The organism is Mesorhizobium sp. M2E.F.Ca.ET.219.01.1.1 (assembly GCF_004016445.2).
Lineage (GTDB): Bacteria > Pseudomonadota > Alphaproteobacteria > Rhizobiales > Rhizobiaceae > Mesorhizobium.
Genome location: NZ_SADT02000003.1, coordinates 56,359 through 139,132, shown reverse-complemented (window position 1 = coordinate 139,132; position 82,774 = coordinate 56,359). Strand labels below are relative to the sequence as shown.

At 64.2% G+C, this 82,774-nt stretch carries 78 protein-coding genes, 1 tRNA gene and 1 riboswitch (1 of these 80 cut by a window edge); of the genes, 36 read left to right on the top strand and 43 right to left on the bottom strand.

What is annotated here, in order from left to right:
- Positions 1–214 precede the first annotated feature (214 nt).
- A tRNA-Arg gene (locus tag EN862_RS17900) sits at positions 215–291 on the bottom strand.
- Between the two features lie 129 nt (positions 292–420).
- On the bottom strand, positions 421–1,584 hold the full coding sequence (locus EN862_RS17895) for a M20 aminoacylase family protein (RefSeq protein WP_127865725.1): 1,164 nt from the start codon (positions 1,582–1,584) through the stop codon (positions 421–423).
- A 217-nt stretch (positions 1,585–1,801) separates the two neighbouring features.
- Between EN862_RS17895 and EN862_RS17890 the strand changes: the two genes are divergently transcribed.
- Positions 1,802–2,974 carry a D-alanyl-D-alanine carboxypeptidase family protein gene (locus EN862_RS17890; RefSeq protein ID WP_127865726.1) on the top strand — a complete coding sequence of 391 codons (1,173 nt, stop codon included), beginning with the start codon at positions 1,802–1,804 and terminating at the stop codon, positions 2,972–2,974.
- A gap of 8 nt (positions 2,975–2,982) precedes the next feature.
- Positions 2,983–4,101, top strand: a complete 1,119-nt coding sequence (locus EN862_RS17885) for a GTP-binding protein (RefSeq protein WP_189401850.1) — start codon at positions 2,983–2,985, stop codon at positions 4,099–4,101.
- A gap of 19 nt (positions 4,102–4,120) precedes the next feature.
- On the opposite strand, the gene EN862_RS17880 is transcribed toward EN862_RS17885, so the two are convergent.
- The 5 genes from EN862_RS17880 to EN862_RS17860 form a co-directional block, all read right to left on the bottom strand.
- The gene (locus tag EN862_RS17880) at positions 4,121–4,360 is read right to left on the bottom strand and encodes a sulfurtransferase TusA family protein (protein WP_127865728.1); all 240 of its coding nucleotides are present in this window, start codon (positions 4,358–4,360) and stop codon (positions 4,121–4,123) included.
- Between the two features lie 11 nt (positions 4,361–4,371).
- Positions 4,372–5,661, bottom strand: coding sequence for a murein L,D-transpeptidase family protein (locus EN862_RS17875; protein WP_127865729.1), 1,290 nt, complete (start codon positions 5,659–5,661; stop codon positions 4,372–4,374).
- 233 nt (positions 5,662–5,894) lie between these two features.
- Positions 5,895–6,845 (bottom strand): acetyl-CoA carboxylase carboxyltransferase subunit alpha, encoded by a 951-nt coding sequence (locus EN862_RS17870; RefSeq protein ID WP_127865730.1) that lies wholly within the window; start codon positions 6,843–6,845, stop codon positions 5,895–5,897.
- Between the two features lie 100 nt (positions 6,846–6,945).
- A complete protein-coding gene (locus tag EN862_RS17865; protein ID WP_127865731.1) occupies positions 6,946–7,860 on the bottom strand; it encodes a site-specific tyrosine recombinase XerD in 915 nt (304 codons plus the stop codon).
- Between the two features lie 13 nt (positions 7,861–7,873).
- Positions 7,874–8,026: a hypothetical protein gene (locus EN862_RS17860; RefSeq protein WP_042643428.1), complete on the bottom strand. Its 153-nt coding sequence runs from the start codon at positions 8,024–8,026 to the stop codon at positions 7,874–7,876.
- A gap of 291 nt (positions 8,027–8,317) precedes the next feature.
- On the opposite strand from EN862_RS17860, the gene EN862_RS17855 reads away from it, so the two are divergent.
- The 3 genes from EN862_RS17855 to EN862_RS17845 are packed head-to-tail and all read left to right on the top strand — an operon-like array spanning position 8,318 to position 11,006.
- The gene (locus tag EN862_RS17855; protein WP_127865732.1) at positions 8,318–8,947 is read left to right on the top strand and encodes a shikimate kinase; all 630 of its coding nucleotides are present in this window, start codon (positions 8,318–8,320) and stop codon (positions 8,945–8,947) included.
- Entirely contained in the window at positions 8,944–10,113 is a 1,170-nt protein-coding gene (aroB, locus tag EN862_RS17850) for a 3-dehydroquinate synthase (protein ID WP_127865733.1), read from the top strand. Before EN862_RS17855 ends, aroB begins: the two co-directional genes overlap by 4 nt.
- Positions 10,110–11,006 carry a transporter associated domain-containing protein gene (locus tag EN862_RS17845; RefSeq protein WP_127865734.1) on the top strand — a complete coding sequence of 299 codons (897 nt, stop codon included), beginning with the start codon at positions 10,110–10,112 and terminating at the stop codon, positions 11,004–11,006. Before aroB ends, EN862_RS17845 begins: the two co-directional genes overlap by 4 nt.
- Before the next feature lie 365 nt (positions 11,007–11,371).
- On the opposite strand, the gene EN862_RS17840 is transcribed toward EN862_RS17845, so the two are convergent.
- Genes EN862_RS17840 through EN862_RS17830 form a run of 3 tightly spaced genes read right to left on the bottom strand, consistent with a single transcriptional unit; the run spans position 11,372 to position 16,208 of the window.
- A complete protein-coding gene (locus EN862_RS17840) occupies positions 11,372–12,916 on the bottom strand; it encodes a SpoVR family protein (protein WP_127865735.1) in 1,545 nt (514 codons plus the stop codon).
- 12 nt (positions 12,917–12,928) lie between these two features.
- Positions 12,929–14,239, bottom strand: coding sequence for a YeaH/YhbH family protein (locus EN862_RS17835; protein ID WP_127865736.1), 1,311 nt, complete (start codon positions 14,237–14,239; stop codon positions 12,929–12,931).
- A gap of 19 nt (positions 14,240–14,258) precedes the next feature.
- Complete coding sequence (locus tag EN862_RS17830) at positions 14,259–16,208, bottom strand: PrkA family serine protein kinase (protein ID WP_127865737.1); 1,950 nt, start codon at positions 16,206–16,208, stop codon at positions 14,259–14,261.
- A 293-nt stretch (positions 16,209–16,501) separates the two neighbouring features.
- On the opposite strand from EN862_RS17830, the gene EN862_RS17825 reads away from it, so the two are divergent.
- On the top strand, positions 16,502–17,308 hold the full coding sequence (locus EN862_RS17825) for an alpha/beta hydrolase (RefSeq protein WP_127865738.1): 807 nt from the start codon (positions 16,502–16,504) through the stop codon (positions 17,306–17,308).
- Here EN862_RS17825 and EN862_RS17820 read toward each other — a convergent pair whose 3' ends face one another.
- Positions 17,309–17,611: a BolA family protein gene (locus EN862_RS17820; protein WP_127865739.1), complete on the bottom strand. Its 303-nt coding sequence runs from the start codon at positions 17,609–17,611 to the stop codon at positions 17,309–17,311.
- A 135-nt stretch (positions 17,612–17,746) separates the two neighbouring features.
- Between EN862_RS17820 and EN862_RS17815 the strand changes: the two genes are divergently transcribed.
- From EN862_RS17815 to EN862_RS17800, 4 genes are all read left to right on the top strand, one after another.
- Positions 17,747–18,370, top strand: coding sequence for a J domain-containing protein (locus EN862_RS17815; protein WP_042643766.1), 624 nt, complete (start codon positions 17,747–17,749; stop codon positions 18,368–18,370).
- Positions 18,371–18,494: 124 nt separating this feature from the next.
- The gene (gene cobS / locus EN862_RS17810; RefSeq protein WP_042643850.1) at positions 18,495–19,481 is read left to right on the top strand and encodes a cobaltochelatase subunit CobS; all 987 of its coding nucleotides are present in this window, start codon (positions 18,495–18,497) and stop codon (positions 19,479–19,481) included.
- Between the two features lie 444 nt (positions 19,482–19,925).
- Positions 19,926–21,824 carry a cobaltochelatase subunit CobT gene (gene cobT / locus EN862_RS17805; protein ID WP_127865740.1) on the top strand — a complete coding sequence of 633 codons (1,899 nt, stop codon included), beginning with the start codon at positions 19,926–19,928 and terminating at the stop codon, positions 21,822–21,824.
- Complete coding sequence (locus tag EN862_RS17800; protein ID WP_127865741.1) at positions 21,821–22,837, top strand: esterase-like activity of phytase family protein; 1,017 nt, start codon at positions 21,821–21,823, stop codon at positions 22,835–22,837. The genes cobT and EN862_RS17800 overlap by 4 nt, the downstream gene beginning before the upstream one ends.
- A 42-nt stretch (positions 22,838–22,879) precedes the next feature.
- Here the strand turns inward: EN862_RS17800 and EN862_RS17795 are convergent, their stop codons facing one another.
- The 5 genes from EN862_RS17795 to rpmB all read right to left on the bottom strand — a co-directional run bounded on the left by EN862_RS17795 (position 22,880) and on the right by rpmB (position 27,669).
- Positions 22,880–23,692: a hypothetical protein gene (locus tag EN862_RS17795; protein WP_127865742.1), complete on the bottom strand. Its 813-nt coding sequence runs from the start codon at positions 23,690–23,692 to the stop codon at positions 22,880–22,882.
- A 220-nt stretch (positions 23,693–23,912) separates the two neighbouring features.
- A complete protein-coding gene (locus EN862_RS17790) occupies positions 23,913–25,688 on the bottom strand; it encodes a GtrA family protein (RefSeq protein WP_127865743.1) in 1,776 nt (591 codons plus the stop codon).
- 86 nt (positions 25,689–25,774) lie between these two features.
- The gene (locus EN862_RS17785) at positions 25,775–26,449 is read right to left on the bottom strand and encodes a hypothetical protein (RefSeq protein ID WP_127865744.1); all 675 of its coding nucleotides are present in this window, start codon (positions 26,447–26,449) and stop codon (positions 25,775–25,777) included.
- Between the two features lie 125 nt (positions 26,450–26,574).
- Positions 26,575–27,261 (bottom strand): queuosine precursor transporter, encoded by a 687-nt coding sequence (locus tag EN862_RS17780; RefSeq protein WP_127865745.1) that lies wholly within the window; start codon positions 27,259–27,261, stop codon positions 26,575–26,577.
- A gap of 111 nt (positions 27,262–27,372) precedes the next feature.
- Positions 27,373–27,669 (bottom strand): 50S ribosomal protein L28, encoded by a 297-nt coding sequence (rpmB, locus tag EN862_RS17775; protein WP_040989302.1) that lies wholly within the window; start codon positions 27,667–27,669, stop codon positions 27,373–27,375.
- 258 nt (positions 27,670–27,927) lie between these two features.
- Here rpmB and EN862_RS17770 point away from each other — a divergent pair, with 258 nt between their 5' ends.
- The 3 genes from EN862_RS17770 to EN862_RS17760 are packed head-to-tail and all read left to right on the top strand — an operon-like array spanning position 27,928 to position 30,307.
- Complete coding sequence (locus EN862_RS17770; protein ID WP_127865746.1) at positions 27,928–28,719, top strand: DUF3108 domain-containing protein; 792 nt, start codon at positions 27,928–27,930, stop codon at positions 28,717–28,719.
- A gap of 32 nt (positions 28,720–28,751) precedes the next feature.
- Positions 28,752–29,639, top strand: a complete 888-nt coding sequence (locus EN862_RS17765) for an EamA family transporter (protein ID WP_127865747.1) — start codon at positions 28,752–28,754, stop codon at positions 29,637–29,639.
- Positions 29,636–30,307 (top strand): lysoplasmalogenase family protein, encoded by a 672-nt coding sequence (locus tag EN862_RS17760; protein WP_127865748.1) that lies wholly within the window; start codon positions 29,636–29,638, stop codon positions 30,305–30,307. Before EN862_RS17765 ends, EN862_RS17760 begins: the two co-directional genes overlap by 4 nt.
- 97 nt (positions 30,308–30,404) lie before the next feature.
- Here the strand turns inward: EN862_RS17760 and EN862_RS17755 are convergent, their stop codons facing one another.
- Positions 30,405–30,839 carry a cupin domain-containing protein gene (locus tag EN862_RS17755; protein WP_127865749.1) on the bottom strand — a complete coding sequence of 145 codons (435 nt, stop codon included), beginning with the start codon at positions 30,837–30,839 and terminating at the stop codon, positions 30,405–30,407.
- A gap of 65 nt (positions 30,840–30,904) precedes the next feature.
- Positions 30,905–31,672 carry a hydroxyacylglutathione hydrolase gene (gene gloB / locus EN862_RS17750; RefSeq protein WP_127865851.1) on the bottom strand — a complete coding sequence of 256 codons (768 nt, stop codon included), beginning with the start codon at positions 31,670–31,672 and terminating at the stop codon, positions 30,905–30,907.
- A 137-nt stretch (positions 31,673–31,809) separates the two neighbouring features.
- Here gloB and EN862_RS17745 point away from each other — a divergent pair, with 137 nt between their 5' ends.
- The 3 genes from EN862_RS17745 to EN862_RS17735 all read left to right on the top strand — a co-directional run bounded on the left by EN862_RS17745 (position 31,810) and on the right by EN862_RS17735 (position 35,386).
- Positions 31,810–32,586, top strand: coding sequence for a methyltransferase domain-containing protein (locus EN862_RS17745; protein ID WP_127865852.1), 777 nt, complete (start codon positions 31,810–31,812; stop codon positions 32,584–32,586).
- Positions 32,587–32,702: 116 nt separating this feature from the next.
- Positions 32,703–34,532 carry an ABC transporter ATP-binding protein/permease gene (locus EN862_RS17740; protein ID WP_127865750.1) on the top strand — a complete coding sequence of 610 codons (1,830 nt, stop codon included), beginning with the start codon at positions 32,703–32,705 and terminating at the stop codon, positions 34,530–34,532.
- A 53-nt stretch (positions 34,533–34,585) separates the two neighbouring features.
- Positions 34,586–35,386 carry a DUF1194 domain-containing protein gene (locus EN862_RS17735; RefSeq protein ID WP_127865751.1) on the top strand — a complete coding sequence of 267 codons (801 nt, stop codon included), beginning with the start codon at positions 34,586–34,588 and terminating at the stop codon, positions 35,384–35,386.
- Between the two features lie 110 nt (positions 35,387–35,496).
- Here the strand turns inward: EN862_RS17735 and EN862_RS17730 are convergent, their stop codons facing one another.
- The 3 genes from EN862_RS17730 to EN862_RS17720 all read right to left on the bottom strand — a co-directional run bounded on the left by EN862_RS17730 (position 35,497) and on the right by EN862_RS17720 (position 38,475).
- Complete coding sequence (locus EN862_RS17730) at positions 35,497–36,426, bottom strand: glycosyltransferase family A protein (RefSeq protein ID WP_127865752.1); 930 nt, start codon at positions 36,424–36,426, stop codon at positions 35,497–35,499.
- Positions 36,427–36,691: 265 nt separating this feature from the next.
- The gene (metW, locus tag EN862_RS17725; RefSeq protein WP_127865753.1) at positions 36,692–37,309 is read right to left on the bottom strand and encodes a methionine biosynthesis protein MetW; all 618 of its coding nucleotides are present in this window, start codon (positions 37,307–37,309) and stop codon (positions 36,692–36,694) included.
- A complete protein-coding gene (locus tag EN862_RS17720; RefSeq protein WP_127865754.1) occupies positions 37,306–38,475 on the bottom strand; it encodes a homoserine O-acetyltransferase in 1,170 nt (389 codons plus the stop codon). Before EN862_RS17720 ends, metW begins: the two co-directional genes overlap by 4 nt.
- 95 nt (positions 38,476–38,570) lie before the next feature.
- Positions 38,571–38,648, bottom strand: a riboswitch (SAM riboswitch).
- 146 nt (positions 38,649–38,794) lie between these two features.
- On the opposite strand from EN862_RS17720, the gene hisC reads away from it, so the two are divergent.
- Positions 38,795–39,898, top strand: coding sequence for a histidinol-phosphate transaminase (gene hisC / locus EN862_RS17715; protein WP_127865755.1), 1,104 nt, complete (start codon positions 38,795–38,797; stop codon positions 39,896–39,898).
- A gap of 6 nt (positions 39,899–39,904) precedes the next feature.
- Positions 39,905–40,840, top strand: coding sequence for a prephenate/arogenate dehydrogenase family protein (locus tag EN862_RS17710; RefSeq protein WP_189401812.1), 936 nt, complete (start codon positions 39,905–39,907; stop codon positions 40,838–40,840).
- 148 nt (positions 40,841–40,988) lie between these two features.
- On the opposite strand, the gene EN862_RS17705 is transcribed toward EN862_RS17710, so the two are convergent.
- Both EN862_RS17705 and EN862_RS17700 read right to left on the bottom strand, forming a co-directional pair.
- Positions 40,989–41,933, bottom strand: coding sequence for a sugar kinase (locus EN862_RS17705; protein ID WP_127865757.1), 945 nt, complete (start codon positions 41,931–41,933; stop codon positions 40,989–40,991).
- A gap of 7 nt (positions 41,934–41,940) precedes the next feature.
- The gene (locus EN862_RS17700; RefSeq protein ID WP_127865758.1) at positions 41,941–42,939 is read right to left on the bottom strand and encodes a DUF2125 domain-containing protein; all 999 of its coding nucleotides are present in this window, start codon (positions 42,937–42,939) and stop codon (positions 41,941–41,943) included.
- 118 nt (positions 42,940–43,057) lie between these two features.
- Here EN862_RS17700 and EN862_RS17695 point away from each other — a divergent pair, with 118 nt between their 5' ends.
- From EN862_RS17695 to EN862_RS17685, 3 genes are all read left to right on the top strand, one after another.
- Positions 43,058–43,579, top strand: a complete 522-nt coding sequence (locus EN862_RS17695) for a gamma-glutamylcyclotransferase (RefSeq protein WP_127865759.1) — start codon at positions 43,058–43,060, stop codon at positions 43,577–43,579.
- A 113-nt stretch (positions 43,580–43,692) separates the two neighbouring features.
- Entirely contained in the window at positions 43,693–44,640 is a 948-nt protein-coding gene (locus EN862_RS17690; RefSeq protein WP_127865760.1) for an aldo/keto reductase, read from the top strand.
- Between the two features lie 84 nt (positions 44,641–44,724).
- Positions 44,725–45,345, top strand: a complete 621-nt coding sequence (locus EN862_RS17685; protein ID WP_127865761.1) for a LysE family translocator — start codon at positions 44,725–44,727, stop codon at positions 45,343–45,345.
- A gap of 105 nt (positions 45,346–45,450) precedes the next feature.
- On the opposite strand, the gene EN862_RS17680 is transcribed toward EN862_RS17685, so the two are convergent.
- Complete coding sequence (locus EN862_RS17680) at positions 45,451–46,245, bottom strand: 1-acyl-sn-glycerol-3-phosphate acyltransferase (RefSeq protein ID WP_127865762.1); 795 nt, start codon at positions 46,243–46,245, stop codon at positions 45,451–45,453.
- Positions 46,246–46,325: 80 nt separating this feature from the next.
- Entirely contained in the window at positions 46,326–47,228 is a 903-nt protein-coding gene (locus EN862_RS17675; protein WP_127865763.1) for a LysR family transcriptional regulator, read from the bottom strand.
- 101 nt (positions 47,229–47,329) lie between these two features.
- Between EN862_RS17675 and EN862_RS17670 the strand changes: the two genes are divergently transcribed.
- Positions 47,330–47,950: a pyridoxamine 5'-phosphate oxidase family protein gene (locus EN862_RS17670; protein ID WP_127865764.1), complete on the top strand. Its 621-nt coding sequence runs from the start codon at positions 47,330–47,332 to the stop codon at positions 47,948–47,950.
- Here the strand turns inward: EN862_RS17670 and EN862_RS17665 are convergent.
- The 3 genes from EN862_RS17665 to ftsE form a co-directional block, all read right to left on the bottom strand.
- Positions 47,947–48,675 carry a YdcF family protein gene (locus EN862_RS17665; protein WP_127865765.1) on the bottom strand — a complete coding sequence of 243 codons (729 nt, stop codon included), beginning with the start codon at positions 48,673–48,675 and terminating at the stop codon, positions 47,947–47,949. The genes EN862_RS17670 and EN862_RS17665 overlap by 4 nt on opposite strands.
- Before the next feature lie 156 nt (positions 48,676–48,831).
- On the bottom strand, positions 48,832–49,818 hold the full coding sequence (locus EN862_RS17660) for an ABC transporter permease (protein ID WP_127865766.1): 987 nt from the start codon (positions 49,816–49,818) through the stop codon (positions 48,832–48,834).
- Positions 49,811–50,470, bottom strand: coding sequence for a cell division ATP-binding protein FtsE (ftsE, locus tag EN862_RS17655; protein ID WP_095816884.1), 660 nt, complete (start codon positions 50,468–50,470; stop codon positions 49,811–49,813). The genes EN862_RS17660 and ftsE overlap by 8 nt, the downstream gene beginning before the upstream one ends.
- 180 nt (positions 50,471–50,650) lie before the next feature.
- Between ftsE and EN862_RS17650 the strand changes: the two genes are divergently transcribed.
- From EN862_RS17650 to EN862_RS17640, 3 genes are all read left to right on the top strand, one after another.
- Entirely contained in the window at positions 50,651–51,286 is a 636-nt protein-coding gene (locus EN862_RS17650; protein WP_127865767.1) for a hypothetical protein, read from the top strand.
- A gap of 178 nt (positions 51,287–51,464) precedes the next feature.
- Positions 51,465–52,007 (top strand): hypoxanthine phosphoribosyltransferase, encoded by a 543-nt coding sequence (gene hpt / locus EN862_RS17645; RefSeq protein ID WP_095816886.1) that lies wholly within the window; start codon positions 51,465–51,467, stop codon positions 52,005–52,007.
- An 83-nt stretch (positions 52,008–52,090) separates the two neighbouring features.
- On the top strand, positions 52,091–52,462 hold the full coding sequence (locus EN862_RS17640) for a response regulator (RefSeq protein WP_127865768.1): 372 nt from the start codon (positions 52,091–52,093) through the stop codon (positions 52,460–52,462).
- Here EN862_RS17640 and EN862_RS17635 read toward each other — a convergent pair.
- Positions 52,445–53,398: a DMT family transporter gene (locus tag EN862_RS17635; protein ID WP_127865769.1), complete on the bottom strand. Its 954-nt coding sequence runs from the start codon at positions 53,396–53,398 to the stop codon at positions 52,445–52,447. The two genes, EN862_RS17640 and EN862_RS17635, sit on opposite strands and share 18 nt — an antisense overlap.
- A 210-nt stretch (positions 53,399–53,608) precedes the next feature.
- On the opposite strand from EN862_RS17635, the gene EN862_RS17630 reads away from it, so the two are divergent.
- Positions 53,609–54,487: a LysR substrate-binding domain-containing protein gene (locus EN862_RS17630; RefSeq protein ID WP_127865770.1), complete on the top strand. Its 879-nt coding sequence runs from the start codon at positions 53,609–53,611 to the stop codon at positions 54,485–54,487.
- Positions 54,488–54,573: 86 nt separating this feature from the next.
- Here EN862_RS17630 and EN862_RS17625 read toward each other — a convergent pair whose 3' ends face one another.
- The 5 genes from EN862_RS17625 to argH all read right to left on the bottom strand — a co-directional run bounded on the left by EN862_RS17625 (position 54,574) and on the right by argH (position 61,271).
- Positions 54,574–57,159: a TIGR02302 family protein gene (locus tag EN862_RS17625; protein WP_127865771.1), complete on the bottom strand. Its 2,586-nt coding sequence runs from the start codon at positions 57,157–57,159 to the stop codon at positions 54,574–54,576.
- 114 nt (positions 57,160–57,273) lie between these two features.
- Positions 57,274–58,215 carry a threonine/serine dehydratase gene (locus EN862_RS17620; RefSeq protein WP_127865772.1) on the bottom strand — a complete coding sequence of 314 codons (942 nt, stop codon included), beginning with the start codon at positions 58,213–58,215 and terminating at the stop codon, positions 57,274–57,276.
- Positions 58,216–58,245: 30 nt separating this feature from the next.
- Positions 58,246–59,514: a diaminopimelate decarboxylase gene (gene lysA / locus EN862_RS17615; protein WP_127865773.1), complete on the bottom strand. Its 1,269-nt coding sequence runs from the start codon at positions 59,512–59,514 to the stop codon at positions 58,246–58,248.
- 21 nt (positions 59,515–59,535) lie between these two features.
- Positions 59,536–59,742 (bottom strand): lipoprotein, encoded by a 207-nt coding sequence (locus EN862_RS17610; protein WP_095767477.1) that lies wholly within the window; start codon positions 59,740–59,742, stop codon positions 59,536–59,538.
- Between the two features lie 128 nt (positions 59,743–59,870).
- Complete coding sequence (gene argH, locus EN862_RS17605; protein ID WP_127865774.1) at positions 59,871–61,271, bottom strand: argininosuccinate lyase; 1,401 nt, start codon at positions 61,269–61,271, stop codon at positions 59,871–59,873.
- Positions 61,272–61,304: 33 nt separating this feature from the next.
- Between argH and EN862_RS17600 the strand changes: the two genes are divergently transcribed.
- Complete coding sequence (locus tag EN862_RS17600; protein WP_127865775.1) at positions 61,305–61,985, top strand: TlpA disulfide reductase family protein; 681 nt, start codon at positions 61,305–61,307, stop codon at positions 61,983–61,985.
- 66 nt (positions 61,986–62,051) lie between these two features.
- Here the strand turns inward: EN862_RS17600 and EN862_RS17595 are convergent, their stop codons facing one another.
- Both EN862_RS17595 and EN862_RS17590 read right to left on the bottom strand, forming a co-directional pair.
- Positions 62,052–64,529, bottom strand: coding sequence for an EAL domain-containing protein (locus EN862_RS17595; RefSeq protein WP_127865776.1), 2,478 nt, complete (start codon positions 64,527–64,529; stop codon positions 62,052–62,054).
- Positions 64,530–64,709: 180 nt separating this feature from the next.
- Positions 64,710–65,750, bottom strand: a complete 1,041-nt coding sequence (locus EN862_RS17590; RefSeq protein WP_127865777.1) for an endonuclease/exonuclease/phosphatase family protein — start codon at positions 65,748–65,750, stop codon at positions 64,710–64,712.
- 242 nt (positions 65,751–65,992) lie between these two features.
- Here EN862_RS17590 and EN862_RS17585 point away from each other — a divergent pair, with 242 nt between their 5' ends.
- From EN862_RS17585 to EN862_RS17565, 5 genes are all read left to right on the top strand, one after another.
- Positions 65,993–67,345, top strand: a complete 1,353-nt coding sequence (locus EN862_RS17585) for an extracellular solute-binding protein (protein ID WP_127865778.1) — start codon at positions 65,993–65,995, stop codon at positions 67,343–67,345.
- A 106-nt stretch (positions 67,346–67,451) separates the two neighbouring features.
- Positions 67,452–68,336, top strand: a complete 885-nt coding sequence (locus EN862_RS17580; protein WP_127865779.1) for an ABC transporter permease subunit — start codon at positions 67,452–67,454, stop codon at positions 68,334–68,336.
- A gap of 8 nt (positions 68,337–68,344) precedes the next feature.
- Entirely contained in the window at positions 68,345–69,259 is a 915-nt protein-coding gene (locus tag EN862_RS17575; protein WP_127865780.1) for an ABC transporter permease subunit, read from the top strand.
- 12 nt (positions 69,260–69,271) lie between these two features.
- Positions 69,272–70,378 (top strand): sn-glycerol-3-phosphate ABC transporter ATP-binding protein UgpC, encoded by a 1,107-nt coding sequence (ugpC, locus tag EN862_RS17570; protein WP_127865781.1) that lies wholly within the window; start codon positions 69,272–69,274, stop codon positions 70,376–70,378.
- A gap of 46 nt (positions 70,379–70,424) precedes the next feature.
- Positions 70,425–71,222 carry a phosphodiesterase gene (locus EN862_RS17565; protein WP_127865782.1) on the top strand — a complete coding sequence of 266 codons (798 nt, stop codon included), beginning with the start codon at positions 70,425–70,427 and terminating at the stop codon, positions 71,220–71,222.
- A gap of 20 nt (positions 71,223–71,242) precedes the next feature.
- Here EN862_RS17565 and EN862_RS17560 read toward each other — a convergent pair whose 3' ends face one another.
- The 5 genes from EN862_RS17560 to EN862_RS17540 all read right to left on the bottom strand — a co-directional run bounded on the left by EN862_RS17560 (position 71,243) and on the right by EN862_RS17540 (position 77,086).
- Positions 71,243–72,325, bottom strand: coding sequence for an ABC transporter ATP-binding protein (locus EN862_RS17560; RefSeq protein ID WP_127865783.1), 1,083 nt, complete (start codon positions 72,323–72,325; stop codon positions 71,243–71,245).
- A complete protein-coding gene (locus EN862_RS17555; RefSeq protein WP_127865784.1) occupies positions 72,322–73,896 on the bottom strand; it encodes an iron ABC transporter permease in 1,575 nt (524 codons plus the stop codon). Before EN862_RS17555 ends, EN862_RS17560 begins: the two co-directional genes overlap by 4 nt.
- Positions 73,897–74,056: 160 nt before the next feature.
- Positions 74,057–75,061: an iron ABC transporter substrate-binding protein gene (locus EN862_RS17550; RefSeq protein ID WP_127865785.1), complete on the bottom strand. Its 1,005-nt coding sequence runs from the start codon at positions 75,059–75,061 to the stop codon at positions 74,057–74,059.
- Between the two features lie 157 nt (positions 75,062–75,218).
- Positions 75,219–76,436: a cytochrome P450 gene (locus tag EN862_RS17545; protein ID WP_127865786.1), complete on the bottom strand. Its 1,218-nt coding sequence runs from the start codon at positions 76,434–76,436 to the stop codon at positions 75,219–75,221.
- A complete protein-coding gene (locus EN862_RS17540) occupies positions 76,433–77,086 on the bottom strand; it encodes a GNAT family N-acetyltransferase (RefSeq protein ID WP_127865787.1) in 654 nt (217 codons plus the stop codon). Before EN862_RS17540 ends, EN862_RS17545 begins: the two co-directional genes overlap by 4 nt.
- A 93-nt stretch (positions 77,087–77,179) precedes the next feature.
- Between EN862_RS17540 and EN862_RS17535 the strand changes: the two genes are divergently transcribed.
- From EN862_RS17535 to EN862_RS17520, 4 genes are all read left to right on the top strand, one after another.
- Complete coding sequence (locus EN862_RS17535; protein ID WP_127865788.1) at positions 77,180–78,199, top strand: hypothetical protein; 1,020 nt, start codon at positions 77,180–77,182, stop codon at positions 78,197–78,199.
- Between the two features lie 125 nt (positions 78,200–78,324).
- Complete coding sequence (locus EN862_RS17530; protein WP_127865789.1) at positions 78,325–78,861, top strand: sigma-70 family RNA polymerase sigma factor; 537 nt, start codon at positions 78,325–78,327, stop codon at positions 78,859–78,861.
- A 1-nt stretch (position 78,862) separates the two neighbouring features.
- Complete coding sequence (locus EN862_RS17525; protein ID WP_127865790.1) at positions 78,863–79,501, top strand: NrsF family protein; 639 nt, start codon at positions 78,863–78,865, stop codon at positions 79,499–79,501.
- A gap of 153 nt (positions 79,502–79,654) precedes the next feature.
- Positions 79,655–81,610: a PAS domain S-box protein gene (locus tag EN862_RS17520; RefSeq protein WP_245519635.1), complete on the top strand. Its 1,956-nt coding sequence runs from the start codon at positions 79,655–79,657 to the stop codon at positions 81,608–81,610.
- A gap of 30 nt (positions 81,611–81,640) precedes the next feature.
- Here the strand turns inward: EN862_RS17520 and EN862_RS17515 are convergent, their stop codons facing one another.
- On the bottom strand, positions 81,641–82,519 hold the full coding sequence (locus EN862_RS17515; protein WP_127865792.1) for a 3-hydroxybutyryl-CoA dehydrogenase: 879 nt from the start codon (positions 82,517–82,519) through the stop codon (positions 81,641–81,643).
- A 200-nt stretch (positions 82,520–82,719) separates the two neighbouring features.
- Positions 82,720–82,774, bottom strand: the 3' end of a protein-coding gene (locus EN862_RS17510; protein ID WP_127865793.1) for an electron transfer flavoprotein subunit alpha/FixB family protein. Its footprint extends 875 nt past the window's final position; only the last 55 of its 930 coding nucleotides appear in the window; the start codon falls outside the window, past its right edge; it ends in the stop codon at positions 82,720–82,722.

The window sequence follows — 82,774 nt, the reverse complement described above, 5'->3', positions numbered from 1 at the left end:
GGCACATTCGTGTCGATGGGACCCGGCCAGGAAGAAGTCTTCGTACGCCGCGAAGATATCCTCCTCTTCGGCTCCGGCGTCATCTCGCCTGGACGCAGATCGTCCCTCGGCGACGCCCAGATCCTGCATTATGAGATTATCTCCGGCTGAGTTGGCCGGCTGCGGGACCGGCGCGGCACCGCGGGCCCGCATTTTCACCTGTCTGTCGAAGAGGTGGTGATCCCGACAGGAATCGAACCTGTGACCTACAGATTAGGAATCTGCCGCTCTATCCTACTGAGCTACGGGACCACGCGGCCCGACACATAAACGCTTCGGGCCGGTTCGCCAAGGGGAGTCTGACGTGCTGGCGGGCGGCCCCTTGCGATATCGGGCCGCCCAGTTCCTGCCTCAGGCTCGGCCAGCTCCAAGCCTGTGCCGTCAGGCCGCCAGCGCCGTCTCGGCGAGCTTCACCCAATAGCTCATGCCGTGCGGGATGACCTCGTCGTTGAAGTCGTAGGCAGGGTGATGCAGGCCGGCGGTGTCGCCGTTGCCGATGAAGATGAAGGCGCCGGGGCGGGCTTCCAGCATATAGGAGAAATCCTCGCCGCCCATCACCGGCTGTATGGCGCGATGGACATGCGCGTCGCCGGCGACATCGGCGGCGACATCGCTGGCGAAGACCGTCTCTTCTGCATGGTTGAAGGTGACGGGGTAGTTGGCGTCGTAATCGACCTCGATGGTGGCGCCGAAGGCGGTCGCGATGCCGGCGCAGATGGCGCGGATGCGCTCTTCCGATTTCTTGGCCACTTCCTTCTTCAGCGTGCGAACGGTGCCGGCGATCTCGGCGCTTTCGGGGATGACGTTATAGGCATCGCCGGCGTGGAACTTGGTCACCGACACCACCACGGCCTCGACCGGGTCGGTGCTGCGCGAGGCGATGGTCTGCAGCGCACCCACCAGCTGGCTGGCGATGACGATCGGATCGATCGTGCCGTGCGGCATCGCGGCATGGCCGCCGCGGCCCTTGACGGTGATGGTGAATTCCGCGGTCGCGGCCATGATCGGGCCGGGCTTGATGGCGAACTGGCCGACCGGCAGGCCCGGCATGTTGTGCATGCCGAACACCTTCTCGATGTCGAAGCGCTCCATCATACCGTCCTTGACCATCTCGTTGCCGCCGCCGCCGCCTTCCTCGGCCGGCTGGAAGATCACCGCCACGGTGCCGGCGAAATTGCGCGTCTCGGCAAGATATTTGGCGGCTCCCAGCAGCATCGCGGTATGGCCGTCATGGCCGCAGGCATGCATCTTGCCGGGCACGGTCGAGGCCCATGGCTTGCCGGTGATCTCCTCGATCGGCAGCGCGTCCATGTCGGCGCGCAGCCCGATCGTCGGGCCATCGCCCTTGCGGCCGCGGATGATGCCGACGACGCCGGTCTTGCCCAGCCCCGTCGCCACCTCGTCGCAACCGAAGGCCTTCAGCTTCTCGGTGACGAAGCCAGCGGTCTGGAAGACGTCGAAATTCAGCTCCGGTGTCTGGTGCAGATGTCGTCGCCAGCCGGCGACTTCTTCCTGCATTTGCGCGGCGCGGTTCAGAATCGGCATGATCGGTCCATCTCTTGGTTGACGGCAGGGGGTTCAGAGCCGCTGCCCAGCAATTGTGATTGTCTTGAACTCTGCCATTTTGGCGTCACATAGGGTAAATAGCACCGCAACAAAGGGGTCCGGGTCGAGGGATCGGGCCGCATTTATGCTGGCGATGGGTAACGAAATCTTACGGACCCACCGGCGATCACGGCAAGAGGCGATTTCGGATTTGATCATGCGGCAGAGGCATTTCCTCAACCTATTGCTGGCGGGCGCGTTGGCGCTTCCGGTGTTTGCCGGCGTTGCGCGCGCCAATCCGGTGGTCCTGTTCGACCTCAAGAGCGGCTCCATTCTGGAGCATCAGGACGCGTTCAAGCGCTGGTATCCGGCCTCGCTCAGCAAGCTGATGACGGCCTATGTGGCGTTCCGGGCGATCCAGGCCGGCGAGGTGGCGCTCGATTCGCCGATCAAGGTGACGAAGCATTCGGCCGGCGAGCCGCCGAGCAAGATGGGCTTCAAGCCCGGCTCGGTGATGCGGCTCGACAATGCGCTGAAGATGATGCTGGTCAAGTCGGCCAACGACATCGCCATGGCCGTGGGCGAGAATATCGGCGGATCGCAGGCAGCCTTCGCGGACCGCATGAACGCCGAAGCGGCCCGGCTCGGCATGGTCGGAACGCATTTCGTCAATCCGAACGGGCTCTATTCGCCGGACCAGTACACGACCGCGCGCGACCTCGCCGTGCTGGTGACGGCGATCCGCAACGACTTCCCGCAATATGCGCCGTGGTTCTCGATCGAGGGCCTTGCCGTCGGCAAGAAGGCGCTCCCGAACTACAATCTCCTGATCGGCCGCTATCCCGGCGCCGACGGCATGAAGACCGGCTTCGTCTGCTCTTCCGGCTTCAACATGATCGGTTCCGCGACGCGCAACGGCCGCACGCTGGTCGCGGTGGTGCTTGGCGAGAAATCGGCGGTCAGCCGCGCCGAGGCGGCGGCAAAGCTGCTCGACCAGGGTTTCGATACGCCGGCGGCGGGTTCGACCACGCTGGCCGCGCTCAAGCCCTATGGCGACACGCTGTCGCCCAACGACATGCATGACGAGATCTGCAAGAAGAAGCCGAAGGAGGAGCAATCCGAGGCGGCCCCCGAGGTCGCTGCCAAGGATAAGCCGAAATCCCCCTACCAGGTGAAGCTCGACCATCCGACGCTCATCGCGGTCGGCCTGGGCGGCGCCACCGGGCCGGCGCCGAAGGCATTCGTCGACCAGACCGATCAGAACTATGCCGACGTGCCGCTACCGAGCTGGCGGCCCGACAGGCCGGCGCCGGCCGGCGTCGAGCCGGCGGCGACCGGAACGGCGGCTGCCGCGGCGCAAGGTGACCAGCCCGCCAAGGCGGCGAACTAGCCATCATGATGGGCGGCTTTCCCATTCCCGTATCCGTGCTTACCGGCTTTCTCGGCGCCGGCAAGACGACGCTGCTCAACCGGCTGCTCAAGGATCCGGCGCTTGCCGATACGGCGGTGATCATCAACGAGTTCGGCGAGGTGGCGATCGACCATCTCCTGGTCGAGCAGGCGTCCGACGGCATCATCCAGCTTTCCGACGGGTGCCTGTGCTGCACGGTGCGCGGCGACCTTGTCGACACGCTTGCCGATCTCGTCGACCGGCTGCAGACCGGCCGCATCGCGAAACTCGCCCGCGTCGTTGTCGAGACGACGGGACTGGCCGATCCTGCGCCGGTGCTGCAGTCGATCATGGCGCATCCTGCGCTGGTGCAGGCCTTCCGGCTCGACGGCGTCATGACGCTGGTCGACGCCGTCAATGGCGAGACGACGCTCGACGCGCATGTCGAGGCAGTGAAACAGGCGGCGGTGGCCGATCGCATCGTGCTGACCAAGACCGACCTTGCCGACGCGGCCGAGGTCGAGGTGTTGCGGGCGAGGCTGAAGCAGGTCAATCCGGGCGCCCTCGTGCTCGACGTCAACGAGGCCGGCGCCGCGGCGCTGTTCAATTGCGGTCTCTATGATCCTGAGACCAAGTCCGCCGACGTGCGGCGCTGGCTTGGCGAAGAGGCGGCGCGTGATCAAGATCATCACCAAGATCATGGCCATCATCACCATGACGGCGATCATGATCACAACCACCATCATGAGCATCGCCATGATACGCGCGTGCGCACGCACTCGCTCGTGCATGAAGGCCCGGTGCCGTTCTCGGCGATCGAGATGTTCCTCGACCTTCTGCGCTCGACGCATGGCGAGAAGCTGCTGCGGATGAAGGGCGTCATCGAGCTTGCGGAGGATCCGTCGCGGCCACTGGTCATTCATGGCGTGCAGAAGATCCTGCATCCGCCGGCAAGGCTGCCGGCATGGCCGGACGGCCAGCGCGGCACCAGGCTGGTGCTGATCACGCTGGACATGCCTCAGGATTATATCCAGCGCCTGTTCGCGGCGTTCACCAACAAGCCGTCGATCGACACGCCGGACAGGGCCGCGCTCGAGTCCAATCCGCTGGCGATTGCAGGGTTATAGGCCGAAAGCGACGCCTGGCTCAGGCCGCGTTGCCACGTTCGACCAGGAAGCGGTGGCCGCCGGTGATCGCGGCCGTCTCGACCAGCTGATGGCCGGCGTCGGCGCAGAAGGCCGGGATGTCGATCACGGCCAGCGGATCGGTGGTTTCCAGCCAAAGTCGGCTGCCCGGCCGCATGGCGGCCAGCCGCTTGCGGGCTTTCAGCACCGGCAAAGGACAGTTCAGTCCCTTGAGATCGTAGATGGCGGCCGGTTTTGCCAAGCTGAAGGCTCTCAGCCGCCGAACATGCCGAGCAGCTTCTTCTTCAGCTTCGACACGGTGCCCTGGTCGGCGTCGGCCGCCTGCTGGGTTTCCTGCGCGGGCGCTGGCTCGACGCCGGCGGTGACGACCGGCTGCTGCGCGGCCTGCTTGGCGGCTTCCTTCTCGGCCAAAGCCTGCTGCTTGGCTGCTTCCTTGGCGGCCTTGGCCGCCTCGATCGCCGCCAGGCGCTGCTCCTCGGCCTTGCGCTTGGCTTCCTTCTCCGCGTCGAGCGCGGCCATCTTGCGGCCAGCCGGGGAATCGATACGGCCCATGCGGGTCGTTTCCGTCACCGAGCCGTCCGCATTCATCGACGGCGGCTCGATCGGCACGCGCTCGCCGCGGGCGCGGCGCTTCGACCAGTCGGAAACGATGCTGGCTTCCTTGATGCCGGCAATCGTCGGCTTCGGCGGCGGCGTGCTCGAATTCACGGCCGAATTGAAGGCCGCGTCGTAGCTCTTCTCGTAATTGGCGTAGGCCACTTTCAGCGAATCCGGCTGCGTCGTCGCGGGGCAGGGGCCGGTTGGGTCAAAGGTCGTGCCTTCAGGCGCCACCTGGTTGAAGACGTAGCGCTTCTCGCAGACATCGACCTTCGGCGGCACCTTGGTGATCTCGAAATTGTCGTAACCGACCTTCAGCATCTTCCAGAACTCGTAGTTCGGGTCGTTGCGGTAGCGCGCCATGTTGGCGGCGGTCATGCGAAACGGAAAGGCCTGGATCTGGAATTCGGTCTGGCCGCCCTGGAAGGCATCGCGGCCGAAGGCATAGATCTGCTCGATCTGCGCGTCGGTCATCGAATAGCAGCCGGACGACGAGCAGGCGCCATGCACCATCAGGTTCTGGCCGGTGCGGCCATTGGCGCGGTCATAAGCGTTGGGGAAACCGATGTTGAAGGACAGATGGTAATTCGAGCGCGGGTTCATCTGCGATGGACGGACGGTGTAGAAGCCTTCCGGCGCCTGGCGGTCGCCCTCGGTGTATTTGGGACCGAGCTTTCCCGACCATTTGCAGATGTCGTAGCTGGCGACGAGATCGTAGCGGCCGTTGGTCTTGGCCTTCCAGATCTCCAGCTTGCCTTCCTCCTTGAAGATGCGCGCCATCACCGAGGAGGTGCGAACCATGCCCTTGGCCTTCATGTCGGCGAGGATCTTGTCCGGCAGCGGCTTGTTGGCTTCCGGCGCGAAATCCTTCATCGACGAATCATTGCAGCCGGCGACGCCGATGGCGGCGATCAGGACTCCGGTGCGGGCAAGCTTGGCAAACATGGGTACGGCTATGCTTTTCTCTCGGGTCTCGGGCCAACGGCTCTCGGCATGGCCGGGCCTGCAGGCTGTACACCAGTGGACCGTAAGCCCGTTAACCTTGAAAATTCCTTACCGCAAGTCTCGCCAGCAAATCCTGGCCAACCCCTCGCGACAAGTTTCATTGAGCCGAATGCGGCGGCATTTTTGTGGCGAAATTGGTCGTGGCCGCCACAGTTTACCGCCAGATGCCCGATTTAGAGGCTGCGGCCCATCGCGAGATACTTCTCGCGGCGCTGCTCGCGGAAATCGGTGTTGGCGCCGGCAAAGTCCTTCATCGTCCTTGCGATGAGGTCGCCGGTGGAGGCAATCACCGTTTCCGGCGCGCGCTGGGCGCCGCCCATCGGCTCGGGAATGATGGCGTCGATGATCTTCATCTCGAGAAGATCCTGCGCGGTGATCTTCATGTTGGTCGCCGCGTCCTTCGAGCGGGTGGTGTCGCGCCACAGGATCGAAGCGGCACCTTCGGGCGAGATCACCGAATAGATGGCGTGCTCCAGCATGTAGACCCGGTTGGCGGTGGCGATCGCGATGGCGCCGCCGGAGCCGCCTTCGCCGATGACCACCGAGATCGACGGCACTTTCAGCGAAAGGCAGGCCGAGGTCGAACGCGCGATCGCCTCGGCCTGGCCGCGCTCCTCGGCGCCGACGCCGGGATAGGCGCCGGCGGTGTCGACCAGCGTCAGAAGCGGGATCTTGAAACGGTCGGCCAGTTCCATTAGGCGGACCGCCTTGCGGTAGCCTTCCGGCCGCACCGAGCCGAAATTGTGCTTGATGCGGCTTGCCGTGTCCGAACCCTTTTCCTGGCCGATCACCGCCACCGGCTCGCCGCGGAAGCGGGCGAAGCCGCCGACGATCGCCTGGTCATCGCCGAAATTGCGGTCGCCGGCCAGGGGCGTGAAATCGGTGAACAGCGCCTTGATGTAGTCGACGCAATGCGGGCGGTCGGGGTGGCGCGCGACCTGCACCTTCTGCCAGGGCGTGAGCGCCTTATAGAGGTCGCGCAAGGCGTCGCGCGAACGCTTTTCCAGCCGGCTGATCTCTTCGGCGACATCGACCGCCTCGCCGTTCTCGGCAAGCTTCTTCAGCTCAAGGATCTTGAGCTCCAGATCCTGCACCGGCTTTTCAAAGTCGAGGTAGTTGTACATGCTTGAGCGGACCGATCCGTCGGAAGGCAAATGGCTGGCGGAACCGCTGAAATGCCGGCTCCGGGCGGTGGAACGTCGCCCTCACATAGCGATATGAGGCCTAGTCGGCAAGCGGATGATGATCGTTGACCAGCCGCACCAGCCGCTCCTCCAGCACATGGGTGTAGATCTGCGTGGTCGAGATGTCGGCATGGCCAAGGAGTTGCTGAACGGCTCTGAGATCGGCGCCGTTTTGCAGGAGATGGCTGGCAAAGGCATGGCGAAGAACATGCGGCGAGATTTTCGCCGCCGCAATGCCGGATCGCGCGGCCAAGCCCTTGAGATCGCGGGCGAAAACCTGCCGGGAAAGATGGCCGCTGTCGGAGGGGGCCGGAAACAGGAACGGGCTCTCGGCAAAGGCCGGCCGCTCGGCCCTGGCGGCAAGCCAGGCGCGCATGGCCGTGCGCGCCTTGGTCGAGAGCGGCACCATGCGTTCCTTGTCGCCCTTGCCACGCACCATGAAGAAGCGGTCGTCGCGCAACGCCACGGTGACCGGCAGGCCGACCAGCTCGGACACGCGCAGGCCCGTGGCGTAGAGCACCTCGACCAGCGCGTGCAGGCGCAACGCCGCCATCCGGTCGCCATCCGGACCAGCTTCGCCGGCTTCCTGCGCCGCCCGGTCGAGCAGGCGGCCGGTCTCGGCCTCGCTCATCGTCTTCGGCAGCGGCCGGCCCTTGCGCGGGCTGTCCAGCGTGCCGGTCGGGTCGTCGCCGCGCAGTCCCTCGGCGTAGAGGAATTTGAAGAACTGGCGGATCGCCGACAATTTGCGTGCTTGCGAGGTCGGCGCGAAGCCGCGCGCGGCAACGTCGTCGAGATAGGCGCGGATGTCGGCCGATCCCGCGCCCGCAAGTCCGCCCTTGATCGCCTCGGAAGCGTCCTTGAGGTCGCGGCGGTAGGAGGCAAGCGTGTTTTCAGCCGCCCCCCGTTCGGCGCTCATCATTTCGAGGAAGGCTTCGATGCGGGCGGCGCTGTTCATCGGGCCGGGTTTGTCAGTTCTTCTTGGGGTTGAGCTTCTCGGCGGGAATGCGGATGCTCATCTCCGCCTTTTTCGGCTCCACGAACATCGCCAGCGCGAACATCGCGCCATAGGCAATGCCTGCCAGAACCGCCAGCGTCACGACGAAGCGAAACAAAGTCGGCATTCAAATTTCGCCCGTCTTGTTGTTCTGCTTTTCCAAAGCCCTGTGCCCTTATGGGACGCCAAACGGGGCAATTCAAGGACGAAGGATTCCGGTCGCCGCAGGTTTTGCCGGAAAAGCTCTTAAGCAGGCATTCGCGGGCGAGCCCACGAATGCCTGCTTAGGGATTGGTGTTTTCCGCAGGTACTCTTTGCAAAACCGTGGACCACTTTTGCGGAACCTGCCTGGGACGTTTGTCCGGCCGTGCTTGACGCAAACAGGCTTTTGATGTCGATACGGCGCAAAGAGGCCCTGATGAACGCTCTGCCCGCAAATCCAACGGACGAAGGCCATGCCGCGCTGGTCGAACGGCTCGGCGGCCGCTCGATCGTCTTCGTCGGACTGATGGGCGCCGGCAAGACGGCGATCGGCCGCAAGGTGGCGACCATGCTTTCGCTGCCCTTCATGGACAGCGACCAGGAGATCGAGAGCGTCTCGCGCATGACGGTGCCGGAACTGTTCGAGCGCTATGGCGAGCCGGAATTCCGTGCGCTGGAGCAGCGTGTGATCCTGCGCCTGCTGGAGAACGGACCGCAGGTGCTGTCGACCGGCGGCGGCGCCTTCATGAACGCGCACACGCGCGAGGCGATTTCGGCGCATGGCGTGTCGGTCTGGCTGAAGGCCGATCTGGACCTGCTGATGGAGCGCGTCTCCAAGAAGCAGAACCGGCCGCTGCTTAAGAATCCCGATCCGCGCGGCGTGCTGGAGAAGCTGATGGCTGAGCGCTACCCGGTCTACGCCACCGCCGACCTGACCGTGCCGACGCGCGACGACCGCAAAGAGATCATTGCCGGCGAAGTCGTCGGGGCGCTCTGCGCCCATCTTGGTGTCGAGGCGATCGCGACGGACGCTACAAGCGCCACAACGGACGAGGTGCAGTCGTGAGCCATGCCGAACCGGTGAAGGTCGAGGTCGGGCTGGGCGACCGCGCCTATGACATATTGATCGGCTCGGGGCTGCTTGCGCGCTCCGGCGAGGAGATTGCGCGCCGGCTTCCCGGCACCCGCGCGGCCATCGTCACCGACGAGAACGTCGCCGCCGCGCATCTCGACGCGCTGAAGGCGGGATTGGAGAAAGGCGGCATCCAGTGCGCCGTCATCACGCTGCCGGCCGGCGAGAAGACCAAGAGCTTCGCCCATCTCGAGGAGGTGGTCGACGGCGTGCTCGCCGCAAAGCTCGAACGCCGCGACGTGGTGGTCGCGCTCGGCGGCGGCGTCATCGGCGACCTGGCCGGCTTTGCGTCCGGCATCGTGCGGCGCGGCATGAATTTCGTGCAGATCCCGACCTCGCTCCTGGCGCAGGTCGATTCATCCGTCGGGGGCAAGACCGGCATCAACAGCCCGCGCGGCAAGAACCTAGTCGGCGTCTTCCACCAGCCCAGGCTGGTGCTCGCCGACACTCAAGTGCTCGACACGCTGCCGATCCGCGAGTTCCGCGCCGGCTATGCCGAGCTCGCCAAATACGGGCTGATCGACCGCCCGGCCTTCTTCGCCTGGCTGGAACAGAACTGGCGTGACGTCTTTGCCGGCGGCCCGGCGCGGGTCGAGGCCATCGCCGAGGCCTGCCGCGCCAAGGCCGACGTCGTCGCCCGCGACGAGTTCGAGACCGGCGACCGCGCTCTGCTCAATCTCGGCCACACATTCGGTCATGCGCTGGAAGCCGCCACGCAATATGACGGATCCCGCCTCGTCCATGGCGAGGGCGTCGCCATCGGCATGGCGCTGGCGCATCGTTTTTCGGCGCGGCTCAACCTGGCGAGCCCGGATGACGCGGAACGCGTCGAAGCGCATCTGCGCGCCGTCGGCCTGCCCTGGCGCATGGCGGATATTCCGGGCGAACTGCCGGACGCCGAGGCGCTGCTTTCCTTCATCACCCAGGACAAGAAGGTCTCGCGCGGCGCGCTGACCTTCATCCTCACACACGGCATCGGCCAGTCGTTTATCGCCAAGGACGTGCCGCCCTCGGAAGTGCTCTCCTTCCTCAAGCTGAGCCATCCCGCAGCGCTCAAGCTGAGCCATCCCGAACGGTCCAAGAGGAGCCGTTCCGGATGACCGACGCCGGCTGGATCGTCGCCGCCGTCCTCGCCGTCATCCTGCTTTCGGCGCTTCTGTTCCGCGCCCGCTTGCTTGCCGCTTTTGGCTACGCGCTGCGGCCGATCGAGCCGCCGCAGCGATCCGAGCGCAACGGCAAGGATCACGACAGCGACGATTCCCGTCGTGACGGCGAAGCCGGCCGCGAGGAGCGCAACCGGCTCGAGGGCCTCTTCGACCTCGAAGAGCTCGAAGTGTCGGATATCATGGTCCATCGCACCAATATGCGCTCGGTCAATGCCGACAATGCGCCGGAGGCGGTGGTGCGCGAGATCCTCACGAGTCCGCACACCCGCATGCCGCTGTGGAAGGGCTCGCTCGACAACATCGTGGGCGTGCTGCACGCTAAAGATCTGCTGAGGGCCCTCAACGAGGTCGGCAACGACTTTTCACAGATCGACGTCATGAAGATCGCGGCGAAGCCCTGGTTCGTGCCGGACACCACCACCTTGCAGGAACAGCTCAACGCCTTCCTGCGGCGCAAGACGCATTTCGCCATCGTCGTCGACGAGTATGGCGAGGTCGAAGGGCTGGTGACGCTGGAAGACATCATCGAGGAGATCGTCGGCGAGATCGCCGACGAGCACGATGTCGACATGCAGGGCGTCAAGAAAGAAGCCGATGGCTCGGTCGTCGTCGACGGCACCGTGCCGATCCGCGACTTGAACCGCGCGCTCGACTGGGACCTGCCTGACGAGGAAGCCACGACGATCGCCGGCCTCGTCATCCATGAGACGCAGTCGATCCCCGAGGAAAAGCAGGCTTTCACCTTTCACGGCAAGCGTTTCGTCGTCATGAAGCGCGACAAGAACCGCATTTCGAGGCTGAGGATCAGGCCCGCCAGCGAAAGCTAATGCATGTCGCCCAAAAGTGACCTCGGTTTTGGGAAGACGACATGCATAAAAACAAAGACCTAAAGCGCGTCGCATGAATCCGGTTCAACGCGACGCGCTTTAGGTGTGTCGATATTCAGGTGATGCCGGCCTGCGAATGGCAGCTTCCTGCGCTTCCGGTGCTCACGTACTTTAAGTACGCTCCGCTCCGGTTCTCGGAAGCCACCATTCTCGGCTCGGCCTGACCTGAATCTCAACACACCTAGAGCGTTTCACCGTTTCACGGAAACGGCGAACCGCTCTATCTCTTTGTTTTTGAAGCAATTCCGGACGGAAAACCGCTCACACTTTTCCTGGAATTGCTCTAGGCGGAGCGGCTTGCGATCTCACAATTCCTTCGTCCAGCGCTCGCTGAGCGTCGCGCCAGTCCCGGCGTCGATTGCCGCCAGGCTGACCTCGTAGCCCCAAAGGTTGCGGATATGGCGCAGGGTTGCGTCGCGGCTCTGGCCCTCGAGCATGATGCCGTCCTTGACCTTATGCTGCAGCCGCAGATGCCGGTCGCCCAGCAGGTCAACGTCGACCACCTGGATGTCGGGGCGGCTGGCACCGATATCGTAGCTTTGCGCCAGCGCCGACCGTATCTTGGCATAGCCGCGCTCATTGTGGATCGAGGCCACCTCGTAATGCGGCTCGTCGGCGCCGTCGGCCAGCATGAAGAGCCGCCATTTGCGGATCAGCGCCGGGCTCAGATACTGGCGGATGAAGGACTCGTCGCGGTGGTTGGCCCAGGCGTCGAGCAGGGTGTCGCGCCAGTCGCCGCGGCCGGCGATGTCCGGGAACCAGTCGCGGTCCTCGGCGGTGGGCGCCGTCGAGATGCGCTGGATATCCTGCATCATGTCGAGGCCCAGCGCATAGGGATTGATGCCGGAGTAGCGCGGATCGTCATAGGTCGGCTGGAAGACCACGTTCGAGTGGTTGCGCAGGATCTCGAGCATGGCGCCTTCGCTGATGCGGCCACGATCGAACAGCGTGTTCATGATCGTGTAGTGCACGAAGGTGGCGCAGCCTTCGTTCATCACCTGGGTTTGCCGCTGCGGGTAGAAATATTGCGCGATGACGCGCACGATCCTGACGATCTCGCGCTGCCAGGGCTCGAGGACGAGGCTGTTCTTCTCGAGGAAATAGAGCAGGTTTTCCTCCGGCAGCTTGAGCGATTTCTTCCGCTCGGCAAGGATTTCGTCCCCCGCTTCCGGCTTGGTCTTTCCCTGCGAGGGCGGCAGCGTTCGCCACAGATCGCTGAAGGAGCGCTCCTCGTATTCGAGGCGCTCGCGCAGCCCCTCGCGCTGCTGCTCGGACGACAGTTTCGGCGGCCGATGGTAGCGGAACACGCCCTGCTCCATCAGCGCGTGGGCCGAGTCCAGGATCGCTTCCACGGCCGCGAGGCCATGCCGTTCCTCGCATCGGGCGATGTAGCTCTTGGCAAAATCCAGATAGCTCAGAATGCCGCCGGCATCGGTCCATTGCCGGAAGAGATGATTGTTCTTGAAGAAATGGTTGTGGCCGAGCGCGGCATGCGCGGTCACCAGGGCCTGCAAGGCCATCGTGTTCTCTTCCATCAGATAGACGATGCAGGGGTTGGAGTTGATGACCAACTCATAGGCCAGGCCGCGCGCGCCCTTGCGGTAGAGAAACTCGTCATAGAGGAAACGCTTGCCGAAAGACCAATGCCGGTACATCAGCGGCATGCCGACCGAGGAATAGGCGTCGAGCATCTGCTCGGAAGAGATCACCTCCATCTGCACAGGATAGATGTCTAGGCCCAACTCCTCGGTCCCGAGCGCCTCGATCTCGTCATAGACGCGGGACAGCTTTGCAAAATTCCAGTCCGAGCCGGAAAACAGCAGTTCGGATTTGCGCGCCTGGCTGACCATTGCCGAAACCCCTCAAGCGCTCTTGCGCAGAGCGGGCTGCCGGGCGAAGAGCTCGCGGAAGACCGGGTAAATATCGGCCGGCGCGGCAATGCGCCTCATCTGGAAGTTCGGCCATTTGCCGTCGACGGCGTTGTAGGCGCGCCAGAGCGACGTGCCGTTCTCGGTCGAGCCGAAGATATGGCTTTCCCGCTCGTCGATGATCTCCACATAGGCGAAATACTGGCAAAGCCGCATGAGCTTACGGTCAAGCAGTTCTATGCAGCGCTCGGAGTCGGTGGCGAAGTTGTCACCGTCGGAGGCCTGGGCGGCGTAGATGTTCCATTCGGCGGCCGGATAGCGTTCCTGGATGATGCGATGCATTTCCTCGAGCGCGGTGGAGACGACCGTGCCACCACTTTCGGTGTGATAGAAGAATGTCTGCTCGTCCACCTCCTTGGCCTGGTGGGTGTGGCGAATGAAGACGACCTCGATGCGTTCATAGCGGCGCGTCAGGAAGAGATGCAGCAGCACGAAGAAGCGTTTGGCCAGATCCTTCTCGCGCTCTCCCATCGAACCCGAGACATCCATCAGGCAGAACATGACCGCGTTCGCATTGGGCACGGGCTGGGGATCGAAGCGGTTGAAACGGATGTCGACCGGATCGACATAGGCAATCCGCCTGCGTCGACGCTCGATCCGCTCAAGCTCTTCGCGCAGTGCCGTGATGCGTTCGCGCACAGCGGCGCTTGCCTGCTTCGCTTCCAACTCGGCGATCTGCCGGGCGATTTCGTCCACCTCTGCCTGCTTGGGACGCCTCAGCGCGATGCGCCGCCCGTGGCTGTTGCGCATCGTGCGTCCGACATTGATGTTGGTCGGCGCTCCGCTTGCAGCGAAGCCTGCCCGCCTCGGCTTGAAGCTCAGTATCTGCTTGAGGTTGAGCTTGACCAGATCCGGCAGTTCGAGGTCCTCGAAGAAAAGGTCGAGCACTTCCTCGCGCGACAGCACGAAGCGGAAGTCGTCTTCGGATTCCGTGGTCCCCGGAGCCGATCCGTAACCGCCGCCGCCGCCAGGCTTGTCGATAAGATCGCCAGGGCTGAAAGTCTTGTTGCCGGGCAGGACGTGCTGGCGCCGGCCGCTTTGCCTGTCGTCGCCGAAGCTCGGTTCGTCCGTGCCCTTGCGCGGCATCGGCACGGCGTGTTCGCGGTCGAGATCGGCGATGCCGCCGGTGCGGACCTTGTCGCGGATGCTGCGCTTGAGATCCTCGCGGGCACGCCTGAGGAAGCGCTGGCGATTGCCAAGGCTCTTGTCTTTCGGGTTCAGACGGCGGTCGATGAAGATCGGCATGGCACCGTTCGGGCGTCCCTCAACCCGCCTTGTTCACGCGCATGTACCAGTCGACCAATCGGCGCACCTGCCGCTGGGTATAGCCGCGCTCCACCATGCGCTGCACGAATTCATTGTGCCGCTTCTCCGTGACGCTGTCCTGCTTGGAGCCGAAGCTGATCACCGGCAACAGGTCCTCGACCTGGCCGAACATGCGCTTCTCGATAACCTCGCGAAGCTTTTCATAACTCGTCCAGGAAGGATTGCGGCCATGGTTGCGCGCCCGGGCGCGCAGGGTGAATTTGACCACTTCGTTGCGGAAGTCCTTGGGGTTGGCGATGCCGGCCGGCTTTTCGACCTGCGACAACTCCTTCTCCAGAACCTCGCGGTTGAGGATCTGGCCGGTGTCGGGGTCCTTGTAGTCCTGATCCTCGATCCAGGCATCGGCATAAGCGATGTAGCGGTCGAAGAGGTTCTGGCCGTACTCGCTGTAGGATTCCAGATAGGCCTTCTGGATCTCGTGGCCGATGAACTCGGCATAGCGGCTAGCGAGTTCCGACTTGATGAACTCGAGATAGGCGGCCTCCGTTTCCTTCGGGAATTGCTCGCGCTTGATCGCCTCTTCGAGGATGTACATCAGGTGCACGGGATCGGCAGCCACCTCCTTGGTGTCGTAGTTGAAGGTCTGCGACAGGATCTTGAACGCGAAACGCGTGCTGACGCCGGTCATGCCCTCGTCGACGCCGGCGGCATCGCGATATTCCTGGACCGACTTCGCCTTCGGGTCGATCTCCTTGAGGTTCTCGCCGTCATAGGCGCGCATCTTGGTGTAGAGCGGCGAGTTCTCGTGCTCGGCAAGACGGGTCGAGACGGTGAAGCGGCTGAGGATGTCCAGCACCTCGGGCGCGCAAGGACTGTTCGCCAGCTCGCTTTCGCGCAGCAGCTTCTCGTAGATTTGCCGCTCCTCGGTGATGCGCAGGCAATAGGGAACCTTGACCACGAGGATGCGGTCGAGGAAGGCCTCATTGTTCTTGTTGTTCTTGAACTGCTGCCATTCCGATTCGTTGGAATGGGCGACGACGATGCCCTGATAGGGGAAGGCGCCGAAATTCTCGGTGCCGTTGTAGCTGCCTTCCTGGGTCGCGGTCAGCAACGGATGCAGGACCTTGATCGGCGCCTTGAACATCTCGACGAATTCGAGCAGGCCTTGCGTGGTCCGGTTGAGGCCGCCGCTGTAGGAATAGGCGTCCGGGTCGGACTGGCTGAAATGCTCCAACTGCCTGATGTCGACCTTGCCGACCAGGGCAGAGACGTCCTGGTTGTTCTCGTCGCCGGGCTCGGTCTTGGCGATGGAGATCTGGCGCAGCCGTGACGGCATCAGCTTGACGACGCTGAATTTGGAGATGTCTCCGGACAGTTCGTCGAGGCGTTTGGCTGCCCAGGGCGAGATCAGTCCGTTCAGGCGGCGGCGGGCTATGCCGTATTTATCCTCCAGCAGATCGCCCATCCGGTCGGGATGGAAGAGGCCGAGCGGCGATTCGAAGATCGGGCTGATCTGGTTGCCGACCTTGAGCGTGTAGATGGGCCGCTCCTCCATCAGCTTCTTCAGCCGTTCGGCGAGCGAGGATTTGCCGCCGCCGACCGGGCCTAAGAGATAGAGGATCTGCTTGCGCTCCTCGAGGCCTTGCGAGGCGTAGCGGAAATATCCGGCGATGCGCTCGATCGTATCCTCCATTCCGTAGAAGTCGGAAAAAGAAGGATAGATCTTGATGGTGCGGTTGGAGAAAATGCGGCCGAGCCGCTCGTCCTTGCTGGTATCGACCAGATTCGGCTCGCCGATCGCCTCGACCATGCGTTCGGGCGCCGAGGCGTACATGGATTTGTCCTCGCGGCATGCCAGCAGATATTGCTGGAGGCTGATCTCTTCCTGGGCCGCGTTGGAATAGATCTCCGAAAACAGATCGAAGACGTCGGATTGGTTCTCGCGCATGATGCTTTGCCTCGGAGCCGATAGGCTGCCAATCGGCTCATCGCTTCATCAACCGCCGGAAAGCATTGTGGTTCCCTTCACTTGAAGGAAGTGTGCACAATGCACTCCGGTATTGGCCTTCGGGCCACCCCGATTCGGCCGTAAATGCTCGCCTATGAACATACGTGGTGATTGCCAGCGGACGGTCAAGGAGCGGATTTGGTTTCGCACCGAAAGTTGTCATTTTTGCTTCTTAAAGGAGACGCTTGGCGAGCACCCGTGCCCGCCGGGACACAGCCTGGCCGGAGATGGCGATGATTAATCGACGCAGTTTCATCGTGGCAACCCTGGCGGCGCTGTTGCCGGCGGGGGCGTCAGCCGCCGAGCGTTCGAGCCAGCCGGAACCGCAAACCCTCGACTACGGCCCGGCCAAGCTCGACATCTACGCGCCGGCCGGCGCGAAGAACCTGCCGGTGGTGTTCTTCGTCCATGGCGGCGCCTGGCGGTTCGGCAAGCGCAGCCAGGTCGGCTCAAAGCCGGACTTCCTGCTTGCCAATGGCTTCGTGTTCGTCTCGATCGACTATCGAATGTTGCCGGAAGCGGACGTCGCTACCCAGGCCGGCGATGTCGAAAAGGCCTACGCCTATGTGCGCGCCAACATCGCCCGGCATGGCGGCGATCCGGACCGCATCGTCGGGATGGGCCATTCGGCCGGCTGCCATCTGGTCGCGCTGACGGGCATGCGCGGAGGGTTGCCGGGCGTCGCCGCGCTGATCCTAGACGACACCAGGGCCTATGATCTTGCCGCGCTTTCGAGAAATGGCGGCATGGTGCGCGCCTATGCGCGTGTCTTCTCCGACCCGAAACAATGGGCGGCGCTGTCGCCGTCGAGCTATGTCGACGGCAAAAAACATCCGCCGACCTTCATCGCCTATTCGCGCGCGCCAGGGCGAGGCGAAGAATCAAAGGCTTTCGCGGAACGCCTGCGCGCCACCGGCACCAAGGTCACGCTGTTCGACGGCAGCGCCTATACGCATATGTCGATCAATGGCGATTTCGGCGAGGAAGGTGACGCGCTCACCGCCGCGGCGTTGGCGTTCCTGAAGGCGACGGTGGCCTGACTACCAGCGCGTCTTCTCGCCAGGCGCGGCAGGCTCGATCGCCAGCGCGTGCACGCCTGCCTTCAGTTCGTCGGCAAGCAGTTCGTTGACGGCGCGATGGCGGTCGATACGGCTCATGCCGGCAAAACTTGGCGAGACAATGCGGACGCGGAAATGGGTCTCGCCGGTGCCGTCGAAAGTCGCATGATGGCCGGACTCGACATGGTGATGGCCTGCATGAAGGTGGCTTTCGTTGATGACGGCGAGCCGTTCGGGCGAAAATGCCGCTTTCAGCTTGTCTTCCATCTTGGCCTGTATGGACATCCGGGCTTCCCTTCACCACATTTACGGCACAGCCGCAAATCTTGAATTTCGACCGCTTTTAAGCCGCGATTCAGCGGTTAGGGCGATCATCGGCGAAATGTCAATTCTTGTTTCGCATATGCGAACAGCCCATAAATGGGTGAGATGAAAGCGTATCCCAAATATTTCGAAAAGATCCGGATCCGGCCGGAGAAGGACGCCGAGCTGAAGTCGCGCGCGCCGGTCTGCCAGTGGGACGGCTGCAACGAGGCCGGTACGCACCGGGCGCCGGTCGGACGGCTCAAGGAGGGCGAGTATTTCCGCTTCTGCTTCGACCATGTGCGCGAATACAACAAGGGCTTCAACTATTTCTCCGGCGTGTCGGACAGCGAGATCGCACGCTTCCAGAAGGAGGCGCTGACCGGCCACAGGCCGACCTGGCGCATGGGCGCCAATGGCGGCGGGACGCGCTCGGCGCCGGATTTCGCGCAGCAGCGCTCGGGGCGCGCCGGCTACTACAACCGTATGCGCGATCCGTTCAACCTGTTCGGCTCAGGCGCGCGCGAGCCGCGCGAACGCAAAGCAAAGCCGCTTGAGGCCAAGGCGCTGGAAACGCTTGGCCTTGATACAAAGGCGACTGGTCAGGACATCAAGGCGCGTTATAAGGAACTGGTTAAGCGTCACCATCCGGATGCGAATGGCGGCGACAGAGGTTCGGAAGACCGGTTCCGCGATGTGCTGCAGGCCTATCGCGTGCTCAAGCAAGCAGGATTGTGCTGAGCGGCCCCACGGTCCCAAGTCGTTTTCCAACTTTCATAAGGTTGGAAAAGGCTCTAAGACCGCCCCCGGACAAAATCGATTGCCGGCGAAACGCGGCGTTTCGCCCGTGGAGACGTTGATAGAGATGAACAAGGTCGATCGCGACATCGCCAACCTGCCCGACACGACGGTGTCGGTGAAGGAGAAATTCGGCTTCGACTCCAAGATGGTCGTTCCCGCCTATTCGGCGGCGACCGAGCATGTCCCGGACATCGACCCTGATTATCTGTTCGACAAGGCGACGACATTGGCGATCCTCGCCGGCTTTGCCTATAACCGCCGCGTGATGGTGTCGGGTTATCACGGCACGGGCAAGTCGACGCATATCGAGCAGGTCGCGGCGCGGCTCAACTGGCCCTGCGTGCGCGTCAACCTCGACAGCCATGTCAGCCGTATCGACCTCGTCGGCAAGGACGCCATCGTCGTCAAGGAGGGCCTGCAGGTCACCGAGTTCCGCGACGGCATCCTGCCCTGGGCCTATCAGCACAATGTGGCGCTGTGCTTCGACGAGTATGACGCCGGCCGCCCGGACGTGATGTTCGTCATCCAGCGCGTGCTGGAATCGTCGGGACGGCTCACGCTGCTCGACCAGAGCCGCGTCATCCGCCCGCATCCGGCCTTCCGGCTGTTCGCCACCGCCAACACGGTCGGCCTCGGCGACACCACCGGCCTCTATCACGGCACGCAGCAGATCAACCAGGCCCAGATGGACCGCTGGTCGATCGTCACCACGCTTAACTACCTGCCGCACGACAATGAGGTGAACATCGTGCTGGCCAAGGCCAAGCACTATCGCGACAACAAGGGCAGGGACATCGTCAACAAGATGGTGCGCGTCGCCGACATGACGCGCTCGGCCTTCATCAATGGCGACCTGTCGACCGTGATGAGTCCGCGTACCGTCATCACCTGGGCCGAGAACGCCGAGATCTTCGGCGATATCGGCATGGCGTTCCGGCTGACCTTCCTCAACAAATGCGACGAGCTGGAGCGTTCGGTTGTGGCCGAGTTCTACCAGCGCGCCTTTGGCGAGGATCTGCCGGAGAGCGCCGCCAACGTGGTGCTGGGGTAACAGTTTGGATCGGCGGCTTCAACCGAAGCTGATTGCGGGCATCTCTTTCGCAATCTTGGCTGGTTGTTCTACCGTGACGATAAGGCCCGGAACGGATTCAGAATTTTTTGGAACCCTTGAGGGCGTACGTCTTAAACAGTTAGGCCAATCGCAGAGTTTTTTCGCGCAGGAAATGACTGAGCGTGGAGCATCCTGCGCGGACGCACGCAAGAACGGCAGTACGGTCAGGGTGGTCTGTGTTTATGCAACGTGCTTGAGCGGCAGCGCGGTTTTGTCGGGGTGGCAATTCGACAATCGATCACGGGCTGTTTCGAGTTTAGGCTACCTGAAGTACGGAGAGCCAGGCGAGTCAGCTTGTGACAACAGGAAGCCAGAGCGACTCAAGGATATTCAGCAAGCTGTGGTGACACAGCAGATAGTTGCTGCTGGAGAAGAGGTGCTTTAGTGGCGGGTCCGGGCGACAACACGCGCAACAAGCCGAAGAACGGGTCTGAAGCGGACAGCTTCAAGCGCGCCGTCACCGTCTGCATGCGCGCCGTCGCCGGCGACAAGGATCTCGAGGTCGGCTTCGCCAAGGACCGGCCGGCGCTGGCGGGAAATCGGGCGCGCCTGCCTGAACTGCCCAAGAAAGCGTCGCGCAACGATATCGCGATCACCCGTGGTCTGGGTGACTCGATGGCTCTGAAGCGGGCCTGCCACGATCAGCGCATCCACAACAAGCTGGCGCCGGAAGGCAAGCTGGCGCGGTCCATCTTCGATGCCGTTGAGCAGGCGCGCGTCGAGGCGATCGGCAGCCGCGCCATGCAGGGCGTGGCCGACAATATCGGCTCGATGCTCGAGGACAAATACACCAAGGCGAATCTTGTCGACGTCAGGGACAAGGCCGACGCGCCGCTCGAGGAAGCGATCGCGCTGATCGTGCGCGAAAAACTAACCGGACGCGCAGTGCCGAAGAGCGGCGAGCGGCTGGTCGATCTCTGGCGTCCCTGGGTCGAGGAAAAGGCCCGCGGCGACCTCGAAGGCCTCTCGGCCAAGCTCGAGGACCAGCAGGCCTTTGCCCGCGTCGTGCGCGACATGCTGGTTTCCATGGAGATGGCCGAGGAACTCGGCGACGACCAGGAAACCGACGACTCCGAGGAAAACGAAGAGAACGAGCAGCAGGGCGAGGAACAGAGCGAGGAAGGCGGCGAGGAGGATTCAGGCTCCGAGCAGTCGCAGTCGGAAGACGCCGAAGCCTCCGCCGACGAGGAAGAGTCGGCCGAGACGGAAGCGACGGACGCCACCTCCGACGACCTCTCCGACGAGGACGATTCCGACGCCGAGACGCCTGGCGAGGCCAAGCGCAACGACAACCCGTTCCTCAACCTGCCGAAGGAAATCGACTACAAGGTCTTCACCACCGCCTTCGACGAGACGGTGGGGGCCGAGGACCTTTGCGAGGAAGAGGAGCTCGACCGGCTGCGCGCCTTCCTCGACAAGCAGCTCGCCAACCTGTCCGGCGTCGTCGGAAGGCTCGCCAACCGGCTGCAGCGCCGGCTGATGGCGCAGCAGAACCGCTCCTGGGATTTCGACCTGGAGGAAGGCTATCTCGATCCGGCGCGCCTGGTGCGCGTCGTCATCGATCCGATGCAGCCGCTGTCCTTCAAGCAGGAGCGCGACACCAAGTTCCGCGACACGGTGGTGTCGCTGGTGCTCGACAATTCGGGCTCCATGCGCGGCCGGCCGATCACGGTCGCCGCGACCTGCGCCGACATCCTGGCGCGCACGCTGGAGCGCTGCGGCGTTTCGGTCGAGATCCTCGGCTTCACCACCCGCGCCTGGAAAGGTGGGCAGGCGCGCGAGAAATGGCTGAAGGACGGCAAGCCGCCCAATCCCGGCCGGCTCAACGACCTGCGCCACATCATCTACAAGTCCGCCGACCATCCATGGCGTCGCGCGCGGCGCAATCTCGGGCTGATGATGCGCGAGGGTCTGCTCAAGGAGAACATCGACGGCGAGGCGCTGCTTTGGGCGCATAACCGGCTGATCGGCCGGCCCGAGCAGCGCAAGATCCTGATGATGATCTCGGACGGCGCGCCGGTCGACGATTCGACGCTCTCGGTCAATCCGGGCAACTATCTGGAGCGGCACCTGCGGGCGGTCATCGAGCTGATCGAGACGCGCTCGCCGGTGGAACTGCTCGCCATCGGCATCGGCCACGACGTCACCCGCTACTACCGCCGCGCCGTCACCATCGTCGACGCCGAGGAACTGGCCGGGGCCATGACCGAGCAGCTCGCCTCGCTGTTTGGCGAGGAAAGCGCGCGCGACACCCGCCGCGGCGGGCTGCGGCGCGTCGGATGATCTTTTCGGGGCGGCGCGCGCGGCGGACGCTCTTCGCCTGCGTGCTGACCTGCGCTTCGCCGGCCATTGCCGCCCAAAGAGCTTCCGTCGAGACCGTCGAGATCTCGGCGCGGCCGATCAGCCAGTTCCATGTCGGCCACGACGAGACGCGGTTCGGGCCGTTCGAATTCGTCGGCGGGCTGGAGATGACCTCGCCGGCGCGCGATTTCGGCGCGCTGTCGGCGTTTCGCTTCTTGAAGCCGGGCAGCGACTTCATCGGGGTCGCCGACACCGGCTTCTGGTTCTTCGGCACGATCGCGCATGACGCCGGCAAGCGCCCCTCTGGCGTGACGAATTTCCGCATGCAGCAGATGGTCGACGCTTCGGGCCGGCCGATCGGCAGGAAGTGGGAGGTCGATGCGGAAGGTCTCGCGGTCAAGGACGGCGTCGCCACCGTCGGCTTCGAGCGCGACCAGCGCGTCGCCCAGTTCAAGATCGATCCCGACAATATGAAAGCGCCGGTCAAGCAGCTCGACTATCTGGTTCCTGCGAGGGAACTGCGTCAGAACCGCGGCTTCGAGACCGTCACCCACGCCAACCCCTACGGGCAGCATGCGGGCGGGCTGGTCGTGGTCTCGGAAAGGAGCCTCGACGAGGCGGGCAATGTCTACGCCGCCATTATCGAAGGGCCGCACAAAGGCGTCTTCACCATCAAGCGGAACGGCGATTTCGACATCACCGACGGTGCCTTCCTGCCGGACGGCGACCTGCTCCTGCTTGAGCGGAGTTTTTCCATCGCGCGCGGGGTGAAGATGCGGCTGCGGCGCATCTATGGTGAAAGCGTCGAGAAGGGCGCGGTCGCCGACGGGCCGGTGCTGATGGAAGCCGACACGGGCTACCAGATCGACAATATGGAAGGGCTCGACGTCTGGACGCGCGACGACGGCGCGCTGATGGTGTCGCTGATCTCCGACGACAACCATTCGATCCTCCAGCGCAACCTCTATCTGGAATTCAGCGTGCACGAGGATTGACCTTCGTCGGAACTGCCGGCGGTAAGCGCCGGCAGGGGAAGGTCACCGGCCGACGTGGCGGACTTCGTTCATCAGGAAATTGGCGGCGCGCTTGCTGCGGTTGCGGATCTTGAGCGTCGCGGTGTTGTCGACGAAATAGGTGTGAAGGATGCTGTCGCGGGTGCGGACTTCGGGTCCGACGATGTCGACCGCGTGCCAGGTGTCGGTGCCGACCGCAAAGGCGTAGCCCGTGTTCGGCGAAAACGACATCCGGTGTGAATTCTCGAAACCGCCGCCGCCCGGCTTGCGCTGGGCGAAGCGCGTGCCGATGTGGTTGATGCTTTCATCCTCCGGCAGGTAGAACTGTACCGTGATGCCCTTCCATTTCGTGTCGGTGTGGAATTTGATCTGGTAGCCCGGCACGTCGCGCGTCAGCATCGGCACCGGATACATGCCGACCTTCATGAAGTCCGAGCCGAACCGGCGCTCCAGGCCGGGGGCAAGGCGGCGCATGAATGCCTCCTTCAGTTCCGGCGCATGCAACGCCTTGCCGACCAAGGCCCAGACGGCTCGTTTCTCAGCCGGCAGATGGCGGATATATTCGGGGTAGAGGTCGATCTTGACCCGCGTCGCGGTCCCGTCGGCCTTGATGTTCACATTGTTGCGGCCCTTGAGCGCGCGATATTCGCGCGCCTCGGGCATGGCCGCGCGCATGCGCAGATAAAGGTCCGACGGGAAGACATCGGTCATTTCCAGGTGCCAGAACGGCATGTCCACAAACCTGGCGCGGTTCACGGCCTCCACCATGTGGGAGACAATATGCTGCAGCGTTTGTGTGGCTGATGCTGGCGCCGCCGCGCCGTCTATGACCGACATGGATGTTCTTTCCCCAACTGAAACCCCGAATCCAAATTCCCTGCTCACATATATCGCTGCTCGGGCGAAATGCTAACCAAAGCACAGGCTGGATTGCAATGATCCACCGGACTGATCTTAATCGCGGTTTGCCGCCTCACAAAGTGAAGATGGTTCAGCACAAGAGTAGTGCGGTGCAAAGCGTGATGCCGACGATGCGGATATGGCTCCAGGCCGATATTCAACGAACCTTATAGATCTCGATCGGCTTGCCCGCGGTCGAGGAGTCCAGCTCGAGCCAATCCGGCACGTCGCCCCGCAGCAGTGTCGCGGCAAGGCCCTTGGGTGCGTCCAAGCCCAGCGATATCTCTTCCGTGTTGCCGCGACAGATCGCGATCAATCCCACTTGCTCGCGCTGGATGACCGCGCGGGCTATCTCCGGCGTCCCCATGAAAGCGTCGAGCATGGCGAGGTTGCCGCCGACATTGCGGTGGTAAGGGCCGGCCAGCGCCCGGTGTCCGGTGAACATCAATATCCCCGAACCGAGATTGGACGAGGCAAGCACCGTCGTTGCCGGCAAGGCGGCCAGATCGTGGAAGTCGGCCGGCTTGCCGCAGGTCACGGCATGGTCGGGATCGGAATTCACCCGCTGCGGCGCCTTCTGGACCACGGACTGCGCCGCCACCGCGACCCCGGCCCAGGTCGCATTGAGCGAGACCAGCCACGCCATGACAATGCCGGTGGAAAGCCGCCAAGAGGGCGCGGCGTCCGCCCGCACTCGGATTTTCGCGATCCAGGCCGAGAGCGGCAGCACGGCGAAAGCGACGGAGAAGGTCGAGCCGCGCACCTGCCAGAGGCTGACGCCGAAGGCGACGACAAGCAGGATGGCGGCTAGCATCTCCTCGCGGCGCAGGCGACGGCTTCGCAGCTGAAAGCCGATCAGCAGCATGGCGATGAAGGGCGTCACATAGCGCGCCGCCATCAGCTTGGGCTGGTGGATGGCGACGCTCCAGAAGGGCTGCGCTTCGACCACGTCGGCCAGCCAATAGGTGCGGATGCGTTCGTCCATGCCCGCATAGGGCGATGCCAGGCATTGCGGGAAGAACACGATCGCCACGGTCGCGACTACCGCCGCGAGCGCCAGCATCGAGACAAGCCTGGCCCGCGCCGTCGACGCAGTCAACGCGCCGGCGATCGCGAGGCCGAAACCGGAAAGCGCGGCAACCGCGAACTGGAAGGACGAGAAGGCGTCGCACTGGGCCACACCCCAGTCGGACGGCCGGATGGTCGCCACGAACACCACGAAGGCGACGCCGGCAAATCCAAGGCCGAAGCCGCGCGCCGGGAGCCGCTCCTTATCGTCGAGGATGAACAAGACCGCGGCGCAGACGCCGAGCGCCGCCACATAGGGAGCGGTCTCCATGCCGACAGCCAGCGTCAGGCCGGCGCAAATGCCCGAAAGAAGGGCAGCAGGGCGCCAGGAGGGCGCTTCCATCAGAAGCCAGAGGCCGGCCGCCGTCAAAAGCAGCTGGACATTGTGGTGATCGATCACGCCCGGGCTGTAGATCACCAGATAGAACAGCGCCGCCGTCGACAGAATGAGCGAGGGCATCGCGACGTTGACGCCGGCGAAGCGCCGCGAGGCGCGCATGAGCACGAATATGGTCAGTCCATAGAGCGCGGTCGGCCAGATGATCTGCGCGGCGCGTTCGGCGGTGGCGGTGCTGGCGCCGAGCGCATCGAGGGCCATGATAAGCAATGCGAGCGGCGCATCCACCAGCCGCGACCAGTGTATGACGAAGCCGCCCGCCGTGCCCATCCTGTACTGATGGAGATCGAACCAGCTTTGGCCGCCGAGCAGGTCGCGGACCTCGACCAGCCGCAGCATGCTGTCATTGTCGGCGCCGTAATCGCGAAGGGTCTGGAAACCGGAGACGGCGTTGATCGTCAGCACCACCAGCGTGGCGCACAACGCGAGCAGGAGATCATTTTTCCAACCGGTGCCTGGCACGGTCATGCTGGTTGCAATGCCCTGGAAAGTTTTCGCGATCCTGCATCATCGGCCGTAACAAAGCGTAAAGCCGCCGTGCCGATCCTGTCGGCTCAAGGCCCCTTGGCCGCGATCCAGATCACATGGCGGGCGCCGCGCTTGCCGTGGGCGCGCGTGCCGATCTCCTCGACCGCGAAGCCCGCCTGCTTCAGCCGCCGGGTGAAACCGGCGTCCGGTCCCTGCGACCAGACCGCCAGCACGCCGCCGGGCTTCAATGCGGCACGCGCGGCCGCGAGGCCGGCCGCGTCATAGAGCGTATCATTGCCCTTGTAGACGATGCCCTCGGGACCATTGTCGACGTCGAGCAGGATGGCGTCCCAAGCGGCTTTCTGCGCCCTTATCAACTGACCGACATCAGCCTCGCGAATGCTGACGCGAGGATCGTCGAGGCAGCCGCCGAAGATTCCCGACATCGGGCCGCGCGCCCAGGCGACGACCGCGGGGACAAGCTCCGCGACTGTGACGGTGGCGTCCTTCTCGAGTGCGGCGAGGGCGGCGCGCAAGGTGAAACCCATGCCCAGCCCGCCGATGAGGATCCCCGGCTGCTTGCGGCCGGCGATCCGCTCGCAGGAAAGCCTGGCGAGCGCCTCCTCCGAGCCGCTGAGGCGGCTGTTCATCAGCTCGTTGGTGCCGAGCATGATCGAAAATTCAGTGCCGCGCTGCTTCAGGCGCAGTTCCTGGCCGCCATCGGGCGTACGGGCGGAATCAAGCTGGACCCAGGGGATCATGCTTTCTCTTTTTGTTCGAGCATGATCTTTTCCAAAAACCGGGCTCCCTTTTTGGGATCATGCTCTCTCTTTTTGTTTGGAGCATGATCTTTTCCAAAAACCGGATCCCACTTTTTTTTTGGGGATCATGCTCCGAGCGCGACCGCCGGCTGGCTCCAGCGCGCGGCGAGCAGCCGGTAGGGGATCAGCGCCACGACAGCGATGATCAGCTTGACCGAAAGGTCGCCAAGCGCCCAGGAGACCCAGCGCATCGTCTCGACCGGCAGTACGCCCATCAGCGGCGCGGACTCCAGCGCGAAGCTGTCGTTGGGGCCGGCAAAGGCGAAGGCGGCGGAAAAGGCGACGCCGAAGAAGACGATCGTGTCGAACACCGAGCCGACCAGCGTGCCGACGATCGGCGCGCGCCACCAGCTCTGCCGGCGCAGCCGGTTGAAGACGGTGACGTCGAGCAATTGCGCGGCGAGGAAGGCGGCACCGGAAGCGGCCGCGATGCGCACCAGCCGGTCGGCGGCGGTCTCGAACCCGATCAGGCCATGACGGAACAGGAAGGGCGGGACCAGGATCGAGCAGGTCACCGCGGTCATGAAGCCGACGAATACCACCTTGCGCGCCACGGCAGGGCCGTAGCGGCGGTTGGCAAGGTCGGTGACCAGGAACGAGAAAGGATAGGTGAAGGCGCCCCAGGTGAGCAGGTCGGCCAGCGACAGGTTGCCGACCTGGCCCTGCATCGGGAACTGCACAAGGATGTTCGACGCCACGACGACAAGCGCCATGGCGGCCACGAAGGGCAGGTATCGCGTCAGGAAATTCATTTTTTTATCCTGGGTAATGGAACCAGCCGAGCGTCGTGCCGACGCTCGCTCTTATTCGGACAACGGATATGGCCGGTGCCCGAGGCGGTCGTCCCTCGCCCGAAAGCTGCTTTAAGCGGCGGACTGCTCGGCAAGCTTCTTGGCGATCTGCTTCTTCAGCAGACGAGCGCGCTGCGACAGTTCCTTGACGTCGGCCTTGACCAGGAAGGCGTCGAGGCCGCCGCGATGCTCGACCGAACGCAGCGCGTTGGCCGAAATGCGCAGCCGAACGTTCTGGTTCAGCGCTTCGGAAATCAGCGTCACATTGACCAGGTTCGGCAGGAAGCGACGCTTGGTCTTATTGTTGGCGTGGCTCACATTGTTGCCGGTCTGAACTGCCTTGGCAGTGAGTTCGCAGGTGCGGGACATCTTGACTAACCTTCAGTTTCTAAACCTGCCAAACCATTCTGCGCGCGCCAGGCGGCGCGCGGTCTCGGTCAGGCGGCCTTTGGAAAAGTTGGCGTTCCATAGTGGCATTTCACCACTGCGTCAAGCTCCGGCACGTGGCCTGCGGAGCGGCGCGCTCCATATAAAGGCCGGATTTCGTATTATAAGCCCTTCGCGAAGGGATATGCCAGGCTGGAGCCTTAGCGTTTCGGCCGAACTGCCAGGGATTCGCCAGCCGCCATGCTCCGTCCTGCTCATGCACTTGCCAGCCTGCTTGCCCTTGCCGTGCCGGCAACCAGTTTCGCCGCCCCCTCGCCGCAATCCTTCAAGGGCGAATACACGGTCTCGTTTCTCGGGCTTTCGATCGCCAGGGCGACTTTCTCCAGCCGCTACGAGGGCAATACCTACGCCATCGACGGCACCGTCTCGGCCGCCGGGCTCGGCAGGCTGTTCGACGACACCAAAGGCACGATTTCGTCGAAAGGCACCATTTCCGACAAGCGTATGACGCCGCAGGTGTTCAGGGCCGATTATACGTCCGGCAAGAAGGCCTCGATGGTCGACATCCGCTTCAGCAACGGGTCGGTCACCTCCACGCAAGTCGTTCCCGCGCCGGGCAAGCGCGATCCGAAGAGCTGGGTGCCGATCGGCGACGGAGACCTGAAATCGGTGCTCGATCCGATGGCCGCGACGGTCATCCATGCCGACAGTCTGGACAAGGTCTGCGGACGCACGGTCAAGTTCTACGATGGCGAAATGCGCGCCGACTTGAGCTTGACCTATGCCTCCAAGGGCTCGATCTCGGTGCCGGGCTACAAGGGCGACACGGTGACCTGCAAGATGGGCTTCGAGCCGGTGGCAGGCTACCGCAAGGGCCGCAAGGCGCTGAACTTCCTCCAGAACAGGAGCCGCATGCTGGTGACGTTTGCGCCGGTTGGCCAATCCGGCGTATATGCGCCGATCCGCGCCACGGTCGGCACCCAGATCGGTCCGTTGACCATCAGCGCTAGACGGTTCGAAGCGGTAAATTAGGTCAGGCGCCGCCACGCGCCGGCGGGGGAGATATGGGGCGCGCAACACTGATCGGTTTTTCGGCGGTCGCCATGTGGGCGCTGCTGGCGCTGCTCACCGACGCATCGGGCCAAGTGCCGCCGTTCCTGCTGTCGGCCATCACCTTCGCCATCGGCACATGCGTCGGGCTGGCGGCGCGGCTGGTGATGCCGGCCGCCGACAGAAACCAGAAGATCCCGCCACAGGTCTGGGTGATCGGCATAGCCGGGCTGTTCGGCTACCATTTCTTCTACTTCACGGCGCTGCGCAACGCACCGGCTGTCGAGGCGAGCCTCATCGCCTATCTGTGGCCGCTGCTGATCGTGCTGGGTTCCGCGCTGATGCCGGGCGAGCGGCTGGCCTGGAACCATGTCGTGGGCGCTCTGCTCGGCCTTGCCGGGACCTTCCTGATCGTCACCAAGGGCGGCGGGCTGGCTTTCGATGCGCGCTATGCCTTCGGCTACGCGATGGCCGCCGTCTGCGCGCTTTTGTGGTCGTCCTACTCGCTCTTGTCGCGGCGCTTCCCCTCGGTGCCGACCTCCATCGTCACCTGGTTCTGCGCGGCGACGTCGGTGCTTTCGCTGGCCTGTCATCTTCTGCTTGAGAAAACGGTGCTGCCGGAGGGTCCTGGACAGTGGCTGGCCGTCATCGGGCTCGGCCTGATGCCGGTTGGCGCGGCCTTCTACGCCTGGGATATCGGCGTCAAGCGCGGCAACATCCAGGTGCTGGGCGCCGCGAGCTACGCCGCGCCGCTGTTGTCGACGCTGGTGCTGATCGCTGCCGGCGTCGCCGAGCCGTCGCTGCGCATCCTCGCGGCCTGCGTGCTCATCACCGGGGGTGCTGCGCTGGCCGCGAAGTCGCTGCTGATGCGCAAGCCGGCGGCCGAAGAGGCGAACGCATGATGCCGTTTCCGGGCGGCATCGAGGCCAACGCCAACGCGACGCTTCTGTTCTCGTTCACCGCGGCCGTGATCTACGCCTTTGCGCTCGACATGCCGCCGAAATGGACGCGCACGGCGGCAAAGACGCTTGCCGTCGCCTTGCTGGCCGTGCTTGCCGTCATGCAGGGCGGTCCGCTGCTGCTTGTCGCGGCGCTGGGCCTGAGCGCCATCGGCGACGCCTTCCTGTCGCGCGACGGCGAAAAAGCCTTTCTCGGCGGGCTGGCGAGCTTCCTCGCCGGCCACGTCGCCTATGTCGCCCTGTTCGCGCGGTCAGGCGGCGGACTCGGCCTTTTGAACGCCGAATCCTGGCGGGGTGCGATCGCGCTCGCCATGGCCGCATTCAGCATCGTCATGCTTGCCGCGCTCTGGCGCCGCGTCGGTCCGCAACTGCGCATTCCGATCGCCGTCTATGTCGCGGCGATCCTCGCCATGGGCATTTCGGCGCTCACCACCGGCAGCGCATGGGTCATCGCCGGCGCGGTGCTGTTCATCGCCTCGGACGGGTTGCTGGCGACCGAGCGCTTCCTGCTCGCGGCGATCTCGCCGCAGCGCCTTTGGATGCGCTACACGGTCTGGGTGCTGTATTATGCGGCCCAGCTGGCCATCACGCTCGGATTTCTAATCAGCTAGAGCGTTTCACTGTTTTTCGGAAACAGTGAAACGCTCCAGCTCTTTGTTTTGTCGCAATTCCGGACGGAAAACCGCTCACACTTTTCCTGGAATTGCTCTAGCCGATCCTCGGCTGCCAGCCCGGCTCGGCCAGCTCGAAAGCGGCGAAGTCGAAGCCCGGCGCCACGGTGCAGCCGACCAGCGTCCATTCGCCAAGGCTGCGCGCCGACTGCCACCAGCCGGCCGGTACGACGAGCTGCGGCCGCTCGCCGGCGGCAAGGGCCGTGCCCAGCACCTGCTCGATCACGCTGTCGGTGCCTTCTTCATGCATCGACAGCGCCAGCGGCGCACCGGCATAGTAATGCCAGACCTCGGCCGCGTCCTTCACCCGATGCCATGCCGAAAGCTGGCCTTGCTCGAGCAGGAAGTAGATCGCGGTCGAATGACCGCGCGGACCGCCCGCGGCGTCGCGAAACGTCTCGGCATACCAGCCGCCCTCGGGGTGCGGCTCGAGGCCAAGCGTTGCGATGATCTCGGCGGCGCTGGTGGTCATTCGCATTCTTTGCCTTGACGCATGTCGTTATCCCAGAACCGCTGCACATTTTTGGGCGACGTGGATCAAAAATTATCCTTGCGCTTGCGGATCTCGGCAAACACCTCGGCGTCGCTGGCTTTCTCCATGCCGAGGTGCTTGCGGATCGCCGGGTCGTGCCAGCGCAGGAACTGGTTGGTGGACAATTCGTCGCCGATGGTCGTCGGCAGCGTCGGCTTGCTGTCGGCGCGCAGCGCCTCGATCCTGGCTGCGCGTTGCCTCAGTAGCGGGTTGCCCGGATCGACCGTTACCGCGAAGCGGGCGTTGGCCAGAGTGTATTCGTGGCCGCAATAGATGGCGGTTTCCGCCGGCAGCGCCGCCAGCTTCTTCAGCGATTCATACATCACCGGCGGCTTGCATTCGAACAGGCGGCCGCAACCCAGCGCGAACAAAGTGTCGGCGGTGAACGCCACCTTCGAGGCCGGCAGGTGGTAGGAGACATGGCCGGCGGTGTGGCCGGGGGTCTCGATGACGTCGATCCGTTCATCGCCAAGGCGCACGACCGAGCCTTGGCTGACCGTCTCATCGATGCCGGGGATCTTTGCCTTTTCGGCTTCCGGGCCGACGATGCGCAATTTGAAGCGCTCCTTCAGCGCCAGATTGGCTTCGACATGGTCGGCATGATGGTGCGTGGTGAGAATCAATGTCGGCGTCCAGCCGGTGCGCTTGATCGCCGCCAGGATCGGCGCTTCTTCCGGCGCGTCGATGATCGCCGTCTCGCCGCTTTTCGGATCGTGGACCAGCACGCCGAAATTGTCGGTGCGGCACATGAACTGCTCGATCTCGACCGCCATCGGCATCTTTTCTCCGTTATTGCCGCAGACATAGGGCGACTGGCCGCCGATGTCATCCGGGTTTATCGAACTTGGCGCGTTTATCGAATTTGGCGCCTTTGTTGAACTTGGCATTTATCGCGGCTACCGTCCCGCGCATGCATTCGGACATCGTCGACCTGCGCTCCTTCTACTCGTCCACGCTCGGCCGCCTCGCCGAGCATTCGATCACCATGGCGCTGTCGTCCATTTGGACGACCGTACCCAACGAGCGGCTGGTCGGCCTCGGCTACACGCTGCCCTGGCTGGAACGCTTCGGCACCGATGCCGAGCGCGTTTTCGCGTTCATGCCGGCAACGCAAGGCGCGGTGGTCTGGCCAGCGTCGGGGCCCACGGCGACGGCGCTGGTCTTCGACGAGGAACTGCCGCTGGTCGATTCCTGCATCGATCGCGTTCTCATGGTGCATTCGCTCGAGCACGCCGAAAATCCGCGCGAGACGCTGAACGAAATCTGGCGCGTGCTGTCGCCGGCGGGCAGAGTTGTCATCGTCGTGCCCAACCGGCGTGGTGTGTGGGCGCGCCTCGAGCACACGCCCTTCGGCAACGGCCGGCCGTTCTCGCGCGGCCAGCTGACCGAGTTGCTGCGCGAGGCGAACTTCACCCCGGCGACGTGGAGCGACGCGCTGTTCTTCCCGCCGTCGCCGCGGCGTTTCATGATGCGGTTCCACAATGTGCTGGAGCGGGCCGGCCGTCGCTTCTGGCCGATCTTTTCGGGCGTCATCGTCGTCGAGGCGCAGAAACGGCTCTACCAGGGCGTGCCGGTCGCCCAGCGCGCCTCACGCCGTGTCTTCGTGCCGGTCTTCTCGCCACAGGGCGCGACGAGGCTCGGACGCAAGGCGACGGACGCCACCGCCCGACGGGTGACGCGTTCGTGATCGGGACCGCGCCTTGCATCGCGCGGCGATCGTTACCCTATCTGAGGCATGCTCGATCTGAGCACGCTCGTTTGGCGCGGCGTTCATGACCGCCGCGGGAATCAGGAATACCCTTTATGGACGACCAGACCAATAAAAAGCCGGCGGCGCAAAAAGCCACTGTCTCGGTCGAGGCAAGCAGCCTCGCCGACCAGGTGGCGACGATCAGGCAGGGGCTCAAGTCCTCACCGGTGCGCCGGCAGCTTGCCTGGGTCTCGATTGGGATCGTCGCGGTCATCGTCGCAACGTCGATCGGCCAGGTTCTGCTCAACCGCTGGAACCAGCCCTTCTACGATGCGCTGGCGCGGCGCGACATGGCGGACTTCCTGGACCAGCTTCTCGTCTTCGCGATGATCGCCGGCGGGCTTCTGGTGCTCAATATCGGCCAGACCTGGCTCAACCAGATGATCCGTCTGCGGTTGCGCGAGGCGCTGACGCTCGACCTCATCGATCAATGGATGCGTCCGGCGCGAGCCTTCCGGCTGGCCAATGCCGGCGCCATCGGCGTCAATCCCGACCAGCGCATGCAGCAGGACGCCGCCCATTTGTCGGACCTGTCGACCGATCTCGGCGTCGGCCTGTTGCAGTCCTTCATCCTGCTCGTCTCCTTCATCGGGGTGCTGTGGGAGCTGTCCTCGGGCTTCGTCTTCCACATCGGCGGCTATTCATTGGCGATACCGGGCTACATGGTGTGGGCGGCGTTCCTCTACGCCGGCATAGCCTCCTGGCTAAGCTGGCTGGTCGGGCGTCCGCTGATCAGCCTCAACAGCGAGCGCTATACCCGCGAAGCGGAGCTGCGCTCCTCGATGGTAAGGGTCAACGAGAATGTCGACGCCATCGCGCTCTACCATGGCGAGCCCGATGCCCGGCGCCGGCTCGAGCTTGACCTGGGCACGGTGCTGGTCGCCATGCGGCGCATCTTTACCGCGCAGATCAATCTGTCCTGGGTGACCGACACCTATGGCTGGATAACGGTGGTTGCGCCCATCCTGGTGGCTTCGCCGGTCTATTTTTCCGGGGACATCTCGTTCGGCGGGCTGATGATGGCGGTCGGCGCCTTCAACCAGGTCCATTCGTCGCTGCGCTGGTTCATCAACAATATCGGCAGCATCGCCGACTGGCGCGCGACGCTGATGCGCGTGGCGGACTTCCGCATCGCGCTTACCGAAACCGACGCGCTGCATGGTACCGAAAAACGCATCCAGTTCGGTGAAAACGCCAATGGCCTACTGACGTTCGACAAGCTTCAGGTGTCTTCGCCGGAAGGCTGCACCAAGCTTGCCGAGGCGGAGGTCGAAATCCATGCCGGCGAGCGCGTCATGATCACCGGCGAGCCGGGCGCCGGCAAGACATTGTTCTTCCGCGCCATTGCCGGCCTGTGGCCATGGGGGAGCGGGCGGATCGGCTTGCCGGCCGGCGAGGCTCCGATCTTTGTGCCGCGCGTGCCGTATTTCCCGGCAGGCCCCTTGCGCGAGGTTCTCGATCATCCGTACGGGAAGGACCCAGCCAGCGATGCCGAAATAGCGGCGGTGCTTGCCGAGGTTGGTCTTGATCGGCTGTCTGTCGATCTGGACCATCCCGGGCGATGGGAGCGCGAGCTCAGCGATGACGAACAGCGGGCGCTGGCCTTTGCCAGGCTGGCCTTGCGCAAACCGAACTGGGTGATCATCGACGAAGCCCTGGATGCGTTCGACGGCCCCTCGCTGCGGCGGGTGCTGGCGATGATGGAAAAGCGCCTGCCGGGGACCGCCATCCTCAACATCGGACGCGGCCTGCACAACACCCAGTTCTTCCCGCGCGCGCTGAGCATCGTGAAGGATACCGGGGCTCAGGCCTTGAAGCCGGCCCGCGTCCGCGCCGGAGCAATCGAGCCACCACCCATTCTTGCCCGCCGCAAGAAGAAGTAGCTTTATTTTCGCCGCGATCGCCGGGAAGATTCGCTGGGTCGTCCGAGGCTGCCATGCTTGCGAAACTTGGCCTGCTTGCCTGCCTTGCCTGCGCCGCGGCGGTGCCGATGCCAGCGCCAGACGACGGCTCGGCGATGGATGTCGAACTCGTGCTTGCCGTCGACATCTCACAGTCGATGGATGAGGAGGAGTTCGCGCTGCAGCGCGCCGGCTATGTCGAGGCGCTGCGCCATCCCGACTTCATCAATGCCGTGCGCTCGGGTCGAAATGGCCGCATCGCGCTCGCTTATTTCGAATGGGCGGGCGTGGTGCGCGACGACGGGGTCATCGCCTGGCAGATCATCGATGGGGAGGCCAGCGCCAACGCTTTTGCCGACAGGCTAGAAGCGCGGCCGTTCCGCAGCTTCCGCGGCACCTCGATTTCAAGCGCCCTCGGCTTCGGCGCCGGGCTCCTGGAGAGAACCGGCTTTTCGGCGCCGCGCCGCGTCATCGACATATCGGGCGACGGACCCAACAATATCGGGCTGCCCGTCGCCGAGATCCGCGATGCCACCATCGCCAAGGGTATCGTCATCAACGGCCTGCCCATACTCATCAGGCCGTCGCCGAGCGTCAGCCGCCTCGACCGCTATTACGCCGACTGCGTGACCGGAGGTGCCGGTTCCTTCGTGCTGCCAATCTACGCGGCGTCCGAGTTCTCGACAGCCATCCGCCGTAAACTCATCCAGGAGGTGAGCGGCCTCACCGACGCCAGGCCTATGCACATCGACGATACGGCACCCGTCGATTGCCTGCTGGGCGAGCGCCTTCGGCGGCGGTTCTCAGATCCCTATTTTCCGGAACTCGACAGATAGTGCGTTTCACCGTTTCACGGAAACGGTTAAACGCACTATCTCCTTGTTTTTACGCAATTCCGGACGGAAAACCGCTCACACTTTTCCTGGAATTGCTCTAGCAGTCCGTCTCAAGCCGCCCGGGCGCCGTATTTGGCGCGGAACTCGTCATAGCAGTCGCGGCGCCAGCGCCGGCCGACGACATAACCACGCAGCAGTTGCGGCAGCGAATAGCCGAGCGCCTTGGACGATCGATTGGCGAGATACCCGGAAAATGCTTGGTGCAGCCGGCCCCTCAAGATATCGGCGATGATCTGGCGCGCGATCATATAAGGCGGAACATCGGGATAGCGGTCGGCGATATAGGGGTGCTTGTCGATCAGATTGGCATAGGCCTCGACATAGCCGTCGTGGCGGCCGGAGATCGAATTCTCCGAATTGTACTTCTTCCAGTCGATGTCCTCGGACAGCAGAGCACCGCCGCGCTGGGCAAAGCGCAGCAGCAATTCGCGGTCCTGCATGCGCGTGATGTCGCTATCGTAGCCGCCGATCGCGAGCAGCGATTCGTGCCTGGCGGTGATAGCCGAGCCGGCAATGAAGATGGTCTGCGAGACCAGGGCGCGCTGCAGCTTGCTCTTGTCGAGAAAGGCGCCGCGATTGATGCATTTGGTGCTGCGGCTCCCCTTCAGCGACAGGAACGAACTGATCAGCACCTCCAGCGAAGGATTCTCGTCGAAGTGCGCCAGCGTCCGCTCCAGCCGGTCCGGCAGATAGACATCGTCCGAATCGAGGAAAGTCACCACCGGCGCCCGGGCGCGCTCAATACCCGCGTTGCGCGCGGCATTGGCGCCGCGCCATTTGGCGCCGACATAGATGAGCCTGGGATCGCGGATTTCAGCAAGCGCGGCGGCTGTTCCGTCCGTCGACCCATCGTCGACCACAATGTGCTCGAAGCGGGTAAGCGTCTGCGCCAGAACGCTTTCCACCGCGCGCACGACCTGGCTGCGCCGATTGTGCGTCGGCGTGATCACTGTAATCAGCGGAACGTCTTCGCTCGACATCGGGCTGCCACTGCCGGTCGGTTCTGATGTTTGTCGGATGGGTCTGACGACTATGTTCTTGTCCCACCTCTGAGTTGTGGCCGACGCTACAAAAAAGCCATCTTTCTGTCACGTCGCGCTCACCACGGAACGCCGATATTGGCGGCTTTTCCGCAGCATTGCGGTTTGATGGCAACACAATTGGCTTTCCGGTTTGGGCAGACAGGTCCGCTCGCCCGGGCCAAAGGGCGAGAGCCGTGCGCTGGTCGAGTACCTCCCTAGGAGGTCAGGCCCTCTTCAACAAAAACACCGCCTGCTGGCCGAAGAAATTCCAGAACCACCAGGGCATCGACAGGCCGATCTTCTGGCCGTTGGCGTCGAGCGCGGTCGCCTTCTCGACCGTCGCGCCGAGCTCCTCGCACAGGTTGACGAAGTCGCGGATGGTGCAGAAGTGGATGTTGGGCGTGTCGTACCAGGAGTAGGGCAGGTCCTTGGTGACCGGCATCCTGCCCTTGATTAACAGCGAGAAGCGCACGCGCCAGTGGCCGAAATTGGGGAAGGAGACGATGGCGCAGTTGCCGATCCTGAGCAGTTCATCGAGCACCACCTTCGGGTTGCGCGTCGCCTGCAGCGTCTGCGACAGCACGACGAAGTCGAAGCCCTTGTCGGCGTAGAATTTCAGATCCGTGTCGGCGTCGCCCTGGATGACCGATAGCCCGCGCGCCACGCATTCGTTGACGCCGCGCTGCGACAGTTCCAGCCCGCGGCCGTCGACCTGCTTGGTCTCCTGCAGCAGTTCCAGAAGCACGCCGTCACCCGAGCCGACATCGAGCACGCGCGACTTGGCTGGGATGAGGTCGGTGACGACTTCGAGGTCGACACGCTGGGCGCGGTTGACGCTCATAGGCTGAGCCCCCTTGCGCGTGCTGCCGAACCAATGAAGCCGTTGATAGCCGCGAACAGCTCCGGCTCGTCGAGCAGGAAGGCGTCGTGGCCGCGATCCGTCTCGATCTCGACGAAGGAGACGGAAGCCCCCGCTGCGTTCAAGGCATGCACGATCGAGCGGCTCTCCTCGGTCGGGAACAGCCAGTCGCTGGTGAAGGAGACCAGGCAAAAGCGCGTCCTTGTGCCCGCGAAGGCGTCGGCGAGGCGTCCGCCGTGATCGGCGGCAAGGTCGAAATAGTCCATCGCGCGGGTCAGATAGAGATAGGAATTGGCGTCGAAGCGGTCGACGAAGGTCATGCCCTGGTGGCGCAGATAGCTCTCGATCTGGAAATCGGCGTCGAAGCCAAAGGTGAGCGCCTCGCGGTCCTGCAGATTGCGGCCGAATTTACGGTGGAGCGCCGCTTCCGAAAGATAGGTGATGTGGGCGGCCATGCGCGCGACGGCGAGCCCTTTTTCCGGGCGCTTGCCGAAATCGAGATATTTGCCGCCATGCCATTCCGGATCGGCCATGACGGCCTGCCGTCCGACCTCATGGAAGGCGATGTTCTGCGAGGAATGGCGGGCGCCGGTGGCGATCGGCAGGGCAGAGAAGACCCGCTCCGGATAGCTCGCCGCCCATTCCAGCACCTGCATGCCGCCCATCGAGCCGCCAAGCACGCAAAACAGCTTTTCGATGCCGAAATGGTCTACAAGCATCGCCTGCGCGCGCACCATGTCGCGTATGGTGATGATCGGCAGGTCGAGGCCGTAGGGCTTGCCGGTCGCCGGATTGGTCGAGGCCGGGCCGGTCGAACCGAGGCAGCCGCCGATGACGTTTGCGCAGATGACGAAGAAGCGATTGGTGTCGATGATCTTGCCGGGGCCGATCAGCACCTCCCACCAGCCCGGCTTACCGGTCACCGGATTGGTGTTGGCGACGTGCTGGTCGCCGGTCAGCGCATGGCAGACGAGGATGGCGTTGGAGCGCGCATCGTTCAGCGTGCCATAGGTCTGGTAGGCGATCTGGAACGGCGAAAGCAAGGTGCCGGCGTCGAGCTTCAGCGGCTTGTCGGGGCCGAACTGCAGCACCGGGCTCGACGGATGGTCGGCCTCGTCGTTGGTTCTTGCAGCGCGCTGAGTGGCCATGTCCGTCCCCATCCTGTCCCGCATCTGACTCGTCGCGATGCGGTGTCCGGCCAGCGGCGGACAACAAAAAACCGGCTTGCCGTCGCAAAGCCGGTTACAGGTTGCAAACGGCCCTTTAGCGAGTTGTTTAACGTGGCTGCAAGCCGACCGGCCAAATCACCACGGAAGTCTGGCAGTCCTTCTAGGACCAGCGCCGCTGTTCGTCAACGGGTAGCCTCCGCGCGACCGGACGTTGTGCCAAGCGCTGGCACTCGACATTCCAGCTCACGGCTTGTATTTCCGCTGCGGCCTTTAAAGGCCCTCTCGACGGATTTGTGACATGAAGCAGGATCAGCCCCGTCCGACGCCCCGCGCGGGGATCATGGACATCGAGGCCTATGTGCCGGGAAAAAGCACCGCCCCGGCCGGCGTGACGAAAGTCTACAAGCTGTCGTCGAACGAAAACCCGCTCGGGCCCTCGCCGAAGGCGATCGAGGCCGCGCGCGAGGTGGCGGCAAAGCTCGACGTCTATCCCGACGGCACGGCGCGGCGGCTGCGCGAGGCGATCGCCGAGGTGCATGGGCTGAACCCGGCGAACATCATCTGCTCCAACGGCTCGGACGAGATCCTGGGGCTCTTGGCGCAGACCTACCTCGCGCCGGGCGACGAGGCAGTATTCACCGAACACGCTTTCATGGTCTACAAGATCTACATCCAGGCGGCGGGCGCCAAGCCGGTGGCGGTGAAGGAAACCGACGAGCGCGCCGATGTCGACGCGATCCTCGCCGCGGTCACGCCTGCGACGCGTATTGTGTTCCTTGCCAATCCGAACAATCCGACCGGCACCTATGTGCCGTTCCAGGAGGTGCGCCGGCTGCACGCGGCATTGCCAAAGAACGTGCTCCTAGTGCTCGACGCGGCCTATGCCGAATATGTGCGGCGCAACGACTACGAAGCCGGCATCGAGCTCGCCGGCAGCTCGGAGAACGTGGTGATGACCCGCACCTTCTCCAAGCTCGGCCTTGGCGGTGCGCGTATCGGCTGGATGTACGGGCCGGCGCATATCGTCGATGCGATCAACCGCATCCGCGGCCCCTTCAACGTCAACGCCACCGCGATCGAAGCAGGCATCGCCGCCATCCGCGACCGCGCCCATATCGAGCGCAGCGCGGCGCATAACGAGAAATGGCTGGCCTGGCTCAGCGCGGAGCTGACCGAGCTCGGCCTGCGCGTCACCCCCAGCGTCGGCAATTTCGTGCTGATCCATTTTCCCGACGACAAGAAACATTCGGCGGCGGCCGCGGACGATTATCTCAGCGCGCGCGGCTATATCCTGCGCCGCGTCACCGGCTATGGCTTCCCTAACGCGCTGCGCATGAGCGTCGGCACCGAGGAAGCCAATCGCGGCGTCATCGATGCGCTCAAGACCTTCCTGAAAAGCTAGAACGCCATGACATCACCGATGTTCGAGAAAATAGCACTGGTCGGCATCGGCCTGATCGGCTCGTCGCTCGCCCGCGTCATCCGCCGTGAAGGCCTGGCGCGTCATATCGCCATCGCGACGCGCAGCGCCTCGACGCTGAAGCGGGCCGAGGAGTTGGGCCTTGGCGATTCCTACACGACGGATGCCAAGGAAGCGGTGCGTGATGCCGACCTCGTCATCGTCTCGGTGCCGGTCGGTTCATCCGGCGAGGTCGCGGCCGAGATCGCGCCGGCGCTGAAGAAAGGCGCCATCCTCACCGATGTCGGCTCGACCAAGGCTTCCGTCATCGCGCAGATTGAGCCGCATGTGCCGGAGGGCGTGCATTTCATCCCCGGACATCCGCTGGCGGGCACGGAAAAGTCCGGGCCCGATGCCGGTTTTGCCGATCTCTTCGAGAACCGCTGGTGCATCTTCACGCCGCTGCCGGGCACCGATCCCGCCGCGCTCGAGACGCTTTCGGAATTCTGGCGCCGCTGCGGCTCCAACATCGACACGATGGACCCGCAGCATCACGACATGACGCTCGCGATCGTTTCGCATCTGCCGCATATCATCGCCTACAACATCGTCGGCACGGCGGATGATCTGGAAGCGGTGACCAAGAGCGAAGTCATCAAATATTCCGCTTCCGGTTTTCGCGATTTCACCCGCCTCGCCGCCTCCGACCCGACCATGTGGCGGGACGTGTGCCTGCACAACAAGGACGCGATCCTGGAGATGCTGGCGCGCTTCTCGGAGGATCTCGCCTCGCTGCAGCGCGCGATCCGCTGGGGCGACGGCGAGAAGCTGTTCGACCTCTTCACCCGCACGCGCGCCATCCGCCGCTCGATCATCGAGGCCGGCCAGGACATCGATGTGCCGGATTTTGGTCGGCAGGCGGTCGAGCATCCCAAAGGGAACTGATATTCAGGTGAGGCCGGCCTGCAAATGACGGCTTTCTGCGCTTCCGGTGCTCACGTACGAAAAGTACGCTGCGCTCCGGTTCTAGGGACCCCACCCAGTTTGGTCGCTTCGCGCCCGTCTTCGACTCCGACTCGGCCTGACCTGAATCTCAGCTCCCTTCGCCTTCTCGCGATGACGACCAGTGCGCCGCCATCATGGCCAGCGTCTCGGCCCTGTTTGGCGCGCCGAGGCGGCCGCCGAAGCGCAGGCATTTGAGCGCGGCGGCGGCGCTGGCAAAGCGCAGGGCCTCTTCCATCGGCATGGCCTCGGCGAGGCCGACGGCAAAGGCGCCGTGGAAGACGTCGCCGGCGGCAAGCGTGTCGACCGCCTTGACCTTCGGTGCCTCGACATGGCGCACGCGTCCGGTCGCCCGGTCGTGCCACCAGGTTCCAGCGGCGCCGCCGGTCACCGCGACAAAGGCATCGGTGCGCGAGGCGAGGTCGGCGCAGGCGCTTTCAGGGTCCAGCGCATGGCCGCAGACGATGCGCGCCGCAGGCTCCGAGGCGATGATGTGCGAGGCCAATGGCAAGAGCCGCTCCAGCACCTCGACGGGTGCTGTATCTGCATCCAGGATCGCCGGGCGGCCGGTCGATCTGGCCGCGCTCAAAGCGAGAGCCGCGGCGCCCGGCCAGCGGACATCGACCAGCACGGCGTCGAAGCCAGACAGATCGGCAAGCGGCAAAGCCTCGGGATCGGCCTGCGCCTTTTTGTCATAGAAGGGGACGATGATGCGCTCGCCATGCGCATCCACCACGATCGCGGCCAGCGCCGAACGCGCGCCGGCGACACGGCGGATCAGGCTGCAGTCGACACCTTCGGCCTCGATGTCGGCGATCAACTGGTCGCCGACCGGATCGTCACCCGCGCTTGCCCAAAGCGAGACCTCGGCGCCGAGGCGATGCGCGGCGCAGGCGGCGCTGGTCGCCATGCCGGAGGCGATCTGGACGCCGTCGCTGGCGATGAACTTGCCCTGATGCGCGGGCAGCGTCTCGACGCGGAGGATCGTGTCGAGGGTGAAGGCGCCGACGCTGAGCAGTCTGACCGTTTTCGCCATTGTTGCGTTATTCGAGCGGCTTGATCTTGCCGAGCGGGATGAAGCCCAGCGAGGCCTTGCCCTTGACGATCTTCAGCGGCATCGACGGTTCTTTTCCAAGCATGGCCAGGGCGGCAAAACCCTGCTCGATTTCGCCTTTATGCTCGGGTACCGCGCCGGCGAGGATTGCTGCCACCGCCTTGGGATCCTTGAGCTTGATCATCAGGCTTGCGTCTACCAGGCCTTCCGCATCGACGGAGACCGGTCCGGACACGGTGATGCGCGCCGTGCCCGACGACAGGTCGAGCCTGGCGATGTCGATCGACTGGCCGCGCAGGCTCTTCGGCGGTGTCGCGATCAACGCCACGCCGTTCCTCAGCGTCACGTCGCCGCTGCCGTCCAGCGCGGGCAGCACGCGTCCCTCGATAGCATCCGCATTGATTTCCAGATCGCCGACGCTGCCGACATAGTTGATGTCCTGGCCGACCGGCTGCAATTGCCCGGCCGCCTTGCCGGCGCTGAACAGCTGCATCGGATCCGTGTCGTCCTGCGGGTCGGTCTGACCGTTCAGGCCTTCAGCCTGCAGCGAGACGCTGCGCGGCAGCGGCCACCACACTTTGACATTGGCCTGCAACTGGTCCCAGTCGATCCACAGCGGCGGCATGCCGGGCGCGATCGTCCGCAGCGGCCCGCGCAGATCGGCGACCGGCGACAAGGGGCCGGTGATCGCGGCGACGGCATTGAAGCTTCCGGTGGAAGCCGCGACCTTCCGGGCGTCGTCCTCATAGGCGATGTTGTCGCAGGAGACCGTGAAGCTCATCGGATAGCCGCTGACGGTGAGATTGGCGCAGCCGGCGGCGATGCCCTTGCTGCCCAGCCGCGCCACCGTCTGGTCAGCCTCGGTCTTGAGTCGGTCGGCGAGATAGAACCAGCCGCCGCTGTAAAGGGCGAACAGCACGACGATGAACGCCGCGAGCCAAAGCAGCCGGCGGCGGGGTTTGGGCGATCGCTCGTCACTTGACGTCATGCTGCGGCTCTCGTTAACCCCGGCGTGCAGGCGTTTGCTTTCACGCAAACAAGCGAGGGCAGAAGAAGCACCTTGTCGGTGCGGCGTCGTTCACTCGAATGCGATCAGGCTTGGCGATATGGGCGATTTTTGGGTTTTTGGCTATGGGTCGCTGATCTGGCGGCCTGGATTTGCCCATGTCGAGACGCGCCGCGCCCGGCTTTACGGCTACCGGCGCTCGCTTTGCGTCTATTCCTTCGTGCATCGCGGCACGCGCGGGCGGCCCGGCCTTGTGCTCGGTCTCGACCGAGGCGGCTCCTGCATCGGCCTGGCTTATCGTGTCCCCGGCAATCTGCGCGACGAGGTGCTTTCCTATCTGCGCGAGCGTGAACTGGTGACCAGCGTCTATCTCGAACGCATGCTGGATATCCGGCTGGACGGCGGCGTTGCCGTCGAGGCGGTCGCCTACATCGTCGACCGGCAGCATGAGCAATATGCCGGCGCGCTCGATGCCGATCACGCGGCAAGGATCGTTCGCGGCGCCGTCGGCCAATCCGGACGGAACGAGGATTATGTTTTGAGCACGCTCGCGCACCTCGAGGCGCTCGGCATCCGCGATCACTGGCTGGAGGAGGTGGGCCGCCAGGTCTCGTCTTCGTGAAGTGCTGGTCCGATCAAAAAGCAAAACCATGCCTTTGACCTCGACCGGCTACGACCTAGCTTAGCGGCATCCCATCCCTGGGCGTCAGGCCCGTTCCAGCACGGAGATCCGTCTTGCAGAAACGCCGTCTCGGTCGCACCGACCTTTCCATCGCGCCTCTGGTCCTGGGCGGCAACGTCTTCGGCTGGACCGCCGACGAGAAGACTTCCTTCGATCTGCTCGACCGGTTCGTCGGGGCGGGCCTGAACGCTATCGATACGGCCGATGCCTATTCGCGCTGGGTCCCCGGCAACAAGGGCGGCGAATCGGAAACCATCATCGGCAATTGGATGAAGAGCCGCGGCAACCGGGACAAGGTCGTGATCATCACCAAGGTCGGCTCCGATATGGGGCAAGGCAAGAAGGACCTCTCCGCCGCCTATATCGAAAAGGCGGTCGACGCGTCGCTGAAGCGGCTGCAGGTCGATGTCATCGACCTCTATCTGTCGCATTGGCCTGATCCGGCCACGCCTTACGAAGAAACGCTCGGCGCCTATCAGCGCCTGCTCGAAAAGGGCAAGATCCGTTATCCCGGCTGCTCCAATCTCGATGCCGGGCAGCTGCGCGCCGCGCTCGACGTGGCCAGCCTGCGCAGCCTGCCGCGCTACGAGGTGCTGCAGCCTGAATACAATTTGTACGACCGCTCGTCGCTCGACGGACCGCTGCTCGATCTCTGCAAGGCCGAGGATATCGGCGTCATCACCTATTTCAGCCTGGCCAAGGGATTCTTGAGCGGCAAATACCGCAGCAAGGCCGATCTCGGGCAAAGCGCGCGCGGCGAGGGTGTTGCCGGCTATCTCAACGAGCGCGGCATGCGCATCCTTTCCGCGCTCGATGCCGTGGCGGCGCGCCATTCGGCCAAGCAGGCGGAAGTGGCGCTGGCCTGGATCATCGCGCGGCCGGGCATCACCGCCCCGATCGCCAGCGCCACCACGTTGGCTCAGATGGACAGCCTGATCCGCGCCGCATCGCTCAAGCTTTCGGCGGATGATGTCGGAGCGCTCGACCGCGCCAGCGCCTGACATGATCGCCGCGCACGATCATCCAAGACGGCCATGACAAAATCCTCGTAAATCCTGTCGCATGGCGGCAGGAGGAGGTTTGGCATGGCTGGCGGCATCTTGAGCGGAGCGCTGCCCTGGCAGCAATTGCTGGCGCTGGTCCTGGCGGCAACCGTCGTCATGGGCAGCCCAGGGCCATCGACCGTCAGCGTCACCGCCGTCGGCGCGGCGTTCGGCCTGCGGTCCTCGCTGGGTTACGCGTCTGGGCTTGTGCTCGGAACGATCGCAGTGCTCTTGGTCGTGGCGGCCGGTATCGTCGGCATGCTCGCCTCGATGCCCGGGCTGGCCACGGTGCTCGCGATCCTGTCGGCCGCTTACATCCTTTATCTGGCTTTCAAGATTGCAACCGCGCCGCCATTGGCCGAGCGCGCAAGCACGGCGACGAAGCCCAACTTTCTCGGCGGTTTCATGCTCGCGGTCGCCAATCCGAAGGCCTATGTGGCGATTACCGCGGTTTTCGCCGGCGCCGCGTCGCAGGCCGATCCGCTAGGCGTCTCCACCAGGCTGCTAGTGCTTGCCGCGATGATCGTCGCGATCCACGTCGTGTGGCTGCTTGCCGGAACGGCTTTCGCGCGCTTCCTGCGCCATCCGCTGGCGTCGCGGATCATCAATCTGGTGTTTGCCGCAACGCTGGTGCTGACGACGCTGCTCGCGGCGCTGCGATAGGGCTTTTCACCGTTACACGGAAACGGTGAAAAGCCCTATCTCTTTGTTTTTGCGCAATTCCGGACGGAAAACCGCTTACACTTTTCCTGGAATTGCTCTGGCCGATCAGCTCTTGGCGGTTACGCCGAGCTCCGCCAGCCGTTTCACCGCCGTTGGCGGCATGGGCGGCGGGTTCGGCGCCTGCGCGGCCTCGATGAGCATCTGGTCGCAGGCGGCTTCGGTCTCGCCGATCAGCCGCCGCATGAACTCCTCCTTTCCGAGCCCTGGCGGGATCGGCGGCAGGAAGCGCGCCTTGATGGTGCCGGGATAGCGCAGGAACTTGCGGCGCGGCCAATAGAGGCCGGCGACATGGGCGACCGGCACGACGGGGACGCCCAGTTGCGAATAAATCTCGACGATGCCGTATTTGTAGGACGGCTCGGCGCCCGGCGGGCGGCGCGTGCCTTCAGGGTAGATGATGAGCTGGCGCGGATTGCGGTCCATCTCCTGTCTGGTCGCGACGACGACCGCCTTCAGCGCTTTCGAGCGGCTGCCGCGGTCGACCGGGATCATGCGCATCTTCATGATGTACCAGCCGAAGAAGGGGATCCAGGTCAGCTCGCGCTTGAGGATGTAGAGCGCGTCGTCGAGATAAGGGAAGAAGGCGATCGCGTCCCAGAACGACTGGTGCTTCGGCGCCAGGATGAAGGATCCTTCCGGCAGGTTCTCGACGCCCGAGATCTCGCTCTTCGTCGCGGCGATCTTCTCATAGAGCCACATCGAGGTGCGCGACCAGAATTTCGGCACAAACCAGGCGCGGTGGCGCGGCGAGAGGAAATAGAAAGGCGTCCAGAAGATCATCTGGATGATCAGGCTGAGATAGAAGACGAAGTTGAACGCCAGCGAGCGGATGATGAGCATGCAAGGGGCCCGAGAGGAAGTGTGCGTTGGTTACACCAAGCGGCGGCAAAAAGGAAACGGCGCGGTGGTCGAATCTACTTCTACAACGACCGCGCCAGCCGCTCTTTGAGGCGCGGCGCCGCAAAATCGAGGAAGGCGCGCAGTTTCACCGGCAGCCGGCCTTGGCCGGCATGAACCAGGCTCACCGGCCAGGGCGGGGGCTCGAACGGCTCCAACACGACCCGCAGCGCGCCCGCGCGCACCGCAACATCCGCCTGGTAGGAGAGCACCTTGGTCAGGCCGAGCCCGGCAATCGCGGCATCGATCGCCGCCTCGGCGGTGTTGACCTGCAGGCGCGAGCGGACCGCGACGGCGGTGTCCGTTTTGCCGGTGCCGAAGTTCCATGTGGCCGGCGCGGCAAGACCTTCGAAGGTGATGCAGCTGTGGCCCGCCAGCTCCGACGGTTCCTCCGGCGTGCCATGCATGGCGAGATAAGCGGGGCTTGCGCAGACGATGCGGCGGATCGAGCCGACGCGGATCGCAACCATGGCCGAATCCGGCAGATCGCCGATGCGCAAGGCCAAATCGATATGCTCCTCGACCAGTTGGGTGATCCGGTCCGACAAGGTCAGGCGGATGTCGACCTGCGGGTACAAGGCGAGAAAGTCGGTGATCACCGGCAGCACATGCAGGCGGCCGAATACGACCGGCGCCGTGATGACCAGTTCGCCGGTCGGGCTCGAATATTCGCCGGCAGCGGTGCGCTCGGCCTCGTTCACCTCGTCGAGAATGCGGCGGCAGGCGATGACATAGGACTGGCCGGCATCGGTCAGCGTCGGGCGCCGCGTCGAGCGGTTGAGCAGGCGCGTCCCCAAATGCTTCTCCAGCTCGGAGAGTTTTCTGCTGACGGTCGCCAGCGGCACGCCGGCGCGCCTGGCGGCGGCGGAAAGGCTGCCGGCCTCCACCGTGGCGACGAACAGGGACATGGCGTCAAGGCGATCCATAACTCTTCCGAAATCTGGAAGGATGGGTTGCAGATATGCCATCTACATCCGATTTTCGGAAGGGGCTATTTAACACGCGATCCTGTGCGAGGAGCGCCAACATGAATGATTTCACCAGCGACGTCGCCTTCACGCAGACCGTGAAGGCCATCCAGTCCCGCAAAGGCTCGCGCGAATCCTATGCGCGCGTCGAGCAGCGCGGCGGCTGGCGGGCGACTATCACGCCGGACCTTGCCGCCTTCGTCGAGGCGCAGACCAGCGTGTTTCTTGCGACGGCCAATGCCGAAGGCCAGCCCTACATACAGCATCGCGGCGGGCCGGCCGGCTTTCTCAAGGTTCTCGACGAGCACACGATCGGCTTTGCCGACTTCTCCGGAAACCGGCAGTTCATCACCCAGGGCAATCTGCAGGATAACGACCGGGCTTTCCTGTTCCTCATCGATTACATGCTGCGGCAGCGGATCAAGGTCTGGGGCAGGGCGCGGGTCGTCGAAAATGATCCGGAGCTGATAGCGAAGCTGATGCCGGCGGATTACAAGGCGCGGCCGGAGCAGGCGATCCTGTTCACGGTCACAGCCTGGGATGCCAATTGTCCGCAGCACATACCGCAGCGTTTCGAGGCGGCGGATGTCGCCGCGGCGCTCGCCGAGCGTGACCGGCGCATCGCCGGCCTGGAGCAGGAGATTGCCCGCTTGCGCGAGAGTGCGGCAGCTAAGCTCTAGTTCTTCACCACAGTCGATGCTTCCGCCAGCGTGACGCCCTCGGGCGTTGCGCGAAGCGGCAGGAAGCCGCGCGCCAGCGACAGCACATATTTGCTGTATTCGGTAAGCAGCACGCGCAGCGCTTCCGGCTTGGTCAGCCAGCCGCCATTGCCGAGATTGGTGTTGACCACCGGATAGGGCTCAAGGCGAGCGCCATGCAGCAGCCGGCCCATCTCGAGCAGGCTGCGCGGCATGTGATAATTGTTGGTGACGATGATGATGCTGCCATAGGCGTGGTTCTCCACCCATTTGGCGCTTTCCTCGGCGTTGCCGATGGTGTCGAGCGCGGCACGGTCGATATCGACGCAGCAGGAGAAGAGCCGCTTGTCCCCTCCCATCGCCGCCTGCAGCTGACGTTTGGTGGCCGACGGATGGACGCCGCTGATCAGCAGCCGTTCGCCCTTGCCGGACGCCAGCAGGTCCATGGCGGCGTCGAGCCGCGACTGCCCGCCGGTGAGTACGATGATGGCATCGGCCCTGGCTGGATCGGTCGGGGTCGTCATATGGCTGACCTTGTCGGCGAACCAGCCGAAGCCGCCGGCAAAAAGCACCAGCGCGGCGAGAGCGACGAAACCGCAGATGCGCAGGGCGAGCCGCAGACGACCAAGCCCGGCGGGGGCGGCGGCGCGGGCACGCACCGCCGGCATCCGTCCAGCCGTCTCGATCGAATCCCGCGCTTCCATCATCCCCAGGTTAATCCTGAAAGCTTCTAATGGTTAACTCCGAAATGCGGCCTTTGATAGGTAGGGCGGCGCACTTTGCGTTACGGCACCTGCCCAACCCGTGATCGTTGTCTTGTTTGTATTCAACGCCTTGCGCGGGCTTTCGGCTGGAGCTCATGGTCAGCCCGCATCCGGCTGGCGAACGTCGATGTCGCTGAGATAAGCGACAACGGTCGCGTGCGAAGTCGCCGCGGTCAGCACGCCGATCACCAGCACCATCAGGCCGACGCCGAAATAGCCGGCGGAGCCGATGGCGAAATTGCCGAACAAAGCGGTCGCCTGGTCGGCCTCGGGCGTCGCCATGTTGCGCGACGACCACCAGGAAAAGACGATGAAGACGACGATCGCGAGCGCTCCGCCAGCGGCTGCGCCCTTCATGCCGGTGACCAGGAAATGCCAGCGGAATTCGCGCGCGATGAAGCGTGCCTCGGCGCCGACGAAATGCAGCACCTCGATGATATGGCCGTTGCCGGCCATGGCGCCGCGCGTGGCGAACACCACCGTCAGTACCGTTGCCGAGAGCATAAGCGCCAGGACGGCGATGCCGATCGTCACCGTGGTGTGCGCCATGGCGACGAGGCGGTCGACCCAGGTGCGGTGGTCGTCGAGTGCCGCGGTCGGGATCTTGGGCGTGATGGCCGCGCGCATGGCGGCAAAGTCAGGCGGGCTGGCCTCGTCGATGGTGACGATGATGAGGCGCGGCACCGGCAATTCGTCGATATTGAGGCCGCTGCCCAGCCATGGCTCCAGAAGACGCGCCGTTGCGTCGCGGTCAATGATCTTGGTGCCCTTCACGCCGGGGAACTCGCTGGCGATCTGCGAGGCCTGCGCAAGCGCCGCCTCCATGTCGAGGCCGTCGGGCGGCTTGATCTGGATCGTCGCCTCGCGCGAGATCTGATTCTCCCAGACCGACGCGGTGTCGCGCACCAGCGTCACCGCGCCGAAGGTGAGGCAGGACAGGAAGGTCATGATGGCGATGACCAGCACCAGCGCCCGCCCGGCGATGTTCTGCGCCGGCACGATCGGCGCCGTCTTGCGCTGGACGCGCCGGACCGTCACCGGCGCCTCGGCTTCATCCTGCAGGTGATCGGCCGGAAAGTCAGTCATAGACGTCCAACCTTCCACCGGCCAAAATCATGCGGCGCGCATCGACCTGCTCCATGAGGCCGAGGTCATGGGTGGCGATGACGACGGCGGTGCCCAGTCGGTTGAGCTCGATAAAGAGTCTCAGCAGCCGGCGCGCCAGCGGCGGGTCGACATTGCCGGTCGGCTCGTCGGCCAACAGGATCTCCGGCTGCTCGATCAGCGCCCGCGCTATCGCAGCGCGCTGCTTCTCGCCACCCGACAGCACCGGCGGCAGCACATGCATGCGGTCGCCGAGGCCGACCCATTTCAGAAGCTCGGTGACGTCGGTGCGGTAGCCGGCCTCCTCGCGCCCACGCACGCGCAAGGGCAGCGCGACATTCTCGTAGGTCGTCATGTGGTCGAGCAGGCGGAAATCCTGGAACACCACCCCGATGCGGCGGCGCAGCAGCGGCAGTTCGCTGCGCGAAATGCGCGAGCGGTCCTTGCCGAAGATGGTGATCAGGCCGCGCGTCGGCTTCAGCGACATGAACAAAAGGCGCAGCAACGTCGTCTTGCCGGCGCCCGAGGGGCCGCTCAGGAACTGAAAGGAGCGCTCCGGAATGTGCAGGGAGATGTCGCGGAGGATTTCCGGACCCATGCCATAGCGGAGGCCGACATTTTCGAAGCGGATCACGTTCGGCGACCTGAAACTCTCGGCGGCGACGCGCCACAATCTACATTAACAGACCATCGGCCGGCATGGTTAACCGGCGGTTAATTTTTCAACGATCGGTACTCGTCAAGGCCATTCCGGTGGGGAAGCGTTAACCAATTCCGTTTACGCAAAAGAAACGAAGACTGCACTGGTGCCGTAATGGCTGAGAACAGAATCGCGCGCCCCGTTTCCGGCGAAATCATGACCGGGCCGGCAACAAATGCCGCGCCGGAGCGCGTCGTGTCCAATGCGGCCGACATCGTCGATGCCGACTATGTGGTGCTGCCGCGTTTTGCCGCGCATCCGGAGCGGTCGCCACCCCAGCCGCAGATCCCGCCGACGCCGTCGATCGAGGGCATGGGCATGCTGCGCAAGCCGGATGCCACGCCGTCGCGGCCTTCACGCGGCGGCCCGCTGTTCTGGATCGCCGGCGTCGGCATTGCGCTGGTCTCCTTCTGGGTGTCGGGCGGCCATGCGCTGATCCGGCAGGGCCCGTTCTGGACGAACGCTGCGCCGGCGAGCGCGCTGACCATTTCCGGCGTGACGTCGCGCATCGACGCGTCCGGCCTGAAGCCAGTGTTGTTCGTCGATGGCGAGGCGGCGAATGACGGTGTGACACCGCAAACCTTGCCACCGCTGGAAATCCGCGTCACCGACAACGACAGCAATATCATCCGCTACAGGCTGGGGACATCCAATCGCTCGCTGGCGCCCGGCGAAAGATTCGGCTTTTCCAGCCGCCTCGATGTGCCTAAAGACGGGGTCAAAACAGTCTCCGTAATCTTCGCCGGCTAGGTGTATCGATATTCAGGTGAGGCCGGCCTGCAAACGACGGCTTTCTGCGCTTCCAGTGCTCACGTACTGAATGTACGCTCCGCTCCGGTTCTCGAAAGCCATCATTTTCGGCTCGGCCTGACCTGAATCTCGACAAACCTAGCGCCCGGCTTCCTAGGTGGTTTTGAAGGACAAAAGAATGCCAGTTGTGCGTGGCAAGGACATCGAGGTCCTGTTTTCGGCGTCGGCGATCGCACGCCGCAATCTCGAGCTCGCCAAGGAAATCGCCGGACGCGACTATCATGATCTGCTGGTGATCTCGATCCTCAAGGGCTCGTTCGTCTTCGCCGCCGATCTCATCCGCGCCATGCATGATGTCGGCCTGTCGCCGGAAGTCGAATTCATCTTCATCTCCAGCTACGGCGCAGGCACCACGAGCGGCGAGGTAAGGGTGCTGCGCGACATCGACAACGAGGTTGCCGGCCGCGACGTGCTTCTGATCGACGACATACTGGAATCCGGCAAGACGCTTTCCTATACCCGCGACCTGATGCTTTCGCGCGGCGCCAAGAGCTGCGCCATCGCGGTGCTGCTCGACAAGCGCATGCGCCGCCAGACCGCGCTCAATGCCGACTATGTCGGCTTCGACTGCCCGGACTATTTCGTCGTCGGCTATGGCATGGACGTCGCCCATGCGTTCCGCGAGCTGCCGTTTGTCGGGGTGGTGAAGGGCGACGCCTGAGGGGGCGACGAAGTCATCCCGAAAAGCCGCCGATCGTTAGAATTTTCAGAAAACGTCAACGTTTCGGCGGCATCTATCTCGGCATGGCAAAGCTTCTGATCGTCGAGGACGATGAGTCCGTCCGCACCCTCGCCGCCCGCGCGCTCGAGCGCGACGGCCATCATGTCACCATCGCCACCGACGGCGCGCAGGGGCTGGATACGATCCGGCAGGCCCACGGGGGCTACGATCTGGTGGTGTCCGATATCCGCATGCCGGAGATGGACGGCATCGAGATGGCGACTGCCGCCGCAAGAGAGTTCCCGACGATGAAGATCATGCTGATGACCGGCTATGCCGACCAGCGCGAGCGCGCCGAGGAACTGAACGGCATCATCCTCGATGTCGTGCAGAAGCCGTTCACGCTGGCCGAGATCCGCGCCCGCGTCGGCAAGGCATTAAGCTGCTTCGCTTGAGACCGCACCGGTCGCCGGCGCGGCGCTTCGCCGCCGTTCACCGTTGAGCGCAAGCAGGCCGGCGCCGATGATCAGCACCGCGCCCAGCACGGTCGTCTCGCGCGGCACTTCGGCGAAGAACAGGAAGCCCCACAGCGGCGACCACAGGATGCCAGTGTATTCGAACGTCGCGACGCGGTTGGCCGGCGCCATCCGGTAGGCCTGCGACAGCAGGATCATGCCGGCGGAAGCGACGAATCCGCAAGCAGCCATCTTCAGGAAATCCGGCATTGTCGGCCACACCCATGGCCGTACCAGGAAATCGACGCTCGGATGCGCCGCATGGGTGATGCCGGCGAGGTGGAAGATGGTCGCGACCGTGATGGCGCCGCTGAGATAGGCGCCGTTCTGGTAGAAGGCCATCACCGTCGATGATTCGGTGTCGCCGATCCGCCGCGCCATCAACTGCGAAAAGCCATACAGGAAGGCCGAGCCCAGCGACAGCAGCGCCGCCCAGTCGAACACGCCGGCGCCGGGACGCACCATCACCAGCACGCCGACAAGGCCGATCAGCACCGTCGCCAGCGTTTTCCAGGAGACGCGCTCGCCGAGATAGGGGCCGGCCATCGCCATTATGAACAGCGGCGCCATGAAATAGAGCGCCACCGCGTCGGCCAGCGGCAAGGCTGCGATCGCTAGGTAATAGACAGTGTAGGACGAGAACTGGATGAAGGCGCGCAGCGTCAGCATGCCGAAGCGCTTCGACAGAACCGCCTTCAGGCCGACATCGGCCTGGACGATGACGATCAGGATCGGCAGCGCCACGATGGCGCGGATCGCCATCACCTCGGTCACCGGATAGCCGCCCGACACCGCCTTCACCAGCGGATCCTGCAGCGAAAAGACCAGCACGCCCAGGCAGAGGCTCAGAATGCCTAGCACCATCCGTTTCTGCATCAGTCTCGGCCCCCCGCGAGCCGCAATCTACCAGCAAAAAGAACCCGCTACCGTTTTCAGGCAGCGGGTACGAGTGAGGACTCTTCGATTGGTCCGCGGCCGATTTCGCGACCGCATATCCAATGGGTATGGTGACTATCCTGCGCCGTTTGACATGTTGCAAACGAATTGGAATGATGCCAGCAATCAGATTTTCTTATGGCGAATTCGATGAAACCAGTCCTCGACAGCGACCTCCTGCGCACCTTCGTGGCGGTGGCCGAAACCGGTAATTTCACCCGCGCGGCGGAGAAGGCCGGGCGCACGCAATCGGCCGTCTCCATGCAGATGAAGAAGCTGGAGGACATGGTCGGCGACAACCTGTTCGAGCGCGGCTCGCGCGGCGTGGCACTGACGCGCCGCGGCGGCGAGCTAATCGCCAACGCGCGCCGGATCGTCTCGCTGCTCGACGAGACCGCGGCCTCGCTTGTGGCGCCGCCGCTTGGAGGGCTGGTGCGCATCGGCATCCCGGCCGAATACGGTCGCTCGATCCTGTCGAGGGCGCTGGGCGAGTTCGCCAAGCGCCATCCGCGCGTCGAGGTCACGGTGCGCTACGCGCATTCGGATTCGCAGGTGAGGGCGCTGGCGGCCGGCGAGCTCGATCTCGCGGTGGTGTTCGAATGGGAGGGCTCTTCCGGCGGCGAGGTGCTGATGCACGACCCGACGGTTTGGGTGACCTCGACGCTGCACCACATGCATGAGGAACGGCCGGTGCCGATCGCGCTTTACAGCCGCAACGGCTGGTGCCGCGACTTCGCCATCAAGTCGCTGCAGCAGCGCAGCCTCGATTACCGCGTCGCCTACACCAGCGACACCAATGGCGGCCTGACGCTCGCGGTGACTTCCGGTCTGGCGATCGCGCCGATCTCGCGCAGCAACATCCCGCCCGATTGCCGCGAGCTGACGGCCGCCGACGGGTTCGGCGACATCGATTCCTCCAACGTCGTCCTGCATCGCAATCCGCTCGCGACCGGCGAAGCGATCGACGGCATGGAAAACGCCATCCGCGAGGCCTTCATGCTGACCCGGCAGGTCGCGCCTGCGGCATAAATACCGGCGCATAGCGATCCTTCGCGCCAGAATCCCAAAAGTGAGCAAGGGCCGTCACATCCAGTCTAAGAGCTGTGAGGCAGAAGCTACTTCAGCTCCAGCAGCCGTTCGAGATAGCTGCGCTCGATGTCGGGGCTCAGCGCGTTGCCGAGCCGCTTGCGGATCGCGTCGAGGATCTGGCGGGCGCGCTGAACGTCGATCTCGTCGGGAACCTTGACCGAGGTGCCGTCATCAGGGCCATTGGTGGCGCGCGGCCGACCGAGGGGATCGCGGTCGGCACCCTGCTGGCGCCCACCCTGCTCGCTGCCCCCCTGGTCGCCCTGCATGGCCTGCATCTGCTTCATCATGTCCTTGGCGCCGCGGCGCAGCGCTTCCAGCGCGCGGCCCTGGTGGCCGACTGCCTGGTCGCCATCGCCCTGGCCGAGCGAATGCTCGGCGTCGCCCATCGACTTGCCGGCCTCACCAAAACCCTCGTTGGGCTCCATGCCCATGCCTTCCAGGCCCTTCTTCAACTGGTCTAGCTCGCTCTGCAGCTGGCCCTGTCCTTCCTGCAGCTGCTTCAGCGCATCGGCGAGGTCTTTCGGCGACATTTTCGGCCGCCCCAGCGGATCGCGGTCCTCGCCGGGGCCGGGCCGCTGCTCGTCCTGGCCCTGTTGCGGCTCGCCATCCTCGCCCATCTGTTGATCGCCGTCCTGGCCGCGCTGCCCGCGCTGCATCTGGTCGAGGCGGAAGGTGTCGTTCATCATCTCCTGCTGGCGTCGCATGATGTCGCCGAGCTTGTCCATCTGCTGGCGCAGCTCGCTGTCCTGCTCGGCGCCCTGCTGCTGGCGGCCGGCCTGCAGGTTGTTCATCATGTCCTGCAGCTCGGAGAGAAGCTGCTGGGCCTTGTCGCGATCGCCGGATTTGGCCAGGTTCTCGATCTGGTCCATCATGCGGTCGATGTCGCTCTGGCGCAGCTCGCGGCCGTTCTGCTGCATCTGCGGCGCATTTGGATTCTGCTGCGCGCGCTGGGCGAATTCCTGCAGGAACTGGTTCATCGCCTCGCGCAGTTCCTTCATCGCCTTCTCGATCTCCTGATCGCTGGCGCCGTTCTTGATGGCGTCCTGCAGCGCCTGCTGCGCCTGGCGCAGCCGCCGCTCGGCGGCCGACAGATTGCCCTCCTCGATGCCGAGCGCGATCTCCCAAAGATAGGCTACGACGTTGCGCAGCTGGTCGTCGCTCTCGGAGAGCTTCAGCCGGCTCCTGGCGCTCATGATGGCGAGATAATTCGACATGTTGTCGAACGTGTCCTCGGGCCGCAGCGTGATCGCGTCCATCAGATCCAGAACGCGGGGCTTGGCGTTGGTGTCGAGCGCCAGCAGCCGGCGCTGCTCGATCACCGCGCGGGCCAACGGGTTGGCGAAGGGCCGTTCGGGCATCACAAGCGTCTTGGTTTCGCTGGTCGCGGTGTGGCCGGCATCGTCGGTGACGCTCAGCGTCAACTTGATGCCGCTGCCGGCCCAGACATGCTCGGTCAGGTCCTTGGTCGTCTTGGCCGCGTTCGTCTTGCCGCCGCGGCGCGGCAGGGTCAGCGGCAGGTCCGGCGGGCCGTAGAGCGGATGCGCATGGGCGGCCGGCGGGTCCGACAGCTCGAAAACGGCCTTGGCGGAGGCGGCGCCGTAATCGTCATCGATCTCGTAGTTCAGCTCGATGGCGCCGTTGACGGCGCGCTTCGGCTCGCCGACGAAGCGGATCGCCGGCGGCTTGTCGGGAATGACGGCAAAGGCCCAGTGGCCGAGATCGCTTTCGGCGGATCTAAGCGTCAGCGTGCCGTTCGAATCCAGTTTGCCGGAGAACTGGCGCACTTTGGGCGCGGCCTGGCTGGCGGGCGCGGGGCCTTTGGGCGCCGCGGGCTCGATGGCGCGCGCATTGCCGCCTTGATCGGCGTAGCTCAGCGTCTCCTCGCCGGAACCGCCGGTGACGCGCAGCGAAACGTCGCTGCCTTGCGGCACCGAGAAGGTCTGGACCGCCTGGTTGGCATCGGCGGTCAGGAACAGCGGCGCCTTGCCGGTATAGGCGGGCGGCGTCACCCAGGCGTCGATGCGCGGCGGCACGGTATCGTGCGCGGCGCGGGCAACGAAGCCGTCGCTGACCCTGCCGCCGAAAGGTCCGAAGGAGAAGGCCAAAGCGGTGACGAACAGCAGCCCCGCCACGGCGCGCAGGCCCCAGCGGTCGTAGTCCGGCACGCGGCTGCGCGGCCGGTCGGCGCCGAGGCTCGACAGCCGCTCGGCCATCCGCTTCTGGTGCTCGCGCCACAACGCCTGCGAGAAGATGCTCTCGGCGCCGCTCGGCCGGTCGGTCTGCACCTGCACCGGGCTGTGCAGCAATCGGTTCGCCGCCTCGATGCGCCTGTCGACCTCGGCGGCCGATGGCACACGGAAGAAACGCAGCGGATAGAGCGCCGCGACCCCGGACAGGGCGAACAGGATCAAGAGGCCGATGCGCGCCACGTCGGGCAGACGCGGGAACAGGCCGAACCACGAAAAGCTGAGAAACAGGCTGATGATGATCAACAGCGGCAGCACGAGCGGCCAGCCGCGCTCGAAGACCATCGAGGCCCGCGTCGCCAACCGGCTGAGCGCCAGGCGCAAGGCCAGGCCGCGTTCGCCGCTGGAAATGGGTCGTTCCGTCATCGGCCCTTCCTGCCCGGGCACAACAGCCCGGACGTCATCGCGAGAAGGATACCAGCAAACACGGCAAAGGCGAGGCGGGTTCCAAAAACGTGAAGCGGTTTGGCCGGGTTATGATCAGAAATTGGCGGGATTCGTGTTGGAACCGCAGACCAGAATCGCCACGCGCTCGCCCTCCGAGGGCACATAGCGCCCGGAAAGCATGGCGGCGAAGGCCGCGGCGCCGCCCGGCTCGGCGATGATTCGCACGCGGTCCCACAGCGCCTTCTGCGCAGCTATGATGTCGTCGTCGCTGACCAGGATAGAGCGCGCGACGAAGGCTTCGGCGATCGGGAACATCATCGCGCCGACGCGCTTCGGCGCCAGCGAATCGGCGGCGATGCCTTCGGCGGGCGCATCGACCGGCTCTCCGGCCTCCAAGGCGCGGTAAAGCGTTGGCGCGCCCTCGGGCTCGATGGCGACGATGCGGATGCGGCCAGCGAACCAGGCGGCGATGCCGCCGATCAGGCCGCCGCCGCCGACGGCAACCAGCAGCGTGTCGATTTCGGGCAGATCGGCCTCGATCTCCAGGCCCAGCGTGCCCTGGCCGAGCAACGTTTCTTCTTGGTTGAAGGCGTGGATCTGCAGGGCGCCGGTCCTGGCCGCGAAGTCCTCGCTGGCGGCTAGCGCCTCGGCATAGCGGGCGCCGCCGACGACCAGATCCGCGCCATAGCCGCGAATGCGCGCGAGTTTGGCCGGCGGGCTGACCTCCGGCACGAAAATCGACGCCTTGTGGCCGAGCTTCATGGCGGCATATGCGACCGCCGCGCCGTGGTTGCCGCCCGACGCCGCGACGACGCCAGCTTCCGGCACCGGCCGCGTCAGCAGGTTGGTGAAGGCGCCGCGCGCCTTGAAGGAGCCTGAATGCTGCAGGCATTCGAGCTTCAGATCAACCGGAAAGGCGGGGAGGCCGAAATCCGCCATGTCGACGCGCATGACCGGCGTGTGGCGGACATAGGGGCGGATGCGCGGCTCCACGGCGGCGATGCGCTCGCGCGTGATCGTCTTGTTTTCCAGCATAGGCTTGCTCCTTGAGGCGTCGCCGTTCTGCTATTTCAGCCAGTCGGGGACCGAATCCAGCCCGATCAGGTCGTCATAGGTCTGGCGCGGCCGCACGACATGGAAGCGGTCGCCGTCGACCAGCACTTCCGGCACCAGAAGCCTGGTGTTGTAGGTGCCGGCCTGGACCGCACCATAGGCGCCGGCGGTGGAAACGGCGATCAGGTCGCCGGCCTTCAGCCTCGGCAGGTCGCGGTCGAGGCCGATGAAATCGCCGGTTTCGCAGACCGGGCCGACGACGTCGACCTTGATGCGCGGCGTCGAGGCGGGCGGCTGTACCACCGGCCTGATGTCGTGGAAGGCGTCATAGAGCGTCGGCCGGATCAGGTCGTTCATGGCGGCGTCGACGACGAGGAAGTTCTTGGCGTCGCCTTCCTTCACATAGATAACCTCGGACACCAGGATGCCGGCATTGCCGACGATCAGGCGGCCTGGCTCGAACATCACCTTGAGGCCAAGCCTAGTGACATGCTTCCTGACGATCTCGGCATAGGCGTCGGGCAAAGGCGGCGGGCTGTTGTCGACACGGTAGGGAATGCCGAGGCCGCCGCCGAGATCGACATGCTCGATCGAATGCCCGTCGGCGCGCAGCACGCCGACCAGCTCGACAAGCAGCGCGAAGGCGTCGTCGAAGGGTTGCAATTCGGTGATCTGGCTGCCGATATGGGTGTCGATGCCGGTCACCTTGATGCCGGGCAATTCGGCCGCGCGGGTGTAGACCTGTCGCGCGCGCTGCCACGGGATGCCGAACTTGTTCTCGGCCTTGCCGGTCGAGATCTTCTTGTGCGTCTTCGCGTCGACATCCGGATTGATGCGCAGCGAGACCGGCGCCACCTTGCCGAGCGCCACGGCGCGCGCCGACAGAAGTTCAAGTTCAGGCTCGGATTCTACGTTGAAGCAAAGGATGCCGGCGTTGAGCGCGAAGTCGATCTCGCGCGCGGTCTTGCCGACGCCGGAAAACAGGATCTTGCTGGCCGGAATGCCGGCGGCCAAGGCGCGGCGCAATTCGCCTTCCGAGACGACGTCGGCGCCCGCGCCTTGTCTTGCCAGCGTCCTCAGCACGGCCTGGTTGGAGTTCGCCTTCATGGCGTAGCAGACCAGCGCGTCGAGGCCGGCGAAGGCCTCTCTGAAGACGCGGAAATGCCGGGTCAGCGTCGCCGTCGAATAGCAGTAGAAGGGCGTGCCGACCTCGGCCGCTATTTCGGGGATGGCGACATCCTCGGCATGGAGCACGCCGTCGCGGTAATCGAAATGGTTCACTGGTATTGGTTCCGGAAAAGATCAGAGCAATGGATCGAGGATGAACTTCCTGTCCTTGACCGGTTTTTCCGGCTCGGGCGGCACCGGCTGCTTGGCGCGTTCTGCATCCTTGCGCGCCTGCTCCGCCGCCTCATAAGGCGTGTCGAGCCCGGTCTTCCTGCCGCAGGCCGTGACGGTGACAACCGCCGCCAGCAGTGCCAGCGTCACCAAAATCCTGCTACGGGTCATCGATCCATCCGTTCGAAGCTGTTTCCTGTGCCGCCGCTTTTAGCCGAGTTTTCGGCGCTTTGCATCCGGGCAATTTTTTGATGCATGTCGTTGTCCCGGAACCGCCGCACATGTCCGGGCGACAGGCATCAAGCCTTGGAAAGCCGCTTTTTCCAGTAGCGGATCTGCTTCCGCACTTCCGACGGCGCCGTGCCGCCGAAGCTGGTGCGGCTCTTCACCGAATTCTGCACGGCAAGCACCGAGAAGATATCGTCGGTGATGCCGGGATGGATGGAGCGCAGGTCCTCCAGCGATAGCTTCTCCAGCGAGACCTTCTTCTCCTCGGCCAGCGCCACGGCGCGGCCGGTGACATGATGCGCCTCGCGGAAAGGCAGGCCCAGATTGCGCACCAGCCAGTCGGCAAGGTCGGTCGCGGTGGCGTGACCGGCGCCGGCGGCCTTCTTCATGGCGGCGGCGTTGACGGTCATGTCGCGCACCATGCCGACGGTCGCCGCCAGCATCAGGTCGAGCGTCTCGGCGGCGTCGAAGACCGCTTCCTTGTCTTCCTGCATGTCCTTGCCGTAGGTCAGCGGCATGCCCTTCATCACGGTCAGCAGCCCGACGAGATGGCCGTTGACGCGGCCGGTCTTGCCGCGCACCAGTTCGGCGGCGTCCGGGTTCTTCTTCTGCGGCATGATCGAGGAGCCGGTGGAGAAGGAATCCGACAGGCGGATGAAGCCGAATTGCGGCGTCGACCAGATGATGATCTCCTCGGCGAGCCTGGACAAATGCGTCGCGCAGATCGCGGCGAGGCTCAGGAATTCGAGCGCGAAGTCGCGGTCCGAGACGCTGTCCAGCGAATTGCGCGTTGGTTCGCGGAAACCGAGCGCCTTGGCCGTCATGTGGCGGTCGATGGAAAAGCTGGTGCCGGCCAGCGCCGCCGCTCCCAGCGGGCTTTCGTCCATGCGCTCGATGGCGTCGTGGACGCGCGACAGGTCGCGGCCGAACATCTCGACATAGGCCATGCAATGGTGGCCGAAGGTCACCGGCTGCGCGGCCTGCATATGGGTGAAGCCGGGCATGACGGTCGCCGCATGCTCCTCGGCGCGTTCCAGGAACGCGGCGATCAAGTCCTTCAATGCCCCGGCGACGCGCTGGCATTCCTGCTTGACCCAGAGCCTCAGATCGACCGCCACCTGGTCGTTGCGCGAGCGTGCGGTGTGCAGGCGTCCGGCCGCAGGGCCGATCAGGTCGGCAAGGCGGGCCTCGACATTCATGTGGATGTCTTCGAGCCTGGTCGAGAATTCGAACGTGCCGGCCTCGATCTCTTTCAGAATCGTGTTCAGCCCGTGAGCGATTTTTTCTTGATCGGCCGCCGAAATAATGCCCGTTTCAGCCAACATCTCGCTATGGGCGATCGATCCGCTTATGTCCTGCGCATAGAGCTTGCGGTCGAAGCCGATCGACGCGTTGATCGCTTCCATGATCGCGGCCGGACCCGAGGCAAAACGTCCGCCCCACATCTGGTTGCTGGCCTTCTTGTCGCTCATCGCTATAACCCGTGCTCCGGAGCAGTTTTGAAAATGGCAGACGGCAGTAGATTCTTCCCGGCCCCGCGCCTCATCCTCGCCGCCTTGGTGGCGGGCGTGCTGGCCGGCGCGGTCGCGGTATATGTCAGCGAGAGCGGTTCTGGCAACAATGCTCCGGAGAAGGTCGCCGCGGCCGCCGGCAAGGACGATACCGCCTGCGCGACCAAGGCCGCACGGGCCAAGCAGGTCGCCGCGAAAGCCATCGGCCAGGTCGCGGCGCTGCAGCCGGCCGATCCGCCGCAATCGCTGAAAGCGCTTGCCTTCAACGGGCCAGACGGCAAACCGATGACGATCGCCGACCATGCCGGCAAGACGGTGCTCCTCAATCTGTGGGCGACATGGTGCGCGCCGTGCCGGGCCGAGATGCCGGCGCTCGACGCGCTGCAGAAGGAGAAGGGCAGCAACGCCTTCGAGGTCGTCGCGGTCAATGTCGACACGGGCGACGATGCGAAGCCGAAGAAGTTCCTCAAGGAGATCGGCGTCGAGACGCTCGGCTTCTACCGGGATCCGACGATTGCGCTGTTCAACGAAGCCAAGACGCGCGGCCTGGCGCTCGGGCTTCCGGTCACCATGCTGATCGACGCGGACGGCTGCCTGATCGCCCATATGAACGGCCCGGCCGAATGGTCGAGCCCGGACGCCAAGCGGCTGGTGGAAGCGGCGCTCGCACCGTGATCGTGTAGTCTTTTTGTATTGACGCAATTCCGGACGGAAACCGCTACGCACTTTTCCTGGAATTGCTTAGACTGAACGCGCGGCTGCGGCCGGCTGCAGCATCAGGATGCTGCCGCCGCGGACAGTTTCGACCTTGGCCGTTGCCTCATCGTCTTGCTGGACGCCGTCATCGGCCAGCGAAACGCCGGTGAGCTCGCCGAACGCCTCGATCGGGCCGGGTCTGCCAAGAAAATATCCCTGGCCGATGTCGCAATCCTCGGCGTCGAGGAAGCGCAGCTCGTCCAGCGTCTCGACGCCTTCGGCCAGAACCGGCAGGCCGAGGCCGCGCCCCAGGCCGAGCACGGCGCGCACGATGGTCGCGACCTGATCGTTCCTGTCGACCGACTTGATGAAGGACCCGTCGATCTTGATCTTATCGAAGGGGAAGGCGCGCAGGTTGGACAGCGACGAATAGCCGGTGCCGAAATCGTCCATCGCCACGCGCACGCCGAGCGCCTTGATCTGGCGCAAGGTGGCCAGCGCCCGCGGCATGTCCTTTACCAGCGCCGTCTCGGTGATCTCGAGCTCAAGCCTGCCCGCCGCCAGGCCGGTGCGCAGCAGCACCTCGTGCACCTTGCGGCTGAAATCGGGATTGTGGAGCTGCACCGCCGAGACGTTGACGGCGACCGTTAGCGGGTTCTTCCACGTCGCGGCTTCCTTGCAGGCGGTCGCCAGCACCCACTCGCCGATCTGGGCGATCGAACCGCTGTCCTCGGCCACCGGGATGAACACCGAAGGCGGAACCTCGCCGCGTTCGGGATGCTGCCAGCGCAGCAAGGCTTCGAAGCCGATCATCCTGCCGCTGCTGATTTCCTTCTGCGGCTGGTAGACGAGTCGGAATTCGCCGCGCGCCACGGCCGTGCGCAAATCCTGCTCCAGGATGCGCCGGTCGCGCGCCTCTGCCCCCATCGAGGCTTCGAAATAGCGGAACGTATCCTTGCCTTCGGCCTTGGCGCGATAGAGCGCGGTGTCGGCATGGCTGACCAGAGCCGCCTGTTCGTCGGCGTCGAGCGGGTAGAGCGCGATGCCGATGCTGGCCGATACCATGCCCCCGGGCGACAGCCGGTTTTCCTGGCGCAGCGCCGAAAGCACCGCTTCGGCAATGCGGCCGGCTGCCTGCGGGTCAGGAAGGTTGGGAGCGATGATGGCGAATTCGTCGCCGCCGAGCCGGGCCAGCATCTGGCCGTGGCGCAGCACGCCGGAGGCGCAGTGCGCCACCTTCTGCAACACGGCGTCGCCGGCGGCGTGACCGAAGAGATCGTTCACTTCCTTGAACCTGTCGAGGTCCAGCAGCATGAGCGCCAGCTGACCCCCCTTGCCGGCGCTTTTGCCGTCTGGCGCCGACGCGGCGATCTCGGCTTCCAGGCGGCTGGTGAAGGAGCGCCGGTTGGCAAGCCCGGTGAGCGGGTCGTAATGCGCAAGCCGCATGATCTCCTGCTCGGCCTTCCTGCGCTCGCGGATATCGCGGACGGCCACGACCAGATGCGGCTTGCCGCAATAATCGATGCTTCTGGCGATCAGCTCCACCGGGATCGGGCTGTCGCCCTGGCCGCGGAGGTCGGCTTCCTGCGCCTGTCCGTTGCCGGGGGCGACGGCGGTGGCAATCCGTTGGCCAAACAGGTCGCTCAGCGTCATCGTGTTCAACGTGGCGGAGGCGATGCCGCTCAGCGCCGCGATACTGTCATTGGCGCTGACGATGCGGTTGCCGTCGCAGACGATAAGGCCCTCGACGGCGGCGTTGGCGAGGCCATGCATGCGCTCGGCCTCGATCTTGTGCCGGCGGAAGCGCAGATCGATCCACAGCGCAGTGGCGGCCAGCACAAGGATGACCAGGCTTGCCGTAGCGGCGGCGAAGGCCTGCGACATCGGCGCGATCGTGAATTTCGAGATCTCGATCGAGGAGTCCGGATAGATCGAGACGGCGGCCATGGCGATGAAATGCAGCGTGCAGATCGCCAGCGTCAGCAGGACAGCGCCGGCGACCGTCGCCAGCGTCGATGGCCGGCGAAGCACGACAAGCATCGAGAGCGCTGCAAGAATTATACCCGAGGCCAATGAGGCGGCGACGAAAAGCTGGTTCCAGACGATCCGGCCTTCGACCTCGAAAGCCGCCATGCCGGTATAGTGCATCGCCGCGATGCCGATGCCGAGCACGGCGCCGCCGACGAGATAGTGGTCGACGCCGCTGCGCACGGTCGCGATCCACATCCCGGCGGCCGTCAGAAGAACGGAAACCGCCAGCGAAGCGACCGAAAGCTCCGCGTTGTAGGCGTTGGGTATTCCTGGCGTGAAGGCGATCATGGCGATGAAATGCGTCGCCCAGATGCCAAATCCGGTCGAAGCGGCGGCAATCAGCAGCCACGCGTAACGGTTCCGGTTGGTCGATTGCACGACATGGCGCAGAAGGTTGACGGCGGAGAAACAGGAAATTCCGCAAATGAGCGCGGCCAGCGCAACCAGTCTCAGATCGTGCTCGTTCACGATACAATTATAGACGGTCAACATCTCGTTTCACCTGATCTACCCGCATCAATCAAGGCAACGGGATTGATTAGGGCCGGACGCCTGAAGAAACGATTATGTCGCCCGCAACCTCCGCGTGCTTTCCAGGTTGTGCTTCCTGAGGAGGTTATGCGCCGGAACGGATTCCAGGATTGAGTTGAGCCTTATCGATCCTGAGGGCCGTCACTTCACCCGCACCGTGACCACCAGCGCCTCGTGGTCGGCGCTCGGGCTGCCGTCCGGCAACACGGCCGGCAGCGTCGCTGGCGCGCTTGCCACAAGGCCGCGGGTGAAAAACCAGTCGATGTGGCCGGCAGGCGTCAGGTCGCCGGCCATGCGCCGCTGGGTGGGCTTGTCGAACGCATTGGCTGTCTTCCAGTCGTAGCCACGCTCGGCAAAAACCGAGAACAAAGGCTCGTGACGCTCCGGATACATCAGCCGGTCCGGCTCGGCGGCAATGCGTGTCCGCCAGGCGACCGGGTCGTCATTGCGTTCCGGATATGTGGCGGTCAGCGTGTTGAAGTCGCCGCCGATCAGGACAGGCGCTTCCGCATCATATTTGTCGACGGCGTCGAGCAGATGGCGGGTCTGGTCGGCGCGGCCTGCCGGCGTGGTGCGGTTCTCGAGATGCACCGAAACGACGGTGACACGGCGGTCGCCGGCCATCACCTGGCCCCCGAGCGCCATGCGGCCGCCGACACGCGGCTGGCCGTGCTCCGGCAGGAACCATGCGCCGGCGGCGTCGAAGCGAAGGAGAAAAGGCCGCAGCAGCGGAACAGCGCTGGTGATAGCATTGCCATGGAAGCCCTCCGCATTCTCGGCGCCGCCATTTGCCGCCTGCTCCGCCTCGTTGCCGGTGCCGAGTTCGAGGAACTCGACGCCATAGGCGTAAGAATGGCCTAGGCGATCGGCAAGCCGGCTCAAAAGATGGCCGTTGCCGGAGCGCGCCATGCCCTTGTCGACCTCGGACAGCAGCACGACATGGGGCGCCTGGCCGGCGATCGTTGCGGCGATGGCATCGATGTGGCGCAGCCGCTCGACGTTCCAGGCCATCACGGTCAGGCTCTCGCCGGCGCTTTCACGCGAAGCCTTGCCGCCGATCTCGATCTCACCGAGGGCGGGAACGGCGGCGGCGTGGCGCAGGTGGGTGGCGCTGTCGCGCGGCCCATCCCGCATCGCGTTGCGGACGGGGACCGGCACGTGTGTGAGCTGCGGGACCAGCATGTGTCTTCTCAATCAGTTAGCCGGTTAATCACGTCTAGATCTTTTCGACGCTTCTAGGCGCCCTAGCTTCCTAGAGCGCCGATGTGACGTTTTCATGCCGGCGCTGCCGCTGCCAGGGGAGGAGAGACTGGCTGTCCACAGAGGCTTCGGGCCCACAACAGAACTGTCACATACCTTCTCTATGAGAGCGGGCAAGGACTTGCGCAAAACCCTTGTCACACTGCCACTCAAGAGGGAAAACCATGACGATCATCAAGCGGGGCTTCGCTGCCCTTGCCGCCGGCGCGCTGAGCACCGCGCTTGCGGTTCCTGCTATTGCCGAGCCGGTCAAATTCGACTTCTGGTTCGGTCTGTCGGGCGATCTCGCCCGCGTCGTCGACACGCTGTGCAAGAACTTCAACGCTTCGCAGAAGGACTACGAGGTCGTTTGCACCAGCCAGGGCAATTACGACGCCACGCTGCAGAACACGATCGCCGCCTTCCGCGCCGGCAAGCAGCCCACCGTCGTCCAGGTCTATGACGTCGGCACCGCCACTATGATGCTGTCGGGCGCCTATAAGCCCGCCGACAAGCTGATGGAAGAGAACGGCTACAAGATCGACTACAGCGACTATTTCCCCGGCATCGCCCGCTATTACGCGACGTCGAAGGGCGAGATGCTGTCCTTCCCGTTCAACTCCTCGACGGCGCTTATGTACTGGAACAAGGACGCCTTCGCCAAGATCGGCAAGACCGAGGCGCCGAAGACCTGGGAAGATGTCGGCGCCGATCTCAAGGCGCTGAAGGACGCCGGCTATGATTGCCCGATGGCGATCAACATCTCGGCCAATGAAAGCTGGCAGCTGATGGAGCAGTTCTCGGCGCTGCACAACCAGCCGATCGCCACCAAGAACAACGGCTATGACGGCCTCGACGCGCGTCTGGAAGTCAACAAGACCAAGTTCGTCCAGTACGTCACCGACCTGAAGAAGTGGTATGACGCCGGTCTCATCAAGATCAAGTCGAAGGATCTCGGCCAGGATATGGTGCAGGCCTTCGCCACCGGCACCTGCCAGCTCATCCTGACCTCGGTCGGCGACCACGGCACGGTCGGCCGCACCCAGAAGGAAGGCATGAACTGGGATGTCGCCGAGCTGCCGGTCTATGCCGGCACCGAGCGCAAGAACTCTTTGGTCGGCGGCGCCTCGCTGTGGGTGCTGTCCGGCAAGTCGGACGCCGAATACAAGGGCGCGGCCGCCTTCCTCAACTTCATCCACGACCCCAAGACCGCTTTGTTCTGGTCGACCAACACCGGCTATATTCCGGTGACGAAGTCGGGCTTCGATTTCATGAAATCCAACGGCTTCTACGACAAGGCGCCCTATAAGGGCCGCGAGGTGGCCATCGCCAGCCTGACCGCGTCGGAGCCGACCGAGATCACCCGCGGCATCCGCCTCGGCAACTTCACCCAGATCCGCGCCGAATTCGGCACGCAGATGCAGGCGATCTTCGCCAACAAGGTCAGCGTCCAGGAAGGCCTCGACACGCTGGTCAAGAATGGCAACGCCATCCTCGAGCGCTTCCAGCAGACCTATCCGGGTAAGACCCTGCCCTGATCCCGGATAGCACAACGGCCGCCCGTCGAGATTCGACGGGCGGCCATTTCATATCTAGTTTGTCCCGCGAAGGCGGGCTGATGGGTTCCACTGCATCGGCGGATCGATGGAAAAACGCGTCACTTTCGGCAGATGGACGATCGGCATCCTATTCGCGGTGCCGCAGCTCATCCTGATCTTCACCTTCTTCTACTGGCCGGCCGGCCAGGCGGTCTACTGGTCGCTGACGCTGCAGCAGCCCTGGGGCGGCGGCAACATCTGGGTCGGGCTCGACAATTTCCGCTCGATCCTCGCCAACGCCGACTACTGGAATTCCATCACCGCCAGCATGATCTTCGCCGGGATCAGCACGGGCCTGGCGATGGTCATCGCGCTGGTGCTCGCCGCCCTGACCGACCGGCAGCTTGCCGGCTCGTGGCTCTATCGCGTGGTGCTGATCTGGCCTTACGGCATCGCCGCGCCGGCGCTGGCGCTGGCATTTCGTTTCATCCTGGCGCCGGAGGCCGGCTTCATGGCCGTCGTCAACAAGGTTTGGCCCGGCTTCTGGGACCCCGGCCTCGACGGCGCCGACGCGATGGCATCCGTCATCATCGCCTTTTCATGGAAATATGTCGGCTACAACTTCATCTTCTTCCTTGCCGCCTTGCAGGCGATCCCGCGTTCGCTGATCGAGGCGGCGGCGATGGACGGCTCCGGCGTCATCCGGCGGTTCTGGGACATCCAGTTCCCGCTGATCACGCCGACGATCTTTTTCCTGCTGGTCATCAACATCACCGAGAGTTTCCAGGATTCCTTCGGCATCGTCGACATCATGACCGCCGGCGGGCCGGCCAACGCCACCAATCTGATGGTCTACAAGATCTATTCCGACGGCTTCAAAGGCCTGGATTACTCCGGCGCGGCCGCGCAGAGCATCATCCTGATGCTATTGATCGTCGCGCTCACCATCGTCCAGTTCCGCTTCATCGAGCGGCGCGTGCATTATCGCTGAGGCGGGCCATGGTCGAGCGCACCCCGATCCTCAATTTCTTCACGCATCTGATCCTGTTCGCCGGCTTCGTGTTCTGCGTTGCGCCGTTCGTCATCGTGGCGATCGCCGCCTCGCACAATCTGAAGGACGTCAACGACGTGCCGATGTCGCTGCTGCCGGGCAGCGACTTCTGGGTCAACATCAAGACGGCATGGACGACGGCCGATCTCGGCCCGAAGCTGCTCAATTCCTTCATCATGGCGTTTGGCGTTGCCGCCGGCAAAGTGATCATCTCGGCGCTCACCGCCTTCTCGATCGTCTATTTCCGCTACCCCGGCCGTATGCTGATCTTCTGGCTGATCTTCATCACGCTGATGCTGCCGCTCGAAGTGCGCATCGTGCCGACCTATGCGGTGGTCGCCAACGTGCTCGAGCCCTATCAGACGATCATGGACCTGACAGGGCTGTCCTGGCTGATCGAGAAGATATCGGGGGTTCAGGTCCAGCTCAGCCTGGGGCTGCTCAATTCCTATAGCGGCCTGATCCTGCCGCTGATTGCGACCGCCACCGGCACTTTCCTCTACCGCCAGTTCTTCCTGACCGTGCCGGACGAGTTGACCGAGGCGGCGCGCATGGACGGCGCCGGCGCGCTGCGCTTCTTCGTCGATATCCTGTTGCCGCTGTCGCGCAACAACATGGCGGCGCTCGGCACCATCATGTTCCTGTGGGCCTGGAACCAGTATCTGTGGCCGCTGCTTATCACCACGGATCAGTCGCATGCGATGGCGGTGACCGAGCTGAAGCAGCTCATTCCCAATGTCGGCGGCGCGCCGGAATGGCATATCGCCATGGCCGGCACGCTGATCATCATGCTGCCGCCTATGATGGTAGTGGTGCTGATGCAGCGATGGTTCGTGCGCGGCCTGATCGCCACCGAAAAATAAGGAGACGATAAGATGGCCTCCATCACCATTCGCGGCGTCAAGAAGAACTATGCCAAGACGCAGGTCGTGCACGGCGTCGACCTCGACTTCGCCTCGGGCGAATTCGTCGTCATCCTCGGGCCGTCGGGCTGCGGCAAGTCCACGCTGCTCAGGATGATCGCGGGGCTGGAAGAGATTTCCGACGGCACGATCGCCATCGACGGCACGGTCGTCAACAAGCTCGAGCCGCGCGAACGCGGCTGCGCCATGGTGTTCCAGAACTACGCGCTCTACCCGCATATGAGCGTGGCGCAGAACATCGGCTATTCGCTGAAGGTGGCCGGCGTTCCGTCGGCCGAACGGACCCAGCGCATCCAGGCGGTGGCGCGCGTCCTGGAACTGGAGCACTTGCTTGACCGCAAGCCGATGGCGCTGTCCGGCGGCCAGCGCCAGCGCGTCGCCATGGGCCGCGCAATGATCCGCGAGCCGAAGGTGTTCCTCTTCGACGAGCCGCTCTCCAACCTCGACGCCAAGCTGCGAGTGCAGATGCGTTCGGAAATCCGCAAGCTGCACCGGCGGCTCAATGCCACCTCCGTCTTCGTCACGCATGATCAGGTCGAGGCGATGACGCTGGCCGACCGGCTGGTGGTAATGAATGGCGGCCGCGTCGAGCAGGTCGGCACGCCGGCGGAAGTTTATGGCCGGCCGGCAAGCCGCTTCGTCGCCACCTTCGTCGGCGCGCCGGCGATGAACATGCTCGAAGGCACGGTGACGCTCGACGGCATTTCGCTGCTTGGCGGCAGTCGGAAGCTCAGCGTGTCGCGCACGGGCCTTGCCGTGGGCGCGAAAGTCGCGGTCGGCATCCGGCCGGAGGCGGTGCGCATGGTGGCGCCGGGCACGCCGGGCGCTCTCGCGGCGACCGTCGACGTCATCGAGGAACTGGGCGCCGGCCGTGTCATCTATGTCGATCTCGATGGTGCGCCGTTCTCGGTCGTGACGTCGGAGATAGTCCACCCCGAACCGGGCAGCACGATCGGCCTGCAGTTCGCAGAGTCGGACCTGCACTTCTTCTCCTCCGAGACCGGCGGCAGGCTCGACGTGTTCAAGGCCTCGGTGCCTGAGCCTGCGCTCCAAGGGTGATCCCTTCCCGTCGGTTATGCGAACATTTTGATTGAGGGTTCAGGGCATGAAGATCATCCAGGTTACCGACGTCCATCTCGGCCGTCTGCGCGAGATGCGATATGGCGCGAACCTGAATGAGCGGCTCGATCATTGCATCGACCATATTAATCAGCGCCACAGCGATGCGGCGCTCTGCATCTTCACCGGCGACCTGACCGACGACGGCGAGGCCGACAGCTATGCCGACCTGAAGGCGGCGCTGAGCCGGCTTGCCGTGCCTTACCGGCTGCTGCCCGGAAACCACGACCGGCGCGCCAACCTCATCGCCGTCTTCCCGGAAAACGGGACCGACGGCAACGGTTTCGTGCAGTCGGTTTTCGACACGCCGGAGGGGCAGCTCATTTTCCTCGACAGCCTGGCCGAAGGCCGCGTCACCGGCGAGTTGTGCGACGACCGGCTTGGCTGGCTCGATGCGCGGCTCGCCGAGGCGGCGGGCAAGGCCGCCTATATCTTCCTGCACCATCCGCCGGTCGAGCTTGGGCTCACGCTGCTCGACCCGCTCGGGCTCGAGCAGCCGCAGCGGCTCATCAACGTGCTGACGCGCCACGGCAATGTCCGCTACATCTTCTTCGGCCATGTCCACCGCGACATAGCCGGCACCGTCGCCGGCATTCCGTTCTCGGTGCAGCGCGGCCTGCACGCCCGCTTCATGCTCGACGTGGTCGGCGACGAGATGGTCGAGCAGGCGCCGCCCGCCTATTCGATCATCCTGATCGACGGTGCCCGCGTCGTCATCCACAGCTGCGATTTCCTGGAGCAATGGCCGCTCTGGTCGCCGGCCACGGGCGAACGAGTCCGTTAAAGGCCGCTTTAGTCTAGCAGTCAGGCAAAGACATGCGCCTTGCCAGTGACGGTGAGGCGCACGATCTCGCCGACCGCCGGCGCATCCATGCCCGTCCTGCGCAAGATGAGCGGCGTGTTGCCGATCGCTGCCGCGTCCGGCGGATCCGGGCTGTTGAGCAGCCGTACCGCCACGGTGCAGACGGCGCCCGCGAATTCGCAGTCCGTCACCTCGCCGAACAGCATGTCCGGTGTGCCCGACATGCCTTCGCGCGAGGTCAGCTTGAGCAGGATCTGCTCGGGCCGCAGCATGATGCGCGCGACATCGCGCCGTTCCTTCGTGTCGACGGCGATGCGGCCGAGCCGCGACACGGCGAAGCCATCCGCGATCCTGGCGGGCACGATGATGGCGTCGCCGAGGAATTCGGCGACCATCCTGTCCCTGGGCTGGAAATAGAGCTCGCGCGGCGTGCCGATCTGCGAGAACAGGCCGTCGCGCATCACCGCCACCTGGCTGGCGAAGGACAGCGCCTCGGCCTGGTCGTGCGTGACCAGGATGGTGGTGATGCCCGCCTCTTCCAGAAGCTCGGCAACCGCCTTGCGCATCGAAGCGCGAAGCCCGGTATCGAGCGCCGAGAAGGGTTCGTCCAGCAGCATCAGCCTCGGCTTCATCGCCATGGCGCGTGCCAGCGCCACGCGCTGCTGCTGGCCGCCGGACAACTCGTGCGGCCGTCGTTTCAGGATCGCCTTGTCCAACCCGACGATATAGGCGAGCTCGACGATATGCTCAGCCCGTTTGTCGGCGTTCCGCGCGATGCCGAAACCGATATTGTCGGCGATGCTGAGATGCGGGAACAGGGCGCCATCCTGGGCCACCACGCCGATGCCGCGGCGATGCGCCGGCACGGCCGCCCCGCCATTGGCGAGCACCTTGCCGTCAAGCGCGATGCGGCCGCGATCGGGCGCCTCGAAGCCGGCAATCAGCCTGAGCAAGGTGGTCTTGCCGCAGCCGGACGGCCCGACGATCGCGGTGCGGCTGCCGCTTTCGACCTGAAGGTCGACGCCCCCCAGCGCCGTCACCGGACCATAGCTCTTGGCAACATCGCTGAGTTCGAGAAAGCTCATCGTCCGGCCATCCGCTTCGACTGGACGTAGAGCCACCAAGTCATCGGCAACGACATCGCCACCATGATCAGCGCATAGGGAGCGGCGGAGGCGTAGTCGATCTCACCGCTGTAGGACCAAAAGGCCATCGCCAGGGTGCGGGTGCCGTTGGGCGCCAGCATCTGGGTGGCGGTGAGCTCGTTGGTGATGCCGAGCGCCACCATCGCCATGCCGGCCGCCGCGCCCGGCGCCGACAGGCGGATGGTCGTCGCCCACAGCGCCTTGACCGGCGGCCGGCCGAGGCTGGAAGCGGCGCGTTCCAGCTCCACCGGGGCCTGCGCGATCGAGGCGCGCAGGCTGACCAGCGCGCGCGGCAAAAACATCAGCGCATAACCGAACAGGATGGTGAACAGCGTCTGGTAGAGCGGCAGCGAGACGCGCACGGTGATCGTCACCAGCGCCAGCGCAATGACCACGCCCGGCAGGGCGCCGACGATGTAGTTGCAGCCCTCGAGCAGGCGCTGCAGCCGTCCCGGCGCGCGGATCGAGATCCAGGCCATCGGCATGGCGGCAAGTGTTGCAAGCACGGCGCCAACGATGGCCAGGAACAGCGTCTGGCCAAGCGCCAGGCTGATCTCGTCCCAGCGCCAGACATCCGCGCCTCCCGCCAGCAGCCAGCGGCCGACAGTGACGAAGGGCACGCCGAGCGACAGCAGCGCGACGGCCGCCGGCAAGGACAGGCAGGCCGGCGTGGCGCGGCCAAGCCGGGCGCGCTGCTGCTTGCGCGCGGCGCCGGAGCCGACGCGGGCGTAGCGTTCCTCGCCGCGGATGATCACCTCGAGCGCGAGCAGAAAGAGGCAGCAGGCCACAAGCACCGCCGCCAGCATGTTGGCGGCGGGGCCGTTGAAGGTCGACTGGAACTGGTCGACGATCGCGGTGGTGAACGTATCGAAACGGATGAAGACGTAGAGGCCGTATTCGGCGAGCAGATGCAGGCCGACCAGCAGCGAGCCGCCGCAGATGGCGAGCCTCAGCTGCGGCAGCACGACGCGCGCGAAAACCCGCCAGGGGCCTAGGCCAAGCGCCGCCGCCGCATCCTCCAGAGCCGGGTCGAGACGGCGCAATGCCGCGGAGATCGGCAGATAGAGGAACGGGAAATAGGCGATAACGGAGACCAGCACGCCGGCCCACAGCCCGTGCAGGCCAGGGACAAAGCTGATCCAGGCATAGGAGTGCACGAAAGCAGGGATGGCGAGCGGCGCCACCGACAGCCACGACCACAGCCGATTGCCCGGCAGGTCGCTGCGTTCAGTCAGCCAGGCCAGCGCCACCGACAGCGTGATGGCGATCGGCACGGTGATGATGATGAGGAGCACGGTGTTGATCAGCAGCTCGCCGACGCGCGGGCGAAAGATCAATGCCACCACGGTGTCCCAGCCGGTCTGGATCGCGACCGAGACAATGAAGGCGAGAGGCAGCAGCGCGATGAGCGAGATCAGAGCCGCGGCGAGCGTGATCCACGACATGGCCCGGCGCTTCTTCATTCCGGCCGCCGGCAGCGCGGAAGGCGTGAGGTGGATCGCGGACGCCATCAGTCGGAATAGGCCGCCCGGAAGCGACGTGATGAACCGCGGCCGCGGCCGCAAACGCAGATGATCGTCATCGACGAGGCCATCTCCAAAACAAAAGCGCTCCCACGGAAGCGAGTTCCCGCGGGAGCACGGTCGTTTGCCCTTTTAGGACGAACGCGAACTAAAGCAAGCCGGCTTGCGTCATCAGGTCGATGACCTTCTTGGAATTCAGCGTCGCCGGATCGATTTTCGGCGCCTGCAGGTCGGCCAGCGGCACCAGCTTAGGGTTGGACTGGGCATCCTTGCCGACCGCATATTCATACGACGTGCCCGTCTTCAGCACGTCCTGGCCGCCCTTGCCGGTCACCCACTTCAGGAACGCCTGGGCTTCCTTCTGATGCTTGCTGGAAGCCAGCACGCCGCCGCCCGACACCGAAACGAAGGCGCCCGGGTCCTGGTTCTTGAAATAGTGCAGGCCGACATTCTTGCTGTTCTCGCCGGTCTTGGCCTGATCGCCGAACCAGTAATAGTGGTAGATCACGCCGCCATCGATCTCGCCGGCATTGACCGCCTTCATGACAGTGCTGTTGCCCTTGTAGGCGGTGAAATTCTCCTTCATGGCCTTCAGCCAGTCGGTGGTCGCGGCCTCGCCCTTGAGCTGGAGCAGGGCGCTGACGATGGCCTGGAAGTCGGCCCCTGAGGGCGAGGCGGCCCAGCGGCCTTTCCAGCTCGGATCGGCGAGATCGAGCAGCGACTTGGGGAGCTGGTCTTCCTTCAGCTTGTCCTTGTTGTAGGCAAAGACGGTGCTGCGGGCGGCGACGCCGACCCATTTGCCGCTCGACGGCTGGTATTCCTGGGGAACCTGGGCGAGGGTGCCGGGGTCGACCTGGGCAAACAGGCCGGCCGCCTCGACCAGCGCCATGGCCGGCGAATTCTCGGTCAGGAACACGTCGGCCGGAGAGGCCGCCCCCTCGGCGACGATCTGGTTGGAGAAGTCACTGTCGCCGCCGTTGCGCAGCGTGACCTTGATGCCGGTCTCCTTGGTGAAGCCTTTTGCCCATTCCTTGGCGAGGCTCTCATGCTGGGCATTGTAGACGACGATGCCTTGATCCTCTGCCATGGCCGGGCCGGCGATCAGGCCAAGCGCCAGCGCGGCGCCGGCGAGCGTGGAAAGGGCAGTCTTCATGGGGCATCGTCCTCAAATCTGGAGACAGGGGGTCAATCGGATCGCACCTATCAATACCTGATTGATAAAGTCAACATTGCGGCGCCGCTTCAATTGGTCGCTCGCGGCTTCCGGTGGAGGCGCCCCGTGTCGGTTTCGGTGGGACATCCGGACACAGTCATGGATCCGATCGAGCCGACATCGGCGCGCTTTTCAAGCCGAACAGGAGAATCGATGGTCTTCTGACGCAGGCCTCAAGGTCCAGTCGCCAGTCCTTGGCGGCCGTGAACAGGGCTTCAAGCAGGGCGGCCAATTCCAGCCTCGCGACTTGTTGCCCCAAGCAAATATGCAGGCCCGTGCCGAATGTGAGAGTAGATGGCACTCGCGACCTCAAATCCAAGCTGTCGCCGGCGAGAAAGACTGCTTCATCCCGGTTGGCGCTGGCCAATACAGGTACGACAGCTTGCCCGGCCTCGATGAATTGGCCAGCAAATTGCAGTCCCTCGGCGGCTATGCGTGCTCCTGCGTAGTGCACGGGAGCGCAGTACCGCAGCAGTTCCTCGGCAGCGGCTTGCCAAGATACGGTCTGGCTCTCCAACAGCTCCAGCTGCTCCGGGAATGCGGACAGTGCGAGGAGGGCATTTCCAAACGTGTCCACTACTGTTGCCTGACCGGCGAAAAGCAGGAACACCACATTGGCCACGACATCATCCCTCTCCCATTTGCCCAACTCTGCCTCTGAAAGCATGCGAGCAACCAGGCCGCCGGAGCTGATCCTGCCGGTCTGAAGGATGTGATTTACCCATTCCGACAACTCGCGGCAGGCCTCATTCGCATCCTCGCTGACCTGGGCCGTTCTGATGTCCAGCGCATCGGCCATGCATTGCGCGAGGTCAGCCACGCGTGAGGGGTCCTCGATGTCGATCCCAAGTATATTGGCGAGCACGCCTACCGAAAACGGTATGGCGAGCTCTCGGATTGCGTCGAACCGCCGGCCGGTTGCGGCAGCGCGGACCAGCGCCAATGCATCTCGCCGGAGATCCGCGATCATGCCATGGCTGGCAGAACCGGTCATCTGGCCCGACAGCGGCCGGCGCAGTTGCAGGTGACGGGGTGGATCCGACAGCAGCATCGATCGGGTTAGAAGGCCGAGCGCGTCGCTCGACGTGATCTTCTGCCGTACCTCCTGGTATGCGCCTGGTGGGGCCTGCAGGAGCAGAGGATGTTTCAGGGCTTCGGAAACGAGCTTGTGACTGAACACATACAAAGCCCCGTTCAGCTCTGGGTATGGCGGCCTCCCCCAGGCGCTTCCGCCCGCCTTGCGTCGGCCGGCGAACGCCGGAAATGGATCGCTGCCGAGTGCCAACGGATCGAACAGGTCTCGATGCTCAGTCATTTACAGAGATCAACTGCAAAAATGACGCGATACCCGCCGGAGCTAAGGTCTTCGGGAAGAAAGGCCGGCGCAAGATGAAGAAACTCGCATTTCAAAAGCCGGTGATAGAAGTTGAGCAAGGGATCCTGGGTCAAATCGCCGACAGACGGCATGATTCCGGTGCGGTGCCATTCGTCAATCGTTCTTCGGAAGCCGGCATTTATCGCTACCTTGTCCGGAGAATCTTGTTGAGCTCCGCCATAAGAAGGACAGCGACCGTCGCCGACTATCCAGCGCGTCCCTGCCTCGCGGCCATAATCAACAAGACGTGCCAATAGCCGTCGCGAGAGGGGTGTTCCCCGAAACTCCGGGCGTACGCCCAGATTGTAGACATAGAGAGATTTTGGAGGAGCGGAGCGCGCGAGGGAAGAATAAGCGGTAAAGGTTGCCGGGAAGGTCGCCTTGTCGCGCGGGTCCTCAATGGTCTCCACAAAGCAGACGGCCCCGGCGATGACCGTGTCTCGAACGGCTGCGATCATGGTGTGACCAAGCGACAGACGCCGGCGGATCGTCGTCTCGTCTGCGCCCAAAGAGCCCCATGAGGCCACTTCCATCGCCGCCATACGCGGAATGTCGCTCTCTTCAATCCTATGAAACGTGATTTTTGTCATTTTCGAAAAGTAGGTTGCCTGAGCGCAATCTTATAAGAGGAAGACCTTGATTTTGTCACCCATCCAGGCAGTTTGAGGGGGGTGGGTGAAATCATGATTTTTTATATTTGTCAGCGATCGCATTCGTATACGCAGGCCTGTCTGCTTCTTTATTACCGGACAGACCTTCAGCGCATTTTTCGTCTGGTCGGATATGACGAAATCGATCTGCTCCTCAGGGTCGAGCGGGGAACCATCATCTGGTCGGACATGGACCGGCTAAATTCGACCGAAGTCGCCAAAGCGGGCCGAATTCGGGACCAGATTGAGCGGGATTGCCCCGAGGTCGCTCAACTCAACCATCCTCGCGACAGCCTCCGGCGATACGATCTGTTGCGCATGCTGTTCGATCAGGGCATCAATGATTTCCGAGTGTTCAGACCCCATTCGTTACCGGACGCGTTGCGGTATCCGGTGTTTTTGCGCGACGAGGTCGGCGCTGCTTACAAGGCCCCGCGCCTCCTGCGATCTGTGACGGAGGTGGAATCAGCCCTTGTCGAGCTACGGAAGCTGAATTGGGCTAGCCCCATGCTCGTCGAGTTTGGGTCCAAGCCCGAGGCAGATGGATACTACCGAAAATATTCAGCCTATCGGGTCGGCGTCAACAGCTACGCCCAGCACTGTTTCGCGAGCACCGACTGGTTCATAAAGGACCCAGGACGTGGTTTGTCGGGCCGGCATTTGGACGAGCATCGTCTGTTCGTCCGTACGCACCCGCATGCGGTCGAACTTCAGAAGGTCTTTGAGATGGCCCGAATTTCTTACGGCCGCATCGACTACGCCTTCGTGGAAGGCCGCATCCAAGTGTTCGAGATCAACACCAACCCGACGATACTGAGCTACCCGCCCACGCCCTTCGATACCTATGATTCCTCGCCTTACGCCAACATGCATGCTGACGCCCTGCTCGCGCTCCCGGCTGCCCGCGACGCGGCTTCTGTCCCTCAGATCGACAAGAGCCATTTGGAGATGTTGGCGGAGCTGGCACAGAGGTACCGAAAGAGGCGCCGAAAGTTGACCGCGCGCAAAGGGTTAAAGTTCCTGAAAAACGCCCTGTCGATCGGGAAGGCATAACCCGACCTTGCGGTAAGGCATGCTCCGCAAACTTTCGTGATTTTGCGGCAGTTTGGCTTGGACATTATTTCGCCGGGCACGTAACAAACCAGGGCCGAGATGCGAACTTCGGGGGGTAAACTCTTGTGACCGGCAAGGACGAGGCAGAGCTCTCCGGGCTGCTCAGGGCCGCGATCGCGGGAGATGAAAGGGCTTATGCCGACTTTCTGCACCGCATCGCCGCCCTCGTTCGCGGCTTTGTCCGGCGCAAGATCGTTCAGGGCGGAGTCGATCCCGAGGATGTCGTGCAGGAAACCTTGCTGGCCATTCATGTGAAACGCCACACCTGGCGGCCGGACGCGCCGGTGCTGCCCTGGGTCTACGCGATCGCCCGCTTCAAGCTTATCGACGCGTTCCGCCGGCGAGGGCGCCGCATCGAGGTCGAGATCGACGAGATCGCCGAAACCTTCGCCGAGCCGGAGACGGAGACGGTCAGCGAGCGCGACATAAACCGGGCGCTCGAGGGACTGCCGCCGACGCAGCGTTCGGTGGTCTCGTCAATCTCGGTCGAAGGCCATTCGATCGGCGAGACCGCCGCCAAGCTCGGCGTCAGCGAGACGGCGGTGCGCGTGTCGCTGCATCGCGGCCTCGCCGCAATCGCCAAAAGATTCGGACGACAGTGACATGAGGACAGAGGATCTGATCAAAGCGCTCGACGCGGATGCCGGCAAGAAGGCCATGCCGATGGGCAAGGCCTGGTGGCTGGCGGCCGGCGTTGCCGTGGCGATCGCGGCAGCCGTGTTCTTTACGACTATCGGGCCGCGTCCCGACATCATGCCGGCCATGCACACGATGCGCTTCATGTCGAAATTCGTGTTCACGCTGGTGCTTGCGGCCAGCGCCTTCGCGCTGATCCGCGTGCTGTCGATGCCGGGTGCCTCGACAAGGCGGGCGATGGCCTCGATGGTTGCCGCGCCGCTTCTGGTCGTGCTGGCGGTGGTTCTGGAGCTTTTCGCCATACCCCAGGCCGAGTGGGGCAAGCGGCTCGTCGGCTCGAACATGATGATCTGCATGACTTTCATCCCGCTGATCGGCGTTGGTCCGCTAGCGGTCTTTCTCGGCATGCTGCGCTACGGCGCGCCGACGCGGCCGGTGCTCGCGGGCGCCGCCGCCGGGCTGCTCGCGGGCGGGCTCGCGGCAACCTTCTACGCCGCGCATTGCTTCGACGATTCGCCGCTTTTCGTCGCCACCTGGTATACGATCGCCATCGCCTTCCTGACGCTGCTCGGGGCCATCGGCGGGCGGCTTTTCGTGCGCTGGTAGTCCGCCGGGGCGGTTTCGAAACAGTCCTTTAATCATGCCGGAAATTGTTTGCCGGTTAGCGGAGCGACCGCTTTCATCTGCGCAACGATTCCTTAAAACCGATCCGCCAGGGTTGTGGCAACGTGCAGTTGCGGATTGGGGGTGGATCGCATCGTGGCGTGGTTGAACTGGAAAGGGCTTCGTGCCGACAGGCATGCTGCGCAGGGTTTGCTGGCAATCGGCATCGTTGCCACCGCCGCGTCGGTCCTGTCGCCACGCTTTGAATTTGGTGCGGACGCGCTAAAGCTCTGCCTGCAGATTTCAATCGCCATCACCGCCGCGACGCTGTTCTTGTCGGCGCTGTTCATCAACCGTATCGTCGATGACCGCCGGCAGATCGCCGAGAGCGAGCAGCGCTTCCGTCGCGCCATGGAGGATTCGGCGATCGGGGTCGCCATCGTCGGCCTCGACGGGCGCATCCAGCAGGCCAACCCGGCCTTTGCCGCGATGCTGGGCTACAGCCGCGCGGAGATCGAGGCACTGACCTTCCCGCAGATCACGCATCCGGACGACCTGTCGGTCGGCCGCGAGACGATGCTGAACGTGAAGGAAGGCAGGATCAGCTCCTACCATTTCGAAAAGCGCTACCTCAGGAAGGACGGGACCCCGGTCTGGGCACAGCTCGCCGGGTCGGTCATCCTCGACGAGGACACCGGCAAACCGCTTTATCTGGTGTCGCAGATCGAGGACATCGACGCGCGCAAGCAAGCGGAGGCGCGCATTGCCGAGGCCGAGACCCGTTGGAATTTCGCGCTCACCAGCACAGGACAGGGCGTCTGGAGCCTCGATATGCGCAAAGGTGGCACAACCTATTCCGAAACCTGGGTGAAGATGCTGGGCTATGCCGATGGCGAGCTCGACGGCGACCCTGATCGCTGGCTGACCATGATCCATCCCGACGATCGCGGCCGTGTCGCCGAGGCGGATCGCGCGCACCTTGCCGGCGAGACGCCGTTTTTCGAAGCCGAGTTCCGGATGCGGCACAAGAACGGCCACTGGGTCTGGATCCTCGACCGCGGCAAGACGATCGAGCGCGACGCCGAGGGCCGGGTGATCCGGGCCATCGGCAGCCTGACCGATATCACGCAGCGCAAGGAGGCCGAGGCGCGGCTGATGGTTTCGGCCGCGATGCTGGCCGACGAGAAAGAGCGCCTAAGGGTGACGTTGCAGTCGATCGGCGACGCGGTGATCTGCACCGATGCCGCCAACCGAATCACCTTCATGAACCCGGTCGCGGAAAAGCTCACCGGCGTTGACGTCGGCGAAGCCCTTGGAAAGGTGCTCGGCCATGTCTATTGGGCCGTCGACGAGGAAAGCGGGCAGAGAATCGGCTTGACGCGCCCTTCGGCGAGCGCGCGGCCCCTTTGCGACCAGAACACGCGCGCGGTCCTCGTGCGGCGCGACGATACGCGCTGCAGCATCCGCCAGGTGGTGTCGCCGATCATGAACGACCGCGAGGAGTTCTGCGGCCTGGTCATCGTCTTCCAGGACTTCACCGACGCGCGCGCCCTGCAGCGTCAGCTGGCCCACGCAGCCGCCCATGACGCGCTGACCGGGCTCGCCAACCGCTCGAGCTTCATCCGTACCATGGAGGAGCTGGTCGATCAGTGCCGCCTCAATGGCGACGAGCACCAGTTCATGTTCGTCGACCTCGACCACTTCAAGGCCGTCAATGACACCGGCGGCCATGCCGCGGGCGATGCGCTGCTCAGGCGCGTGGCCGACACCTTGCGCAATGTGCTTGGCCCGGAAGACATCGTCGCGCGGCTCGGCGGCGACGAGTTCGCCGTCATCCTCAAGTCGGGTGCGGTGGGCGGGCCGGTTGCGGCGCGCTCGATCATCGATGCAATCCGCAACCTCAATTTCAGCTGGGACGGTCGCCCGCATTCGATCGGCGCCAGCATCGGACTTGCGCCGATCCGCGCTGGTTGCGGCGAGGTGGACGAGATCATCGCGCGTGCCGACGCCGCCTGCTACGCCGCCAAGGCTGCCGGCCGCGGTTGCGTTTCCGCCGCGCCGGACGAAACTTCAAGAGATGTGCCGCCGCTGCCGCTCGCCGCGGCGTCCTGAGCAGCGGCAAAAGGGTTCAGCCGCGGAAGATCAGCGCGTCGGCACCGGATGGTCGCCGCGATAGTCGTAGAAACCGCGACCGGTCTTGCGGCCGAGCCAGCCCGCCTCGACATATTTCACCAGCAGCGGGCAGGGGCGGTATTTCGAGTCCGACAGGCCCTCATGCAGCACCTGCATGATCGAAAGACACGTGTCGAGGCCGATGAAGTCGGCGAGCTGCAGCGGCCCCATCGGATGATTGGCGCCTAACCGCATGGCGGTGTCGATGGCGTCGACCGTGCCGACACCCTCATAGAGCGTGTAGATCGCCTCGTTGATCATCGGCAAAAGGATGCGGTTGACGATGAAGGCCGGGAAATCCTCCGAGACGGTGATCGTCTTGTCGAGGTGCTTCACATAGGTCTTGGCCGCCTCGAAGGTCTGGTCCTCAGTGGCGATGCCGCGCACCAGCTCGACCAGCTTCATCACCGGCACCGGGTTCATGAAATGTATGCCGATGAAGCGCTCGGGGCGGTCCGTCTGGGCGGCGAGCCGGGTGATCGAGATGGACGAGGTGTTGGTCGCCAGGATCGCTTCCGGATTGAGCTGCGGGCAGAGCTGCGCGTAGATCTTGCGCTTGACCGTCTCGTCCTCGGTGGCGGCTTCGATCACCAGGTCGGCGCCGGCGAGGTCGGCCATGGCCGGGGCGGCGGAGATGCGCGCCATCGCTTCGTTGCGCGCCTTTTCCTCGAGCTTGCCGGAACCGACCTGGCGGGCCATGTTGCCGCTGATGGTGGCAATGCCCTTCTCGATCCGGTCGGCCGATATATCGTGGATCAGGACCTTGTAGCCACCCAGCGCCGAGACATGGGCAATACCGCCACCCATCTGACCCGCGCCGACAATGCCGATCGTCTCGATCTTGCTCATGACCCCGATCCCGTCCGGAACGCCTGCACTTCCGTGAAGTACAAAGACGCTCCTGCTTGTTTGTTTCCCGCAATCCGGATGCGAACCGCCGGATTGACTCCGGACCTTGATGGCCCGCTTTTTGTGCAGTGCAAACTAAAAGGGCGGGGCGACTTCGTCTACCCCACCCTTTGGATTTTAATATGCCGGAACGGACGGCGTCAAAGCGCCTTTTGCAGCTCCGGAAGGATGACGAAGAGATCGCCGACCAGGCCG

Excerpts from the sequence above, each read along its gene's own strand:
- EN862_RS17625 (WP_127865771.1), bottom strand. The coding sequence starts at position 57,159 with ATGACGGAACGACCCATTTCCAGCGGCGAACGCGGCCTGGCCTTGCGC.
- EN862_RS17560 (WP_127865783.1), bottom strand. The coding sequence starts at position 72,325 with ATGAGCTTTCTCGAACTCAGCGATGTTGCCAAGAGCTATGGTCCGGTG.
- EN862_RS17610 (WP_095767477.1), bottom strand. The coding sequence starts at position 59,742 with ATGACCCGTAGCAGGATTTTGGTGACGCTGGCACTGCTGGCGGCGGTT.
- EN862_RS17575 (WP_127865780.1), top strand. The coding sequence starts at position 68,345 with ATGGTCGAGCGCACCCCGATCCTCAATTTCTTCACGCATCTGATCCTG.
- EN862_RS17885 (WP_189401850.1), top strand. The coding sequence starts at position 2,983 with ATGGGCGGCTTTCCCATTCCCGTATCCGTGCTTACCGGCTTTCTCGGC.
- EN862_RS17665 (WP_127865765.1), bottom strand. The coding sequence starts at position 48,675 with ATGATGGAAGCGCGGGATTCGATCGAGACGGCTGGACGGATGCCGGCG.
- EN862_RS17600 (WP_127865775.1), top strand. The coding sequence starts at position 61,305 with ATGGCAGACGGCAGTAGATTCTTCCCGGCCCCGCGCCTCATCCTCGCC.
- EN862_RS17745 (WP_127865852.1), top strand. The coding sequence starts at position 31,810 with ATGCATTCGGACATCGTCGACCTGCGCTCCTTCTACTCGTCCACGCTC.
- EN862_RS17555 (WP_127865784.1), bottom strand. The coding sequence starts at position 73,896 with ATGGCGTCCGCGATCCACCTCACGCCTTCCGCGCTGCCGGCGGCCGGA.
- EN862_RS17640 (WP_127865768.1), top strand. The coding sequence starts at position 52,091 with ATGGCAAAGCTTCTGATCGTCGAGGACGATGAGTCCGTCCGCACCCTC.
- EN862_RS17515 (WP_127865792.1), bottom strand. The coding sequence starts at position 82,519 with ATGAGCAAGATCGAGACGATCGGCATTGTCGGCGCGGGTCAGATGGGT.
- EN862_RS17595 (WP_127865776.1), bottom strand. The coding sequence starts at position 64,529 with ATGTTGACCGTCTATAATTGTATCGTGAACGAGCACGATCTGAGACTG.
- EN862_RS17565 (WP_127865782.1), top strand. The coding sequence starts at position 70,425 with ATGAAGATCATCCAGGTTACCGACGTCCATCTCGGCCGTCTGCGCGAG.
- EN862_RS17730 (WP_127865752.1), bottom strand. The coding sequence starts at position 36,426 with ATGTCGAGCGAAGACGTTCCGCTGATTACAGTGATCACGCCGACGCAC.
- EN862_RS17840 (WP_127865735.1), bottom strand. The coding sequence starts at position 12,916 with ATGGTCAGCCAGGCGCGCAAATCCGAACTGCTGTTTTCCGGCTCGGAC.
- EN862_RS17790 (WP_127865743.1), bottom strand. The coding sequence starts at position 25,688 with ATGACCGTGCCAGGCACCGGTTGGAAAAATGATCTCCTGCTCGCGTTG.
- argH (WP_127865774.1), bottom strand. The coding sequence starts at position 61,271 with ATGAGCGACAAGAAGGCCAGCAACCAGATGTGGGGCGGACGTTTTGCC.
- cobS (WP_042643850.1), top strand. The coding sequence starts at position 18,495 with ATGAACAAGGTCGATCGCGACATCGCCAACCTGCCCGACACGACGGTG.
- EN862_RS17635 (WP_127865769.1), bottom strand. The coding sequence starts at position 53,398 with ATGCAGAAACGGATGGTGCTAGGCATTCTGAGCCTCTGCCTGGGCGTG.
- hisC (WP_127865755.1), top strand. The coding sequence starts at position 38,795 with ATGAAGCAGGATCAGCCCCGTCCGACGCCCCGCGCGGGGATCATGGAC.
- EN862_RS17755 (WP_127865749.1), bottom strand. The coding sequence starts at position 30,839 with ATGACCACCAGCGCCGCCGAGATCATCGCAACGCTTGGCCTCGAGCCG.
- EN862_RS17865 (WP_127865731.1), bottom strand. The coding sequence starts at position 7,860 with ATGAACAGCGCCGCCCGCATCGAAGCCTTCCTCGAAATGATGAGCGCC.
- EN862_RS17695 (WP_127865759.1), top strand. The coding sequence starts at position 43,058 with ATGGGCGATTTTTGGGTTTTTGGCTATGGGTCGCTGATCTGGCGGCCT.
- EN862_RS17895 (WP_127865725.1), bottom strand. The coding sequence starts at position 1,584 with ATGCCGATTCTGAACCGCGCCGCGCAAATGCAGGAAGAAGTCGCCGGC.
- EN862_RS17820 (WP_127865739.1), bottom strand. The coding sequence starts at position 17,611 with ATGTCCATACAGGCCAAGATGGAAGACAAGCTGAAAGCGGCATTTTCG.
- EN862_RS17815 (WP_042643766.1), top strand. The coding sequence starts at position 17,747 with ATGGGTGAGATGAAAGCGTATCCCAAATATTTCGAAAAGATCCGGATC.
- ugpC (WP_127865781.1), top strand. The coding sequence starts at position 69,272 with ATGGCCTCCATCACCATTCGCGGCGTCAAGAAGAACTATGCCAAGACG.
- EN862_RS17630 (WP_127865770.1), top strand. The coding sequence starts at position 53,609 with ATGAAACCAGTCCTCGACAGCGACCTCCTGCGCACCTTCGTGGCGGTG.
- EN862_RS17705 (WP_127865757.1), bottom strand. The coding sequence starts at position 41,933 with ATGGCGAAAACGGTCAGACTGCTCAGCGTCGGCGCCTTCACCCTCGAC.
- EN862_RS17545 (WP_127865786.1), bottom strand. The coding sequence starts at position 76,436 with ATGACTGAGCATCGAGACCTGTTCGATCCGTTGGCACTCGGCAGCGAT.
- EN862_RS17870 (WP_127865730.1), bottom strand. The coding sequence starts at position 6,845 with ATGTACAACTACCTCGACTTTGAAAAGCCGGTGCAGGATCTGGAGCTC.
- EN862_RS17760 (WP_127865748.1), top strand. The coding sequence starts at position 29,636 with ATGATGCCGTTTCCGGGCGGCATCGAGGCCAACGCCAACGCGACGCTT.
- EN862_RS17670 (WP_127865764.1), top strand. The coding sequence starts at position 47,330 with ATGAATGATTTCACCAGCGACGTCGCCTTCACGCAGACCGTGAAGGCC.
- EN862_RS17590 (WP_127865777.1), bottom strand. The coding sequence starts at position 65,750 with ATGCTGGTCCCGCAGCTCACACACGTGCCGGTCCCCGTCCGCAACGCG.
- EN862_RS17700 (WP_127865758.1), bottom strand. The coding sequence starts at position 42,939 with ATGACGTCAAGTGACGAGCGATCGCCCAAACCCCGCCGCCGGCTGCTT.
- EN862_RS17785 (WP_127865744.1), bottom strand. The coding sequence starts at position 26,449 with ATGATCCCCTGGGTCCAGCTTGATTCCGCCCGTACGCCCGATGGCGGC.
- EN862_RS17770 (WP_127865746.1), top strand. The coding sequence starts at position 27,928 with ATGCTCCGTCCTGCTCATGCACTTGCCAGCCTGCTTGCCCTTGCCGTG.
- EN862_RS17580 (WP_127865779.1), top strand. The coding sequence starts at position 67,452 with ATGGAAAAACGCGTCACTTTCGGCAGATGGACGATCGGCATCCTATTC.
- EN862_RS17720 (WP_127865754.1), bottom strand. The coding sequence starts at position 38,475 with ATGGCCACTCAGCGCGCTGCAAGAACCAACGACGAGGCCGACCATCCG.
- EN862_RS17740 (WP_127865750.1), top strand. The coding sequence starts at position 32,703 with ATGGACGACCAGACCAATAAAAAGCCGGCGGCGCAAAAAGCCACTGTC.
- EN862_RS17855 (WP_127865732.1), top strand. The coding sequence starts at position 8,318 with ATGAACGCTCTGCCCGCAAATCCAACGGACGAAGGCCATGCCGCGCTG.
- EN862_RS17795 (WP_127865742.1), bottom strand. The coding sequence starts at position 23,692 with ATGTCGGTCATAGACGGCGCGGCGGCGCCAGCATCAGCCACACAAACG.
- EN862_RS17845 (WP_127865734.1), top strand. The coding sequence starts at position 10,110 with ATGACCGACGCCGGCTGGATCGTCGCCGCCGTCCTCGCCGTCATCCTG.
- EN862_RS17890 (WP_127865726.1), top strand. The coding sequence starts at position 1,802 with ATGCGGCAGAGGCATTTCCTCAACCTATTGCTGGCGGGCGCGTTGGCG.
- EN862_RS17830 (WP_127865737.1), bottom strand. The coding sequence starts at position 16,208 with ATGCGCGAGAACCAATCCGACGTCTTCGATCTGTTTTCGGAGATCTAT.
- EN862_RS17620 (WP_127865772.1), bottom strand. The coding sequence starts at position 58,215 with ATGCTGGAAAACAAGACGATCACGCGCGAGCGCATCGCCGCCGTGGAG.
- EN862_RS17735 (WP_127865751.1), top strand. The coding sequence starts at position 34,586 with ATGCTTGCGAAACTTGGCCTGCTTGCCTGCCTTGCCTGCGCCGCGGCG.
- EN862_RS17765 (WP_127865747.1), top strand. The coding sequence starts at position 28,752 with ATGGGGCGCGCAACACTGATCGGTTTTTCGGCGGTCGCCATGTGGGCG.
- EN862_RS17860 (WP_042643428.1), bottom strand. The coding sequence starts at position 8,026 with ATGCCGACTTTGTTTCGCTTCGTCGTGACGCTGGCGGTTCTGGCAGGC.
- EN862_RS17675 (WP_127865763.1), bottom strand. The coding sequence starts at position 47,228 with ATGGATCGCCTTGACGCCATGTCCCTGTTCGTCGCCACGGTGGAGGCC.
- EN862_RS17680 (WP_127865762.1), bottom strand. The coding sequence starts at position 46,245 with ATGCTCATCATCCGCTCGCTGGCGTTCAACTTCGTCTTCTATCTCAGC.
- EN862_RS17525 (WP_127865790.1), top strand. The coding sequence starts at position 78,863 with ATGAGGACAGAGGATCTGATCAAAGCGCTCGACGCGGATGCCGGCAAG.
- EN862_RS17835 (WP_127865736.1), bottom strand. The coding sequence starts at position 14,239 with ATGCCGATCTTCATCGACCGCCGTCTGAACCCGAAAGACAAGAGCCTT.
- EN862_RS17685 (WP_127865761.1), top strand. The coding sequence starts at position 44,725 with ATGGCTGGCGGCATCTTGAGCGGAGCGCTGCCCTGGCAGCAATTGCTG.
- metW (WP_127865753.1), bottom strand. The coding sequence starts at position 37,309 with ATGAGCGTCAACCGCGCCCAGCGTGTCGACCTCGAAGTCGTCACCGAC.
- hpt (WP_095816886.1), top strand. The coding sequence starts at position 51,465 with ATGCCAGTTGTGCGTGGCAAGGACATCGAGGTCCTGTTTTCGGCGTCG.
- EN862_RS17660 (WP_127865766.1), bottom strand. The coding sequence starts at position 49,818 with ATGACTGACTTTCCGGCCGATCACCTGCAGGATGAAGCCGAGGCGCCG.
- gloB (WP_127865851.1), bottom strand. The coding sequence starts at position 31,672 with ATGGCGGTCGAGATCGAGCAGTTCATGTGCCGCACCGACAATTTCGGC.
- EN862_RS17650 (WP_127865767.1), top strand. The coding sequence starts at position 50,651 with ATGGCTGAGAACAGAATCGCGCGCCCCGTTTCCGGCGAAATCATGACC.
- EN862_RS17585 (WP_127865778.1), top strand. The coding sequence starts at position 65,993 with ATGACGATCATCAAGCGGGGCTTCGCTGCCCTTGCCGCCGGCGCGCTG.
- EN862_RS17780 (WP_127865745.1), bottom strand. The coding sequence starts at position 27,261 with ATGAATTTCCTGACGCGATACCTGCCCTTCGTGGCCGCCATGGCGCTT.
- EN862_RS17875 (WP_127865729.1), bottom strand. The coding sequence starts at position 5,661 with ATGTTTGCCAAGCTTGCCCGCACCGGAGTCCTGATCGCCGCCATCGGC.
- EN862_RS17825 (WP_127865738.1), top strand. The coding sequence starts at position 16,502 with ATGATTAATCGACGCAGTTTCATCGTGGCAACCCTGGCGGCGCTGTTG.
- EN862_RS17710 (WP_189401812.1), top strand. The coding sequence starts at position 39,905 with ATGACATCACCGATGTTCGAGAAAATAGCACTGGTCGGCATCGGCCTG.
- EN862_RS17800 (WP_127865741.1), top strand. The coding sequence starts at position 21,821 with ATGATCTTTTCGGGGCGGCGCGCGCGGCGGACGCTCTTCGCCTGCGTG.
- EN862_RS17535 (WP_127865788.1), top strand. The coding sequence starts at position 77,180 with ATGATTTTTTATATTTGTCAGCGATCGCATTCGTATACGCAGGCCTGT.
- EN862_RS17540 (WP_127865787.1), bottom strand. The coding sequence starts at position 77,086 with ATGACAAAAATCACGTTTCATAGGATTGAAGAGAGCGACATTCCGCGT.
- rpmB (WP_040989302.1), bottom strand. The coding sequence starts at position 27,669 with ATGTCCCGCACCTGCGAACTCACTGCCAAGGCAGTTCAGACCGGCAAC.
- EN862_RS17550 (WP_127865785.1), bottom strand. The coding sequence starts at position 75,061 with ATGAAGACTGCCCTTTCCACGCTCGCCGGCGCCGCGCTGGCGCTTGGC.